Raw genomic sequence first — 114,165 nt, 5'->3', positions numbered from 1 at the left:
GCGGCTGGGCGTCGACGGTCGAGCTCGGCGGCTCGTGCACGGGCACGCTGGTCGACCCGCAGGTGGTCATCTACGCCGCCCACTGCGGCGCCAGCTACAACAAGATCTACTTCGGCGAGAAGTACACGGCGGCGGCCAAGTCGGTCACGCCGCAGTGGTGCAAGATCTATCCGGGCGGCCAGCCGGGCTCGGGCAACGACTTCGCGGTGTGCAAGCTTTCGACGCCGGTCACCGACGTGCCGATCGTGCCGATCTTGATGGGCTGCGAGACGAGCAACCTGCAGCCCGGCAAGCAGGTCACGCTGGTCGGCTTCGGCAACGCCGACAACGGGCCCTACGGCGTGAAGCGCCAGGTGACGACGACGATCAACGGGTTCCAGGGCGACGAGATCTCGATCGGCGGCAACGGCAAGGACACCTGTCAGGGCGACTCCGGCGGGCCGGCGTTCATCAAGCTGGCCGATGGGACATGGCGCGTGTTCGGCATCACCTCGTACGGCGGGGCGTGCGGCAGCGGCGGCATGTACTCGATGATGCACAAGGGCATCGCGTGGTTCGAGCAGCAGACGGCGATCGATCTGACGCCGTGCCACGACGCCAACGGCACCTGGAACCCGGGGCCCAAGTGCTTCAACTTCCAGACCAATCCGGGCAGCGTGAACGACACGTGGAGCGGCGGCTGCAACGCGGGCGCGCCGAACGGGGCGTACAGCGCGACGTGCGGCTCGCCGTACCAGGGCGGGGGCAATCCGCCGCCGCCGCCGCCGCCGCCGCCGGCGGACGTGCCGTGCACCGGCTGCACCGAGTACAGCGGCTCGCTGTCCGGCAGCGGCGACAGCGACCAGCACCCGAACGCCAGCTACTACACGAGCAACGGCGCGGGCGCGCACGAGGGCTACCTGGTCGGGCCGGCCGGCACCGACTTCGACCTGCTGCTCTACAAGTGGAACGGCAGCGCGTGGGCGGTGGTCGCCAAGGCCGAGACGGCCTCGACCAACGAGACCGTCAAGTACAACGGGACCGCGGGCCACTACACGTGGCTGATCCAGTCGTACAGCGGCGCCGGGGCGTACAAGTTCTACGCCAAGAAGCCGAACTAGGGGCTGGCTCGCGGGACATGTCCTCCGGGACATGTCCCGGACGAGGTGTCCGCAAGGACATGTCCTGAAGTCCCGGTGCGCCCCGCGCAGGGCTGGCCCGGGCCGGCGCCGGGCGGCGGGCCGGGGCTTTCGGGCCCGGGCACTGCCGCGGCCCGTCAAGAGGCCGGGAGACCTCGGTTGCAGTTGCATCGATCGGTCTGCGCGAGTGAACTGCGTTCGCCTGTCCACGAGCGGAGAGGGTCGGTCGCGGAGCGCGCTTTGCGAGGCGGGGCGGGAATCGCTATCACGGGGTGGTGGCGGGAAACCTCCGGACGATGGCCGCGCGCACTCTCCGCATGACGCGGCGAGAGGTCAACGCGGTGTTTCCGGGCGACCCACGCACGCGCTACGACGACGCGATGCTGGCGTGGTCGCTGGCCTTCCACGCCAGCTACTTCGCGTTCGTGGCCGAGGTGATGCCGGGCTGGCTGTTCGGCCCGCTGGGGGTGGTGCTGTTCCTGCGCTACTTCAACCGCTGGCACGAGGCGCTGCACGCCGACCAGCGGGTGGCAGCGCGCTGGCACCCGGCGCGGGCGCTGCTGGTGGTGGTGTCGCCGATCTATCTCGGTCGCCCGCAGCTCGAGGAGCTGCACGTGATGCACCACCGCGAGGAGGGCAGCGAGGCCGACCCGGACCGCGAGATGATGGACACCGGGCCGCTGCGGGCGGCGCTGCTGTGCCTGGTCCAGCCGGAGCTGCTGGCGGTGTGGTACCTGCGACGTCGCGGCCTCGACTCGCGCCTGGCGCTGGCCATGCTGACGCACGCGGCGACGTGGGCGGCGCTGATGTGGCTCGGCGGCCTGCGCGGCTTCATCGCCTACAACCTGGTGGTCCGGATCGGCAACGCGCTGGCCTGGCTGGTGTTCGCGTGGCTGGTCCATCAGCCATGGCTCTACGGACAGGTCGATCCGCCCGAGTTCCCGCGCCCGCTGCGGTGGCTGTGGATCGCGCTGGTCGGCCGCGAGAACTACCTGGGGGTGCGCTTCCATTTCCTGCACCACCTGTTCACGGCGGTGCCCGACCGCCGCCTGCCGGCGCTGGCGCAGCGCCTGAACCCTGATGCGGCTGAGACCGCCCCCGAGGCGGCCTGAGCCGGGCTCCTGGCGCAAGAGACAGGGATCGCGGAAACGGGCCTCTGGCGCGTGCGCCGCGGCGTCCGGCTGCGCGGCCCGGCCGGCGTAAGCTGGCGCAGCGACCGAGATCACACGTGACGGCGGCATGACACGGCTCATCCTCGAGGCGATCGCGGCCGATACGATCGCCGCGGCCGGCGACCGTGATCCCGCCGGCCTCGCGCTCGCGCTCGGTGATCACGATGGGACACCGATCACCGACTTCGACATCGCCGACATCGGCGACGAAGCGAGGATCGTCGGCGCCGGCGGGCTCCACTGCGGCTCGCCAGCGCGACGCCGGACGGCTGCCAGGGGACGTACATCGCGCAGGGGGTGCCGCTGCGGGAGCAGACCTGGAATTCCGGCGGACATGTGTTCGCCGTCGCAGTCGCCCATGGTGCGCGGCGCGGGCTCACGCGGACCTACGTCTCGCTGCGTCGAGGGGCGTCGCTGCCCGGCGCTGGGGGTTCGCGTCGGCAGGGATTCCCGACTATGCTTGGAACCCGCCGATGACGGACTCCGGTGATATCTGGCAGCGCTACGACGCGAAGGTCCTGCACATCCGACAGCTCGAAGCGCGAGTGGCGGAGCTCGAGAGCGCGGTCGCGACCGGTCAGCACGAGCGTGACCACTGGGCGGGCCTGGCTCGCCAGCTGAACAAGAAGCTGCAGGTGGCGGCCGGCCTGGCCCAGCGGCTGCGCGCCGCCCAGCACGAGCCGCCGCTGCCGACGCCCAAGGTGGTGGTGCGAACCGACCGCACCGACGCCGAGCAGCAGCAGCTCCAGAGCGAGTTCGATCGCGCCCGCGAGGTGCTCGGGCTGGTGCTGTCGGCGTTGACCCGGGCGCTCGACGACGACGACGAGGCGGTGGCGGAGCTCGGCCGTCGCCTGCGACACCACGCAGGTGGCAAGCTGCTCCACAGCATCACGCGCGGGTCGCTGACGCTGGTGCCGCTCGACGGCCGGTTCCTGGTCGACCGGGCGTGGCTCGAGCGGCTCGATGTGCCGGCGCTGCGCGGTGAGCTCGACCTGGCGGCGCAGTCGGGGATCTTCGCCCGCGCGGACGAGCAGGCGAGCGCGCCCGCGGAGCCGAGCCGGCCGCAGGCCCGCGTCCCCGAGTTCGCGCCAGCGCAGCCGGTGCTCGGGTCCCGCCCGGCGCAGGTCGCCATCTCCGGCGAACTCGAGGTCGAGCTCGAGCACGAACAGGAACACGAGGAGTACGACGCGTACACCGACCTGCCGCCGCCGCCGCCGATGCCCGCGGCGCAGCTGACGATGCCGCCGCCGCCGCTGCTGGCGGCGTTGCCGGCCGACGACTCGCCGCCGCCGCCCCCGATCCCGGAGGTGCCGCGCCGGCTCGAGGACACGATGCGCGGGAAGATCCAGACGCCGGCGGCCCTGACCGAGGCGTTCATCCCCAACCTGCGGATCGGTCGCCTGGTCAAGACGCCCGGCGGCAGCTGATGATTAAAGGCATGTCCTCCGGGACATGTCCTTTAAAAATCAGCGAGATCGAATGTGGGGAGATGGCGCGGGGGACATGTTCATGATGGCATGCCCCTTGGGGCATGTCCGATCGGGCATGTCCTTGAGCGCGGCCGGGTTTCGCCACCCGCGTTCGGCCGTTGAGGGGTGAATCGTGGGCATTGCGAGGAGCTGATTGAAGGGCGAGGCGAGGCGCGGCGCCGGGCATGTCCGCGAGCGCGGCCGGGCATCGTCTCCCGCGCTCGGCCGTGCTGCGAGGAGCCGACTGAAGGGACAGGCGAGAACCGGCGCCGGGCATGTGTGCGAGCGCGGCTGGGCATCGTCTCCCGCGCTCGGCCGCGCTGCGAGGAGCTGACTGAAGGACAGGCGAGCAGCGGCGCCGGGGCATGTCCGATCGAGCATGTCCGCGAGCGCGGCCGGATCTGCGGGCGGGCGGGCGAGCGGGCATTGCGAGGAGCTGACTGAAGGGACAGGCGAGGACTGGCGCCCCGGAAGCTCGGGCGGGCGGGCGGAGGGGTGCTGTTCGGGCGGGCGCGGGTGCGCTAGCCTGCGGGCGATGTCCGACACGCTGCGCCTCGGCGCCCTGCTCGCCGGTGAAGACGCGAGCTACCACGGCTGCGGGCCGGAGACGGCGGTCGCGCGGCTGGTCGTCGATTCGCGGCGGGTGGTCCCCGGCGCGGCGTTCGTGGCGGTGCCGGGGCTGGCACACGACGGGCACGCGTTCGTGCCGGCGGCGCTGGCGGCAGGCGCGGCGCTGGCGATCGTCGAGCGCGGGCGGCTGGCGGCGCCGCAGCCGGAGCCGCGGGTCGAGCTGCCGGCGATCGCCGACGCGCTGCCGCGGCTGTGTGCGCGCGCCTGGGGCGAGCCCGGCGAGCACCTGCGCCTGGCGGGCGTGACGGGGACCAACGGCAAGACGACGGTGACGTTCCTGGTCGCGGCGATGCTGGCGGCCGCGGGGCGCAAGCACGCGCGGATCGGTACGACGGGCAACTGGGTCGGCGACCGCGAGGAGACGGCGGCCTTCACCACGCCGTTCCCGCTCGAGCTGCAGGAGCTGCTGGCGCGGGCGCGCGAGCGCGGGGCGACCGACGCGGTGATGGAGGTGTCGTCGCACGCGCTGGCGCAGGGCCGGGCGAAGCCGCTGCGCTACGACGCGGCCGGGCTGACCAGCTTCTCGCAGGACCACCTCGATTTCCACGCGACGATGGCCGAGTACCTGGCGGCCAAGTGCCTGCTGCCGGCAGAGCACCTGCGGGCCGGCGGGGTGGTGGTGGCGGCGGTCGACGAGCAGCCGGCGGCGCAGCAATTCTTGGCGGCGGCGCCGGCCGGGTCGCAGGTGTGGCGAGCGTCGCGCGGCGGGCTGCCGGGGGCGGAGATCGTGGCGTCTTCGGTGATGTCCGAAAGCACAGGTCTGACGGCGCGCGTGGACACGCCGGCGGGGCCGCTGGCGCTGCGCTCGCCGCTGGTCGGGGCGTTCAACCTCGACAACCTGCTGGTGGCGATCGGGCTGGGGCTGGGGCTGGGGCTGGAGCCGCCGGCGATCGCGGCGGCGCTGGCGGAGTGCCGCGGGGCGCCGGGGCGGCTCGAGCGGGTGACGGTGGCGGGCGCGCGCGGGCCGACGGTGCTCGTCGACTACGCGCACACGCCCGACGCGGTGGCGCGGGCGCTGCAAGCGGTGCGGCGGGCCTGCAGCGGCCGGCTGTTCGTGGTGCTGGGCTGCGGCGGCGATCGCGATCCAGGCAAGCGGGCGCCGATGGGCGAGTTCGCGGCGACCCTGGCCGATCGCTTCTACGCGACCTCCGACAACCCGCGCACGGAAGATCCGGCGGCGATCGTGGCGCAGATGCTGGCCGGCGTGCCGGCCAGCCGCCGCGACCGGGTGGTGCCGGAGGTCGACCGCCGCGCGGCGATCGCCCGCGCGGTCGCGGAGGCGGGCGTCGAGGATGTGGTGGTGATCGCGGGCAAGGGGCACGAGGACTATCAAGTCGTCGGGACGACCAAGCTGCACTTCGACGACCGCGAGGAGGCAGCCGCGGCGCTGCGCCTGCGGGCGTCGGGGTGAGCTCGCGGGCCAGGAGATGGCCGATCGGACATGTCTTCATCGACATGTCGTGAGAGAAATGTCGAAAGGGACATGTCCGGGTGGACATGTCCCTCTGTCGCTCGAGCGACCCGGCGGCTCAGGGGGGGAGCACGGTGACGGTGCGGACCTCGACGACGGCTTCGGCGCCGACGAACTCGCCGGCGTCGAACACGGTGCGGCCGGAGCGGGTGGCCGCGATGCGCAGGGCGGTGCCGGGGCCGGCGTCGAGGCCGAGCGCGTGCAGCTCGTCGAGGTCGGCGACGAACGAGCCGTCGTCATGGGTCACGCAGGTCAGCTCCTCGCCGACCGGCTCGCCGCCGATCAGGCTGGCGAGGCGCAGGACCAGCGGCTCGCGGGCGCCGGGGCGCCACTCGAGGCGCAGCTCGTCGCGACCGCGGTCGATGCTGCCGGTCAGCGCGGCCGGCTCGGGCAGGCGCGGGCGCAGGGTGAAGCCGGGCAGCTCGTCGCCCTCGCCGTCGACGCGGACGACCAACTCGGACGGGGCCGGCTCGCCCGGCGGCCAGGCACCGGCAGGCAGGCTGTCGCCCAGGTAGGTGTAGGTGACGCCGGAGATGTTGGGCACCAGGTCGGGCAGCAGCGCCAGCGGGACGTCGATCGCGGCCTCGCCGATGGTGACGCCGAGGTTGCCGGCGTCGAGCAAGATCAGCTCGCGCGCGCTGCTGCTGCTGTCCTTGGAGACAGGTTCGTCGGCGGCCAGCAGCTGGTCGCTCGGGGCACAGTGGCCGGGACGCATGCGCTCGGCCGGGGGCCGCGGCAGGTCGAGGCGGGTGCGCGCGGCGGCCTCGTCGTAGCCGCGGTACTGGGCGAACACGGCCGAGACCTCGAGCGCCGGCTCGTCACCCGCGAACTCGCCGGGCGGCTGGACGACGACGCGGATCTGGGCCAGCCGCGAGGTGGCCGCCGGCTCGCCCGACTCCTGCGGGGCCACGCCGAGCTCGCCTGGATCGTCGACGCCGCTGCACGCCGCGATGGCGGCGGCGAGCACGAGGCCCAGAGCGGCGGGCCGGCGACAGGCGACGGAGCGGTCGGTCACGGATCCAGAATTACCGCGGCCCGGCGGCCAAGTCACGGAAGCGGGGTGATTCGGCGACCACGACCCCTTGTGGTAGGCGGGCGCACCCAGACCGGCCCCGGAGCGGCTGAGGCGCTGGGGCGCGCGGTTCTCGTGGGGGACGGGTCCGCGGTCGGAGCGGGCGGTCCGGGCGAGGCTGCAGCCGGTGCGGGGGCGGCTCGGGGCGCTTCCGCCCGTGGGTGCGGAGGATGCGCCGGAGAGTGCGGGCTGCGGAGCTGGTTCCACAGGCAGATGTCCCTGCGGTCGCGGCGAGTGGCTGTGGCCGGGTGTTGTCGACTGGCTGGGTGCGCGTGGGGTGGTGCGCGGGCCGCGAGCTGTCGTCGCCGTCTCGTGACCGCAGGCCGCGCCCGGTTCGCCCCGCTCACCACCGGTGAGCTCGCCGACACGGTGCGGCTCGGGACGATCGCCGCGGGCCCGCGCCCACGACGACCGCGACGACAGGGCCACGTCCGGCGGATGCGCGCGGCCGGTGCGGGTTGCTCGGCGAGCGGGTGCTCGACGAGTTCGGCATGGGCGCGCACGGCGACCTGTGCGCGCATGTCCCGGAGGACAGGTTCCATGACGCGGGGGCCTGTGGACATGGCTGATGAGACATGTCCGAAAGGTCAAGTGATCGCGCGTCGGGCCCGCGCGAGGGGACGCCCGACGGCTCGTGGTGCACTGGGAATATGGCAGAAAGGACATGCCCGAAGGAGCAGCAGGCTTCGGCAGGGCGTGCGACACGGCCGGCGATTGTTTTTTGAGCTCGCGGGCCGCAGGACAGGCGCGACCTGGCGCCGCGGAGTGCAGGGGCGGGAAACTTCAGCGGGCGACGGGCGTTGCACGGCGAATGCGACGCACGACGATCGTGGCCCTGTCGCTGGCGGCGTGCACGGCGAAGCCGGCCCCCATGGTGCATGAGATCGCCGGCGAGCCGGAGGTGATCGAGCTCGGCGAGCGACGGCCGGGCGAGCTCAAGTGGATGAGCGCGAACGCGCGGTTCGTGGCGCTGTACGTGTACACGGACGAGGAGAGCAAGAGGAAGCTCGGCCTGGACGTGCCGCCGCTGTTGATGCTCCACGACACGGTCGCGGGGACGCGGCGCATGATCGAGGAGGTCGTCGCCACCGACCCGCGCGGGCGCTGGGCGGTGGCCCTCGCGGGCAAGCACTTGTGGCTGCTCGACGGCGAGACGGGGACGCTCGACGACCTCGCAGCCCGTGGAGCCGACCTGACCGGCGATCGCCAGCGCTGCTGGGGGCAGGGGCGGCAGGCGATGTTCGATCCGTGGGGCGGCGAGCTGCTGTACTTGCGGACAGATCCGGATCGCGCGGTGATCCGCCGGCTGAGCGACGGGCACGAGCGCGAGGTCGTGGCGCCGCCGTACAAGCTGTGGCGCGCCGAGCCGACCGGGGCGCCGGGGTGGGTGCGATTCTTGGTGGTGCCGCGCGACACCGATGGCGACGGGGCGCTGACGTTCCCGTGGCGCGATCATACGTGCGAGCCGTGGATCGACTGGAGAGACTGGCACGACGCGTTCATGGTGCCGCCGACGCGCATGGGTGACCTGTCCGCGGCGGTGCTGGCGGACGCGGGCGGGGCGCGGGTCTACTCGGGCTACAAGGCGGCGCCGCAGCCGATGGAGGAGGAGTCGGGGGAGCCGTGGGTGCCGTTCGGAGCGGACACGTACGGGACGTTCGGGGTGACCAGTGGAGTGGTGCACGCCGACGGGACGAGCGTCGACGCGCCCGTGGGGTGCGAGTGGAGGCAAGAATTCGCCGCGGTGGCGGCGGCGCTGGTCTGTCCGGAGGGGGTGCGGGAGCTGCGGTCGGTGATCGGTGGGGCGCAGACGATCGCGGGGTTGCAGAAGTTGTTCATGCTGCCGGTGCTCGGCCGCGACGGAGCGCTGTGGAGCGCCGCGCGGGTGAAGGTCGACGGCCGGGAGCTGCTCGGGCGGATCGACCTCGCCGACGGATCGCTCGAGCTCGATCGCGGCGGGGTCGAGCTCCCGCCCGACGAGCACAGCGTGCGGCAGGATCGTCGCGGATGGCTGGTCGGGAGCCGCCACGCCTATCAGGTGACGACGGGGCGGTCGCGGCGGATGCCGCCGCACGAAAAGACGCGGCAGCCCGGGGTGATCGAGATCGAGGATCGGGTATTCGCGGTCGACCTCGAGGGAGCGCGGATGTTGCGGCTGGCGTCGCGGCCAGAGGCGGTCGCAGAGAACGGCTGCGCCCTGGTCGCGCCCGACGACGGCGAGCCGGGCTCCGCGGGGACGTGGGCGCTGATCTGTCCGCCGGGGCGCGCGCTGCGGCTCGATCGCGAGCCGTGACGCGGGCGCCTCGAGGAGGACGCCGGCGAGGTGCTCGCCGGGCCCTCGCTCGATTCCAGCCGCGCCGGCGCGGCGCTGCTCGGGATCGTGACAGCGCCTGTGATCCGCGGCGCTGCGGAGGCTGCGCGGGAGCTGCGGGCGCCGCGTCTCTTGCGGCTGCGCTTCGATGTGTCCGCCGCCACGATGGCGGGTGGTTCGCCGCCCTGCGACGTGAATGTCTCGCTGCAGCGCCGCGGCCCCGCGGCCCCGAGGGTGCGCTGTGAGAGCGAGGACCTGAACTCGTTCAACTTCATCGAGCGGGCCGTGACGGCCGAGGTCGAACGCCAGGAGGCGCGGATCGCCGCAGGGTCGCCGGTACGCGGTGACGCTGCGCGACGACGTGGCCCGCGCGGCGGTGCAGGGGATGCGCGTGAAGCAGACAGAGCTCGAATACCGCTGGCGGCGCGTCGTTCCGGCGGCGATGGCGAGGGCCCGCGAGGGTCAGCCGGAGCTGCCCGAAAGGACACGTGTGCGCTACTGCGTGCTCGGGCTGGCGCCGGCGGAGGCGAGCCTGCTGGTCGACGAGCCGATCCTCGGGGCCTGGTTCGACGCGGCGCTGACGAGCCTCGGTCCGCGCGGGCCGGCGCTGGCGCGACGGCTGTGTCACTGGCTGACGGCCGAGCTGATCCGGCGCGTGCCGACGAAGCAGCTGAGTTCGGCGAAGGTGGCGCCGGCGGCGCTGGCGGACCTTGTGCGTATGCTCGAGGCCGCTGAGGTGAGCGCGCCGGCAGCTCAACAGATCCTGGATCTTCTGGTGGTGGAGGGCGGCGTCCCGGGGGGGATCGCCGCGCGCGAGGGCCTGGTCCTCGAGGATGACGACGCAGCCCTTACGGCGGCGATCGTCGGCGTGCTGCGAGGTTACCCGCAGCAGGTCGCGCAGTATCGCGCGGGAAAGGCGGCGTTATGGGGGTACCTAATTGGCCGGGTCATGCAGGCGCTGCGGGGGCGAACCGACCCGCGACGCGTCCACAAACTCCTCGTGGTGGCGCTACATTCGCCGCCCCCAGGAGACGACACGACATGACCAGCGAATCCAGCGCGATGCTCCGTCCGGTCAAGCTGAGCCCCGACGGTCGGGTGCTGCACCTGCTCGACCAGCGCTCGTTGCCCGAGCGCGAGGACTGGCTCGACCTCGACGACGTCGAGGCGGTGGCGGAGGCGATCGAGAAGCTGGCGGTCCGCGGGGCCCCGGCGATCGGCTGCGCGGCGGCGCTGGGATTGGTGGCGTCGTCGTGGCGGTTCTCCGACGACGCGGGGATGTTCCGCGAGTCGTGCCTGATGGCGTTCGAGCGGCTGGCGCGGACGCGGCCGACGGCGGTCAACCTGTTCCACGCGATCGGCCACATGCGCGGCGCGCTGGTCGAGTGCCCGGCCGGGCTGACGGTCGCCGGCGTGCGGGGGCACCTGCACGCGGCGGCGCTGCGCTACGTCGACGACGAGCTGCGCGCGTGCCTGACGATGGCGGACCACGGCGCGCCGCTGCTGCCGGACGTCGGCACGGTGCTGACGCACTGCAACACCGGCGCGCTGGCGACGGCCGGCTGGGGCACGGCGCTCGGGGTGATCCGGCGGGCCCACGCGAACGGCAAGAAGCTGCGGGTGCTGGCCGACGAGACGCGGCCGGTGCTGCAGGGCGCGCGGCTGACCGCGTGGGAGCTGCGCCACGACGGGATCCCGGTCGACATCATCGCCGACAACATGGCGGGCGCGCTGATGGCCCGCGGCGAGGTCCAGGCGGCCATCGTCGGCGCCGACCGGATCGCCCGCAACGGCGATGTCGCCAACAAGATCGGGACGTACACGGTGGCGGTGCTGTGCCGCTACCACCAGATCCCGTTCTACGTGGCGGCGCCGTGGTCGACGGTCGACCCGGCGACCGCGAGCGGGGCGGAGATCCCGATCGAGGAGCGCGACCACAACGAGGTCCACCTCCACGGCGGCCGCCGCATGACCCCGGCCGGCGTCGGCGCCCGCAACCCGGCCTTCGACGTCACCCCGGCCGAATTGGTGACCGCGTTCATCACCGAGCGCGGGGTGTTCCGCCCGGCGACGCTGTCGGCGCTGATGGATTCCTAAAAAAACATGGCCTGAAGGGCATGCGCGAAGGGACATGTCCGCGAGGGCATGTCCACGAGTGCATGTCAAAGGGGACATGCTCGGCTGCTCCGGCGCAGAGTCGGCCGCCGGCCCGTGGCGGGCGATTGCCTCGCGCGGCCTCGCGGGGCCTCGCGGCTGCCTTGCGCGGCCTCGCGGGCCCGCTCAATTGCCGCGCGGTTTGGCGGGCGCGGCCTTGATCTGGCCTTGCAGCCAGGTCGTAAGCTGGCCGAGGAACGCGTGGTCGACGGTGCGGGCGGCGTCGAGGTAGCGGGCCGGGTTGGAGTTCTCGGGCTCGGGTTTAAAAAGGTGGTCGAGGTCGGCGAACGAGCGCAGCTCGGCCTTGCGTTTGCGGCGCTTGGCCAGCTTCACCAGCTCTTGGGGGTCGCGGTTCGGGTCGACCTCGAAGTCCTTGTTGCCCTGCGCGATCCACAGCGGCGCCTCGCTGCCGGCGATCAGCGCCTCCGGCGAGACTTGAAGGATCTCCCGCACCCACAGCGCCTGCGCCGCCAGCTCCGGCGGCACCCCGTGGCCGGTCTTCAGCGCTTGCAGCGTCTTGTTCTGGGTCTTGCGGGCGTCGTCGCGGAGCTGGGGCGGCACCGCTTGCAGGGCCGCCTCGCCCTGCGCCCGCAGGATCTGCTCGTACGGGCGGCCGGGCGTGGCCAGCAGCGCCACCGCCTTGACGCTCGGGTCCTCGGCGGCCAGCGTCAGCGCCTTCCAGCCGCCCTCGCCGTGGCCGACGAGGACCACGCGGTCGGGGTCGACCTCGTCCTGGACCAGCAGGGTCCGCAGCGCGCGGCGGGCGTCCTCGAGCTGGCCGAGGTAGGAGATCGGGCCGTCGGCGCTGCTGCCGAAGCCGCGCTCGTCGAAGCGGAGGACCGCGAAGCCGGCCTCGGCGAGCGCGTCGGTGATCGTGTGGCTGCCGAGGTCGACCGGCGGCGGGCCGGCGAAGCCGAAGCGGTCCTGCTGGCCGGTGCCGGGCAGCAGCAGCGCCGCGGGGAACGGGCCCGGACCGGGCGGCAGCAGGACCTCGCCGGCCAGCGCGGGCTCGCCGGGCCGTCCGGGCAGCTCGACCTCGCGGCGGGTGAATCGGGCGCCCGGGAGCGAGCTGTACTTGAGGACAGGTGGCCCGGCGATCTGCCACTCGGGCCAGGTCGGCGGCTGCACCGGCACCTGGATCTCGACGTCGTCGGCCTCGATCTGGACCTTCTCGATCCGGCCGTCGCGCAGCGTGACCGTCTCGCCGAGGTTGGTCTTGACCGTGGCCCGGCCGGGCGCCGCCGGGTCGGGGATCGTCAGCGTCGCCGTCCACTCGGTCGGCATCGAGCCCGACAGGCTGACCAGGCGCCACGCCAGCTCGCCGGCCTCGAGGCGGCGCAGGCCGAACATCAGCTCCTCGTGGAAGATCGCCGAGAACGCCATGAACGCGTCGCCGCTGCGGTACGTGATCTCGTCGCGTTCGCGGCCGGAGTTGAAGTGGAGCGCGTCGCCCTTGCGCTCGAACACCAGCTCGGCGGCGTTGCTGCGCTCGAAGCCGCGGATCAGGTCGCCGCGGGCGTCGACGACGATCTCGCCGGAGCTGCGCAGCGGCTCGGCCGGCTTGCCGTCGCGGCCGGGCGGGCGCAGCTCGATGCGGGTGGCGAAGCGGAAGTGGCCGGGTTCGCCGTCGACCGGGCCCTCGTAGCGGCCCCACGAGGTGCCGATCGGCTTGCCGGACTGCATCATCGTGTACACGCGGACCTCGCCGGGGCGGTACAGCTTGTCGATCGCGGCGCCGGGCCAGGCCAGGGTCGCGACCTGTCCTTCGGGACCTGTCTCCGGGGACTTGGGCTCGGCCGGGATCTTGAGGCAGCCGCCGGCGAGCGTCAGCGCGAGGGCGGCGAGGGCGAGCGGGCGAGGGCGCATGCGCCCCGGGGATAGCCCAGAACGCGCGCTGATGCCACCGCCGCGGCCTGCGCGGCGCTCACGGAGGCGGCGCGGGGAGCTGTCAGCGCGGTGAGGTCGGGCCGCGGCGCGCCGTCGAGGTGGCCCGGACCCGCAGGCAGAGCCGCGGGAGGATGTCGTGGAGCGCCCGCTCCGCTGCGGGCCGCAGGAGCGCGCGCTGGTGGTGTCGTCGGTCCCGCGCGACGATCGTCGCGGGCTCGTCGGCGGCGTGGCGCGGGGTCCAGGCGCTGCGCACATGGCCGATGGGACAGGCCACTCGCGCCGTCGCGCGGGCACCGACCTGTCCGCGAGGACATGTGATTTCAGCCGCCGGCGAGGCGGCAGTCGGCCTCGACCTGCTCGTAGTCGTCGCGGTGCGGGCGGAGCTCGTCGCAGGCCTTGCGCAGCAGGTCCTCGACCGAGGTCGGGAACAGCTTGATGCGGCCGTCGCGGCCGGCGGTGACGATGTTGCGGCCGTCGGGCGAGAACTCGGCGTAGTTGACGGCGGCGGCGTGGCCGTGCAGCGTCGCCAGTAAGTCGTAGTTGGAGGAGTCGACGGGGGCGACCCACAGCTTGGCGGTGTTGTCGGACGAGGCGGTGACGATGCGCCCACCGTTGACGGAGAAGGTGGCGTGGAGCAGCGAGGCGGAGTGGCCGAGCAGGGTGGCGAGCACCTGCGGGCGGTCGTCGGGGCCGGTGAGCGACCACACCCAGGCGTCGCGCGCGGTGGCGAGGACGAGCCGGCCGCCGTCGCGCGAGAACGCGGCCGAGGCGATGGCGCCGGCGGCAGGGTCGAGGGTGGCGATCTCGCTGCCGTAACGGGCGACCCACAGCTTGGCGGTGTGGTCGGCGCTGAGGGTGACGACGGTCTCGCCGTCGGGCGAGAACACGGCGCCCTCGACCGGGGCGCTGTGACCGACGAGGTCGGTGATGAAGCGCTGGGCCTCGACGTCGATCAGCTGGGCGGTGTTGCTGTCGCGGCTGGCGAGCACGACGTAGCGGCCGCCGGGGGCGAAGCCGGCGACGGTCTGCTGGCCGCGGGTGCCCTGCCACGGCTCGCCGACGACCGCGCCGGTGGTGGCGTCCCACTGGCGCAGGGTGTCGTCGGCGCCGGCCGAGACGATGCGCGCGCCGTCGCGGGAGAAGCTGGCCCCGAGGACATGTCCGGCGTGGCCGAGCACGGCGACTTCGTCGCCGTTGCTGGCGTCCCACAGGCGCAGGTTGGAGTCCTCCTCGGCCCAGGTGAGCAGCCGGCCGGAGCCGTCGCCGGCGAACACGGCGGCGACGACGGGGCCGCCGTGGCCCTCGAGGGTGCGGATGTTGCGGGTGCTGACGACGTCCCACAGACGCGCGGTCTTGTCGTCGCTGGTGGTGACGATCCGGCTGCCGTCGGGCGAGAAGCGGGCCAGCCGCACCGAGGCGCCGTGGCCCTTGAGGGTCGGCACGGCGTTGTTGAGCGAGCCGTCCCAGATCCGCGCGGTGTTGTCGCCGCCGACGGTGAGGATCCGGGCGCCGTCGGGCGAGAACTCGGCGGCCAGCACGGGCGCCGTGTGACCCTCGAGGGTGGCCAGCGGCTGGCCGCCGGCGCTGTTCCACAGCCGGGCGGTGTTGTCCTCGCTGGTCGTCAGCACGCGCGAGGCGTCGAGCGAGAACCTGACCGAAAGGACCTGTCCCGTGTGACCGGTGAGGGTGGCCGCGACCTCGCCCTTGACCGGGTCCCACAGCTTGACCGCCGTGCCCGCGCCGCCGCCGGTGCCGGCGCCGACGGTGGCGACGCGGCGGTCGTCGGGCGAGAAGGCGGCCTGCTTGAGCAGCTCGCGCGGGTCGGTGAGGCTGGCCAGCTGCTTGCCGGCGCTCGACCACACGACCGCCCGCGCCAGGCTCCACGTCAGCAAGCGGTCGCCGCTGGCGGAGAAGCTGGCCCCGAGGACAGGATCGCCGTGCTGGAGGGTCGCGACCGCGGCGCCGGCGGTGGTCCACACGCGGGCGTCGCCGTCCTCGCCGACGCTGACGAGCCGGCCGCCGAGCGGCGACAGCAGCACCGCGGCGACGTTGCCCTTGTGCCGCTTCAGCTCGATCTGGAGCTCGCCGGTGTCGAGGTCCCACAGGCGCACGACGCCGTCGCTGCCGCCGGTGGCCGCCAGCGGCTCGCCGTCGGCCAGGGCGATCGCGGTGACGTTGCCGCTGAGGGTGCGCGGCAGGTCGCGCGCCTTGTTGCCGCGGATGTCGACCAGGTGGGCGCCGCGGTCGACGCCGAGGAAGTAGACGCTGTAGCCGTTGTCGGCCAGGCCGGCGATCATCCGCTGCGGCGGGACGGCGACGTTCTTGTACTCCTCGAGGTTGTCGCCGGTGGCGGCGTTCCACAGCCGCGCGCTCTTGTCGGCGCCGACGCTGAAGATGCGGGTGTCGTCGCGCGAGAAGCTGGCTGAAAGGACAGGCGCGGCGTGCTCGAGCACGCGGATCGTCTTGCCCGAGACGGCGTCCCACAGGTGGGCGGTGCCGTCCTTGCTGGCCGTGAGCACGCGGGTGCCGTCGTGCGAGAAGTGGGCCCCGTGCACGGCCTCGGCGTGGCGCAGCACCAGCGGCCGCTGGACCGGGGTGGCGACCGCGGCGGCCAGGCCCTGCATGACGCGCGGCGGGACCTCGCCGTCGCGGGCGAGCGCGTCGGCGGCGGCCTTGATCGCGGTCAGCAGGGCGTCGCGCTCCTTGCCGGGCTGCTGGGCGTAGAGGAGGGCGTCGGCGCCGAGGCGGTCGAGCCGGGCGTCCTCGTTGCGACGCTCGGAGATCCGCGACAGCTGGTCCTTGCTCTGCTCGGCGACCACGAACTGCCACACGGTGAGGGCCAGCAGGAGGCCGAGGGTGGCGACGGTGCCGGTGAGGATCGAGATGGTGCGCCGCTGCGAGACGGCGCCCTCCTCGGCCCGCTCGCGCCGCTCTCGCTCGATGTCGGCCCGGTAGCGCTCGCGCTCGGCCTTGCGCTGCTCCTCGAGCGCGGCCAGGCGGGCCTGTTCCTGCATGCGCGCGGCCTCCTCGAGCCGGTGGCGCGCCTCGGCCTCGCGGCGGGCGAAGTTGAGGCCGGCGAGCAGGAACTCGTGGTCGCCGAGGGTCAGGTCGCTGCGCCCGTGCGACCACGCCAGCGCGTCCTCGAGCGCCGTGCCGCGCAGCAGGTAGTCGTCCTGGCGGCCCTTGCCCTCCCAGCGGGCCACGAACTCGGCCAGCCGCTGCTCCTTCTCTCGCTCGCGCAGCCACTTGTGGTCGTAGACCTCGGCGAACACGAGGTTGCGGACCTGCAGGTGGATGTCGCCCTGCTCGCCGCGCGCCTCGGCCGCGAGCCCCGTCAGGCGCAGCTCGATCTGCAGCGGGTTGTTCGGCTCGGCCGGCGCCGGCTCGCCGCTGAGGAGCCGGCGGTAGAGGTCGAGCAGGTCGCGCGAGCGCTCCCGCGAGGCGTTGGCGTTGAGCCGCTTCTCGGCGTAGGCGAGGTTGGCGTCGGCGGTCCGGCCGTTGCGCAGGAACAGGGTGTAGGCCGAGTCGTCGACCCGCTCGGCCTCGGTCTTGTCGCTGACCGGGCCGCGCCGGACCAGGTCGTCGCATAGCCTTTGGGACATGTACGGATGGCCAGATGTCCAGGCGTACACGGCGTCGAGCAGGGCGTCGGGGCTGCCGCCCAGGCCCTCGAGGCCAGGCCGGAAGGCGTCGAGCTCGCCGCGCGAGAAGTCCTCGAGGCGGATCTCGCGGCCGATGTTGAACGGGGTGCGGACCGAGTTGGAGATCAGGTCGGCGGGGGCGGCGACGCCGAGGAGGCAGAAGGTGAGGCGCTCGTAGGCCAGGTCCTCGGCCCGCAGGTTGAAGGCCGAGCGGATCGAGGCGAAGAAGTCGTCGGCGCTGAACGGCAGCGCCTGCACCGACTCGACCTCGTCGATGAAGACGACGATCGGCGCCTCGGTGCGGTCGAGCAGCTCGTTGCGGAGGAAGCGGTACCAGCGGTGGACGGGGGTGAGGTTCTGGTGGGTGCTCCAGAACAGCTCGGGGCTCGGCAGGCCCATCGCCTCGGCGATCTCGAGGGCGATGCTGAAGTACCAGTCGTCGATCGAGACCAGCGTCGAGCCGATGTTGGTGAGGTCGATGCTGACGCAGCGGACGCCGCCGCCCTGCAGCCGCTTGGCCGCGCGCACGCGCAGGCTGGTCTTGCCGATCTGCCGCGGGGCGAGGATGTAGCAGAACTCGCCCCGCATCAGCGCGCTGAGCAGCTCGCGGTCGGCCTTGCGCTCGATGTAAAAGGCGCCGGCCTGGACCGCGCCGCCGACCTGGAACTGGGCGCCGTGGAGACCCGCGCCCGAGCTCGGATGTGGCGGGGTCATGGCCGCAGCCGCTCGTACAGCCGATAGCGCAGGCGGTAGAAGCCGACCTTCTCCTCGACGGCGATGCCGCTGCTCTCGAGCGCGGCCGAGGCGTCGGAGTCGAGCTCCGCCAGCGCGTCGCTGCGCAGCCGCTTCACGCCGGCCATCATCTCGGGGTGGAGGTGGAGGCGCCGCGCGTAGCGCTGGAGGAAGTCGTCGAACAGGTTCGACGGCTCGGCCAGCAGTTCGCGCGCCGACAGCCCGCCGGCGAGGTTGGCCCTGTGCATGGCCAGGCGTACGAGGTAGGGGTGCCCGCCGACGAGGCTCATCAGCGCGCCGAAGTCCTGCGGCGTCCAGTCGAGCCCGTACAGCTGCGACAGGTTCTCGACCTGCTCGCGCGTGAGGTCACCGAGCACGATCGGCGGGCTCAGGTTGAACGGCGACTGCGTGGTCCGCTCGATCAACCGCCGCGGCGTGGTGCTGATGCCGAGCACGAGCCGCAGCTTCTCCAGCCGCGGATCCTCGGCCCACGCGCGCAGCATGCCGAACCAGTCGTCCTTGAACGGCAGGCCCCACACGGCGTCGACGCGGTCGAGCGCGAGGATCACCCGCGTGCTCGCCAGCGGCAGCACGTTGTCCCGCATCAGCCGGCCGAGCTTCTGGTTGACGCTGCCCGGCGACTTCCACAAGGTCGGGACCCAGTCCTCGGGGCCGCCGATCGAGCCGACGATCTGGAACGCGAACTCGCGGATGAAGTTGCCGTAGTCGCTGCGCGACTCGTAGTCGAAGGTGTCGAGGTTGATGGCGACGACCCGGCATGCGCCGCCGTCGGCCTGGTAGACCATGTCGGTCAAGAACTGCGACATCCAGGTCTTGCCGAACTTGTCGGGGCCCCACAGCACGACCGGCGCGCCCGGCTGATCGAGGTAGTTGAGCGCGGTGCGCTCCTCCTCGGCGCGGTGGACGTGCCAGTTGATGTTGTAGGGCGCGCCCGGTGGCTGCACGCGGGCGGCGATCGACGAGTAGAAGATGCCCGAGTCGCCGGGCGCGCCGCCCGACAGCGAGGTGATCACGCCGAGCGGGATCGGGGCGGTCTGCGAGATCGAAGGGTGCGATCCGGACGTGCTGGCCGAAAGGACAGGTCCGGTGGCGACCAGGTTGGCCGGGTTGACCGGGGGCGGGGGCGGAGGCGGGGGCGTGCGCCGACGCGGCGGCGGCAGCGGCTCGGGCCGGGTGCCCTGATCGTCGCCGAGCTCGAAGGCGTCGAGGTCCTGGACGACGCGCCAGTGACCGGCGGCGTGCTTCTTGGCGACGCGCGGCCACAGCCGCAAGGTCGCCTCGTTGTTGTCGTCGACGGTGATGCGCGCGGCGGTGTAGCCGTGGCGGCGATCGACCTTGCCGCCGTAGACCTCGAGGCCGAACAGCGAGCTGCCCTGGAGCTCGCGCCGACCCTGCGCGCCGCCGATGGCGATCACGCTGCTCGCGTGCTCGTGCATGTGGCCGTAGACGTGAGCGACGAACCGCCCGGGCGGGGCGATCTCGGCGACCAACTCGTCGCGGGCCTTGGCCTGCAGCCAGGTCGGCGGGTGGTGCGTCATCAGCAACGCGAAGTCGCACTCCTTGACCCACGCCGGGCCGTCGCCGCCGCAGGCCGCGTGCAGCTGGCGGACGTCGAGCGCGAGCTTGCCGGTGTAGTCGCCATCGCCGAGCTGCAAGAAGGCGCTGTTGAGGCCGACGACGCCGAGCTTGAGCCCGTCCTTGGCCAGCACCGCCGAGCAGTCGCCGGGCAGCATGCCGCGCTGCAGCTGCAGGCCGGCGAACGGGTGGCTCTTGAGCCAGTCGCTGTACGGCGCGAACGCCTGGTCGACGAGGGCGCGGTAGGGCGAGCTGGCGTCGCGCCAGAACTCGACCTGAACTTCGGGATAGGTGTCCCAGCGGCCGAGCACCAGCGACTCGGGGCGGCGCGGGTCGGGGCGGATGAGGTCGTGGTTGCCGGGGACGGTCACCAGCGCGGGGGTCGAGCCGAGGGCGCGGAGGTGATCCCACAGCTGCTGCAGGGTTTGGTTGAGGCGCGCGAACTCGGCGGCGCTGCCCCGCTGGGTCAGGTCGCCGCTGAACAGGACCAGGTCCCACGGGCCGCAGCGGGCGTGCAGCTTCTCGAGGTCGGCCAGCAGGACCTCGCGGACGCCCGGCCACAGCCAGCCCTGGGCGTCGAGGCCCTGGTGGAGGTCCGTGAAGTGAAGCCAGCCGAAGGAGCGCATGGGAGCGGAGCTGCGCGGCCAACGGGCCGCAGGGAGCCGTTACGAGTGTACCACCGGGGGCCAGCGGCCTTGCCGCGTCGGCGCGGCTTTCGACCCCGCAGGGGAACGATTGTCCGGTGGGACGCCGAGGCAAGCCCCGGGAAGAGACATTACGCAGGAGGTGGGGCCCGGGCTTCCCGGCCGTGCGCACGCCGGCCAGACCGCGCGCGCCGGCTTCGGCGGCACTAGCCAGGGGCGCCGGGCTTGGAGCATGCTCCTGCCGCTTGCGCCCGCGACCTCGCCGCCTCGCCAGCCTCCGGATCGGGACCGCCGGCCTGCACGGCCTGGGCGCGGTGCTGACCCTGGCCGCGGCGCTGCACGCCGGTTCCGCGCGTGCGCAGGACCCGGCCGACCTGGTCCAGCCGGCGCTGCAGAACAGCGTCGAGCTCGAGTACCCCGAAGATCTGCGCCGCCTGCCCGCGCCGCCGCAGGGACAGGTCGTCGTCAAGCTGGTGGTCGGCGTCGACGGGGTGCCGAAAGAGCTCGAGGTCGTGCAGAGCGTGCACCCCGAGCTCGACGCGCTCGCCAAGTCCGCCGTGGCCCAGCTGCGCTACACGCCCGGGCTCTACAAGGGCCGGCCGATCGAGGTGGTGCTCAAGGTCGGCATCGACATCGCCGCCCCGCCGCCGCTGCCGCCGGAGCCCGCGGACCGCGAGCCCGAGGTCGACGCCGGCGAGCCCGAGACCGACGCGGGCGAACCCGCCCAGCAGTCCCAAGGGACAGGTCCGGTGCGGCTGCGCGGCGTGCTGCTCGAGGCCGGCCAGCGCGTCCCGGTGTCGGGCGCGAGCGTGCTCGTGGTGCCCGCGCCGCCGGACTGGCCGGTGGGACAGGTCACCAAAAAGATCTACGGCGACGAGCCCGAACCGGCCTGGACCATGCGCGCCGAGACCGCCCCCGACGGCTCGTTCGAGCTGCGCGGCGTGCCCGACGGCAAGGTCCGCATCATCGCCCTGGCGCAGGGCTTCGACCGCTACGAGGTGGTCGAGGAGCTGGCCAAGGGCGACCTGCTCGAGGTCAAGTACTTCGCCCGGCGGCTGGTGTCGAACCCGTTCCGCACGGTGGTGAAGCAGCGCCGCGACGCCCGTGAAGAGGTCGCGCGTCGCACCATCACGCCGGAGGAGATCTTCAACCTGCCGGGCACGCAGGGCGACGCGCTCAAGTCGCTGCAGAACTTCCCCGGCGTCGCGCGGGCGCCGTTCGGCCTCGGCCTGCTGATCATCCGCGGCGCCGCGCCCGGCGACTCGAAGACGTACCTCGGCTACCACGAGATCCCGCAGCTGTTCCACTTCGGGGCCCTGTCGTCGACCTTCAACTCCGACATCCTCGCGCAGATCGACTTCATCCCCGGCAACTTCGACAGCCGGTTCGGCGACGCGATCGGCGGCATCATCAACGTCAACCCGCGCAAGGGCCGACGCGACGGCTACCACGGCTACGTCGACGCCGACGTGTTCGACGCCGGGATCATGCTCGAGGGCCCGATCAAGAAGGGCAGCTTCGTCACCAGCTTCCGCCGCAGCTACGTCGACGCGATCCTCAAGGCGGCGCTGCCGAAAGACATCGGCCTCGGGCTGTCGCAGGCGCCGCGCTACTATGATTATCAGTTCCTGTTCGACTACCCGGTCGGCGGCGGCGAGCTGTCGGTGCGGTGGTTCGGCTCGGACGACCGCCTGCGGGTGATCGCGCAGGGCCCGAACGAGACGATGACGGGCTCGGAGAACCAGGCGCGCACGGCGATCCTGTTCCACCGGCTCGACCTCGTCTACCGCAAGCAGGACGGGCCGTGGGACTTCCTGATCACGCCGTCGATCAACTACCAGTCGCTGTCGGGCGCGTTCGGCGGGCTCTTCACCTTCAACTTCCCCAAGTACGAGTTCAGCTGGCGCGCCGAGGCGTCGCGGCAGCTGAGCAAGCGAGCGGCGATCCGCGTCGGCACCGAGCTGCAGGCCGGTCGCTACGAGATCGGGGCCCGCGCGCCGGGCGTGCCGGCGGGGGCCGGGACCGGCGACACCGGCGTCTACAACGTCGCCGACATCGGCCAGAACTACGCCACGCCGGCGATCTACACCACGGCGACGATCGGCCTCGGCGAGAAGTTCACGATCTACCCCGGCGCGCGCGTGACCTACTACGCGCTGCAGATCAAGAAGGCCACGGTCGACCCGCGCGTGCGCTTCAACTGGCAGGTCGGCGAGAACACGGCGGTCAAGGGCGGCGTCGGCCTCTACAGCCAGATCCCCGACCTCATCAGCCTCGCGCCGGTGTGGGGCAACCCGCGCTCGGGCATCGAGCGGGCGGTCCACACCAGCCTCGGCGTGGCCCAGGTGTTCGACAGCGTCGGCATCGAGGCCGAGGTCACCGGATTCTACAAGTACGTGTTCGACCGCTCGACCTCCTCGAGCGTGCTGATGCGCGACCCGGTCTCGGGCGACATCCGGCTCGAGAACTTCGCCAACCAGGGCACCGGCCAGATCTTCGGCATGGAGCTGCTGGTCCGCAAGGCGCTGACCAAGCGGCTGTTCGGGTGGGTCAGCTACACCTTGATGAAGAGCCTGATCCAGGCCCGGCCCGGCGCCGACTACCGGCCGTTCAGCTTCGACCAGCCGCACATCCTCACCATCCTCGCCGTCTACAAGCTGCCGCGCGGCTGGCAGATCGGCGGCCGCTTCCGCCTCGTCAGCGGCAACCCGTCGGTCTCCTACTTCGACAGCGCGTTCGTGCAGGACGGCTACGAGCCGTGGTTCGGCCGCGACGGGCGGCTGCCGGCGTTCCACCAGCTCGACCTGCGCGTCGACAAGCGCTTCACGTTCAAGCGCGTGACGGCGAACTTCTATCTCGACATCATCAACGTCTACAACCGCCAGAACGGCGAGGCGTGGGTCTACTCGTACAACCTGCAGCAGCGCCAGCTGCAGACCGGCCTGCCGATCTTGCCGTCGCTCGGCGTGCGGCTCGAGTTCTGACAGCGCCGGCCCTGGCGCCGAGCTCAGCCGGTCGCGAGTGACAGTGGGTCGCGGGCGAGCCGGCGTCGGGCGCGCGTGAGGCGGACACGACGCGGCGATTCGCGACGCCCTTGACACTCGGAGACGCGGCAATAGTTTGTCAGCGCCGGTGCGGGACGACCCGCCGAGGCCGCCGGGGAGCCCGCAGAGGGCTCCGGCGCGCAGACCCACGCTACCACCGATCGGCGGGCCGTCACGCGCCCGCCCGGCCGATGGTCGCGGCGGAGCCTCGAACGCACCACCAAAACCGACGACGAGCGACACAGGAGACACGACCATGCTGAGCTACTGGATGGACTTCAACGACCCAATGCGCACCTTTGACAGCCTCCGCCGGCGCATGGACCAGGCGCTGCGCGAGTACGCCGACACCGAGGGCCGCGGCCAGCCGCTGGCCTTCCCGCGCGCCGGCCTGCGCGACACCAAGGACGCGTTCGTCCTGGTCGCCGAGGTGCCCGGGCTCACCGACGCCGAGCTGCAACTGTCGGCCACGCAGGAGAGCCTGACCGTCACCGGCGAGCGCAAGGCGACCGCCCCCAAGGGCTACGCGGTGCACCGGCGCGAGCGCGGCGACCTCCGCTTCTCCCGCAGCTTCGCGCTGCCGGCCCGCATCGACGTGGACAAGGTCAGCGCCGAGCTCAAGAACGGGCTCCTGGTCGTGACCATGCCCAAGCACCCCGAGGCGCAGCCGAAGCAGATCACCGTCAAGGCGGCCTGAGCGCGCGCGACCCCCACGAATTCACTCGAGAGGAACTTTCAGCCATGTCCCAAGAGACCACCACGCAAGTGACCCAGTCGAAGCCGTCCACGCCCGGCGCCGAGACCACCCGCGGCCGGCCCGTCGTGGCCCCCCCGGTCGACATCTACGAGAACCAGGAGCAGTACCTGGTGCTCGCCGACCTGCCGGGCGTGAAGAACGACGACGTGCAGATCCGCTTCGAAGAGGGTGAGCTGACGATCCGCGCCACGCGGGCCGACAACGGCAACGGCAACGGCAACGGCAACGGCGAGAGCGCCGAGTTCACCGCCGCCGACTACGTGCGCCGATTCTCGATCCCCGAGACCGTCGACGCGTCCAAGATCGACGCCAAGCTGCACGCCGGGGGTGCTCGAGCTCACCCTGCCCAAGGCCTCCCGCGTCAAGCCGCGCCAGATCGCGGTCAAGTCGGCCTAGTCGCACCACTTCCGTCCCGCGTCCGAGCGAAGGGAGGTTCACGTCGAGAGGCGCATCCTGAGAGGCGCGCAGGCTCTGGCCTGCGCGCCTCTCGTCGTTGCGGTTCGACTGTCACATGGTGTCCGAGACATGTTCTGAAGGACATGTTCGAAGTCGGCCGCGGTGCACGCTCGACAGGCGGGTGGCGGCGCGATATGCCGGCGGCATGAGCCAGATGCCGATGCTCCACGCGGGCGGCGAGGCGGTGCCGCTCGCGGTCTTGATCGAGGCCGACAGGCCGCCGCTCGTCGGCCGGTCCGCGGCCGAGGTGGCGCTGTTCTTCTTCGCCCCGCCGACGCTGCTGGTGTTCGCCGACGAGCCGACAGCGCCGGTGCGGCGGCGGGTCGTGCGGGAGCTTCGCCTCGGCGACCCCGACGAGTTCGCGGCCGACGAGTTCGCGCTGATCCCGAGCGCCTCCGGCTGGTGGCTGCGCCAGCGTAGGACTCACGGGGAGACGCTGTTGCTCCCGCTCGAGGGCCAGCCGCCGATCGCGGCGGTGCTCGGGCGCACGGCGGTCGAATGCGTGCTGGCCGATGGCTCGTTCCTCGGCGTCGAGGCCGACCACCGCCCGCTGGTGGCGATCGGCCGGCCCGACGGCGCCGTGACGCGCGCGCCGCTGGCCGACTGGTTGCCGGGCGAGGAGTTCCAGGGGGTCCACGGCGAGTGGCTGTTCAGCTCGCGCCGGGAGGGCCACGGGCGCGAGCTGCTGCTGCGACGGGTGGAGGCGACCGGGCTGGGGCCGCGCATCGATCTGGGTCGGCTCGAGTTCGGTCAGGAGCACTATTACCCGTGCTGGGCGCACCTGCGCGGCGGCTCGGACGACGGCTTTTTGGCGATCGGGGTGTCGATGGGCGCAGATCCGCCGCTGCTCGTGACGGCGTTCGTGCGCGCGGGCCGATGGACGCCGCTCGAGCAGCTGCCGCTCGAGAGCCTGGCGCTGCAGGTCAACGACATCGACGGCGTCGGCCGGGTGTTCTGGTGCGACGACCGCGGTTCGGCGTGGACCCTGCTGACGGTCCCCGGGCCCGAGGCGTTCGCCACCGAGCACCTGCGCGGCGACGAGGAGCGCTTCCTCGGCGGCGCGCTGCACCTGCTGGGCGAGCGCGTGCTCGGCCTGTGGACCGAGGAGGAGGCGCTGGTCGGGCGGCTCGGTACGCTCACCGACGCCGAGCACGCGCCGGAGGTGTTCCGCGTGACGGGGGCGGGCGAGTACCCGATGGCCGAGGTGTTCGATCGCGGGCAGCACGCGATCGTGATGCTCGCCGACGAGGGGCGCCGCTGGGCCTTGCGCGTCGAAGCCGACGGCCGGGCGCTGCCGCTGACGGTGGGCTGACCCACGCAGCGAGGCCGCCGCGTCGGGGACGCGGCGGCCTCTCGGGTCATGTCCCGAAGGACATGTCTCTCAGGGCACGCAGCTGGCGACGAAGTTGGAGAAGCAGGCGTTGACCTGCGACTTGGTGTACATGCCGAACTTGCCGCTGGCGTAGGTCGTGTCCATGAAGGTCTTCATGGCGACGACGTTGTTGTTGGCCTTGAGGCGGACGATGATGGTCATCTCGCCGCCGGCCTTGTGGGTCAGCTCGAAGGTGTACTCGGTGGCCTCGGCCCAGCCGGTGGTGGTGAACTCGCCGACGGGCACGAGCAGCTTCGAGTTGACGGTGTCGGCCGGCTGGAGCCGGTCGGCGCAGGTCTGCGGGGCGACCATCGGGTCGGCGACGTCGATGACCTTGACCTGCATGCCCGCGGGCAGCTGACCGCCGCAGTTGGCGAAGTTCTGACCGATGCGCTTCCACGAGAACAGGTAGTAGTGGTCGGTGTTCTGGAGGCCCCACATGAAGCCGATCCAGTCGTCGTCGTTGACGTCGTCGGTGACCTGGAAGGTGCCGGTGATGGTGGCGTTGTCGAGGTCCCAGCCGCAGAACAGCGCCGCGCTCTTGCCGTTGACCGTCTGGCACAGCGTCTGCGTGTTGTCGTTCCACGACCAGTTGGTCGCGGGATCGGCGTCCTCGCCGGCGCCCGGGAAGTCGTAGGTGTCGCAGATGTCGGGGTCGAGCTGCAGCGTCTGGTTCTTGAGGTAGACGGTGACGCTGTCCGACGCGGTGTTGCCCTCGCCGTCGTTGACGTCGATGGTGTAGGTGGTCGGACCGAGCGGAGTCGCCGCCGGGTTGGCGATCGCCGGATCGTTCAGGGTGGCGGCCGGCGACCAGCTGTAGTCGTAGTCGCCGTCGCCGCCCATGGCCACGGCGCTCAGCTGGGCCGGCATGCCGAGGTCGACGCAGATGCTGTCGCCAGCCTCGACCGAGAGCGGGTCCCAGCACTTGAGGCCGGCGTCGTCGCAGCCGTTGTCGCAGGTGACGACGCTCTCGGCGGAGCCCTCGCCGTTGCAGGTGTGGAGGTCCTTGTCGACGCACTTGACCTGGTTCGGCTCGCAGCGGGCGCAGTTCTCGTGCACGAGCGGGTCGCGGTCGGTGCAGTCGGTGCCGGGCGTGACGCCGGAGCCCGGCATCATGTCGCCCCAGTCGTCCTCGTCGGCGTCGGTCATGCACGCCGTCGGGTCGTCGTTGGGCGCGGCGCCGGGGAAGGTGAACGGATCGTTGTCGTCGCAGTCGGTGCCGGGCACGGCGTCGTCGTCGTCCGGGTCCGGATCGGCCCAGCCGTCGCCGTCGCCGTCGGTCTGGCACACGTTCGGGTCGACCTCGTTCTCGGCCACGCCGGGGCCGGTGGCCGCGTCGGTGTCATTGCAGTCGGTGCCGGGCGTGACGCCCTCGGGCGGCATGTCGTCGCCCCAGCCGTCGCCGTCCTCGTCCTCCATGCAGGCGTTGGCGGAGTCGTTCTCGGCCGAGCCGGGGAAGGCGTGCGGGTTGTCGTCGGCGCAGTCGGTGCCGGGCACCGCCTCGGGCACCGTCGGCATGTCGTCGCCCCAGTCGTCGCCGTCGGCGTCGGTCATGCACGCCTCGGCGCTGTCGTTGGGCGCGGCGCCGGGGAAGGTGAACGGGTCGTCGTCGGCGCAGTCGTTGCCCGGCGGGACGTCGGGGTCGTCGGGCATGCTGTCGCCCGAGCCGTCGCCGTCGGAGTCCTGCGTGCACTGGTCGGGCGGCAGGTCCTTGGCCGCGCCGGGGAAGATCGTGCTGTTGTCGTCGTTGCAGTCGGTGCCGGGCGTGACGCCCTCGGGCGGCATGTCGTCGCCCCAGCCGTCCTCGTCGGCGTCCTCCATACAGGCCGTCATCGACTCGATCTCGGCCGCGCCCGGGTACGCGTTGGCGTTGTCGTCGGCGCAGTCGGTGCCAGGCTCGACGCCCTCGGGCGGATCGCTGTCACCCCAACCATCGCCGTCGGCGTCCTCCATGCACGCGGTCATCGAGTCGAGCTCCGCCGAGCCGGGGAACGCGTCGGCGTTGTCGTCGGCGCAGTCGTCGGCGTTCGGCACCGAGCCGGGGAACATGTCCGGCTGACACATCGTCGGGTCGCCGAAGCCGTCGCCGTCGGCGTCCTTGCACCACATCTCGCCCGAGCCCATGGTCGACGTCGGCGTGTCGGTCGTCGTCGTCGTCGGCGCGGTGTCGGTCGGATCGTTCGTCGTCGACTCGGTCGTCTCGGTGTCGCCCACGCTCGCGGTGACCTGCTGACACGCGGGGTTGTCGGCCTGATTCCACACGAGGCCGTCGTCGCCGCACACGTTGCCGCAGCCCTCGAGCGCGAGCAGGCCGAGGCCGCCTACCAAGCTGGTTCGCACATCAATTCGAAACATGCGGGGATGGTGAGCGCGGCCGTACCGAGGCGTCAAGCGTGGCGACGACGTCGCTCGCGCACAGGCAAACCCGGGGGCGACGACGACCTCCCCGGGTCCCTGGCGACATGTCCCAAAATACAGATGGCGGGCGGGCGGGCGCGGGCGGGCGCGGATCGGGCGCCCAGGTGCTCGCAATAATTCCCGCCAAAACGCCCGTTTACGAGCCCCAAAGCGGCCAACCTGGCGTAACGTACAGGTCGCGTTTGGGGAGGTTGGTGGCGGATCCGTGGGATCGCCGTCGTCGCATCGCGAGCAATTCGTCTAGGCAGCGCCCGCGATCTTATGTACAAACCGGTCGCCGTCGCTCGCGTGACGGTCGTCGTCTCAGCGTGGGTTCGACCATGTCCAAATTCTCGTCCTCTGTCGTGGCAGCCGTGGCCCTCTCCATCTCCTCGACCGCGCGCGCGGCCGAGCCCGCCGGCGCGGCAGCGGGCGGTTCGGTGACCGTCTCGCCGGCCGGCGCGTCGACCGACGCCAAGGCGTCGAAGCAGGCGAAGAAGAAGGAGCGCGCGGCCGACCGCGACGGCACGCCGTGGATCAAGCGCCACCGCCCGACCCGCCATCAGCTCGAGCTCGGCATCTACGGCGGCATCCTGCTGCCGTCGAAGGAGCACGAGCTCTACAACCCCAGCGACCCCAGCGTGACCTGGCAGCCGTACAAGACGGTCGCGCCCGACATCGGCCTGCGGTTCGGTTACTACCCGCTGCCGTTCCTCGGCCTCGAGATCGAGGGCGGAGTGGCGCCGACCAAGACCGCGACCTCGAATCAGAGCGCGGTGATCGGGATGTTCCGCGGTTACGGTATCTTGCAGTTGCCGTATCGGGTGGCTCCGTTCGCCCTCATCGGGTACGGCCTGATGGGCACCAGCGGACTGGGTAAGGACATCGACCCGACGCTCCATTTCGGCGGCGGCGTGAAGTTCTACGTCAACGAGCGCCTGCTGCTGCGCGTCGACGTCCGCGACAACGCGACCGCGCAGTACCGGACCGACGGCGGCCGCACCAACCACCTCGAGGTGCTGCTCGGCCTGTCGCTCGTCCTCAACAAGAAGAAGCCGGCGCCGGCGCCCGAGCCGGACAGCGACGGCGACGGCTACAAGGACAAGGTCGACAAGTGTCCGACGACCCCGGGCGTGGCGCCCGACGGCTGCCCGCTGGCCACTCCCGAGCCGGACAGCGACGGCGACGGCTTCCTCGACAGCCAGGACGCGTGCCCGCAGGAGCCGGGCGTGGCGCCCGACGGCTGCCCGGAGAAGGACAGCGACGGCGACGGCTTCGTCGACAGCAAGGACCAGTGCCCGCAGGTCCCGGGCGTGGCGCCCGACGGCTGCCCGCCGCCCGACCGCGACAAGGACGGCATCCCCGACGCCGAGGACAAGTGCCCGGACGTCCCGGAGACGAAGAACAACTACCAGGACTCCGACGGCTGCGCCGACGAGATCCCGAAGCAGGTCACCAAGTTCACCGGGGTGATCAAGGGCATCTTCTTCGACGTCGACAAGGACACGATCAAGAAGACGTCGCGGCCGACCCTCGACAACGCGGTCAAGGTCCTGAAGGACTTCCCCGACGTCAAGGTCGAGGTCAGCGGCCACACCGACAGCACCGGCGACCGCGACCACAACGTCGACCTTTCGAAGCGGCGCGCTGACGCGGTCAAGCAGTACATGGTCGACAAGGGCCTCGACGCCGGCCGGATCACCACCCGCGGCGCCGGCCCCGACGAGCCGATCGCCGACAACAAGACGGCCAAGGGCAAGTCGCAGAACCGCCGCATCGAGTTCAAGCTGCAGTAAGCTGTCCCGTGGGACAGCTGACCGGCGCCGGCCCGAAAGGCCGGCGCTCGGCGTTTGCGGGGTGTGCGGACGATCGAGTTCAAGCTGTAGCAAGCTGTCCCGAGGGACATGTGACCGGCGCCGGCGCGAAAGGCCGGCGCTCGGCGTTGGCGGGGTGTGCGGTCAATCTGTTCTTCCGGACAGGTTGGTGTGTCCGTCTCGCTGGCGTGTGAATGACGAGAGATGTCCTGGCGGACATCCCGGGAGCGCCGACTGGCGATCCTCGTGACATGGCCCACGGGACATGTCGGCGCGAGATGTTCGCGCGACGGCGCCGCCGCGAGCGACGTGACGCCTCGCGCTGCTCGGGTCGTGCGGCTCAGAGCGAGCTGCTCGAGCGGCGGGCGCGGGCCTCGAACTCGGCGGCTGCCAGGACCGCCTCGGCGTCGATCGACTCGTCGCCGGGGCGCCACTCGAGATCGGCCTCGTACATCTTGAGCGGCTGATGCAGGGCGCGCAGCCGCTCGAGCGCGCGGTCGAGGCGGTCGAGCGGCTCGCCGAGCCCAGGGCTGCGGCGGCGCGCGGCGGCGCTGGCGAGCGCGATGACCTGCAGCGGCGTGTTCGAGAGGTCGCGCACCGCGAGCAGCAGGCGGGCGGTGCGGCGGGCGTCGGCGGCTTCGGTCTGGACCTGGACGAGCGCGCGCTCCGTGGCGAGGCCGCGCAGGCGGTACAGCAGCAGCACGGCCGCGACCGCGCCGTAGACGAGCAGGACCAGCGGCTCGCTGGTGTCGATGCGGGCCTGCTGCCCCGGGTCCAGGCGGAAGAACTGGAAGAACGGGATCAGCGCGAACGCGGCGATGCAGAGCAGGCCGGCCCAGCGCTCGGGGGCGAGGATGGCGACGGTCAAGGTGCCGAGCTTGTGGACCTGGAACGGGATGAGGTTCGGGTCCTGCAGCTGATGCGGGCCCATGAGCTGGGCGGCGAGCAGGATGGCGGCCTGGTTGACGATGAAGAGGGCCGAGCCGAAGCGCACGCTCTGCGGCCGCCGGCGATGGACGACGAGGATGAAGACGGCGATCGCCAGGCCGATCACGCTCGAGCCCAGGACGGGCCACCACGGGGCCGGGCCGATGTCGCGCCCGCGCAGGAGGTCGAGCGGGTAGAGGCAGGCGTTGAGCGCCGCGGCGATGAACGTGCCGCGCCAGACGTGACGGGCGTGCAGCGCCGCGAAGCCGCGGGTCGTCAATCCGGCTCCCGCTCGAGCAGCCGCGCGATGGTCGGCACCGGCAGCGGCTTCTCGTAGACCCGCACGCCGGCGAGCCGCCGCGCCTCGGCGACCAGCGGGTGCGAGGCGGCATGACCGGTGAGGAACACGACCCGGCCGCCGTAGTTCTGCTCGCGCAGCCACTTGTAGGCGTCGAGCCCGCTCGGCAGGCCGGGCCCGAGGTTGATGTCGAGGATGATGAGCTCCGCCGCGAGCACGCGCTTGCGCTGCTCGACCAGCTCGTCGACGCTGCCGACGGTCAAGCAGTCGCGCTCGGCGAACAGGGCGACGACGTCCACGAACAGCTCGCGCAAATCCTCGTCATCGTCGAGGAAGACCACGCCGGGATGGGCCACGACGCCACCTTAGCACCGCTTGCGGGAGAACCGGAGGGCGCCTGCGGCGCGGCGAAACCGGAAGTCTCGGACAGGTCCGCACCGGCGGCTCACCCCGCAGGCGCAGGTCGCGGGCTGTTCACCTCAGCTCGTCGACGAAGGCGGCGATCCGGTCGGCCACGGCGCGCGGCCGATCGAGATAGGGGCAATGGCCGAACTCGTCCGGCTCCTCGATGCGCACGTGGGCCGGCACGGCCCGGCGAAAGAACTCCAGCGAGGCGCTCGGGAGCAGCCGCTCCGACCGACCCCAGAGGAGCAGGGTCGGCGGCCGCAGGGCGGCGAGCTCTTCGGCGGTAAACATGTGCTCGGGCCGGAACGACTCGAGGCAGTGGCGCAGCGGACCGAGCGCGAAGCGGCGCAGGATGTCTGGGGCCAGGAGCGTGTTGTACCAGGGCGGCTCGTGATAGAGGCGGTCGAGGAGATCGCGCGCCTGACCGAGCGAGCGGACGCGGAAGCTGCCGGTCAGGGCGGCGAAGTCCTGGGCGTCGAGCAAAGCCCCGGCGGGCGAGGCCAGCAGCAGGCCGCGGACCTTGTCGGGCTGCTCGAGCGCGTAACGGATGGCGAACGCGCCCCCGAGCGAGTTGCCGAACAGGATCGCCGGCTCGCGCACCCGGGCGTCGAGGAAATGCGCCATCGCGGCGTAGGCGTCGTCGACGGTGAGCTGGCCGCTGGCGCTGGTGCTGAACCCGTGCGCCGGCGCCTCGGGGACCCAGATCTGGCCGACCCGCCGCCGCAGCAGGGCGAGCACCCGCCCGTAGCTGCTGCCGCTGGCGCCGAAGCCGTGGAGGATGACGACGGGCGGCGCTTCAGCCTCGCCGCGGGCCTCATAATAGTGCAGCCGCCCCTGCGGCGTGGCGTGGTACCGGCTGGCGATCCCGAGGGAGACGAGGCGCCGCCGGATCATGCGCTCGGCGAGGGGCAGGACGAACATGGGCGAGGTCTCCGTGAGGGCAGTTCAGCGAGGACATGTCCGATAGAAAAGGTCCGATGGGACAGGTCCGAAGGGGCATGTCCCGATGGGCATGTCGGAAGGGGCAGGTCCGAAGGGGCAGATGACCACGCGTCGCGGCGGGCGCCCGTTGCGAGAATCGCGGGGCGGGTGGGAAGATGGACGCGCCGCTCGCGGGGCCGCGAGACCGCCTGCAGGTCGGGCGGGTTCACGCCATGGGCGAGCCACGCGGGGCCGCGCGGCTCGCCGGGTCAGTAGGTCGGGCAGGTCCATGCCTTGGGCGGGCAGTCGGTGCAGGCGCCGCCCATGCATGCGCCGCCGCAGCGGCTGACGAGCTCGAGCGAGTCGCGGCGGACGTAGTGGTAGGGGCCGTCGACGGCGGAGTCGCAGTCGACGCCGAGCAGCTCGCCGCAGGCCCGCTCGTAGCGGCAGCGCTCGCCGAACTTCTCTTTGATCCGCGCAGTGAGCTCGGGCGAGACGTCGGTCTGGGCCGGGTCGTTGCGCGGCGGCTCGTCGGCGGCCGGGGGCGCGGCGAAGCTGGCGCTGTCACTCTCGGCGGCGGCCGGCTCGGTCGAGGGCGCTGGCCTGGCGGCGGGCGGGGTGCTGGTGCCGCCCGCGCCGCTGCAGGCGAGCACGACGGCGGGCGCGAGGGCGAGGAGCAGGCGGCGCATGACGGCGCCAGCCTAACCGCTCGACGACGCCTGGGGTAGCGCGCCGGCGATGCGCTCGATCGCCTGGGCGAGCTCGACGTCGAGGCGCGTCAGGCCGTGGGCGTCGTGCGTGCTGAGGGTGATGTCGACCTTGTTGTAGACGTTGAACCACTCGGGGTGGTGGTCCATCTTCTCGGCCACGAGGGCGACCTGGGCCATGAACCCGAACGCCGCGCCGAAGTCGGCGAAGCGGAGGTTGCGGGTGATGGCGTCGCGCCCCTCGACCTCGCGCCACCCGGGCAGAGCAGCGAGGGCGGCGGCGCGGGCTTCGGGCGAAAGTCGAGCTGGCATGGGGTCCTAGAAGAAGTCTGGATCGTCCGGCGACATGGCCGGCATGATCTTCGGGTCGGACTCCTCGACCGAGAAGCCCGGCTGCGTGACGGGCCGCGAGGGCGGCCGGGGCGGCTGCGGCTGCGGCAGCGGCTGCGACTGCACGCGCAGCGGCGGGGGCGGCGGCTTGGCGACGTGGCGCGGCGAGGGGTCGACGAGCTCGGGCTCCTCGGCCTCGTCCGGCTCGGGTTCGGGCGTGCGCGGCGGCTGGGCGTGCGACTGCTTCTCCTGCTCCTGCGCCTGCTCGGCCAGGGCCATGAAGCTGGCCAGCAGCGACGATTGTGACACCGGACGACCGCGCGGCTCGACCCGGCTCTCGGCCGGCGCGGCGACGGCGTTGCGCAGCGGGGTGACCTCGGCTGCGCCGCCGCTGAAGCCGCTGAGGTTGACGCGCGGCGGCGGCGGCGGCTCGGGCTCGGCCAGAGCGTCGAGGTCGAGCATGGCGGTGTTGGAGCTGCGCGGCACGAGGTCGGCGAGCTCGCGCAGCTGCGGCACCTGGGCCGACCACAGCTCCTCCCAGGCGATGCCGAGGAACGGCTTGGCGGTCTGGCCGCGCTGGTAGGCCTCGGCGAGGATCGCCAGCGCGTCGCCCAGCTTGTCGGGCATGTCGCGGGTGATCTGCAGCAGCGCCGAGCTGATCATGACGCCGCTCATCAGGTTGCCGAGCTGACCGACGTAATACGACTGGACCGCGAGCTCGCCGAGCGGGGTGGCGTCGTACTCGGTCAGCACGTGGATGATCGGGTGCGTCATGCGGACGCGCAGCGCGAGGTAGGCGGCGGGGTCGCGGTAATCGAAGTTCGACGGCGGGCCCAGGAGCCGCTGCTGCTTTTGCGCCCGCAGGTAGCGGGCGACCTCGCGGCCGAGCGTGCCGTCGCCATAGGCGTGCAGGCGATCGAGCGGCTCCGGCTGCGGCAAGTATTTACTGTCGTAGAGCGGACGGACGCCGTCCTGATCGAGGAGGCGGGCGACGTCGAGGCCGAGGCTGCGAATGTCGAGGCGGCCGAACAAGTCGCCGAGCTCGAGGTTGGCGTCCACCCGTACGGCGTCTTCCGCGACGCCGAGGAAGGCGCTCGCCAGCTTGAGCTTCTTGAAGGGGTCGAACATCCTGGGCGTGTCTCGAGAGAGGACGCGGCGCTCACGCGCCTGCAGCCATGGTACCCCACAAGCTGCGGCCGTGGGAACCGACGTGGCCCGCCGCAAGCCGCGAGAGCGCCAGGAAAATCCGTTCGCGCGGCTGATTTCACCGCTCGGGACGGTGTTCTGAAGGTACCAGACCCCACCCGCGGAGCTGCGGCGACGCCGCAGCGCGGGCAGAGATCAGGATGCGATCACGGGGAGCCCATGGGGGCGCCGGGTCCGCCGTGGGGCCTCCGCGGGGGCCCGGCCGAGCTGCCCACACGCAGCCATGGTGTCGTCGCCCCGCGTGGTCCGGATCGAGGTGTTGAGCCGCCGCGCCTGCAGGTGAGCCTTGAAGGCCGCCACCCGCTCGGGCTCGGGCCGGCGAAACTCGCTGCCGGGGTGGGGATTCCACGGGATCAGGTTGAGCTTGCACGGCAAGCCGTGGACCAACTCGGCCAGCCGCTCGGCGTCCTCCAGGCTGTCGTTGACGCCGGCCAGCAGCACGTACTCGAGGGTGACGCGGGCCCGCCGCGCCAGCGGCAGCTCGCGCAGGGCCGCGAACAGGTCCGCCAGCGGGTACTTGCGGTTGACCGGCATGATGGCGTCGCGGATCTCGTCGGTGGTGGCGTTGACGCTGACGGCCAGCTGCGCCGGGCTCTCGGCGACGAGCCGGCGGATCTGCGGCACCAGCCCCGAGGTCGAGACGGTGACCCGCCGCTGCGACAGGCCGAGCCCCTGGTCGTCGACCATGCACGCGATCGCCGGCAGCACCTGGTCGAGGTTGTGCAGCGGCTCGCCCATGCCCATGAACACGACGTTGGAGATCCACACGTCGGGGAAGTGGCGGCGGGCGAGCACCAGTTGGTCGACGATCTCGGCGGCGGACAGGTTGCGCGCGAGGCCCATGGTCGCGGTCAGGCAGAACTGACAGTTCATCGCGCAGCCGATCTGGCTCGACACGCACAGGGTGGCCCGCTCGGGGCCCGGGATCAGCACCGACTCGATGGCCGCGCCGTCGTCTGTCTGAAAGACCAGCTTGCTGGTGCCGTCGGCGGCCTGCTTGACGGCCTCGAGGCGGAGCACGTCGAGCCGCGTCTCGGCGGCGAGGCCGTCGCGCACCGCCCGGTCGAGCTCGGGCATGACCGCGAAGTCGGACCGCAGCTTGCGGTAGAGCGCGGCCCACAGCGCGTCGGCCTGGCCCGGGCGCAGGCCTCGCGCGCCGGCCCACGCCAGCAGCTGCGGCCGGGGCACGCCCTTCAGGAGGATCCGTCCGTCGCGGTCGCGCGGGAGCACCGGGCGGGGATAGCACAGCCGCGCCGGCTCAGGCGACCAGCTGACCCTTGAGCCAGGTTGCGATCGCCCGCCACAGCGGCTCGCTGGCGGGATCGGTGACGGTGGCCATGTGACCCGGCGCGCCGAGGCCGGCCAGCTCGGGCGAGGCGCGGCCGCCGTGGTCGTGGGCCCCGGCGGCCGTGAGCCGCCAGGTCGTGAGCCGCGGCAACGGCGACCACAGCCGGGTCGCGGTGCGCGGCGAGGCCAGGCGATCGGCGTCGCTGACGACCAGCAGGACCGGCAGATCGACGCCCGCGAGGCCGGCCCGGTAGTCGTGGCCGCCGCGGGCCCGCCAGCCGCCTTCGGCGATGCAGCGGCGGAAATCGTCGAAGTAGGTGTGGGCCTCGTCGGCGCTGCCGACCCCGAAGCGCCGCGCCGGCACCGAGCCGAGCACGCCCGACAGGCCGGCGCTCACGCGCACGATCAGCCGCTTGAGCGCCCACACGAGCCGGCGATCCTCGGTGCCGGGCAGCCAGAAGTCGGCGCACAGGGCGACGTGGGCGGCCGGGGCGATCCCGCGCGCGGCGGCGGTGGTGCACCAGGCGAGGGTGGTGTGGCCGAACAGCGAGTGGCCGAGGGTGGCCAGCGGGAGGTCGGGCGCGAGCCGGCGGGCCAGATCGAGGTAGGCCGCGGTGTCCTCCACCAATTGATCGTAGGACCAGTCGCCGCCGCGCGCAGGCTCGGGGCCGCTGGCGCCGTGGCCCCGCAGATCGGGCACGAGCACCCGCAGACCGGCGTCGCACAGGCTGCGGGCCAGGCATGGGCGGCCCCGCCGGAGGAGGGTGCGGCGGTCGACCATCATGGCGTGGCCGGCGACGACGACGCCCCACGCCGGTCCGGCGGGCTCGAGATCGAGGACCGAGAGGCGCCAGCCGTCGGCGGCGCGGATCGGGTGCTCGGAGATCCCGCGAGCGGCCCCGAAAGCCGGCGGGCTCACGCGGCGGCGGCCCCGGCCCGGCGGGCCCAGAAGAGGATCAGCGAGCCGCGGCGCTCGCACTCGAAATCGACGAGGCCGTGGGCGCCGAGCATGCCGCGCAATTGATCGACCTCGAACACGTGGAAGCGGCCGAGAGCCGAGGCGGCGACCTCGAGGCGGCGCCGCAGGCCGCGGGTGTGGGCGAAGGTGCTGGCGACGAAGGCCCCGCCCGGCCGGACCACCCGCGCGACCTCGGCGACCGCGCTGGCCGGGTCGGGCCACATGTGGAAGGCGGCGCCCGCGTGCGCGCCGGCGAGGCTGGCTGTCTTGAAGGGCAGGTTGGCGACGTCGCTGCGGATGAGCCGCATCAGGCCGCGGTTGTCGGCGGCCGCGCGCGCCAGCATCGCCAGCGACCAGTCGAGCCCGAACACCCGCGTGAACCGGCCCGACTCGGCCAGCCGGCGGCCGGTGAAGCCGGGGCCGCAGCTGAGGTCGACGACCGCGCCGCCCTCGGCCGAGGCCAGCGCCGCCAGCACCGCCTCGAATTCGGCCCGGTAGTCAGGCAGGCCGCCGCTCGCCACGCCGAAGAACATCGGCCGCCACAGCCGCTCGTACACGCGGGCCAGCGCCCGGCTGTGCATCAGCCGCGGGCCGAGGCCGTCGCCCGCGGCGCCGAGGTCGGGCAGGAAATCGAGCCAGCCGCGGTCGCCGGAGTAACGCCGGTCACACACGCGGCAAGCAGCGCCGACGCCCTCGACGGCGAGCGGTCCGCGGCAGGTCGGGCAGCACAGTTCGGAGGGCAAGGACATGTCGTGAAGGCCAGGTGTGTAAGGACAGGTGCGAAAGGGCAGGTCCCGAAGGGCATGTCCCGGAGGACATGCCCCGGAGGACAGGTCACGGAGCGGCCGGCGTCGCGGTGTAGCCGAGCTTGGTGATCGTCTCGGCGATCGCGGCGGCCGGGGCGCGGGCCGGATCGTGGCGGACCTCGGCGGCGCCGGCGGCGTGGTCGGCCGTGCAGGCCTCGACGCCGTCGAGCTTGCGCACGGCCGCGCAGATGCCCTCCTCGCACGAGTGGCAGACCATGCCGCCGACGGCGAAGCGAGTGGTACGAACCTCCGGCTCGCCGGCGCAGGCGGCGGCCAGGGTGAGGACGAGAGCGGCGATCCGGCCCATGCGCGAGGGAGTAAACCGCAAAACGCCGGCCCGCGCGAGCCGGACGACCGTTCGCCGCAGGCGGCACCGGCGCGAGGGACGACGCGAGGGAACTGCAGCGAATGGCCCGTGAGGCGGCGGGTGCACGCGGGCCAGCCACACCCGCCTCGTCCGGCGCCGGCGCGAGGCGGAGCGCGCGTAGGTCCGGCGCGCCGATGCAGGGAGAGCCGCCGCCGGTCGCGAGCGAACCGCCGGCGCAGGCGCGGCGGCGGTTCGTCGGAGGTCGGCGTCTCTTTTAGAAGAAACTCAGTTGGGCGCGACCACCGTGAGGGTGATCGTCGTGCCGAACGGGACCTTGGCGCCGGCCGGCGGGTCCTGCTTGAGCACGTAGTTCTCGCCGTGCTCCTCGTGCTCGACGCGCTTCACGTCGCCGGTGTCGAGGCCCGAGTCCTTGAGCACCGTCTTGGCCTTGTTGAGGTACTTGCCGGTGACCGCGGGGACCTCGATCAGCGGCAGCGCGGCGATCGTCAGCTCGACGCTGGTGCCCGGCTGGACCTTGACCCCGGCGGCCGGCTTCTGGCCCAGCACCGTGCCCGGGGTCTTGCTCGAGTCCTTCGGCACCTCGGTGAACTCGACGCCGAGGCCTTCGAGCGTGGACTTGGCCTCGACGATCGGCTTGCCGACCAGGTTCGGGACCTTGGCCTCGCGGGCGCGGGCGACGATGACCCGGATCTCGCGGGTGCTGGTCAGCATGGTCCCGGCGGACGGGTTCTGCTCGAGGATCTCGCCCGGCGACTTGTCCGGCGCCTCGCGGTCGCCGTCCTGGATGATGATGATGCTCTGCGACACCGCGATCTTGCGGGCGTCCTTGATCGTCGTTCCGACGAACTCCGGCGCCGGGATCGCCGTTTCGACCGGCGCCGTCGGCTGGGCCGCGACTTGCGGCGCCAGCTGGGCCGGGGCCGGCTGCACCGGCGTCGGGGCCACTGCCACCGGCGACTGGTGCTGCTGCTGCTGCATCCGCTGGATCTGCGGCCCCAGCAGCACCTGGACCAGAACGGCCGTAATCAGCGAGATCAGGAACATCTTGACGGTGTCGTTCATGGGCGTCCGCGCGGCCTGGGGCTTGTGGAGAGCATACCCCGGGCGGCGGCCTGGCCGCAAAGGACTTGCCAGGACGCGCACGAACTGCCCTTCGGGCGCCGGTCGCCCGGGCGCCTGCGCAGGGCCCGGTGCTCGGCCCGCGCGGCGGCGGCGGCGTTCGCTGGACGCGGACCGGGCCCGCCGCGAGAAAAGCCGCGCGGGCGTGCGGGCGGGTGTATGATCGCGGGCCGATGGTCGATCCGCTCAACCTCCCAGAGGACCGCTCCGAGGCTGGCTTCGGCGACTACAAGCCCGCGCTCGGTCCGGCGCAGGCGCTCGCCGAGGCCAACCGTTGCCTCTACTGCGCCGACGCCCCGTGCGTGCAGAAGTGCCCGACTGCCATCGATATCCCCGAGTTCATCCGCAAGATCTCCACCGGCAACCTCAAGGGCTCCGCGCGCACCATCCTCGACGCCAACATCTTCGGCATGAGCTGCGCCCGCGTGTGCCCGGTCGAGGTGCTGTGCGTCGGCGGCTGCGTGTACAACGAGATGGACGCGCCGCCGATCGCCATCGGTCGCCTGCAGCGCTACGTCACCGACGCGGCGCTGGCCGAGGACTGGCGCTACTTCACCGCCGGGCCCGCCAGCGGCCGCTCGGTCGGGCTCGTCGGCGGTGGACCGGCCTCGCTGGCGGCCGCGCACGAGCTGCGCCGCCGCGGCCACGCCTGCACGATCTACGACGCCGGCCACTGGCTCGGCGGGCTCAACACCACCGGCGTCGCGCCCTACAAGCTCCGGGCCGACGACGCTCTGGCCGAGGTCGCTTACGTGCTCGGCATCGGCGGGATCGCGGTCGAGTCCGGCGTCCACATCGGCCGCGACGTCGGCTGGGACGCGCTGCTGGCCCGCCATGACGCGCTGTTTATCGGCGTCGGCCTCGGCGCCGACCGCGTGCTCGACATCCCCGGCAAACAGCTGGCGGGCATCGACGGCGCGGTCGCGTTCATCGAGAAGTTCAAGCTCGGCCGCGTCGACCTCGGCGGGGTGAAGCGGGCGGTGGTGGTCGGCGGCGGCAACACGGCGGTCGACGCGGTGCGCGAGCTGGTCGGCCTCGGGGTGTCCGAGGTGACGATGCTCTACCGCGGCGACGAGGCGGCCATGAGCGGCTACGAGCACGAGTGGAAGGCGGCCAAGATCGAGGGCGTGCGCTCGTTGTGGCACACGCAGCCGACAGCCTACGTCGAGCGTGACGGTCGGGTCGCTGGCCTGCGCTGCGTCAAGCTCGGGGCCGACAAGCGGCCGCTGGCGGGCGAGGAGTTCGAGGTGCCGGCCGAGCTGGTGCTGCTGGCGATCGGCCAGGCCCGGCTGGGCGAGCTGGTCGCGGGGCTGGGCGGCGTGCAGCTCGAGGGCGGGCGGCTCATCGTCGACGCCGACGGGGCGACCGGCAACCCGCGCGTATACGCGGGGGGCGACTGCGCCAACGGCGGCAAGGAGGTCGTCAACGCGGTCGCCGAGGGCAAGCGGGCGGCGCTGGCGATCGATCGGGCGCTCACGGCGAGCGCGAGCAAGTAAAGGATCCAAGCAAACATGGCCTTCGGGACATCTGTCGATCTGACCTCGAACACCGGCGGGATCGTCACGCCGAACCCGTTCTGGCTCGCCTCGGCGCCGCCCGCCAACTCGGGCGGGCAGATCATGCGGGCGTTCGACGCCGGCTGGGGCGGGGCGGTGTGGAAGACGCTCGGCACGCCGATCCAGAACGTGTCGTCGCGGTTCGGCGCGCTCCACTTCAAGGGCACCCGCGCGATCGGCTTCAACAACATCGAGCTCATCACCGACCGCCCGCTCGAGGTCAACTTCCGCGAGATCGCCGAGGTCAAGAAGCGCTACCCCAAGCACGGCGTGATCGTGTCGCTGATGGTCGAGACGCGCGACGAGTGGCGCGACATGATCAAGCGCTCCATCGACGCCGGGGCCGACGGGCTCGAGCTCAACTTCGGCTGCCCGCACGGGATGTGCGAGCGCGGCATGGGCTCGGCGGTCGGCCAGGAGCCGGCGCTCAACGAGAAGATCACCAGCTGGGCCGTAGAGTTCTCGACCATCCCCGTGCTGGTCAAGCTGACGCCCAACGTCGACCACATCAACCCGCACGGCCTGGCGGCCAAGCGCGGCGGGGCCCACGGGGTCTCGCTCATCAACACGATCAAGAGCCTCATCGCCGTCGACATCGACCGCTTCGTGCCCGAGCCGCGCGTCGCCGGCCTGTCGACCAACGGCGGCTACTGCGGCGCGGCGGTCAAGCCGATCGCCATGCACATGATCGGCAGCCTGGCCCGCGACCCCGACTTCGGCCTGCCGATCAGCGGCATCGGCGGGGTCGCCAACTGGCGCGACGCGGTCGAGTTCATCCTGCTCGGCTGCTCGTCGGTCCAGGTGTGCACCGAGGTCATGCTCCGCGGCTACCGCGTGGTCGGCGATATGATCGAGGGCCTGACCGAGTACATGCGCTCGCACGGGTTCTCGACGATCGAGGAGATGCGCGGCAAGGCGGTGCCGCAGTTCTCGGAGTGGGGCGAGCTCGACCTCAACTACGAGACGGTGGCCAAGATCGACCCCGACAAGTGCATCGGTTGCCACGCCTGCGTGGTCGCCTGCCACGACGGCGCCCACCAGTGCATCCACCCGGCGCCCAAAGCGGCGGGGACCCGCGTGCCGGTGGTCGACGAGTCGGAGTGCGTCGGCTGCAACCTGTGCCAGATCGTGTGCCCGGTGCCCGACTGCATCACCATGGCGGCGGTCGACAACGGGTTCAAGCCGGCGACCTGGAACGAGTTCCAGTCCGAGGGCAAGCCGCTGCGGCCGAAGAAGGGCGCGCACTGAATTTTTGAAGAGGGGACATGTCCCTGGCGGCATGTCCTCGAGAGCATGGGACGAGGGACATGTCCGCGGGGACATGTCCTTCGGCGCTCACCAGGGCGCGAGCTCGAGCCGGCTGGTGAGGTCGACCGTTTTTTTGTAGGGGCCCTTGCTGGCGATCGGGGCGCCGTCGCGGCCGATCAGCTCCATCGTCAGCGAGTGGCTGGCCCGGTCGGCGGTGACCCGGGCGTAGTTGTCGTCGTTGCAGAAATTCCAGGCGCGGTAGTCCATCGTCACGCCGGGGCGGATCTCGAACGTGTCGGGGGTCCGCGGGTCGCGGGAGTCGTGCACGAACTCGGCGGGGTCGCCGTCGGCGAACGGGAACGGCCAGTAGAAGGCCGAGGAGACCAGGGAGTAGGCGCGCAGGTCCTCGCTGCCGGCGCCGCGGAAATCGAGCTGGGCGACCGAGGCGCTGTGGACGTCGCCCGACAGGAACACGACGTTCTGGATCCGGTGGTCGACGATGTTCTGCAGCAGGGTCTTGCGGGTGTTGGGAAAGGCCGGCCAGGCGTCGCTCTTCTCGAGGTGGGGGACGCTGGCGCCGTTCATCGCAAACACCGGGTTGGGCGCGAACACGCTGGCGCTGACGATGAACTTGGGGACGTTGCCGCGGTCGGCCTGCTGGTCGCGCAGCCACTCGCACAGGACGTCGAGCTGGCTCGGCTCGTCAGGGTCGAGCGAGGGCCGCCCGAGCATGTGGTTGTCCTCGACGGTGTCGGGGACGTCGTCCATGTAACGCTGGGTGCGGCAGTCGAGCGAGAAGAACGGGTAGCCGCTGCTGACGAAGCTGTAGTAGAGCCGCTTGCCGTAATTGCGCGGCGAGTGGCTCCACTGATAGCTCATGTAAGAGCCGATAGCGAGGTTGAAAAGGATCTTCTTGCCGGGCTTGCCCAGGCGGTCCTGCGACCAGTTGTCCTCGATCTCGTGGTCGTCGAGGCACATGTACGTCGGGACATGTCGCAGCAGCCGGCGCATGTTGAACGAGCCGAACGCCTGCTGATAACGCTCGGTGAACTCGGCGTGGGTGTCGGCGAGCGCGACCGGGACGGCGCGGTGGAAGGCGTCGGCGTAGATCTGGTCGCCGCACATGACGACGAGGCTGGGCCGCGCGCCGAGCTTCTCCTTCTCAAGCTCCCTGAACATGGGGCCGAAGATCCGGTCGGACTCCTTGACCTTCCACATCAGGCCGGGATACCGGCACGAGCCGAGCATGAAGGAGAAGGCCGGGGCGGCGACGCTGCGCGGGCTGCAGGTGCGGAACACGGCCTCGCAGGCGACGTCCGGCAGGCGCTCGACCTGGGCCGCCCACACCTGCGGGTTCGGCAAGGTGGCGGCGAGCTCTTCGTCGCTGGCGCGCAGCTCGTTGTCCTCGGCGTCGTCGAGGGCGAGCGAGGCGAGCCGGACGCGATAGGTGGTGTCAGGCTCGAGCGCGAAGACGGGGGTGGTGCCGCCGAGGCCGGCCTCGATGCCGAGCACGAAGGTGCCGGTGCGATCGAACTCGCGCTGGAGGCGAAAATAAAACACCGGCCGCACGGGCGCGGGGATGACGTGATCGTCCTTCTGCAGGACGACGAGCACGCCGATGGTGCGCCGATCTTCGTCGGCGACGATCTTGCGCGGGTCGTCGAGCGTGGCGGCCTGCATCCACAGGCGACAGGAACGGTCGGTCGTGTGGCCGACGATCGGGCCGAGGCCAGGCGGGCGCAGCGTGCTCATACGTGTTCGAGCGTAGTGCGGAAGCCGAAGTCGTTGCAAACCCGTGACGCGGTCGTGAAGTCGCGCGCATTCGCCCGCAGACGGGGCGCGTGCGTGCGATGAGGGCGATGTCGTCGTCGCCACGAGTCGCGCCCTCATGCGCCCGTCGTGACGTGCTCCTCGACGATGTAGGCGAAGTAGTGCCGGTGGTCGAGGAAGCTCTCCTCGTCGGCGCGCACCTGCGCGGCCACCTCGGGTCGTGACACCGCCGCCAGCCACGCGTCCAGTGCTCCACGATCGGCGAATTTCTGCTCGGTGACCACATCGAAGCCGATCGCCGCGCCGGGCAGCAGGGCGTCGTCGTGCCGCAGGTAGCTGCGACGATAGACCGGCGGCGAACCCACCAGCCGGCAGATGAGCGGCACGTGGTGGTTCTCGTAATGGTCGACGAACGCCTCGTTCGTGAGGTCGGGCCGCTTGGCCAGGAACGCCAGGATCGTGAGCATGCGATCGTTTATCAAGACACGATGTCTACTGTCAAATTCATCATGTCTAAAAACATCCGGCCGCGGACGGCGACGCGCTATGCTGCGCCGGTGCCGAAGATCTGGGCGGACACCATCGAGCTGCACCGACGCGACATGCAGGTGGCGATCCTCGACGCGACGGCCGCGCTGATCGGCGAGCAGGGGCTGGGCGCCACGACCATGCTGGCCATCGCCGAGCGCGCGGGCATCGGTCGCGCGACGCTCTACAAGTACTTTCGCGAGCTCGACGAGGTGCTGGTAGCGCTCCACGAGCGCGACGTGGCGAGTCATCTGGCCGCGCTGGAGGCCGCGCGTGACCGCCAGGGCACGCCGTGGCAGCGTCTGGAGCGCGTGCTGGAGACCTACGCGCGGCTGGCCCACGCCGAGCACGGCTCGGAGCTGGTCGCCCGGATGCGGCACAGCGAGTCGGTGGCGCGCGGGTTTCAGCGGCTCCACCAGCTCCTGCAAGCGCTGCTGGAGGACGCGATCGAGCCACGACTGGTGCGTGAGGACGTCGCGCCGCCCGAGCTGGCCGCCTTCTGTATCGCAGCGCTCAGCGACGCGCACACGCTGCCGTCCCAGGCGGCATTGCGGCGACGGGTGCAGCTCACGCTGGCAGCGCTGCGGGCGTCGGGCTGAACTCCGCCCCCTGGTGCCGATGCGACCCGCCGCGGTTTGTCCCGGGTGAAGTGAAGATCAGGCCGGCGGCTCGATCTCTTCGCACTTCTCCTGGATCACCCCCGCGAGGGCGTCGCCGACCACCATCGCGTAGTCGCTGGGGTTGCCGTCGATGTCGCCGGTGAAGGGCGGGGCCGAGAACGACTGGAGGAAGGTCTTGAGGGTCGAGTCGCCGGGGTTGTCGTAGCAGAAGCCGGGGACCAGGCCCGAGGCGAGGATGCAGTCGAGGCCGCCGCACGCTTGTTTGGCGGCGACCAACTTGTCGACCCACTGGCTGACGGGCTCGGGCGACTTGTCGGGCTCGTCGGTGAGCACGAAGACGACCAGCACTGCGCCGGCGTCGCGGATGAAGCCGTCGTTGGTCGGGGCTGTCGCGGGGTCGGCGGCCCAGCCGGCGGCGGCGGCCGGCATCTCGAACGAGCAGCCGGTCTCGCCGGCGGCGGTCGCTGCGGCGGTGAACCACGACTTGAGCGCGGATGGGTCCTCGTCGGTGTCGAGCGAGAAGTAGTGCTGACCTTGCCACTCGAACAGGCGACCCTGGCCGCCGTTCTCGTTGGTGCTCGCGGGCGGCGCGACGTAGTGCTGGAGGATCTCCTGCTCGCTCGACTGGCTGACGCAGTTGACCGTGCTCTCCGAGCAGCCGCCGTCGTAGAACGAAGTCGTCGTCAGGCCGACGTGCAGGTCGGTGCCGGGCGGGAGGGCGTCGATGATGGCGTCGACGAAGTCGGGGAAGACCGCGCTCAGGTCCTCCTGGTGCTGGCCCATCGACGCGGAGTTGTCGATCACGAACAGGAGGTCGACGGCGGTGCAGCCCTTGGCGGCGTCGGTGTCGCCTGTCGGGTCGTTCGGGAAATCGGGCTGGCCGAGGTCGAGCTTGATCCCGCCGGTGTCGCTGCCGCCGGTGGTGGTGGGGAGGTTGCCGGTCGAGGTGGCGGAGGCGCCCGTGTCGGTGCCGCTGCCGGTGCCTGGATCGGTGGTGCCGGCGGAGTCGTCGGTGGTGGTGAGCGGCGGCAGCGTGGTCGGGGCGGTGGTCGGCGTGCCGGTGGCCCCTGTGGTGCTGGCGTCGTCGCCGCAAGCCGCGACGGTGAGGGTGAGCGCGGCGAGGACGCAGACGCGGCCGGCGTGGCTCGAACAAACGGTTCGCATACGGGTAATAGCCTCCCGCGTTCGCCTATACAGCCGAGCTCGTTTGTCGGCAAGGTCTTGTGCCCGCGCGCGCCCGACATGGGGGAAGGCGGCTACAATCCAGGACGATGCGGTGGTTCATCGGCGACCTTCAAGGTTGCGCCCGGGAGTTCGAGGACCTGTTGCGGAAGATCCGCTTCGACCCGCAGGCCGACGAGTTGTGGTGCCTCGGCGACCTTGTCAACCGCGGCCCGGACTCGCTCGCGGCCGTCCGCTTGTGGCGCGACGTCGGCGGGCGCGGCGTGGTCGGCAACCACGACGTCTACGCGCTGCTGGTCGCGGCCGGGCGATGGCCGCGCAAGCACGACACGCTCGGGCCGCTGCTCGCCGCGCCCGAGGGGCCCGCGCTGCTCGCCCGCCTGCGCGCGATGCCGGGCCTGCAGTTCTTGCCCGCCGCGCCGGGCTCGAAGGGGCCGGACGTGTGGGCGGTGCACGCCGGCTTTCATCCGCGCTGGACCGACCTGCACGCGGTCGCGGCGCGGGTCAACGGAGCCGCGCACGACGACGCGTGGCTGGAGTCGCCGGAGCTGTCGTTCATGACGCGGGTGCGCTGCTGCACCGCTTCCGGCGAGCGCAGCAAGTTCGATCGCAAGGCCGAGGACTGCCCGCCGCCGTATCGCCCGTGGGACGAGTTCTACCGCGGCGAGCCGATGGTGATCCACGGCCACTGGGCGTGGCGCGGCCACTACCGCGGGCCGAAATCGATGGGCCTCGACTCGGGCTGCGTGTACGGCGGGCCGCTGACGGCGTGGTGCCAGGAAGAGGACCGCGTCGAGCAGGTGTCGTCGCGCGACGGGTGAGGCCGCCGCGCCCGGGCGAACAATTTTTTAGCGGTGTGTCGATCGCGGCGGGGGCCGTTCGACGTGGGGGTGTGCGGGCCGGACCGGACCGGGAGCCCGACCCACCACGACGACGGAGAGGACCACGACGATGCGATTCATGATGCTGATGATCCCCAGGGGTTACGAGGCCGCCGCGCCCGACGAGGCGCCGAGCGCCGAGGCCGTCGCCTCGATGATGGCCTACAACGAGTCGCTGCAGCGGGCCGGGGTGCTGCTGGCGCTCGACGGGCTGCACCCGCCGTCGACGGGGGCGCGGGTGTCGTTCTCCGGCGGCAAGCCGAAGGTGACCGACGGGCCGTTCGCCGAGGCCAAGGAGGTGCTCGGCGGCTACTGGATGATCGACGTGGCGTCGCGCGAGGAGGCGATCGCGTGGGCGTCGCGCTGCCCGGCCGGCGACAACGAGGTGATCGAGGTCCGCCGCGTGCAGGAGCTGGCCGACTTCCCGCCGGATGTCCAGGAGGTCGCGGCGAAGTACCCCGAGATGCAAGGGCTCGCGCGCTCCGGTTGAGGCGTCCAGGATATGGCCGATCGGGCAGGTTCGATCGGCCATGTGCATTCGGGCATGGCCGATCGGGCATGTCCCGAGATGCATGCCGCTGCTCAGGCGGCGGAGCGCCAGGCGCGGGCGAAGCCGCCGGACAGGACGAAGCGCGGGAAGGTGACGAACTGCTCGGCCATCAGGCGGGCCAGCATGTCGCCGCGCGAGAGGAACGGGGCCGGGGCGTGGGCTTCGCGGCGGTGCCCGCGGCCCTGGGCGGCGACGGCGAGGATCGCTAGGCCGAGGCCGGCGCCCGCGAGGGCGAAGCGGCCGCTGGCGAGGGCGAGCGCGAAGGTGGGCAGGCCCAGCAGGACCAGCGGGACGGACACGGCGTGCAGCGCGAGGTTGGCGCGGTCGGCGTGGTTCAGCGGGTAGTGCTCGAACTGCCAGGCGAGGAGGTCGGGGCGCATGCGGAGGGTGTAGCGCGGGCGCCGGGCGGGCGGCTTGAACGGACTGGCTACGATCGGCAAGGGGTGCTCGTGGCGCGCGACGGCTGCTGCGCGCGGGGCTACGCGGGGCGCGGGAGGCTGCGCTGCAGCTCCGAGGCGGTCATGCCGAACATGCGGCGGAAGGTGCGGCTCATGTGGGCGGCGTCGGCGAAGCCGGCCGAGTGAGCGGCGCGGGCCAGCGGTTCGCCGCAAGCCATGGCGACCACGGCGCGCTGCAGCTTCTGCCACAGGAGGTACGGACGCAGGGGGATGCCGACCGAGTCGCGGAAGGCGTGCACGAGCCGGCTCTCGGACAGACCGGCGAGGGCGGCGAGGGCCGGCAAGGACGTGTCGGCTTCGGGGGCGGCGCTGCGCAGGGCGCGGAGCAGCTTGCGCACGCGCGGGTGGAGGGCGCGCGGCGTGGCTGTCTCTCGGGACAGGCGCTCGGCGGCGGCGTGACCCCAGGCGTGGAGCGGCTCGGGGTCGGCGTCGCCGGGCAGATCGGCGAGCAGACCGTCGCGCTCGCCGGCGTCGAGGGTGCGGACCGGCGCGTCGAGGCCGGCGCGCAGGCGCTCGCCGGCGTCGCTCTCGGGGTCGAAGAAGACGAGGACGATGTCGACGCCGCGCGCGTCGAGGGCGTGCTCGTGGTCGGGCGCGGTGACGATGCCTGCGGCCCGCACGGTGGTGTCGCCGACGGTGATGGCGAGGGTGCCGCCGCGCGCGAGCACGAGGTGCATGGCGTGGTGCGCGTGCGCCTCGCTGCGCGCGCCTGGACCGGCGGTGACGAGCACGGGCGGCCAGACGGAGGCGGAGGTGACGCGGGGCAGCTGCATGCGCGGCGCAGGAGAGGATGTCCCCGGGGACAGGTCACCGATCGTGGGTGATGCTGGCGGCGCGGGCGGCGGTGTCGATGGTGACGACGGTGAAGCGGCCGGCCGAGCAGGTGCCGGTGTTGACGACTGTCCCTTCGGACAGGTAATGGACGTGGGCGACGTGGGTGTGGCCCATGACCACGAGATCGGCGCCGCGCTCGCGCATGAGGGCCCGGGCGGCGGCGGCGTAGGGGCCGGCGGCGTGGCCGAAGCGGCGGTGCTTGATGGCGACGTCCTGCTGCTCGAAGTAGTGGGCGAGCGGGCCGAGGCCGGCGCGGCGCAGGCGGCCGGTGAACCACGTGGCGGCGCGGGCGGCCCGGTAGGCGCGGGCGAACACGGGGTCGTGCTGGTGACCGTGGCGAAACAGGACCCGGCACCCGTCAGCGTCGATCTGCAGCTCGGCGGCGGCGCCGAGCTCGTCGCGGGCGATGAAGTCGTGGTTGCCGTGGACGTAGTCGAGGCGGTCGAGGGCGCGGGTCAGCCGTGGCAGCCGGCGGCGCGCGAGGTGGAGCTGGCGGGCCGCGGCGCGCGGGCCGGGGAACAGGTCGTGGTCGGTCTGCCAGATGTCGCCGACGAGGACGACGCGGTCGTGCTCGCCGACGACGCGGGCGAGCCTCTCGAGGAAGGCGGCCTCGTCGTGGCGAAACTCGTCCATGCCGGCGCGCGCGCCGATGTGGAAGTCGCTGAGCGCGGCGATTCGCATGCGAGCCGAAGACGCGCGCTCACCGGCGCGGGGGGACGAGGATGCGCGAGGCGGTGATTCGCAGGCGCTCGCGGGGTGGCCTCGCGGCGAGCGGCGTCACGGCGAGCGGGTCCAGCCCGGCGACGAAGGGGCGCTCGCGGGGTGCGCTGGTCGAGGCGGACGTCACGGCGAGCGGCGGGCCAGCGCTTCGAGCTCGGCGGTGAAGGCGGCGTGGATGCGCTCGACGAGGTCGCTGCGGAAGCGGTCGTCGTGCTCGCGGTCGTAGAGGTAGCCGCGCACGCGCAGCTGCAGGTCGAGGGCGCTGCCCTGGCGCGGGGCGAGGAAGACCTCGGGGGGGCGGCGCGGCGAGGCGTAGCGGCTGAGCGCCGCGGCCTGGCGGGCGAGCTCGGCGGCGCGCGCGGGGACGATGCCGGCGGGCACGTCGAGGATGAGGTCGCAGGGGGTGTCGTGCTCGCCGAGGTTGAGGCGCACGACGGGCTCGCGGAGCAGGCGCTCGTAGGGGATGGTGGCGTCGACGCCGGCGAGGCCACGCAGGGTGATCGCGCGCAGGCCGACGCCGACGAGCCGACCCTCGATGTCGCCGACGCGGAGGTCGTCGCCGATCTTGTAGCGAGCCTCGACGGCGAACACGACCCCGAGGAACACGCTGCGCAACCACGGCAGCCCGGCGGCGGCGAACAGCAGCAGCCACAGGCCGCGCGACCACCAGTCGGCGGTGCTGGCCGCGGGCACGAAGCGGTGCTGCAGCAGCCACACCAGCGGCACCCACACCGCGAGGTGGAGCAGCGGGATCCACGGGTGCACCTGGCGGAAGGTCTCGACGGCCGAGAGCTTGCGCAGCACGAACGAGATCAGGAGTCCGAGCGCGACCAGGCCGCCGAGATAGACCACCGGGAACAGGCGGCCGAGCAGCGAGGTCGAGGCGCTCAGCGGGTCGATGGCCAGGGCCTCGAGCATGCGTCAGGCCGAGGATGCCACGGATCGCAGCCGGCGATGAAGCGCGCGCGCGGAGGCCGCTCGCTGGCGCTCACCGGGGGTCATGGACCCTGTCGCTGGCGCGCGGGCGCGTGACGTGCGGATGCCGTGGCTGGGGTCGCGCTGGCTCGCGCTCCGGTGCGAGCGAGGTCGGAGGGGGGTCCTGGGGTCCGTGCGGCTGGCGGTCGCGCGCAAGGATCGGCGGATCTGCCATCCCTTGGCCGGGGGATCGTGCGCCGGCGCCTGCGCGTCGATCGGCGCGAGGTGCTGCGGTCCGGCCGCGGCCGCTGGTTCGATGGGGCTGTCCCGGAGGACAGATCGGGCGCTGCGCGGCTGGACGCGGTATGCTGCGGCCCATGACGCGACGCTTGCTCGAGTCGATGGCGTTCCCGAAGGACACGCAGGTCAACCCGATCGCGCTGGCCGAGGCGGTGACGGAGGCGTTCCCGGTGTGCTCGGTGGTCGGCGGTCGCGGCGAGCAGGAGCTCCGCTTCGTCGCGCCGGCGGGGCTGGTGGTCGTGATCTCGGCGACCGGGGTGCAGTGCTTCGCCGAGCCGCCCCCGCCGCTCGAGGCCGAGGATGCCGAGGACGAGGCCGAGGAGGACGAGGAGGACGAGGACGACGACGATCCGCAGGCGACGGCGGAGGGCGTCCTGATGCACGTGGCTGCCGTGCTCGGGCTCGAGGAGGAGGACGAGGGGGGCGACACGGCGGCGCCGGACGACGCGGCCGATCGGCGGGCGACCGCGATCGTGGCCGCCCTGCTGGCCGAGGGGCTGCTCGAGCTGGTGACGCCGCGCTCGCGCGCGCAGGTCGAGGGTCGGCTGGCCCACCTGCTGGCCCACGGGGTCCACAACCCCGGCGCGCTGGCCGAGTCGATCGCGGACTGCAGCGGCGTGGCGGAGTTCTACGCCGACGACGCGCAGATGGCGGCTGTGCTGGGCAAGGCGCGCTGAGGCCGAAGGGACATGCCCGAAGGGGCATGCTCCAGGCGACATGTCACATCGGACATGCGCTTTGGAGCATGTCTGATGTGACAGAGGGCCGAGGGCGCACCCTCGGCGACAGGCGCTCAGGCGGCGGCGCGGAGGGCGGCGGCGGCCGGGTTGACCAGGCCCTGGAGGCCGCGCAGCCACACCGAGGCGCGCAGCGGGGCGTCGACGACGCCGTGGGCGCGGAGCTCGGGCGTACCTGGCTCTCGGGACATGTGACCGGCGCTCGCGGCGGCGTCGGCGACGGCGGCGGCGAACACCGCGTCGGTGCGTTCGCGGGCGTCGTCGCTCAGCTGCTCGCGGGCCCAGCGGACGAACCGCCAGCCGAGCTCGGCGTGGCGCTGCTCGTCGTCGGCGATGCGGGCGAGGATCCGTCGCAGGCCCGGATCGGCGGCCCGCTCGGCGGCCTCGCGCGCCTCGAGGGCCGAGAGCGTCTCGCCGACGCAGGCCTCGCGGATGACGGCGGCGACGACCGCCTCGAGGTCGGTGGCGCCGGGCTCGTGGGCCTGCGCGAGCGGGCCCGGGCCGACGCCGGCGCCGCCGTAGCTGCTGGCCAGGGCGAAGCACAGGCGCGCGTGCTCGACCTCGTCGGCGAGGGCCCGCTGGGTGTCGAGCACGAACTCCGGCGGCGCGCCGACGGCGAGCAGCTGGAGGATGTGGCGGGCGAACGAGGCGACCGAGGCGTGCTCGGCGAGGGCGATCTGCGTCCAGTGGGCGGCCAGGGCCGCGCGCACGTCGGCCGGCGCCGAGGCGACCGAGGCGAGGGCGCGCCAGTCGTCGCGCGCCGCGGCGGGCGCGGTGACGGCGTGGTCGTCGACCATGAACGGGCGGCCGCAGGCGACCAGCGAGCACTCCCACACGTCGTTGTCGGTGTTGTAGGCGCACGGCGTGTCGCCGCAGGGCGGGTCCATGTCGCAGAGGTCGTTGGGCGTGGTGCAGGCGCCGTTGATGACCTCGGGGGCGCAGTCGTAGCCCATCGACTGCGAGAACTGGCACAGCTGGTCGCCGCAGTCGGCGTCGCTGGTGCACTCGGAGGCGACGCACTGCGAGGTCTTGCCGAGGATGTCGCCGCCGCAGCGGCAGACGAAGCCGGGGTCGCAGTCGGCGTCGGTCTCGCAGCCGTACGAGCAGCCGCAGCCCTCGAAGCCGACGTTGAAGTACTGGCACGAGCCGAACGGGAGCTCGGTGCAGTCGTCATTGGTCTTGCACGGCTGATTGTCCAGCGGGCAGCTCGCGGGCGGCGCGGGCACGAGGCACACCTCCTCCTCGACGCGGTGCGGCAGCTTGTCGCCGCACTTGACCCACCCCGACGGCACGGGCGGATCGGTCATGCCCTGCATGAGGACGGTGCACTCGGGGTCGGGGCCGTCGGTGTCGCTCGTGGTCGAGGTCGTGGTGTCGCTGGTGGTGGTGTCGAGGCTCGTGGTGTCGAGGGTGGTGGCGCTGACGGCGGTGGTCTCACCAGTGGTGGTGGTCGTCGTCGTCGAAGTGGTGTCGGTGCCGGTCTCCGAGGTGCCCGTCATGCCGGTGGTGGGGGCGCCGGTGGTGTCGGTGGTGTCGGTGGCCGTGGTGCCGGTGGTGGGGGATTGCGTGGTGCCGGTGCTGGTCCCGCTGTCGGTCCCCGCCGAGGTCCCGCCGTCGTCGCCGCACGCGCCGAGCAGACCCATCGCAAGGAAGAGCGAGAGCCGCAACGGCTCGATACGTGTATGGAGGCTAACAAGCATGCGGGCATGCTGGCCCGATTCATGGGCCGCGGCAAGTCCGGTCCCTGCAGCCGGGCGTGACTGCGAGCGTCAGGGCGGTCCCGATCGCGCCGCAGCGACGTGAAACAATTGTCAGGGACATGTGTGGAGCGACATGTCCCGAAAGACATATCACTCGCCGGCGGCGACGAGCGGGCGACGCGGGCGCGGCGGCGGGGCGACCTCGTAGGTGCCGCCCTTGTCGGCGAGCACCCGCGGCGGGGCGCCGGTCTGGAGGAAGGCGAGGTAACCGGGCACGAGGCCGTCCCAGAACGCGGCGAGCTCGGGCCGTGCGGCGCTCTCGGTGGCCAGGCGCGCCTGACAGGTCGGGTCGTCGAGGCGGCACGGGAAGATGTGGATCGGGATGTCGCGCTGGCCGGCGTCGCGGGCGAACACGGCGGCGAGGTAGAGCTCTTCGATCGGCCCGTCCTCGAGCGGGATGCAGCCGATCGTGACGCAGTCGCCGTGGATCATGATGGCGCTGCCGGGCGGCTGGCCGGCGCTGTGCCGGCGATCGGCGGCGTTGGGGTAGCTGACGCCGAGCGAGAGGTGGTAGCTGCTCCGGGGGTTGAACAGGCTGACGCGGTAGAAACCCTCGGGGACCTGCAAGTCACCCATGCGTCGCTTGGGCCCGAGCCCGCCGCTGCTCTGGCAGATCGGGAAGGTCCGCACCAGCACGTGCGGCTCGCCCTCGTTTCGAGACGCGGCCCACAGCTCGGTGACGGCCTCGACCTTGAAGCTGCGGATGAAGAGCTGGCGCGGGGGCCACGCCGCGCCAGCGGCGCGGAAGCGGTCGACGAGCGCGTCCTGGTGGCGCTCCAGCGCGGCCTCGACCCGCGGGAAGCGGCGCTGCCGCTGCAGGAAGTCGCCGGCGTGGGCCTCGGAGGCGGGCCAAAACGGGGCCGCACAGGCGAGGAGGGCGAGGGCGGCGACGACCGGGCTGAGGCGAGGCACCGGCAGTGGTACGCGCGCCGGGCCCGATAGATTCGTTCGGGTTGCCAGAGTCGACGGCGGTGACTAGTTTTGCCGGCGCGCAGGCGCGCGGAGGTGATGACGATGAGCGACGGGCTGTTGTTCCGATGCGGGGCGTGCGGGCAGTTGAACAAGATCGCGGCCGCGCGCCGCTTCGACGCGCCGAAGTGCGGGCGCTGCAAGCAGAAGCTCGACACCACCGGGCACCCGCAGGACGTGAGCGACGCGGAGCTGCAGCGCGCGGTGGCCAGCTCGCCGGTGCCGGTTCTGGTCGATTTCTGGGCCCCGTGGTGCGGGCCGTGCCGCCAGCTCGCGCCGCACATCGCCGACCTCGCGGGCCGGCACGCGGGCAAGCTGCTGGTGCTGAAGCTGAACACGGAGGAGCACCGCGAGACGGCGGGGGCGCTGCAGATCCAGTCGATCCCGACGCTGTGCGTGTACGCGAACGGAGCGCTGGCGTTCCGTCAGCCGGGCGCGGTGTTCGGGCCGCAGCTGGAGGCGGTGGTCGCCCCGTTCCTGTGATTGTGCGATAAGAGGCTGCGATGAAGCGCAGCCTGTTCTCCCCCGACCACGACCTGTTCCGCGCGACGGCGCGGGAGTTCTTCGCCCGCGAGGTGGTGCCGCATCAGGAGCGGTGGATGGAGGAGGGGATCGTCGACCGCGAGACGTGGCGCAAGGCGGGCGCGGCGGGGCTTTTGTGCCCGTGGCTGCCGGAGGAGCTGGGCGGGCCGGGCGGCGATTTCCTGCACTCGGTGATCGTGACGGAGGAGCTGGCGCGGGTGCACGAGTCCGGCTTCGCGCTGCCGCTGCACAGCGACATCGTGGTGCCGTACATCGCCACGTTCGGCACGGACGCGCAGAAGAAGGAGTGGTTGCCGGGCTGCGTGTCGGGCGACCTGGTGACGGCGATCGCGATGACCGAGCCGGGCACGGGCTCGGACCTGGCGTCGATCGCGACCACGGCGCGCCGCGAGGGCGACGAGTACGTGATCAACGGCGCCAAGACCTTCATCTCGAACGGGATCCTGTGCGACCTGTGCGTCGTCGCGGCCCGCTCCGAGAGCTCCGACAGCCCGCACCAGAACCTGTCGCTGTTCGTGGTCGAGGGGCACCGCCCCGGCTTCGTGCGCGGCAAGAAGCTCAAGAAGGCCGGCATGTACTCCCAGGACACCTCCGAGCTGTTCTTCGAGGAGTGCCGGATCCCCGCGAGCAACGTGCTCGGCTCGCCCGGCGCCGGCTTCCTCATGCTGATGCAGAAGCTGCAGCAGGAGCGGCTGGTGGTGGCGATCGGCGCCCAGGCCGGCGCCGAGGTGGTGCTCGCCGACACGCTGGCCTACGTCAGCGAGCGCAAGGCGTTCGGCCGGCCGATCGTCAAGTTCCAGAACACCCAGTTCAAGCTGGCCGAGTGCGCCACCGAGGTCGAGGTCGGGCGGGTGTTCATCGACCGGCTGATCGCCGAGCACATGGCGGGCGAGTACCTGGTGAAGGAGTGCTCGATGGCCAAGCTGTGGCAGACCGAGATGCTCGGCCGGGTGGTCGACGCCTGCCTGCAGATGTTCGGCGGCTACGGCTACATGCTCGAGTACCCGATCTCGCGCGCCTACATGGACGCGCGGGTGCAGCGGATCTTCGCCGGCACCAACGAGGTCATGAAGATCATCATCGCCAAGCAGATGGGGCTGTAGCTGGCCGATCGGACATGGCCATGTCGACATGTCGCCGAGGTCATGTGCCGCCGAGCGCGGTGACCATGGCCTCGCAGTAGCTGGGGGACAGCTCGATGCCGACGGCCGGGTGACCGAGGGCGCGGGCGGCCAGGAGGGTGGTGCCGGAGCCGGCGAACGGGTCGAGCACGACGCCGCCGGGGCGGCAGCCGGTGCGGATGCAGCGCTCGGCGAGGGCGGCGGGGAACGGGGCGAAGTGGGCGGCGGGGTTGTCGGGGCGGGCGGTGATCTGCCAGATGTCCTCTTCGCCCTGGAGGCCGCCGCGGTCGAAGTGGTAGCGCGGGGTGAGGGAGAACAGGAACACGTGCTCGTGGGTGTTCCACGGGCGGTCGCGGGCGGTCGGCTCGGGCATGGTGGCCGGGCGCTTCCAGATGATGTCGCTGCGCAGGGTCCAGCCGTCCTCCTGCAGCGCGAGCGCGACCCGCCAGGGGATGCCGATCAGGCTCTTGCGCGGCAGGCCGAGGCCGGGGCCGTCGACCGCGCGCAGGGTGCTGCGCGCGAGCATGCGGCCGCGGTGCTTGTCGTCGCGGCCGTGCGGGCGACCCTTGGCCGAGTAGTAGGTGTCGCCGAGGTTGAGGAACAGCGCGCCGTCCTTCTTGAGCACGCGCCGGGCCGCGGCGAACACCTCGCGCATCGCGGCGACGTAGCCGGCGATGGTGGGCTCGTGCCCGAGCTGGCCGGCGACCCCGTAGTCGCGCTGCCAGAAGTACGGCGGGCTGGTGACGATGCAGGCGACCGACTCGTCGGCCAGCGCGGCCAGGCCGTCGCGCACGTCGCCGTGGAGGATGGCCCACGGGACATGTGCGGCGGGGCCGGACAGCCGCGACGCGACCCGGGTCGCGCCGGTCCGCAGCAGCGGCCGCAGCGGGTGGCCATTGTCCGCAGCTGGCGGTTGGGACAGGTGCCGGGCGCCATTGACGGGACCGCGGTCCGCCATACCTGCGGGGCGCGAGATTCCGTCGGCATCGCGGCCCGGTGGACCTTCTGCCCGAGCGACGTCGGAGGGATCAGCGGCCACGCCCGGCGAATGATGGCTGTCACTTCCGCGACTGTAAAGAGGCCGAGCCTCCGAACAACAGGACCACCAACTGGGTGCCGAGACCGCTGGCGACGAACACCAGGCGGCGGTTGGCGGCCAGGCGGGCCACCCAGTCGAAAGCGCCGCCATCGGCGATCGGGACCACGCTGCCGTCCGGGGCCTCGATCTCGATGATGAAGCGCAGACCGTCGTAATAATCGTGATCGAGCGGTCTGCGGGCGAGGTCGACGACTGGTGCCAATTGCTCGGCGATGCGATCGGCGACCGCATTGCGGGCGGTGGTGGCCAGCAAGCGGACGGACCGTCGGCCAAATGTGAAACCTTCCTGGGTCAATTGATCGAATCCACGGAGCAGGGTCCGCACATGCTCGACCAAGGCATCGACCAGAAAACCATGATCTCGCGTCTGTCGCCCGGCCGTGGCCAGCGAGAACAGCTTGAAGTGGTGGGCGTAGCCGGGCCGCCGCGGGACCTCCTGGGCCCGGACGACGCGCTGGCAGGTGGCCAATCGCACGGGTGTATGGGGGTCGCGTCGGAGTCGACGGGCACACTCGAGCGCGAGGACATTGGTCGAGTCGGATACGACCTCGGTGCCGCGCATGGTGGTGACGATCTTGTTCTGGCTGGTCGGGCCGACGGCGGCGCAGGTGGCCAGCGGAGCCAGCGGCGCCAGCTCGACGGCCTCGAACCCGGCGGCGGCGTCGAGCAGCCGCAGCTCGGCCCGCAGCAGCCGGCGCAGGTCGACGGCGGCGAGGCCGGTGAAGGTGTCGACCTCCCACTGTCGGAGCACGTCGGCGGGGCTGCGCTCGCGGGCCCGAAGGTCGGCGAGGGTCAGCAGGAACGATGTCAACACCGAGCCCGGCAAGCCGGCCAGCGCCCGCAACAGGGGCTCGCCGCCGGCGCCCGCGGTGGTCCAGTCGCGCTTCGTCATCGGCGCGATCGTAGCAGGGCCGCGGTGTGCCTGCTCCAGGAGATCGCCGCGGGCGGAGCGATCGCCCCGGGCCCGCGGATCGAGCAGACCCGCGAGGCGTGCGGTCTTCAGGACATGTCCCAAAGGACATGTGTTTGCGAGGCCGGCGGATCCGCGGGCAAAAAAATCGCCGCGAGCGCGGGGCATCGCGGCGACTCGGAGGGGGCGGCGGCTCAGTGCTTGCTCTTGACCAGCTCGCCGGTGAACGAGAAGCCGAGCAGGAACAGCGGGATGCCCTGGTGGATCCGGTCTTCCATGCCCGGCGCTCCCTGGCCGCGGTAGCGGTGCTTTAGCCACCACTGGGCGGCGAACACCAGAGTGGGCTTGTTGAAGCGCTTCTCGGGGCGGTCGAAGAAGGTGTAGGTCAGGACCGGGCCGAGGCGGTCCATCGGCGTGTTGGGGTTGACCGAGGCGTCCTCGCCGGGGCCGTACATGTCCGAGCGGTAGAACACGTGGACCAGCGAGTTGCGGACGCCGGCGTTGAGGCCGAACTTCGTCATGTACAGCAGGTCGGTGTCGTTGGTGAGGAACCAACCCTTGCCGGGCACGAGCACGTCGTGGCGCAGGTCGTAGAACACGTCGCTGCCGCTCGGGAGGCGGATGTTGTTGTGATAGAACGTGACCTCGTTGCGGATCGCGATCATCTTGACGCGGACCTGGAACAGCGCGCTGAGCTCGGCCTGACCGCCGAGAGTGCTGGTGCCCGCCTCGTCCTTGAGCTTCGCGGGGCCGTACTCGGCCGTCGGCGACGAGTACGGGTGGGCCTTGAAGCGATCGCTGCCATACCAGGTGGCGAGGTAGTAGGCGCCGCGGAAGCGGAGGATCGTCAGCGGGGCGAAGTCGATGTTGCCGCCGATGCGGGTGATCGACGGCGAGAAGGTCGGGCTGAAGCCGACGCCGAAGTAGGCGTCGCGGAACAGCGGCTTGGCGTTGTTGTAGAGGCGGAGGTTGTAGCCGAGGGTGAAGCGGTCCTCGGCGCCGAGCGGGTTGACGCGCAGGACCAGCAGGTTGCTGTAGACGAGGCGATGGCGGGCCGGCAGCGGCGGCAGCTCGCCGGTGCCGTCAGGCTTGGCGCGGGGCTCGACGATCGGCGTGCGCGACGAGTCGGCGACGCCCTCGGGCGACGAGGGCGGGGCGGTCGTGTGCTGCACGGGGGCCGGGTCGGCGGCGGCGGGGGCCGGGTCCTCGCTCGGGCCCTCCGGCGCGACGGGCTCGCTGGCGACGGGCTCGACAGCGGCGGCCGGGGCCGGCTCGCCCCGCGGACCTGGAGAGATGGCAGGCGACTGGGCCAGAGCCAGGGTCGAGTACAGAGCTACCAGGACAGCAGGCCAGACTTGCGAGACACGCATCCAGCGCACAATACCGCAGGTGCCTCCCGCAAGGGCGGGTTTACGAGTGACCTGCAGGACAGGAACGACCGTTCCGCGAAGCGGCGATCGGCCCGTGGGCAGGTGCGGACCGCCGCGCGCGGCTGTCCTTGGCAGCAGGTCCGTTGGGACAGCTCCGGCGTGGGCTGACGCGGGTGCGCCATGCCCCGCGTGCGAGCCGTTGCGCGCCGGCGAGCGCACATGGCTAAAAGGACAGGCTGAAGTGGGCCTGTCTTCCAGGACATGGCCGATCGGCCAGCCAAAACCTCACACGCGGTGGAGGTAGCGGCCGGCGCCGCGCTCGACGCGGAGCTCGCCGCCGGTGAACGCGAGCTTGCCGGCGACCACGGTGTTGGTGACGGCGCCGCGGATGGCGAAGCCCTCGAAGATGTTGCGGTCGACCCGCTGGTGGTGGGTGCGGGCGCTGATCGTCGACGAGGCGGCGGGGTCGTAGGTGAACAGGTCGGCGTCGGCGCCGACCCGGATCGCGCCCTTGCGCGGGTAGAGGCCGAAGATCTTGGCCGGCTGGGTGCAGCAGACGTCGACCAGCTGGTTCAGCGTGAGCCGGCCGGTGGCGACGCCGTAGGTGTACATCAGGGCGATGCGATTCTCGATGCCGGCGGCGCCGTTGGGGATCTTGGTGAAGTCGTGCAGGCCCATGACCTTTTGGTCATGTTGGCGGAACGGGCAGTGGTCGGTGGCGACGTGGTGGATGAGGCCGCACGACAGCGCGTGCCACAGCGCCTCCTGGTGGCCCTTGGGGCGGATCGGCGGGCTCATGACGTAGGCCGCGCCCTCGAAGTCGGGCTTGTCGTAGACGCTGTCGTCGAGCAGCAGGTACTGCGGGCAGGTCTCGACGTAGACGAGCTGGCCCTCCTGGCGGGCGCGCACGACCGCGTCGAGCGACTCCTTGCAGGTCAGGTGGACGATGTAGATCGGCTGGCCCGAGCAGCGCGCCAGCATGATCGCGCGGTTGGTCGCCTCGCCCTCGACCCATGACGGCCGGCTCTCGGCGTGGTGGCGCGGGCTGGTCTTGCCCTGGGCGACCAGCTTGCGCTGCAGCGCCTGCACGGCGAGGCCGTGCTCGCAGTGGGCGGTGACGAGGGCGCCGAGGTCGGCGGCGGTGTCGATGACGCCGATCATCTCGTCGTCGTCGACCCCGATCGCGCCGGTGTAGGCCATGAAGACCTTGAACGAGGAGATGCCGTCCTCGCGGTAGACGCGGCGCATCTCCTGCTCGACCTGCTCGCCGTACCAGGTCACGGCCATGTGGAAGCCGTAGTCGGCGCAGGCCTTCTTGGCGTTGTTCATCCAGAAGTCGCGGGCCTCGATGAGGCTCTGGTTGCGGCTCGGGATGATGAAGTCGATGATCGAGGTGGTGCCGCCGGCGACCCCGGCGGCGGTGCCGGTGAAGAAATCGTCGGAGCTGACGGTGCCCATGAACGGCAGCTCCATGTGCGTGTGAGCGTCGATGCCGCCCGGCATGACGAGCTGCCCGGAGGCGTCGATGACCTCGGTGCCGGCGGGGACCTCGAGGTTCTCGCCGACGGCGACGATCTTGCCGTCCTCGCAGTAAATGTCGGCGACGAATTGATCGAGGGCGGTGACGACTTGACCGTTGCGGACGACGATGCCGGGCATGCGAGACCTCGCGGGGGACAGGGGCTCAAGAAAGCGGACGGCGGGCGCTCACAGCTTGGTGAGGTCGCCGTAGGTCTCGGGGCGGCGGTCGCGGTAGAACTGCCAGGTCTGGCGGACCTCGTCGATCACCGCGAGGTCGAGATCGGCGACCACGAGCTCGTCCTGGTCCTCGCTGGCCTCGGCGAGGAACTTGCCGCGCGGGTCGACGAAGTAGCTGTGGCCGTAGAACTTGCCGATGTTCCACGGCGCCTCGGTGCCGACGCGGTTGATCGCGCCGACGTAGTAGCCGTTGGCCACCGCGTGCGCCGGCTGCTCCAGCTTCCACAGGTACTGGCTCAGACCCGCCACCGTCGCGCTCGGGTTGAACACGATCTCGGCGCCGTTGAGCCCGAGGGCGCGGGCCCCCTCCGGGAAGTGGCGGTCGTAGCAAATGTAGACCCCGATGGTCGCGAACTGCGTGCGGAAGACCGGGTACCCGAGGTCACCGGGCTTGAAGAAGAACTTCTCCCAGAACCCCGAGGTCTGCGGGATGTGCTGCTTGCGGTACTTGCCGAGGTATGTGCCGTCGGCGTCGACCACGGCCGCGGTGTTGTAGTAGACGCCGCGCATCGCCTCCTCGTAGAGCGGGACGACGATCGCCATGCCGAGCGACTTCGCGTACTCCTGCATCAGCGCGGTCGTGGGCCCCGGAATCGGCTCGGCGGCCGCGTACCAGCGACGGTCTTGACCCGGGCAGAAGTACGGTCCGTTGAAGATCTCTTGCAGGCAGAGGATCTGCACGCCGCGCCGGCCGGCTTCCTTCAGGAAGGGCAGGTGCTTGTCGAGCATGGCCTGCTGGATCTCCTTGACCGGGACGCTCTCGTCGTTGATGGGATTACTGCACTGGATGAGGCCGCAGCGAACGGTGGGGTTCATCACTCGCCACTCTAGCTCGAGACGCGGCGCATACGCGCCCGAATGCGCTGCAGTTGCGCGGTTCGCGGGCGCTTTCGGCGGGGACTTGCGCCGGCATGGAGGAGCGGAGTAGTAAGGCGAAGATCCCCGAGTCGGGCCGCCAGAGCCCCGTTCCATGACGATCGCTTCACGTCCCACGGCCTTGATGGCCGCCCGCTCCCCGGCCCTGGCGGTCTGCCGATCCTGAACCGTGTACTCTTGCGGCTGAACCCCTGGTTCCTGCACGGCCCGCCGGGCCCGATCCTTGCTCCTGCAGCTCCTGCGGGGGCGCTCCGTCCGCCCTGCGGGGCTGCGGACCCTGGTTCTCTAAATCCTGTTTCGAGTTTGATCCTATCGAGTTGGGGGACGCCCCCACGGAGACCGCGATGACCTGTACCAACCTGCGCTTCCTCTTCGCCAGCGCGCTGGCGCTTTCCTTGACCACCACCGCCTGCGGCGACGACAGGGGCGACTCCGCCTCGGCCACCGACGCGACCACCGCGCCGACGACGACCGACGCGACGATGGGCGACTCGACGACGACCAACACGCCGACGACCACGAACCCGGAGCCCACCGGCACCGAGTCCGGCACCGAGACCGCCGCGACCACCGACGAGCCGACGACCTCCACCACCACCACCGCGACGACGGTCACGACCGGCTCGCTGTGCCAGGACATGGAGGACCAGCCGGTCAACAGCCCGTGCACCGACTCGTCGGGCTGCGGCTGCGACACCGAGAAGTGCTTCGTGGTCCCCGCGCTCGGCGGCTTCTGCGGCGAGTGCCTCGCCGATGCCGACTGCGCCCCCGGCGGCTGCTCCGTGCCGAACCCGATCGCCGGCGTCGGCGCGACCTGCAACGATGGCGCCGCTGGCGAGGGCTGCATGAGCGACGAGGTCTGCGTCGAGGCCGAGAACGGCATCTGCGGGACCCTGCTCGAGGTCCCCGGCATCATCACCGTCGCCACCTGCGGCCAGTGCAAGGTCAACGCCGACTGCACCGACGCCGGCCTGGCCAACTGCAGCCCGACCTACGACGTGCCCAACTTCAAGGGCAAGCTCGACTGCGTCGCCGACGGCTCGGTCCCCGCCAACCTCGGCTGCTCGCTCGAGGACGACGGCGGCAACCCGGCCGGCAACAAGGCCTGCGAGTCGGGCTTCTGCGGCGAGGCCAGCGTGATGGGCCTGCTCAAGCTCGGCGTCTGCGGCGAGTGCAACGCCGACTCGGACTGCCCGATGGGCCAGCAGTGCAGCGACCCGGCGGTCGACCTCGACATGGGCGCGCTGGTCGGCTCGGTCTGCATGTGATGCGAGCGCCCCGGCGCCTGTCTCGAAAGACAGGCGCCGAGGCCCCTGCCACGACGGCGGAATGAGCGCTTATCGATCGCTGCGCGCGTGTGTGACCGACCTCGAGCGGCACGGTCACCTCGCGCGCGTCGATGTCGAGGTGGACCCGAACCTCGAGGCGGCGGAGATCCAGCGCCGCGTCTTCGCGGCCGGCGGTCCGGCGCTGCTGTTCACGCGGGTCAAGGGCAGCGGATTCCCGATGGTGAGCAACCTGTTCGGGACGGCCGCCCGCACACAGTTCATTTTTCGCGACACGCTGGCGCAGGTGAAGCAATTGGTGGCCCTGCGCGGCGACCCCGGGGCGGTGATGCGTCGGCCGTGGCGCTACCTGGGCCTGCTCCGCACGGGCTGGCACGCGCGGCCGAAGTTCGTCGGCTCCGGGCCCGTCATGGCGCGCGAGATCCGGATCTCCGACCTGCCGCAGCAGGTCTCGTGGCCGCGCGACGGCGGGCCGTTCATCACCCTGCCGCAGGTCTACAGCGAGGACCCCGACAAGCCCGGGTGGATGAAGAGCAACCTCGGGATGTACCGCGTCCAGCTGGGCGGCAACCGCTACGCGCAGGACCGCCAGATCGGGCTGCACTACCAGATCCACCGCGGGATCGGGGTCCACCACGCGGCGGCGATCCGCAAGGGCGAGCCGCTGCGCGTCAACATCTTCGTCGGCGGCCCGCCAGCGATGGCGCTGGCGGCGGTGATGCCCCTGCCCGAGGGGCTGCCGGAGCTGGCGTTCGCGGGGGCGCTGGCGGGGCGACGGGTGCGCATGGTCCAAAGGCCAGGTGCGCTGCCGTTCGCCGGCGAGGCCGACTTCGTCATCTGCGGCACCGTCGACCCCGAGCTGCGCCTGCCCGAGGGGCCGTTCGGCGACCACCTCGGCTACTACAGCCTGACGCACGATTTCCCGGTGCTGCGGGTCGACAAGGTGTACGCCCGCGAGGACGCGATCTGGCCGTTTACGGTGGTCGGGCGGCCGCCGCAAGAGGACACGCAATTCGGCGCGATCATCCACGAGATCACGGGGCCGGCGATCCCGGCGGTGATCCCCGGGGTGCAGGCGGTCCATGCGGTCGACGCGGCCGGGGTCCACCCGCTGCTGCTGGCCCTCGGCAGCGAGCGCTACACGCCCTACGCCCCGCGCGACCGCCCCGCCGAGCTGCTGACGCAGGCCAGCGCGATCCTCGGCCAGGGCCAGATGTCGCTGGCCAAAGTGCTCATCATCGCCGCGGCCGACGACGCGCCGAACCTCGACCTGCACGATGTGACAGGTTTCTTCGGACATGTCCTCGAGCGCGTCGACTGGCGCCGCGACCTGCATTTCCACACCGAGACGACCATCGACACGCTCGACTACTCGGGCGGCGGGCTCAATGTCGGCAGCAAGGTGGTGATCGCGGCCGTCGGGGCGCCCCGCCGCGCGCTGGCGACGGAGGTGCCGGCCGAGCTGCGGCTGCCGGCGGGCTTCTCGGACCCGCGCGTGTGCATGCCCGGGGTGCTGGCGGTGACGAGCCCGGAGTGCACGGTGCCCGGCGACGGGGCGCTGCAGCGGTTCTGCGCCGCGCTGGCGCCGAACGATCCGATGGCCGGCTTCCCGCTGGTGGTGCTGGTCGACGACAGCGAGTTCGCGGCGCGCACGCTCAACAACTTCTTGTGGGCGACGTTCACCCGCATGAACCCGGCGGTCGACATCGACGGGGTCGCGGCGCGCACGGTCCACAAGCACTGGGGCTGCGAGGGCGCGCTGGTGATCGACGCCCGCCGCAAGCCGCACCACGCCCCGCAATTGATCGAGGACCCGGCGGTGACCCGCCGAGTCCTCGAATGGGCGGCCCCGAGCGGACCGCTTCACGGGCTGTTCTGAGAGGGGGGCTCAGACCGGCCGCTCGAGCTCGACGTCCTTCAGCTCGGCGCCGAAGAACGAGCCGGTGACGGTGCACTGGGCGTTCTCGAAGCCGTCACAGTTGCCGCCGCACACCGTCGAGGTGAAGGAGACGTAGTCGGCGGTGATCTTGTAGCCCTTGATCGAGATGGCGACGTCGAGGCTGCGCGTGGTCGTGACGGTGGTGCCGTCGATCGGGTCCTCGACCAGGACCTCGTCGCCTTCAAAGGTGTAATCGGTGCCGGAGCGCGAACCGATGATCACGTCGGTGCCGTACTCGAGGAAGTAATCGTCGGGGTCGGTGGCGAAGATCTGGATCGTGCTGGCGCCGAAGAACGTGGTCGAGTCACGCGGATCGGGGTTCGTGCCGCAGTCGGCGCCCATCTGCTGGGGCAGAGCGGTGATCTTGTAGATCCGGTATTCGCCGGGCTTCACCGAACAAGCGCTCAGGGAGGCGCTGAGGCCGACGGCCGCGACGGCCGCGAAAATGCGAGAGGGGTGCTTGCGCATGGGCGGCATCCTACTCAACGCAAGCCCCGCGGGGGAGAATTGTGACGGTGAACGCAAGCGCGTTCGCCCACATTTGCGGCCCGCTTGCCCGGCCTCCCGGCCTGGAAATCTCCGGGCCGGCGTGGTCGTGTTATAGGGACGCATGGCGCTGTTTCGCTCAGCAGGATTGTCATTTGTGGTCGGCTTGGCGGCGCTCTCCGGCTGCGGCGAAGAGCCTTCCTCGACCACCGAAGCCGCGACGTCGAGCGCGAACACGACCGATTCGCCGGGCACCGCGACGACCTCCGATGTGCCAGCGACCGGCGACCCGACGACGAACGAGCCGACCAGCGGCGACGAGAGCACCAGCAGCGGCACGACCGGCGGCGAGCCGCAGGAGCTGGTGGTGGTCAGCCATACCCGCGAGTTCCGGGCGGTGTGGGTGGCGACGGTCTCGAACATCAACTTCCCCAGCGCGACCGGGCTGTCGGCGACGGCGATGCAGGACGAGCTGCTGGCGATCCTCGATACCGTGCAGGCAGCGGGCCTCAATGCCGTGGTGTTCCAGGTCAGGCCGGAATGCGACGCGCTCTATTCGTCGGACCTGGAGCCGTGGAGCCGTTACCTCACAGGCGAACAAGGGGAGGATCCCGGGGTCGACCCGCTGCAATTCCTGGTCGACGAGGGCCACGCCCGCGGCATCGAGGTCCACGCCTGGCTCAATCCGTACCGCGCCAAGGCCAACGCCAACCACCCGCTGGCCGCCAATCACGTCGCGTCCCTGCTGCCGCAGTACGCCTACGCGTACTCGACGTTCCTTTGGATGGACCCGGGCGCGAAGGAGGTGCAGGACCTATTGCTGGCGGTCGTCGCTGATCTCGTGGGCCGCTACGACATCGACGGCGTCCACTTCGACGATTACTTCTATCCGTACCCGGTCGACGGCGAAGACTTCCCCGACGACAAGACGTGGGAGGCCTATCAGGGCAGCGGCGGGCAGCTGTCGCGGGCCGACTGGCGGCGCGACAACGTCAACGCGATGGTCGAGGCGGTCGGCATCACGGTCGCCGACCTGGCGCCGCACGTCCGCTATGGCATCAGCCCGTTCGGCATCTACCGGCCAGGGATCCCCGAGGGCATCGTCGGCTTCGATCAATACGAGGGCCTCTACGCCGATCCGCTGCTGTGGATGCAAGAGGGCTGGCTCGATTACCTGGCGCCGCAGCTGTACTGGCCGACGACCCAGGCGGCCCAGGCCTACGGCAAGCTGATCGCGTGGTGGTCGAGCATCACCACCGGCGGGCGCTACATCTTCGCCGGCAACTACCTCAGCAAGCTCGGCACCGAGGACAAGTGGTCGCTCGAGGAGTTCAAGCAGGAGATCGTGCTCAGCCGCGAATACGCGGAGTCGGGCTCGCAGGGCAACATCTTCTTCCAGATCGCGCCGCTGCAGGACAACCTGCTCGGGGTCACCGACGCGTTCAAGGCCGAGTTCTACGCGACCCCGGCCCTGACGCCGCCGATCGCGGCGCTGACCGACGAGGTCGTGGCGCCGCCGACGGTGACGCTGACCGGGGCGCAGGCGTCGCTGTCGCACGCGGCCCCGGACAGCCTGCGCGCCTGGGTGGTCTACGCCCAGGCGGGCCAGGAGTACGTGATCGACCGCGTCGTCCCGGCCGAGACGACGAGCATCGACCTGTCCCCGGGGACATGGGCGATCACCGCCGCCGGCAAACACAACGTCGAGAGTCAGGGCGTGCTGGTGACGGTGCCCTGATCAGTCGGCGCCCTCGTACATGGCCTCGACGAGGTCGGCCCACTGCTTCTCGATGACCTTGCGCTTGAGCTTGAGCGTCGGCGTGAGCTCGCCGTGGTCGGCGCCGAGGCTGCGCGGCAGCAGCTTGAACCGGCGCACCTGCTCGACGCGGGCGAACTGCTCGCCGGACTTCTCGACCCACTTGCCGATCTCGGCGAGCAGCGCCGGGCTGTCGTGCAGCGGCTCGTCGGCGGGCTGGCCCTGGCCCTCTAACCACCGGGCCGCGGCGGCGCGGTCGATCGCCAGCAGGGCCCCGAGGAACTTGCGGCGGTCGCCGATCACCACCGCCTCCTCGATCAGCGGGCTCTCCTTGAGCGCGGCCTCGAGGTTCTTGGGGGCGATGTTCTTGCCGCCAGCGGTGATGATGATCTCCTTCTTGCGCCCGGTGATCGAGAGGAAGCCGTCGGCGTCGAAGGCCCCGAGGTCGCCGGAGTGCAGCCAGCCGTCCTGCAGCGCCTCGTCGGTGGCGGCCGGGTCCTTGAAGTAGCCCTTGAACACGCTGGGGCCGCGCACGAGGATCTCGCCGTCCTCGCCGAGCCTGACCTCGAGGCCAGGGATGGGGCGGCCGACGCTGCCGAGCTTGGTGGCGCCGGGGATGTTGAGGGTGGTCGGGCCGCAGTCCTCGCTCTGGCCGTAGACCTCGGCGACGACGAGGTCGAGGCCGGCGAAGAACTCGAGCACGTGGGCGGCGATCGGCGCGGCCCCGGACACGCAGGCGCGCACGCTGCCGAGGCCGAGCGCGGTCTTCAGCTTGGTGAACACGAGGCGCCGCGCCAGCTGGTACTGGGCCCGCAGGACCAGCGGGACCGGCCGGCCGCGGGTGGCGAGGGCGTGGTAGCGGCGGGCGACGCCGGTGGCCCAGTCGACGAGCTGTTTCTTGGGACCTGTCGTCTGGGACAGGCGCGCGGCGACGGCGGCGTGGAACTTCTCCCAGATCCGCGGCACGCCGAAGAAGACGGTCGGCTGGGCCTCCTTGAGGTTGTCGGGCACGCGCTCGAGCGCCTCGGCCCAGTAGACGGCGTAGCCGCAGCAGGCGGGGCCGTGCATCGAGAGCATCTGCTCGGCGATGTGCGACAGCGGCAAGTACGACAGCAGGCGATCGTCCGGGTTGTTCTCGACCAGCTCGAGGAGCACCTCGGTGGTCCACAGCACGCTCTTGTGCGACAGCATGACGGCCTTGGGCGGGCCGGTGGTGCCGGAGGTGTAGATGTACGTGCTGGTGTCGTCCTCGTGGAGGTTCGCCAGGCGCTCGCTCAGCGCGGCCTCGGCGACGGCGTCGGCGCGGGCGAGGAACTGCTCCCACGAGAGGACCAGCGGGTCGCCGATGGCCTCCGCGCCCTGCAGGACGACGATGTGGCGCAGGCCCGGCAGCTTGTCGCGCTGCGCGGCCAGCTTGTCGTACTGCGCGCGGTCCTCGACGACCACCAGCGGGGCCTCGGCGTGGTGGACGATGTACTGCACCTCGCCGGCGGAGCAGGTGGTGTAGATACCGGCCGGGACGCCGCCGGCGGCCATGGCGGCGAAGGCGGTGATGGCCCACTCGGCGCGGTTGTACGAGAGGATGCAGACGCCCTGGCCGGGCTGCAGGCCGAGGCCGATCATGGCCCGCGCGGCGCGGCGGACCTGGTCGTTGTACTCGCGCCAGCGAGTCGGGCGCCAGGCGCCGTCCTTGCGCACGTAATAGGCCGGTCTGTCGGGGTGGGCCTGGCCGCGGGCGAGGAAGCGGGCAGGGATGGTGTCGTGGGCCATGGCGTGCTCCTGGCGAGTGATTGTCTAGAGTCCCATTTGCTTGGCGGCGAGGTCCTTCATGATCTCCTCGGCGCCACCGCCGATGGCGAGGACCCGGGTCTCGCGGTAGATCCGCTCGACCCGCGCGCCGCGCATGAAGCCGGCGCCACCGAAGATCTGCACGCCCTCCTTGGCGCAGAACTCGACGCACTGGGTCGCCGCGTTCTTGAGCATGCAAATCTCGGCGATCGGCCACTCGCCGGCGTCGATGCGCGCGGCGAGCTGATACAGCCAGGTCCGCACCGGGTGGATCCGCGTGGCCATGTCGACGAGCTTGTGGCGGATGACCTGGCGGGTGACGAGCGGCTTGCCGAAGGTCTCACGCTGGCGGGCGTAGGCGATCGCGTCGTCGAGGCAGACCTGGGCGAAGGCGACGGCCATGGCCGCGAGCGTGAGCCGCTCGCGGTTGAAGTTCTGCATGATGCCGAGGAAGCCGCCGTTCTCCTCGCCGAGCAGGTTGTCCGCGGGGACCCGGCAGTCGTCGAAGTAGAGGGTGGCGGTGTCGCTGCACCACCAGCCCATCTTCTTGTCGAGCGCGGTGCGGGTGAAGCCGGGCGTGCCGGCCTCGACGACCAGCAGCGAGATGCCGCCGAGGCCAGGCGGACCGGTGCGCACGGCGACGGTGACGAGGTCGGCGCGCATGCCGGAGGTGATGAAGGTCTTGCTGCCGTGCACGACGTAGCTGTCGCCGTCGCGGCGGGCGGTGGTCTTGAGGTTGGCGACGTCGGAGCCGCCGGACGGCTCGGTGACGGCGAGCGCGGCGATCTTGCGGCCGGCGAGCACGTCGGGGACAAAGCGCCGCTGCTGCGCGTCGGTGCCGAGGTTGACGATCGGCGGCAGGCCGATGCCGTGCGAGAACAGGCCGGCGATGAGGCCGCCGCTGCCGGTGCGCGCGAACTCCTCGCAGAGGATGATGAGCGAGGTGCTGTCGCCGGGGCTGCCGCCGAGGTCCTCGGGGAAGCCGAGGCCGAGCAAGCCGAGCTCACCGGCGCGGTGGTAGAGCTCGCGCGGGAAGCTGCCGGCCTCCTCCCAGGCCTCGATGTGCGGCAGGACCTCGCGCTCGATGAAGGCGCGCAGGGTGCCGCGCAAGGCCTCGCGGTCGGCGTCGTCGAGGACGGGCATTTTGCCGGTGACTTTATCACGGTGCGGCCGGCGTCGGGCACGGCGCAGCCGGGGGACGGCGGCCGCAGGCGGGCGAATGCGGCGAGGACATCGGGGCCGCGCCGAATGCTACGATGACGACGGCGACAGGCGAATGCGGCGACGACCGAATGACGCGCCCGGGCGGCGTCGATCGATCGCTGCGTCGCCGATCGGACGGCGTGAATTTCAAACCGCGAGGTGCATGCGCTGGCGCGCTTCGGCGGGCGAGGCGATCTCGCGGCCGACCTCGCGGGCGCTGGCGACGAGGGCTTCGATGAGGCGGCCGTTGCTGTCGGCGCGGCTGCCGTCAGGCAAATAGAAGGTGTCCTCGAGGCCAGTTCGCAGGTCGCCCCCGAGCTCGGCGGTGCGGCGATGGATGGCCCAGATCTCCTCGCGGCCGATGGCGGTGACCTCCCAGCGCGAGCCGGGCTTGATGTACTTGAGCAGGAACGGCAGCAGGTCGGGGTCGGTCGGCATGCCGGAGGCGACGCCAGTGACGAAGTTGTAGTGCGGGTGCCTGGCGAGGCCGACGTCGACGAAGAGGCCGACCGAGCGGACGATGCCGAGGTCGAAGCACTCGAACTCGGGCGCCGTGCCGCACTCGGCCATGACGTCGAGGAAGGCCTTTACCTTGTCGACGGGGTTGTCGAACACCATCGGCGGCCAGGCCCAGGTGCCGTCGCTCTTGGCCTTGAGGTAGTTGAGGCTGCCAGCGTTGCAAGCGGCGATCTCGGGCCTGATGGCGCGCATGCAAGCGACCGGGCCGCTGATGTCGTCGCCGACGACGCCGGTGGTCATGTTGAAGATGAGCTCGGGACACTCGGCGCGGATGGCCTCGCGCACGGCGATGGCGACCTCGGGCTCCCACGACGGCAGAAAGCCCATGCCGGGCTCCTGGCGGCGAAAGTGGACGTGCACGACCGAGGCGCCGGCGTCCCGCGCCTGCCGGGCGGCGCGCGCGAGCTCCTCCGGCGTGACAGGCACGGGGTGCTGCTTGGGATTGGTGAGCACGCCGGTGAGGGCGCAGGTGACGATCGCTTTGTCGTGGGTCATGGCGAGGTCCAGGCGAGGATCATCGAGAGGGCGATGGACGGGCGCGAGGCGAGGCGAAGATGAAGGCGAGGGCTTCTTCGTGGTCGACGGTGGCCTCGAGGCCGGACTCGACCGCGCGTCGGCGTCGCTCGATCTCGGCGAGCCACGCGTCCTCGTGGGCGATGGCAGGAGGGGCGGACGGCGCAGGCAGGTGGATACGCTCGTCGGTCATGGCGGGAAGCGACGCCTGGGGTCCTGGTGCTGATGAAGGATCGCCAGGACGAGCACCTGACCCGGCGAGGTGATGCGATAGACGAGGACGTAGGGGAAGCCGGCGACGAGGATGCGTCGCAGATCCGGCGTGCGCCAGACGGCCCAGCGGGCTGGCGCTCGCCGAATCTCCTGGATCTCGTCGCCGACCGCGGCGAGGAGGCGCTGGGCGAGGCCTGGTCTTTGGGACAGATAATAATCGACGGCGCGATCGAGATCGTGGGCGGCGCGGTGAGACAGGCGGACGACGACCTCGGGATCTTGCATGATTCAGGTGCCGTGGCTCGCGATCTTGGCGCGCAGTTCGGCATCGACATCCTCCCAGTCGACCAGCTTCTCCTTGCCCTCCTCGACGTCACGGAGGCGACGGAGGACCTCCTGATACTGGGCCTCCTCGACCTCCGGCGAGCTCGGCTCCTCGACGCTGTCGAGCAGCCGCAGCGCCAGCTCGCGGCGCTGTTCGGGGGGCAGGGCCATCGCTTCGTCGAGGATGCGCGCGGGGTCCATGACTGCACCTTAGCACGCCTACGCGGCGGCGGAGGCGGCGGCGGGCTCGGGGCCGTCGTCCGGGGTGACGACTGCGAGGAGGCGGCCTTGCGGGACCTGATCGCCGGGCTTCACCTTGACCTCGGTGACGACGCCGGCGATGGCGACCGCGAGGGCGTTCTCGATCTTCATCGCTTCGAGGGTGACCAGCGTCTGGCCGCGACGGACGCGGTCGCCGACCTGTACGTGCACCGCGACCACGCGGCCGCTGGTGGGCGCGAGCAGGTTGCCGTCGCCGCCGACCTCGGCCTCGGGCGCGGCGCCCTTCGGCGGCGGCTCGGTGAACTCGGCCTGCACGCCGCGCGCGTCGAGGAACAGGCGCTCGCCGACCACCGCGGCGTGCACGGTCTCTTGCACCTCGCCGACCAGCACGCGGAAGACCACGCCGTCGCGCCCGAGCAGGCGCACCGGCAGGGCGACGCCGTCGACGGTGACGGTGGTGATGCCGCCGGGGTCGAGGTCGACGGCCAGCTCGCGCTCGCGTTCACCTGTCCGAAGGGTCAGGGGGAACGCGGCCCGGCCGGCGCTGCGCCACGGGCTGTAGTCCCCGCGGACATGTCCCAAAGTCCAGATCGCGGCGGCGATCGCCCACGCGCGCGCGTCGGGCTCGGGCCGCGCGGGCGCGGGCAGGTGCTCGTCGAGGAAGCGGGTGGTCGCGCCGCCGGCGGCGAACACCGGGTGCTCGAGGATATCGGCGAGGAAGCGCTTGTTGTTGGCCAGGCCGAGCAGGACGCTGCGGCCGAGCGCGCTCACCAGGCGGCGGCGAGCCTCGTCGCGGGTGCGGCCGTGGCTGATGACCTTGGCGATCATCGGGTCGTAGAACGGCGACACCGTCTGCTGGCGGTGGAGGCCGTGGTCGACGCGCACGCCGTCGCCGCTGGCGGGCTGCCAGGCGACGACCTCGCCGGCCTGGGGCAGGTAGCCGGCGTACGGATCTTCGGCGTAGAGGCGGACCTCGATCGCGTGGCCGCGCAGCTCGATCTGCTCCTGCGCCAGCGGCAGCGGCTCGCCCGCGGCCACCCGCAGCTGCCAGGCCACCAGGTCGAGGCCGGTGACCAGCTCGGTGACCGGGTGCTCGACCTGCAGGCGCGTGTTCATCTCGAGGAAGTAGAACTTGCCGTCGGCGTCGAGCATGAACTCGACGGTGCCGGCGCCGACGTAGTCGATCGAGCGCGCGGCGAGCACCGCGGCGGCGCCCATCTCGGCGCGCAGGGCCGGCGTCACGGCCGGCGACGGCGACTCCTCGACGACCTTCTGGTGGCGACGCTGGACCGAGCAGTCGCGCTCGCCGAGGTGAATCGCATGGCCGTGGCTGTCGCCGAACACCTGGATCTCGACGTGGCGGCCGCTGGTGAGCGCGCGCTCGAGGATCAGCTCGCTGCTGCCGAACGCGCTCTCGGCCTCGCTGCGCGCCGACGCCAGCGCCGCCGGTAGCCCGTCCCAGTCGCGGACCATCCGCATGCCGCGGCCGCCGCCGCCGGCCGCCGCCTTGATCAGCAGCGGCAGGCCGATGCGCTCGGCCTCGGCGGTCAGGCGCGCGGCGGACTGGCCGTCGTCGCTGCTGTCCTGAAAGCCAGGAATGCACGGGACCCCGGCGGCGATCATCGCCCGCTTGGCCGCGGCCTTGTTGCCCATCGCCCGGATCGCCGCCGGCGACGGGCCGATGAACACGAGGCCTGCGTCGAGCACCGCCTGGGCGAAGCCGTCGTTCTCCGACAGGAAGCCGTAGCCCGGGTGGACCGCGTCGGCGCCGGCCTGCCTGGCCGCGGCGAGCAGCGCCGCGACGTTCAGGTACGACTCGCGCACCGGCGGCGGACCGATCCGGACCGCGCGATCGGCCAGGCCGACGTGCGGGGCGCCGGCGTCGGCGTCGCTGTAGACGGCGACGGTGCGGTAGCCGAGGGCGTGGGCGGTGCGGATGATCCGGCAGGCGATCTCGCCGCGGTTGGCGATCAGGATCGTGGAGAAGGTCATTGGTCGTTCCAGGCGGCGTTGCGCTTCTGAATGAATGCGAGCATGCCCTCGACGCCCTCGGAGCCGCGGGCGGCGCGGGCGAATTCGTCGGCGGCGACGTCGAGCAGGGCGGACAGGGCGTCGCCGTGCGGCGCCCCGCTGGCGGCCAGGACCAGCCGCTTGGTGGTGGCGACCGCCTCGGGGGCGCAGCGGCCGATGTCGGCCAGGACCTTCGCCACCTGTCCCTCGAGACCTGCCCGATCGGTCACGTGGTGGACCAGCCCGAGGCGCAGCCCCTCGTCGGGGCCGAGCGCCCCGCCGGTGACCGCGAGCCGGCGCGCTGCGCTGTAGCCGACGCGGCGGACGATGAACGGGGCGATCTGGGCCGGCGGCACGCCGAGGCCGGTCTCGGGCAGGCGCAGCTTGGAATCGTCGACGGCGACGGCGACGTCGCTGACGCAGCACAGGCCGAAGCCGCCGCCCATGACCGCGCCCTCGAGCACCGCGACGACCGCCTGCGGGGCGTCCTCGATCTGCTGCAGCATCGCGCCGAAGATCCGGTTGGTCGTCGCCAGCGGATCCTTGCCGTCGGGGCCCGGCTCGGCCCCGCGGGCGCCGGCCATGTCCTTGATGTCACCGCCGGCGCAGAAGTTGCCCCCGGCGCCGCGCAGGAGCACCGCCCGCACCTCGCGGTCGCCCGCGATCGCGGCGAACACCGCCTGCAGCTCGTGGACCATGGCGAACGACATCGCGTTGCGCGCCTCGGGCCGGTTCAGCGTGACGTGCAGGCGCCAGCCGTCGCGGCGCAGCAGCAGCGTCTGGCACTCGGGCAATGTCGTTTGGGACATGTCCTTTCAGCCTCTCCCGGGCAGGATGCCGTCGAGCTTGGCGATGATGCCGAGCATGACCTCGTCGGCGCCGCCGCCGACCGAGATCAGGCGCGAGTCGCGGAACAGGCGCGAGATCTTCGATTCCCACATGTAGCCCATGCCGCCCCAGTATTGCAGGCAGCTGTCGGCGACCTCGCGGCCGAGGCGGCCCGACTTGAGCTTGGCCATCGAGGCCAGGCGGGTCACGTCCTTGCCGGAGATGAACAGCTCGGCGGCGCGGTAGATCAGCGCCCGCAGCGACTCGACCTCGGTCAGCAGCTCGGCGATGCGGAAGTGGACCACCTGGTTGTCGAGGATCGACTTGCCGAAGGCCTGGCGCTCGCGGGTGTACTTGATCGTCTCGGCGATCGCGGTGTCCATCGCCGTCAGCGAGTTGGCGGCGCCCCACAGCCGCTCCTCCTGGAACTGCAGCATCTGCAGCATGAAGCCGGCGCCCTCGGGGCCGATCGCGTAGCGCTGCGGCACGCGGACCTCGTCGAAGAAGATCTGCGCGGTGTCCGACGACCACATGCCGAGCTTGTGCAGCTTGCGGGCCCGCTCGACGCCCTTCGAGTCGAGCGGGACGATGATGAGGGTCTTGTTCTTGTGCGGCTTGTCGTCGCTGGTGTTGGCGAGGCAGCACATCCAGTCGGCCTGGACGCCGTTGGTGATCCACATCTTGCCGCCGGTGATGACGTAGTCGTCGCCGTCCTTGCGGGCGTAGGTCTTGAGGCTGGCGACGTCGGAGCCGGCGCCGACCTCCGACACGCCGATGCAGCCGACCAGGTCGCCGGCGATCGAGGGCGCGAGCCACTCTTTCTTGAGCTCGTCCGAGCCGAACTTCGCCAGCGCCGGCGTGCACATGTCGGTCTGCACGCCGATCGCCAGCGACACGCCGCCGGCGTCGACGCGCCCGAGCTCCTCGGCCATCACCAGCGCGTACGAGTAGTCGAGGGCGGCGCCGCCGTACTCGGTCGGCTTGGTCAGGCCGAGGAAGCCCTCGTTGCCGAGCTTCTTGAACAGCTCGTGGGCCGGGAAGATCCGCGCCTCCTCCCATTCGTCGCAGTAGGGGTTGATCTCCCGGGCGATGAACTTGCGCAGGCTGTCGCGCAGGAGGTCGTGCTCGTCGGTGAACAGCGGCATGGCGGGGCTGGCTCTCGGGTCAGGATGTTCGAAGGGACAGGTGACGCGAAGTCGTGGAGGTCACAGGCGGGCGACGCCGAAGCTGGTGGGGCGGACGCGGCGGGCCTCGCCCTCGCGGCAGACGGCGAGCGCCAGGGCGAGCACGCGGCGGGTGTCGCGGGGGTCGATGAGGCCGTCGTCCCACAGCCTCGCGGTGGCGTAGAGCGCGGTCGACTCGGCGTCGAGGCGGTCCTTGATCGACTTGCCCATCTGGGCCATCGCGTCGGGGTCGGCCTTCATGCCCATGCGGGCGAACTTGGCGGTGGTGATGATCTCCATGACCTTGGCGGCCTGCTCGCCGCCCATCACGGCGATCCGGCTGCCGGGCCAGGCGAACACGAACCGCGGGTCGTAGGAGCGGCCGCACATGCCGTAGTTGCCGGCGCCGAAGCTGCCGCCCATGATGACGGTGAGCTTCGGGACGTCGGCGTTGGCGACCGCCTGGATCATCTTCGAGCCGTGCTTGACCATGCCGGCCCGCTCGGCCGCGGTGCCGACCATGTAGCCGGTGGTGTTCTGCAGGAACAGCAGCGGGGTGCCGCTCTGGCAGCACAGCTGGATGAACTGCCCGGCCTTGCAGGCGCCGTCGGGGTTGATCGGGCCGTTGTTGCCGAGGATGCCGACGGCGTGGCCCTCGATGAGGGCGTGGCCGCACACCGTCGCCGAACCGTAAAGCGCCTTGAACTCGAAGAAATCGCTGTCGTCGACCAGGCGAGCGATCACTTCGCGGACGTCGTAGGGCTTCTTGAAGTCGACCGGGACGATGCCGAGCAGGTCCTCGACGTCGAAGCGCGGCGGGCGGTGCGGCCTGGTCGAGAGGTCATGTGCGAACCGGCCCAGCGGCGCGCGCTGGAGGTTGGCCAGCAGCTCGCGCGCGAGGTGGATCGCGTGGGCGTCGTTCTCGGCCACGTACTCGGCGGTGCCGGTGACCGTGGCGTGCAGCTCGGCGCCGCCGAGCTCCTCGTCGGTGGCGACCTCGCCGAGCGCGGCCTCCACCAGCGGCGGGCCGGCCAGGAACACCTTGGCCTGGCCGCGCACCGCGATCACGTAGTCCGAGAGGCCCGGTAAGTAGGCGCCGCCGGCGGTGCTGCTGCCGTGCACGATCGTGATCTGCGGGACGCCGGCGGCCGACAGCCGCGCCATGTTGGCGAACACGCGCCCGCCGTCGACGAAGATCTCGGCCTGATAGAGGAGGTTGGCGCCCGCGCTCTCGACGCAAGAGATGATCGGCAGCTTGTGCTCGAGCGCGATCTCCTGGGCCCGCAGGCTCTTGCGCAGGCCCATGGGCGAGATCGCCCCGCCCTTGATCGCGCTGTCGCTGGCGCTGACGATGCACCGCACGCCCGAGACCACGCCGATGCCGACGATGCAGCCGCCGCCGCTGGCGTCGCTCTTGCCGTCGTCGTCGTGCATCTTGTAGCCGGCCAGGGTCGACAGCTCGAGGAACGGCGCGCCGCGATCGAGCAGCCGCGCGACCCGGTCGCGCGGGAGCAGCTGCCCGCGCTTGGCGAACTTCTCGGCCTGCTTGCCCGAGTTGTCGCGCACGCGCTTCTCGGCGGCGCGGAAGTCGTCGATGAGCTTCAGCTGGGCGGCGCGGTTCGCCTGGAACAGGTCGCCCTGGAGGTCGATGCGGGACGTGAGCACGGGCATGACTGGCTGGCCTTTAGCGCAGGTTGTCGGGGAGCTCGGCGCGGTGGAAGCCCTCGTACGGCTTCGAGCGGTCGTGCTCGCTCGCGGGCCACACGGCGCTGGAGTTGGGGGCGGCGCCGTCGACCCGCAGCGTCGAGCCGCTGATGAACCCGGCGGCCTCGCTGAGCAGGAAGACGATCGCGGCGCTGACCTCGGCCTCGGTGCCGAGGCGGTGCAGCGGCACGGCGGCCTTGAGCCGCGGCAGCAGGCCCTTGAGCATGTCGGGGTCGTAGTTGTCCATGCCCGACGAGGCGATCCAGCCCGGCGCGACGGCGTTGACGCGCACGCCCGAGGGCGCCCACTCGACCGCGGCGGTCTGCGTGAAGTTGACCATGCCGGCGCGCGCGGCCCCGGAGTGGCCCATGCCCGGCATGCTGCGCCACATGTCGGCGACGATGTTGACGATCGAGCCGCCGCGCTCGGCCATCGACTGCGTGTAGACCTCGCGGGCGAACAGAAACCCGCCGACGAGGTTGGTGCGCACGACGGTCTCGAAGCCCTTCTGCGAGATCGCGGACAGCGGGGCCGGGAACTGCCCGCCGGCGTTGTTGACGAGCCCGTCGATGCGCCCGCGCGCGGCCACGATCGCGGCCACCGTCGCCTTGACCTGGGCCTCCTCGCGGATGTCGCAGGCGTGCAGCGAACAGGCGCCGCCGTCGGCGACGATCTCGGCGGCGGTGGCCTCGAGCTTGGCCAGCTTGCGGCCGACCAGCACCGGGTGAGCACCGAGCGCGGCCAGCTCGTGCGCGGTGCAGCGACCGATCCCGCTGCCGCCGCCGGTGACCACGATCGTTTGCCCGGCGAACAGGCCCGGACGAAAGACGGAACGGTACCCGCTCATGGCGCCGCATCGTACACAGCCGCGGGACCAGGGGAAGCGGAAATCGCCGCGGGCCGGGCCGAGGACGGCGTATGCGCTGACGTGGGGGGCAGGCGGAACGGACCGGCGTCGGCGAGTAGATTTTCGCGGCGCAGGTCCGGACGCCGCGGGCGTCGAAGGCGCCGGAGGATTGTGGTAGGCAGGCTTCATGAGCGACATCAGCCTGGAAAAGTTCACCGAAGAGATCCGCGCGAAGGTCGGCGACGACTCGGGCCTCAAGGCGACGATCAAGTTCGTGTTCTCCGACGCGCAGGTGCTCTACATCGACGGCGAGAGCACGCCCAACACGGTCGACAACGACGACCGCCCGGCCAAGTGCACGGTCAAGGTCTCGCTCGAGGACTTCGCCAAGATGGCGGCGAAGAAGCTCGACCCGACCACCGCGTTCATGACCGGCAAGATCAAGATCGAAGGCGACATGGGCGTGGCCATGCGCCTCGGCAAGCTGTTCAACTAGCGCCCGCAGCCGCGCTCAGGTGCAGAGCCCGAGCGTCATCCGCAGCCGGTCGCGCGCGCGGGCCTCGGCCGCGCGCGCGGGGACCGTCGCCGAGGCCGTCAGCGCGCGCTCGAGGCCGAGAGCGGCGACGTCCTCGCGCGTCAAGGTGGCCGGCACGGCCTGCTCGAGCGCGGTCTGCCAGGCGGCGCGCGAGGCCTCGCTCAGGCCGGCGCACGGGGCCAGCAGCGCGCCCACGAGGTCGGGCGACCGTTCGGGCTCGCCCAGGCGATCGCCGAGGTAGACCGATCGCCCGTCCTGCTCGGCGAAGGCGTGCGGGTCGAGGGTGAGGACGATGCCCTCGCGCGCCACCAGCCGCAGCGCGGCGGCGTAGGCGGCCGCGAGCCGGGCCAGCTGCCGCGGGCGCTCGGCCTCGGTCGCGGCGGTCAGGGCGGCGCCCAGCGAGGGCAGGTCAGGCACGATGTGCCACAGGACGACCTCGTCGGCTTCGGCTTCGGTGGTCGCCAGCGCGACGGCGCTCCCGGCCGGGAGCAAGGGGCCGAGCCGGGCGGTCCGCCGCACGTGGGCGATGAGCGCCTCGCGGCCGCGCTCGCGCGCGCCGAACCGCCACTCGCCGCGGGTATGCAGGCGATGGCCCCCTGCCTTGAAGGACATGCTCTCGAGAGCATGCCCTTCGAGACATGGTGCTTGGGTCGGAACATGGCCGACACCGGCACGGGCGAGCGACGCGGGCGCTCGTCAGGTGTCTTTTTCGGACATGTCCGAAAAGCTCTGCTGCAGCGCCGTCCGCCCGCGCGTCCCGGGCTCGGCGCGATCGCCCGCGACCCGCTGGTGGGTGAGCTCGTGCGAGCCGATGTAGACGACCCGGCCCGCGTCGGCGAGGCCGGCCTGGACCTCCGCGCGGACCTCGTCGTCCTTGCGGCGCTCGGGGGCGCAGCGGCCGACGCGACTCGTCTCGATGCGCTCGAGGGACGCTCGCAGCTCCTGGGCGCTGCCCGCCCGCCCCGTGATCGCGTTCAGGCCGAATTGCCCGGTGAGCCGCTCGGCGGTGTGAAGGATGTGAGCCCGACGCGGCTCGAGGCTCTTGTGGCCGGGCACGGTGACGACCTGCACCTGCAGCGGGTGGCCGTCGATCATGCCGCCGTCGAAGCTGAACCAGTCGAAGAAGATCGTGCGCCCGGTGGCCGCCGGGTGGACCAGCAGCTCGTTGCCGGGCCTGTCGCCGAAGATGCCCGCGAGCTGCTCGACGTTGGTGGTCTTGCCCGCGCGCCCCGGCCCGTCGTAGACGACGCGCAGGACGATGCGCCCGCGGTCTGGTTCGTAGACAGCCATGACCCGGTCCCTCCTCGGTCACCCGGTCACGCGCTCGAACGCGCCGATGTTGGCCCGCAGCTGGGCCCAGCCCATGCCGATGCTGACCGAGCGATCGGTGACGAGGACGAGCGCGCGCCGGCGATCGGCGAGCAGCTTGCCGAAGATGTGATGATCGGTGGCGGTCAGCTGGATCTCGTGAAGGAGGCCGCCCGCGAGCCGGCCGACGCCGCCGCCGAACAGCTCGCGCGCGACCGCGGTCATCGCCGTCTCCGAGGTCGGCGCCGCGGCGCCGCGCCGGTGATGACCGAGCAGCACGCCGCTGTCGACCACCGCGACGGCGCAGGCGAGCGCGCCGTCGATCACCCCGGTCAGCCGGCGACAGACGTCGTCCAGCGCGGCGCGGGCGGCCAGCTGCGCCGGCGAGGTCACGAGGGTGGGCGCAGCGAGGAACGAGTCGTCGGTGACCTCGTCGGCCGTGGCGGCGAGCTCGTCGCTCTCGCCGAAATCGCCCAGCTCGAACACCGCCGGGGTCTCCTGCGGGCCCCGGCGGTCGTGCAGCTCCTCGTCGAGCCGGCTCAGGCAGGCCAGCAGGAGGTGGTCGAACGGGGCGTCGATCGTCTGCACCACGCCCTCCTCGAGCCCGGTGGTGTGGAGCGCCCCGGTGGAGGCGGCCAGGATCGCCCGCAGCGCGGGGCAGCCGACCTGGTCGCCGTACGAGGCGCCGACGATCTCGCCGCGACGAAAGTGAATCTTGCTGGCCGGCCGCCCGGCGGCGCCGACGAGGATCGTGACCGAGCGCTGCGACATGTGGAACATCTGCGCCACGTCGATCAGCGACAGGCCGTGCACGCTGCCGACGAAGCCGGTCTCGCAGTCGATGGCCTTGTGGATCGAGCGCAGCAGCTCGGTCGGGGTGAAGGGTTTGAGGAGGAAATCGACCGCGCCCAGCTCGGTCGCGACCTGGTGCTCGCGCGCGGAGGCGTGCGCGCTCATGAGAATCGGGCGGGTCTTGCGTGACACGCTCGGCAGCAGCTTGAGCAGGTCGAGCCCGTCGGGCCCGCCCAGCCGCAGGTCGGTCAACACCACGTCGGCCGGGCGCCGGGCCAGCGCCGACAGTGCGGAATGCACCGACGGCGCCGAATCGACCTGAAACCCGTGACCTTCGAGCTCGCGCGCGAGCTCGCCGCGGAAATGCGTGTCGTCCTCGACGATCAACAGCGAAGTCAAGATAGTCCTCCTGTACCAGAGCGAAGGCGCACGACATTCGTGCGCCGACGCCTCGGTTCAATGGTTGTCCGCGGGTGAGCGGCGCTACAGCGCCGTCGCTTGCTCGATCTCCGCCAGCGACCGTCGGGCCATCGCCAGGTTCGTCTTGGTGCGCTCGCAGGCGAGGTAATAGAAGACGGCTGGGGTGCGGCGTAGCGGTCGGATGATGTGGTATTGTTTGCCCAGGGTGATGAGAATGTCCTCCAGCTCGTCGGCGAGCCGGAGCGAGCTCATGGCCTTGAGTTTGGCCTGGACGACGTTGGTGTTGGCCGCGGCGGCGACCTCGATATCGAAGGCCGCGCCGCCGCCGGCGCTGGCGAGGGTCATGCCGCTCTCGCTGTCGACAATCGCGGCCGCGATCGCGCCGTCGATCTCCATCGCTTTTTTGATCTGGTTGCCGGTATTCCCCATAAACAAACCTTCCGCTGCGACGCGGGGGCATCTTGGCAAACATCTCGTCGACCGGCAAGAGCAACTATTGCGGGGCCGCTGCACGGTGTATCGAATGATTGTCGAAGGGCCGTTCATGCTGCCGTGAGAGCCGACGGAACATTGAATGGGTGGTGGCAAACATCATACGAAGGTTGTTCGCTGTCTCTGCGGCCATTGGCGGCCCAGGTCGCGCATGGTGAGCGTCGACGCAGGTGGCCCTCCGGGGTGGGACATGTCCGGCCGGCGGGACGCCGGCCAGCGGGCGGGACAGCGGTGATGCGTCAAGAGCCGCCAAGTGCTTGATTTGCTTCGAGCGGGGCGGAGCACGGCGATTGTAAGGAGTGTGTCCTGTGCTGACCCGCTCCTACTCTGCCAGCGTCCTCGGCGTCGAAGGCTTCGTCGTCACCGTCGAGGCCGACGTCGGCCTCGGCCTCCCGGGCCTGACGCTGGTCGGCCGCGCCACCGGGGCGCTGATGGAGGCGCGCGAGCGGGTCCGCAGCGCGCTCGGTCATTGCGGGCACAAGCTCCACCCCCGCAAGCAGGTCGTCAACCTGGCGCCCGCGGATGAACGAAAGGACAGCCCGGGCATCGACCTCGCGGTGGCGTGCGCGCTGCTGGCGAGCCACGAGGTCGTGCCGGCCGAGCGCCTGCAGGGGCTGATGCTGTGGGGCGAGCTGTCGCTCGACGGCTCGCTGCGCCCGGCCGCCGGCACGCTGGTGATCGCCGACTGCGCCCGGCGCATGGGGTTCACCGCGCTGGCTGTGCCCGAGGCCAGCGCCGACGAGGCGGCGGTGCTCGGCGGGCTGGCGGTGCTGCCGGTCCGCGACCTGCCGCAGCTCGTCGCTCACCTGCGCGGCGATCGAGAGATCGGCGCCCACGCGGCCAACGATCCGCCGCCGCGAGCGGGACGCGAGCTCCACGACCTCGACGACGTGCGCGGCCTGGTGCTGGCCCGCCGCGCGATCGAGGTGATGGCGGCCGGCGGTCACAACGTGCTGCTGCACGGGCCGCCCGGCGTCGGCAAGACGATGCTGGCGCGGCGGGCCATCGGCCTCTATCCGCCGCTCGACGACGAGGCCGCGCTCGAGGTGACGAAGATCCAGGGGGTCGCGGGCCTGCGCGCGCTCGACGGGCTGGTCCGCGAGGTGCCGCTGCGAGCCCCGCATCACACGGTCAGCGTCGCGGGCCTGCTCGGCGGCGGGCCGTTCCTCCGCCCCGGCGAGGTCAGCCTGGCCCACCGCGGGGTGCTGTTCCTGGACGAGCTGCCCGAGTTCTCGCGCGGCTGCCTCGAGGCGCTGCGCGAGCCGCTCGAGGAGGGCGTGGTCCGGATCGTGCGCGCGCGCGGGAGCGTGGGCTTCCCGGCCCGGTTCCAGCTGCTGGCGGCGATGAACCCGTGCCCGTGCGGGTTCCTGGGCCACCCCGATCGCACGTGCGTCGACAATCCGGCGGCGGTGCTGCGCTACCAACACCGCGTGTCGGGGCCGCTGCTCGACCGCATCGACGTCGCGGTGGCGGTGCTGCCGGCCCGGCCGGAGGAGCTGCGCTCGGCCGACCCACCCGAGTCGAGCGCGGCGGTGCGGCGGCGGGTGACGACGGCCCGCGCCCGCCAGCTCGCGCGCCTGCGCGGCACGCCGTGGCGCACCAACGCCGAGGTGCCGGCGGCGGCCGGGTCGATGGAGCGGCTGTGCGCGCTGACGCCGGCGGGCGAGCGCCTGCTGGCGGCGACCGCCGAGCACCGCGGCTGGAGCCCGCGCGCGCAGCATCGCCTGCGCCGGGTCGCCCGCACGATCGCCGATCTGGCCGACGACGACCGCTGCCCGCGCGCGCCCGCGACCGAGATCGACGTGGCCCAGGCGCTGCACCTGCGCGCGCTGCCGGAGGTCGGATGAGCTGTCCTGTGGGACATGTGCTTTCGGCCATGTCGATCACGACATGGCCGAAAGAGCAGCTCACGCGGAGCTCAGACGTTGCCCATGGCGAGGACCTTGCGGCCCTCCTCGAACAGGATGGCGCACTTCTTGGCCTCGAGCACCTCGAGCACCACGCCCTTGCCGAACTTCGGGTGCGACACCGGATCGCCGGCGGCGAAGGTCTCGCGCATCGAGTAGGCCTTGATCGGCGTGCCGCCCTGGAGGGCGAGGTCCTCCATGCGCCGCAGCCAGTCGCGCGTGCTGGCGCCGGCGGGGGGGCTGAGCGCCGCGGCCTTGGCCGCGGCCTTGGCGGCCTTGGGCGCCTTGGGCGGCTTGGGCGGCGCGGGATTACGAGCAGCGGCGCTGCGGTTCACCACCGCCGGCTGGCTCGGCGCTTCGCTCCGGGAGGGCAGCTTGGGCGCGTGGTACATGTGCTGCCCGCCGCAGCTCTTGCACTCGACCCGCTTCGGTCCCGCGTTGTCCGCCTTGAGCGCGACGACCACGTGAATCGTGTCGAGGCGGCACTTGGTGCAATAAGCGTCGATATCTCCGCCGACTTTGAAAACCATGGATTGATCGAGCAGCAGAGTAATGCAGGCCCGCGCCGACGGCCACGGGCCTGGCGTGAGCTGAGGGGCGCTCGGCGAGGACACGTGTCCGCATCTGGGTGGCGCCCGCTCCGCGAGGCACGGTCGGCGCCGCTCGTGTCCGCCGCGCTCGACGTGGCCCCGGTGCGGTATCGGCGCGAGCCGCGGGCTTGGGAAGCGGGCCCTCGCGTGCGACCCTCGAGCGCGGAGGACGGCCGTGGATACCGCGCTCGAACAATTCGCAGACCTCGACGGCCGCCTGGTCGACGCCGCCAAGGACATCAAGGTGCTCAGTCAGCTGGCCTGGCCGCCGCAGGTCGGCGCCGAGTTCCTGGCGCGCTGGCACGCCGGCGACCCACGGCTGCCCGTGGTCGAGGCGCCGCGCGTGCGCTTCGACTCCAACATCCGCGCGCTGGCGTCGATCATGGGCGAGGCCGACCGAGACCACCCGGTCGGCCGCTATCTCTACCGCACCGCGCGCAGCTACAAGCTGGCGGCGGCGATGATCGAGCAGGCCGGCACGCCGGAGTTCACGGCCCGCTCGATCGAGCTGTACGGCGGTCCGCGCGACCCCGTCGGCCCGGGGCAGGTCAGCAACCTGTCGGCCGCCGAACAGTTCCTGGCGCTCACCGACGACTTCCGCGGCGAGGGCTACATCCCCGAACAGGACTTCTTCGTCACGCCCGAGCAGGCGGCCGACGCGCTGCGCGAGCGCATCACGCCGGTGTTCGGCGACCTGCCGATCGCGGTCGTCGTCGACCCCGACATGGCCGCCAAGGCGGCGGCCGGCCCGACCCGCGTGCGCCTGCGCGGCGCGACCTGCTTCAGCCCCTACGACGTGAGCCAGTTGGTCGAGCACGAGGTGTTCGTCCACTCGCTGACGGCCCTCAACGGCCGCGAACAGCCGCACGTGCGCTCGCTGGGGCTCGGGGCGCCGCGGACCACCGCGACGCAGGAGGGCCTGGCGACCTTCGCCGAGATGATCACCAACGCGATCGACCTGGCCCGCCTGCGCCGCCTGGCCCTGCGCGTCAAGGCCGTCGACCTCGCGCTGTCCGGCGGCGACTTCATCGACCTGTTCCGCTTCTTCCACGAGGCCGGCCAGGACCCGGGCGAGAGCTACCACTCGGCGGCGCGGGTGTTCCGCGGCGGCGACGTCGCCGGCAAGGTCGCGTTCACGAAGGACATCGTCTACCTGCGCGGCCTGCTCGGCGTGCACACGTTCTTCCTCAAGGCGATCCAGAGCGGCCGGCCCGAGCTGCTGCACCACCTGTTCTCGGGCCGCATGGCGCTCGGCGACGCGATCGAGCTCGACCCGTTCTTCCGCTCCGGCGCGCTGGCTCCGCCGCGCTTCGAGCCGGCGTGGGTCAAGAGCCGCGCGACCCTGGCGGCCTTCCTCATCTACTCGGTGCTCAGCACCTCGCTGCGGCTCACCGGTGTCGAGCTGACCGACTTCGCCGCCGACACCACCGACATGGCGACCTGAAGCCGCGCACCCGGCACATGGCGATCGGGACATGCCCGATCGGTCAGGTGTCGGCCGATGCCCAGATCCTGCGAGGCAGCTCACGGAACCTGGCGATCGGGACATGCTCGATCGGTCAGGTGTCGGACGCCCGCCGCGAGCCGCGAGGGAGCTCACGGGACCTGGCGATGGGGACATGCCCGATCGGGCAGGCGTCAGCCCGGCATCAGCGACGACTTGAAGCCGAGCGTGACGCGCAGCCGCTGGCCCGGCGTGTCGACGGTGTTGCCCATGGTCGTGTGGGTGGCGAGGTCGTTGTCGATCGCGTTGACCTCGGAGCCCGCGACGTAGTTGTCGCCGAGCCCGACGAAGCTGGCCAGGAAGCTGCCGAACTCGGACTCGTTGTTCTCGAAGTTGAGCGAGATCTCGGCCAGGTTCAACCCGCCGCCCGCGGGCAGCTTGGCCCCGAACGAGCCGGCGATCGTCAGGTAGCTGCCGAGCGGATCGAACACGCCGTCCACGTCGGAGTAATAGACGTCGTAAAACTCGACGCTGGTGCCCTCGATGTCGCGGTTGGCGTTGCTGAGCGGGTCGGGCAGCAGGGTGCTCAGCTCGGGCCCGTCGACGAGGAAGGTGAACTCCATGACGCCGCTGGTCGATTCGTAGAAGGTGATCGACTTGAGGCCGGGGATGTCCTTCGCCGGGATCGGCATCTCCGGCGGCAGGTCGAGCTTGGGCGCGAGCGTGGTGGTCGACGGATCGATCGGCCCGGTGGTCGAGGTGTCGACGGCGGTGGTGTCGGTGACGGCAGTGATGGTGACGGGCTCGTCGCTGGTGCCGGTGGTGGTCGTGCCGGTGGTGCCCGGGTCGCCGGTGGTGGTCGGCGCGACGTCGCCGCTGCTGCTCGAGCTCGAGGTCGGCGCGGTGGTGCCAGGCTGCGTGGTCGAAGCAGTGTCAGTGGCGTCGGCGCGACCCCCCGGGCCGCAGGCGGTGAGGACAGCGAGGAGGAGGCCGAAGCGATGCACGTGCATGACCCCGTGTTCCACGCCGCGCCGGCAGGTGTCAAACCCGCGGCTGCGGGTGCGCAGGCCCGCGCGCGCCGGGGCGTCGAAGCGCGCGCCTCAGCGACCGAGAGTTCGCACGTCGCCGCTGCGACTGACGTGCCGCCGCCCGCGAGCCTCGCTGACGACGAAGCCGCGGCCGTCGTCCGCCAGCGCGACGGCGATCGGCAACCAGAAGCGAGCGTGCTGGCCGACACCGTCGCAGTCGCCCTGCGCCCCGGGACAGCCGGCGAGCAGCGCGAGTCGATGGCTGCGCAGGTCGTAGCGCCACACCACGTGGTTGCGGGTGTCGGCGATGACGAGCCACTCGCCGTCGCACGCGAGCCCGCTCGGCGTGAACTCCTGGACATGGACGAGCGCGCAGATGTCGGCGAGCGTGATCGCGGTGTTGACCACGCCGGCGCGGGTGTCGACGCTGCGCACCGCGCCGTTGCCAGTGTCGGCGACGAACAGCAACGAGGCGCCGCCGGCAGCCAGCGCCCGCGGGCCGTGAAACCGGGCCTTGCGCCGCGGGCCGTCGACGCGCCCGGGCGCCCCGCGCGAGCCGGCGTAGACAGGATCGGCCTCGCTCGCGTCGGTGCCGATGAAGTGCTCGGCGGCGTCGCAGAAGTAACGAGGCGCAGCGGCGGTCGACATGGCCCGATCGCCAGTGTGCGCGATCCCGCCAGGACCGCCAAGAGGTGGCGCGATTTCGCCCCAGGTGTCCGAATCGGCCGCCTGTATGGCGTCCGGGCCCGGTTGAGGTCGAGTACGATGCACTGCGATGCCCAGGCGGACCAGCCCGACCGGAGGGCGAGTGGAGCTGACCTGGCCGGGCAAGGCCGAGCTCCCCGCGACGGTCGCGGCCGGGCCGCTGACGCTGCGCGAGCGCGACGGCGAGGCGAGCGGCTGGTGCGATCGACTGATCTGGGGCGACAACTCGCCGGCCCTGGCGGCGCTGCACGAGGAGCTCGGCGCCGCGGTCGACCTGGTCTACATCGATCCGCCGTTCGACGTCGGCGCGTCGCACTACTTAAGGAAGGGCGAGGTCGAAGTCCTGGCCTACCGCGATTCGTGGGGCGGCCCCGGCTATCTGTCGATGCTGTACCCGCGGCTGTCGCTGCTGCGGGCGCTGATGAAGCCGACGGCGACGATCGTGGTGCACGTCGGGATCCAGGTGTGCCACCACGTGCGCGTGGCGATGGACGAGGTTTTCGGGGCCGACAACTTCGTCAACCAGATCGCGTGGAAGCGCTATTCGGCCCACAACGACGCCGGCCAGGGGGCGCGCCGGCTGGGTGGGGTGCACGACGTGCTGCTGCTGTACGGGATGGGTCCGGAGCGGACGTGGACGACCCAGCGCGCGCCGTACGACAAGGACTATGTGGCCAAGTGGTACCGGCACGTCGAGCCGGGTACCGGCCGAAGGTTCATGTCGAGCCCGCTCACGGCCCCGGGCGGCGCGGCCAAGGGCAACCCGAGCTACGAGTTCCTCGGGGTGCGCCGGTTCTGGCGCTACGGCCAGGCGACGATGGAGACGCTGCACCGCAGCGGCCGCGTGTACCAGAGCCGCCCGGGCGCGGTGCCGCGGCAGAAGCAGTACCTCGACGAGCAAGAGGGGGTGCCGCTGCAAGACGTGTGGACGGACATCCGCGCGCTGCAGGGCACGCACACGGAGCGGGTCGGCTACGACACGCAGAAGCCAGAGGCGCTGCTCGAGCGGATCGTGCAGATGTGCTCGCGCCCGGGCGACCTGATCCTCGACGCGTTCGCCGGCTCGGGCACGACGGCAGCCGTGGCAGCCCGCCACGGCCGCCGGTGGATCGTGATCGACCGCTCGCAGCCGGCGTTCGCGGTGATCCGCCGGCGCCTGCGCGCGCAGTGTCGGCGCGGCGAAGCGGGGCCGTTCGCGGTGCACGACGCGCTGCCGGCCGCCCGGCGCGCGCTGATCGAACGCGTCGGCGAGGCGGAGCTGCGCGGGCGATTGCTGGCGCTGCACGGGGCGAAGACATGGCCCGAGGGACAGGTCATGGACGGGGCGGCCGGGGCGCCGGAGGCAGGCGCGGAGGCGCGTCCCGCAGGCCATCTCCCGGGGCGGAGCGGAGTCAGCCGATCCGAGGCGCCGGCCGCAGAGAGAGATGGACCGGTGATATGTCCCGAAGGACAGGCGCCATCCGGACCGCGCGGTACGATCTGCAGCGAGATAAAGATGGAGGAGGACAGATGTCCCGAGAGACAGGCCGCCCGCGCGGGCGGATGTCTCACCGGGACATGTCCCGATGGACATGTATCGGAGCGCGAAGCTGCCGCAGCACCGCTCCACGGCCGTCGCGGTGGGGCGGCCGTGGTGGTCGCGGTCGGCGAGCAGCGGCCGACCGCGTTCGACATCGAGGCCTGGCTGGCAGCGGCCCGGGCCGCGGGGGCGAGCGCGCTCGAGTTGATCGCGTGGGACTTCGATGCGCCGGCGCACGAGCTCGCCGGAGAGGCGGTGTCGCTGTGGGAGATCCCGCGGCCCTTCGCCGATGGCGAGGCGGTCGCGCCGGTGCGAGCGGCCCGGCTGGTGCTGGCGATCGAAACGACCACGACGGGGCGGGCGGTCCGGCTCGTCGACTACGCCGCCGCCGACGATGCGGGCGGAGCGACGCCGACGGGGCTCGATGCGCTCGTCGAGTGGGCGATCGACGACGCATGCGAAGGGGAGGTGTTCGCGCCGCGCTGGTCGACGCAGCGCGAGCGCGACGGGACGATGACTTCGCTGTCGCCGGAGTTCCCCGAGGGGCGCCCGCTGTGGCTCGAGGTCGTCGACGTCACGGGGCGAATCACGAGCCGCACGATCGCATGAGCTCGCGCGGCTGCGAGCGCGACGACCCCCGCGGAAGCAGCGAGCTCGGCCGAGGGACGCAGGGACGCCCCATCGGCCGAGGTTCAGCGAACCCACGCGCGGGCGCCGGCGGCTCGTGCGGCCGCAACCCCTTTGCGTTACCCTCGGCCGGCCGCGGGCGCTCGCCCGGGCGCAGAGGACGCGATGAAGCAGCACATCGAAAAGATCACCCAGCTCCTGCTCGGCGCCGCGTATGCCGACAAGCGCCTCGCGGGCGCCGAGATCACGCGGATCCGCTCGCTCCTCTCGACGTTGCTCGGCGGGGCCGAGGTGCCCGAGGAGCTGCTCCGCATGATCAACACGTTCAGCCCCGCGGCCTTCAATGTGCAGCAGGTCGCCTCCGCGCTCGACGACCTGAGCACCGAGGACAAGCGCAAGCTGCTCGAGCTGGTCGCCAGCGTCAACGATGCCGACGAGGAGCTCGACCTCGCCGAGGACATCTATCTGCGCACGCTGGCCGCGGCGCTCGGCCTCGACGAGGAGAAATACTCCGACCTCACGCTCGAGATCCTCGCCGGCGAAGAGCTGCACGGCCTCCTGGCCTGACGGGCGAGCCGGGTCGAGCTGCACGGTTCGCAGCTCGACTCGCTGCGAGATCTTCGCGGGCGGCCTGCTGCGCCGATGTACGCGCGGTCCCTGAGGCCATGGACGATCCGCGGCGAGGGCCGTGCCGCCCTCGCCACACGCTTCGCAACTCGAGCTGCTCGCCGCGACGAACTGCACGGCCGCCGGCCTCGCGTGCCGGGTCGGAGTTGCTCGAGCCGCACGGTTCGCAACTCGAGATCCTCGCCGCGGCGATGTGCACGGCGGCCGGCCTGACGCGCCAGGGTCGGAGTGGCTGGCGCCGCCGGGTTCGTGCCGCAGGGATCCTCGCCAGCGGAGCGCCGCAGGGTCTTCCGGCATGGCGTGTTTCCGCGCCCGGCCGCGCGGCAGGCGCGCTAAACTGCGACTTGGCGCACGCATCGGCTCATCAATTTAGACTAACGATGCTTGAAATTAGCTTAGTCGGAGGTCTATTTAGCCTCCATGTCCCGCTCTGAAGCCCCCTCTGCCCTCCGCGACTTCCTGGAGATCCCCTACGACAAGCTCGAGGAGCTGAATCTCGAGGTCAAGAACGCGCGCCTGGCTCGCCAGCCGCAGGACAAGGTGCGGGAGCAGCGGGTCAAGTACCTGACCGACGAGAAGCGGATCAAGGCCGTGACGGTGTGCTTCACCGACCTCGAGGGTCGGCTGCACATGCTCGACTACGACAAGAAGTTTTTGCTGCGCTCGGCCGACAACCTGACCTTCGACGGCAGCTCGGTGCGCGGCTTCTCGCAGCAGCACGAGTCGGACCTGCGCCTCAGCATCGATTGGTCGGCGTTCTACTGGCTGCCGTCCGACGTGTTCGGGCCGGGCAAGGTGTTGGTATTCGCCGAGGTCCGCGGCCAGGACGGCCTGCCGTACGTGGCCGACATGCGCGCGCGGCTCAAGGACTACGCCGCCGCGATGTACGAGAAGGAGGGCCTGGTCGCCCAGTTCGCCCACGAGATCGAGGGCTTCCTGTTCCGCGGCCGCGACGCCGAGCGCAACTACCCCGAGAGCGGCGCGTTCGATTTCATCTCCACCGGCGGGTACTATCATTCGCTGCCCGGCGACGCGCTGCGGCGATTCATCGACTCGGCGGCCGAGGTGCAGCGGGCGATGGGCTTCGGCAACGAGAAGGACCACCCCGAGGTCGCGCCGTCGCAGTTCGAGATGAACTTCATGCACACCGAGGCGCTGGTGGCCGCCGACCAGGTCCAGCTCTACAAGCTGCTGTGCCGCCAGGTCGCGCAGAACTACGACATGACCGCGTGCTTCCTGCCCAAGCCGGTCACCGGCATCAACGGCAACGGGATGCACACCAACATCTCGCTCGCGCGCAAGGGCACCAACCTGTTCCACGACAAGAACGGCGAGAGCGGCCTGTCCGCCTCGGGCTGGAGCTTCACCGAGCGGATCCTCAACAGCGCGTCCGACATCTGCCTGATCCTCAACGCCAGCGTCAACGCCTACCGCCGCCTCGACCCCCACTTCGAGGCCCCCAACCAGATCAAGGCGTCGGCGACCGATCGCGGCAGCATGGTCCGGATCCCGCTCGGCAACGAACGCTCGGCCCGCATCGAGGTCCGCTCGGTGGCCCCCGACGCGAATCCGTACATGACGGTCTACACATTGCTGCGCACCGGCCTCGAAGGCCCGCTGCCCGACCCGGCCGAGATCGCCAACAAGCGCGCCCGCACGCGGTTCCTGCCCGACAACGTGAATGACGCGATCCGCCTGTTCAAGTCGTCGAAGTTCGTCGCCGACCTGCTCGGCGAGCAGGTCCAGACCCGCTTCGCCGAGGTCAAGCAGGCGTCGGCCGAACGCTGCCCGCGCGCGCTCGGGTCGCTCATCAAGACGGCCGAGGTGCAGTTCCATCATGAGGTGACGAATCAGTATCTGTGGAACAAGTTCTGACCCACTCGCGCCGAAAGCTTCTCCGCTGCCAAAATGCCGCGGATCTCCACACGGAGGGGCTTTGGCGGGGAGGGCGACTTGCCACGGGTTGCCTCTGCGTGCCTCTGGCTGCCACAAATCTGCCCCAAAACCCGGACGATCTCGGGTAATCGTCTCGGCCGGCGATCCCTGCTGTCGTCGCTCTTGGGCGGTGGGGTGGCAGTTCGTGGCGCCCGTCCAGCAGGCGGGCCACCCAACCGGTCCGCGGGCCAGGACGTTACGACGAGGCGTGCGGGTTCGGTAGGGAGCTCGCCCGCTTGGTGAGCGGGTCGCGCGTGGCAGTGCGGGTGCAGGGGCGGGCGTTATGCCCGCCTGCGCGAGGCCGGGCATTTACGTCCCGCGGCAGACCCACGACTGCGATGCCGCCGTGCTCGTCCGACACCACCTGCCGGGCTTCCTCGCGCGCCTCGAGGAGGGCGGGCACGCGCTACCGGAGTTCGTCAGGGCGGAGCTCGAAGCGTTCGCGGGGTGCGGCGACTTCGAGAAGGGCTTCGTGCGGACGGCGTGCCGCCAGTGTGGCGACGAGCTGCTCGTACCGTTTTCGTGTAAGGGCGGGGGATTCTGCCCGTCGTGCATGGGTCGGCGGATGGCGGAAGGAGCAGCGATGTTGGTCGACCACGTGCTGCCAGCGGTCGGCTACGGGCAATGGGTCCTCTCCTTCGAGGGACCGCTGGCAGTGCGTCTGGGCTATGACCAGGCGCTCCTGGCGAAAGTCGCCGAGGGTCTCGCGCGAGCGGTGATGCACGACATGCGGTGGTCCGTCAAGGAGAGCCACGGCCTGTGCTCGGTAGCACCGCTTTCCGCCGGGGTGTTCACGGTGGTCCAGCGATTCCGCAGCGACCTCGGCCTCTACGTGCATTTGCATTGCCTCGTCACCGACGGCGCCTTCGAGGAGCTCGGCGCCGACGTGCGCTTCTTGCCCATTGCGACGCCGACGCCAGAGCGGCTGACGGCCGTGCTCGCGCAAGTCCACAAGGTCGTCGCCGCTGTCGCCGAGGACGACGACCGCGACGTGGACCCGGCGCTGGCCGCCTGCGTACAGCTCGGACTACAGGGTCCGCATCTGGCTCCGCCGTGCGAGCCCGTGGCCCGACCGCAGCTGACGGTGACGGCGTACGGCATGCACCTGCACGCCGCAACGACCGTCGACGGTCGCGACCGCAAGCAACTTTGTCGTCCGCGCCGGCCTCCAGTGCCGCGCTCGCGCCTCCCTTGTCGTTTGCCCGACGAGGAGTTCGTCTCGGCGTGCCCGTCGTGCCCAGGTCGACGATACCTGCCGACCGAGCTGACCCTCTTCATGGGACCTTGGGGCGTTCTCGTACTCGACACCTTCACGAAATTCCCTCTTCGAACCGCTTAAGCGCGACGCATCGTTTTTCTTTGAACCCCGGGCACCCGCAGAGGCCCTCCTGGCTGCCTGCGGGCCCGGCGACGTCTGTCGCTCACGAAGGGTGGCGCGTGCGTCGGTGGGGGCCTATCCTGGCCGCGCCATGGCACCCGGGGCGGATCGGCAGACGGCACGGATCGACGTCCAGCTCGCGGTGCTCGACGGCTTCTTCGCGTCGGGGCTCGCGGTGACGACGGACGTGATGGCGACGAGCAACATCGTCGGCGGGTCGTTCGCTCCCGGAAAGCTCCCGGAGTTTCGCTGGTCGGTTCGGACCATCGACGGCGGCCCCGTGCGTTCGAGCGGCGGCGTCGAGATCCGGCCCGATGGCGCCGTCGACCCGGCAGTAGGCGATATCGTGCTCGCCTTCGGCCCCGGCATGGCCGATGTCGGGCGTGTGCTCGCGGGCATCGTCAGGCCGGACGCGGTCGCGCTCGTGGCGGCGCTGCGCTCGGTCCACCAGCGCCAGGCCCTCATCGCTGCGAGCTGCTCGTCGACCTTCCTGCTCGCGGAGGCGGGCCTGCTCGATGGCCGCGAGGCCACGACCTCGTGGTGGCTCGCGCCGCTGTTTCGCAGCCGCTATCGCTCCGTCGACCTGCGGGCCGACCGGATCGTGTGCACATCGGGCACAGTCGTGACCGCGGCGGCCGCCATGGCTCAGCTCGATCTGACCCTCGCGCTCGTGCGCCGCCTCATCGGTCATGAAGTGGCGCACGCGTGCGCGCGCTACCTCGTCATCGACGAGGCGCGGACCTCCCAGGCCCCGTTTCTGGTGATGGAGCACCTGTCACGCCACGACGAGCTGGTCGCGCGCGCCGAGCGATGGATGAGCGCCCACCTGGATGCGCCGCTCAAGCTCGGCGACGTGGCGAGCGCGCTCGGTTGCAACGAGCGGACCCTGACGAGGCACTTCGTGGCCGCGACCGGGCTCGCACCCGCGCGATTCGTGCGCCAGCTGCGGCTCGAGACGGCGGCGCGGATGCTCTCCACGAGCGCTCTGGCGGTCGCCGAGGTCGGCCATGCGGTCGGCTACGAGGACGAGCGGGCCTTTCGCAGGGCGTTCATCGCTCACTTCGGCCGGAGCCCGCTCGCGTACCGCCGCGGGCATCGCACGGCGAGTGCGCGCAGCGAGCCGCGGTGATCACGACCGCTGCTCCGCGTGCGCGGCGAGCGGGCTGTCGAGGGGGCGAGTGGATCGACCTCGTATGTCAATGTCGGCCGAGCCAGGACGCGATATCCTCGATGACCTCGGCGTGCTCGGGCTCGTGGAGGAGATCGTGATAATAGCCGGGATAGAGCTCCAGATGCTTGTCCGCGACGCCGGCGCGGCGCAGCAGGTCGCGGCTGCCCTCGGGCGGCGTGATGCGGTCCGCGTCGCCATGAATGATCAGCACAGGGACGGAGAGCTTCTCCATGTTGCCCTGGATATGCTCGATGCCGGCGATCAGCGCGGCGGCGGTGCTCGCCGGGATCTTGCGGCGATCGACCCATGGATCGGCCCCGTCCACATCGCGGACGACCTCGGGATCGCGGGCGAACCAGCGCGGCCTGAGCTTCAGGATCCGCCAGTGCGGGTGCTTGCGTCCGAGCTTCCTGGTGATCTTCACCAGCCCGGGGCTCACCTCGGGGCCGAGACGGAGCGCCGGGGCGCTGAGTACGAGGCCCTTGAGGTCGCCCGGGTGCGCGAGCGCGTAGGTGGTGGCGAGCGCTCCGCCCATGCTGTGACCCATCATGAACAGCGGGACCCCGGGATCGGCCGCACGGACCGCGGCGACGAAGAGCTCGAGGTCGGCGATATACTCGCCGAGATCCGCGACGTACGCGCGCTCGCCGGCGGATCGCCCGTGACCGCGTAAGTCGAGGGCGTGCACGGCGAGACCCTGCCCGGTCAAATGCTCCGCGAGCGCAGCATATCGAGTGCCATGATCTTTCAATCCGTGGATCACGATGACTGCCCCCTTCACGGGAGTGGCGGGGCGCCACGACTGGGCATACAGCTCGACGCCGTCCCGGCCGCGCAGGTGGGTCTCGCGGTGCTCCACGCCGGCGACCGCCACCGGGACGGTCGGGGCCCGCACGGTCGGGGCGCACGCGGCGAGGAGGAGAATGAAGCAGAGCGCACGCATGGGTGCCGGACGATGGCGCGGGTCGGGGCCGCCGCGAAGGGCCGTGTCGGACAGAAGGCGGGCGCGACGGGACACTGCGAGCGGGCAGCGGCGCGGTGATCGCACCTGCTCTTGCGGCGTCGCGCCCATCGCCCAGCGGCCGTCACAACAACAGGAGGCGATGACGGTGGGAGCGGGTGGCCTGGAATGTCCGGCGTTTGTCCGGGTCGGCCCTTGGACTGGGGGCCGAACTGGCCGATGAAGACTTAAGATGAACGCTTCCAAATGCATCCACTTCTTCTCCCGCTTCTTTTTCGTGCTCCCGCTCGCGCTGACGCTGTCGGCCTGCGATCTCGGGGACCAGGGCGGCGACCTGCCCGGAGACTCGAGCGAGACCGGCGCATCGACGAACACCGAGGGTGGGTCGTCGAACACCAATGAGCCGGTCGAGAACACCACGGATGAACCGGGCTCATCCGTGCTCGACGAGGCGCCCGAGCTGATCCTCGCCGAGGGCGAGGGCTCGGTCCAGGCCCTGCCCCCGTGCCCGATCAAGTACCAGTGCACCTCGAACGGCTCGTGGTATTCCACGTCCGCCATCTGCAAGACGAACTGCTCGGGCGTCTGCATCGCGCAGGAGTACATCACCGGTTACTGCCTCCCCCGCTGATCGCGACGCGCCGCGGTGCGGCTATTCGCTTGGCGAATGCGGGGGGCGTGTCCAGAAGTCGTGTCAGGCTGACTCCGAGATCGCTCGCCACGGCGCGTACGAGACTATCGATATCCATCGCGGTCAAGCGCCCGGTGGTGATACGACGACGCCCGCATGCTCGCCGGTCGACCTCGCCCATTTCGCGGGGAGGTGTCGGCAACATATGCGCGCACGTCGGCCTCGGCCGCGAGAGGATCCGACGGCGAACGACATGCCAAGTTATGGGCGCAGTACCTGGGAGTCCCGCTCGGTATCCATGGGCAGCGGGACATGGAGTCGTGGCTCGAGAGCAGCATGCCCACGGTCTCCGCGTGGAGGCCCGAGCCGCCGGTGACCGTGTATACGAATAGTTTCGAGGGCTCGGGAGACCTTTCCGGCTGGCTGATCTGGCACAATTGCGCATCAGGACCCTGGTCCTCCGCCAGCAACGTCTTCCGCTACTACACCGCATCCGACAGCCCGGCGCCCGGTGGGGGCGCGTATGCCTTGCGGATGCGGACGACCGGCTTCACGTTGGGCGCGATTGTCGACCATGTAGAAGTACATCCACCTGGCCAAGGAGCAGGCGGCCCTTGAAGCGGCCGCGATGTGGGGCAATCCCGTGCCAAACTTGCCTCAAAGAGCCCCAAGTGGCCAAGAACACGCCACGTCAGCGACGTCGGCCAAACTGCGACCTGTGGAACAAGTTCTGACCCATCCTCGCCAGAAGCCCCTCCGCTGCCAAACGCCGCGGAGCTCCACCCGGAGGGGCTTTGGCGGGGAGGGAGACTTGCCACGGGTTGCGTCGGGCATGTCGGCCAGGTCGAGGTCGACGCCGCGCAGAGAACCTGTCCCTCGGACCAGATGGCCGTGCTCGCCATGCTCGACCGCGGCGCCCATGCGCGCGAGCACCTCGCCGAAGCGAGCGTCGCCTTGCTGGCTGGCGCGGCCGAGCCCGGGCACCGTGACCTCGCCGCCGTAGATCGCCGCCAGCGACCACAAGTAGGTCGCGGCCGAGGCGTCGGGCTCGACCCAGGGCCGCGCCGGGGTGCCCGGCTCGAGGACGATGCGCAGCGGGGCGGCGGCGAGCGCGGCGGCCAGCAGGAGGGCGGAGATGAACTGGGAGCTCGGCGGACGGGCCAGGCGGATCTCGCCGCCGCGCAGGCGGGCGCCCCTGATCTCGCACGGCAACGTGTCGTCGGCGCCGCGGCAGGCGATGTCGGCGCCCTGGGCCTGCAGGAGGCCCTCCATGGGCCGCTCGCGCATGCGGGCGCTGCCGTCGACGAGGCAGGCGACCGGGGAGGCGGCCAGCAAGGCGGCGAGGAAGCGCGCGGCGGTCCCGGCGGTGGCGACGTCGAGCGGACGCAGTGCCGCGCTCGGCCTCCTTGTCGTGACCTCCAGCGCCGCTCCTGCTGTTCACCGGTTGACCGCACCGGCCTCCAGCGCCGCGCTCGGCCTCCCTTGTCGTTTGCCCGACGAGGAGTCCGTCTCGGCGTGCCCGCCGGGCCCAGGTTCACGATACCTGCCGACCGAGAGCTCTGTAGAGCTGTTCGAGGTCGAGCATCATGGTTCACGAACTGACCCTGCTCCGTGGACCTCCAAGCGTTCGCACTCGACACTTCGACGAAATTCCCCCTTCGAACCGCTTAAGCGCGCCCCTTCAAAAAATGGAGTAAAGTCGGTCCCATGCCAGAGAGGGCCAGACCATGGGCTTGATGAGTTTCCTGAAGGGCCTGTTCGGGAGCCGCCCGATCGATGTCGATGACGACATGCCCGCGCTCCCCCCCGCACCCGTCCCCGCCTTCACACCCGCACCCGCACCCGCACCCATGCCGATCCAGCCACCCGCTCCCCCGCCCCCGCCCCAATTTCGCCTCACCGAGCGCTACCCGACCGAGATCGACTTCCCGGCGGTGCTCCGCCGGGCTGGCGTCGAGGTCGAGCAGCAGCAGCGCGTGACCAAGGCTCAGGACCTGCTGCGGAGCCTGCCGGAGAACTCGCCGGCCGCGCTGAAGCGGCAGATCGTCGAGGCGGCGTTCACCGCCTTCGATGTCCCGACGCAGAAGATCATCCAGGCCGCGAGCGCCGAGGTGGAGGCGCTGCAGGCGTTCATCCGCGAGGGCGGCGCGCGGGCCCAGAAGGTGATCGACGAGGGCACCGCACGCATCGCCGAGCTCGACGCGGAGATCGCCGAGATCCGCGAGTCGATGGCCGCCGCGCTGGCCGACCAGGCGATCCGCGACGCCGCCACCGAGGAGCAGATCGCCGGCGTCAAGCCGATCCTCGCGTTCTTCGCCCAGCAGGAGCCCGGCCTCGGCGACTCCATGAACAGCCGCGACGTCCCGCCGCCGGCCTTCATGCGCGAGCCCTCGCAGGCGAACTTCATGAAGCCCCGCGCCGCGCAGCCCTCGGGCCCGCTGCCGGGCTTCCTCACCGACATCGACGTCGAGTGAGCCCGCCGCCGGCGAGGCCCGCCGCCGCGATGGAGCGCGCTCCATCGCGGCGCAGGTCGATCTCGCCTCAGCGGCACGTCGAGCGCACGCGTCGGGGTCGTCCATCAGGGTCGCGCCCCGCATGCACACGGGCGCCGCGTCGATCGGCGTCGTGCTCGTCGAGCTCGTGGCAGCGCGTCACGGCGGGCGGGGTCCCGTACACTGCCCGCGAGGAGCAGACGATGAGCCTGTGGGACCGCATCCGCGGCGCCTTGGGACGCCCTTCACGACCGCCGCCGGTCGCTTCGCCGGAGCCCGGCGACGCACGAGCGCGGGCGCAGGCGCCGGGCCTCGCCGAGATGCGCGCCCTGCTGCGAGCGGGTATGACCCGCGACGAGTTCTTCGAGGTGCTCGACGAGTTCGCAACGACCCGCGGGCTGGTCGCCCTCGGCGCGGGCCGCAATTTCTCGCAGTACACCGCGGGGAAGTATGCGACCGGCACGAACGTGCGGACCGTGTTCACGCGCGTGCGCATCGACCCCGGCACGTTCGCGGTCGAGTTCGACGATGTGACCTTCTCGAGCTCGACCGGCCTGCTCCTCCATGGCAACCAAGAGCCCGTCACCGTGATGCCCTACGGCGTCGCTTCGGGATGCGAGTGGAACTACGTCGCCGACGGCCTCGCAAACATCGACCTGACGGGCACCCCGTTCCGCATGCTCGACAACTTTGCACGCTCGGCGCCCAGGGGGCGGGCGGGGCGGTGCTCAGCCAGGACGACCAGGTCGCCGACATCACCGGCGGCGGCGCCTGCGGCTGGACCAGCCCTGGCTGCACGTTCGGGCCGCACGAGCGCAACAACTCGACCGTGCTCCAACTGCAGTATATCGACCCGTAGTCACGGCGCGAACAGCCATCCGGCGATCGTGGCGACCGCGTCGGGGTGCCAACCGAGCTGCAAGTGGTTCGCCTCCCCGCCGGACGCCGCGGGTTGACGACGAACGGCGGCGCGAGCGGTCGTCGCGAGCGGCGTATCAGCGGGGGATGGCCTCACGAGCCCCAGCTCTCGACGCACATCTCGCTGGTCGTGGTGAGGTTGGTGCCGGTCAGGCAATTGTAGCGGTCCGAGGCGGTCCCCAGGCCCAGGCACGTCGTGAACACGTCGGGGGCAGGCAGGTCGCCGAGCAAGGCCGGCCCGGCTTGGAAGAGGCCGTTCAAGTGGCCCCACTCGCGCCGGACCGCGGTCTCGTCGTCGACGATCAGGATGAAGCCGTCACGCGTGAACTGCCCGTCGCCCGCCGGGTGACAGATCCAGCGGATAAACCCGGGCGTGCGATCGCGGAGCGCCGTCAATGCACACTCGACCGCGGCAGGGTCCACGAGGAGCTCGCCATTGGCGACGAAGCAGTTCATGCCCGCAGGGTCGACCTCGACGATCGGGCACAGCTCCTCGCCGCAGGTCGGCGGCAACGGGCACGGGCCGCCGTCGCAATCCGGATCGCCGGCATTCGGGCCGGTGAAGTCGTCCTCGGGGATGCACGCGCACGCACCCTCCTCGCCGGCCGTGGTCGGTTGCGGCTCGCCGCTCGAGCTCTCGGTCGTCGTCGTGGGCTGCGGCTCGCTGCTCGAATTCGCGGTCGTCGTCGAATCGCCGGTCGGCGTCGACTCGCTGCTCGTCTCGCTGGCGCTGTCTCCGTCGCTCTCGGCGGGGCATCCCGAGCTCGCGCCGAGCAGCAGCGTCAGCGTGAATGTGCGTATCTGTCTCGTTATGCGTGCGGGCATGCGAGCGTCGAAGGTAGCAGGCCGCGGGCCGAACACGGCGTGAAAGGTCGTGAGGAGCCGGCACGCGCGCGGCGGCCCCGGCTCGCAGCGCCGGCGGAGCCGGGTCGGGCCCGTGCGAGGCTCATGCGAGCGGACGACGTGCGTCCGCGCGAGGTTGGCGGAGCTGTTGGGCTCGTGCGCGGAGCCGCGAGTTTCGGTGCTTGACAGGGGAGTGGTCTGCTTCTCATGATCCCCACCATGCCCGCCGAGCGTTCGATCGTGCACGTCGAGCTGCGAGCCGATGGCACCATCGCCCGTTACGACGTCCCGAGCGGTCAGCACACGATCCTCGCGGTGCATCGCCCGAAGGTGCACACCTCGGAGGCGCCGTGGACCGACTACCTGCCGCGCAGCGTCCTCTTGCTGCCGCGGGTCGGGCCGCGCCACCCGTGGGCGCCGGTGGTCGCCTGGCTGCGCCATCTGCAGCAGCACCTCGACCACGGTGGGCTCGTCGTCGGTCACCGCGAGGCCGGCGAACCCGAGGAGTTCGCCGAGGTGCGCGCGCGCGCGCTGCTGCACTTCCTGCGCGACGAGCAGTCGGCGTGGGTCGCGCTCGCCAGCAAGCACGGGCGCGTCCAGGACACCCAGGTGTACCTCGACTATCTGCAGCGCGTGTGCGGCTGGAACACCGCCGTACCGGCGATCTCCGACGTCGCCGACGCTGCCACCGCGCGCGCCGTCGAGGCGTTTCAGCGCACCTACAACCGGGCCTTCCGCGCCGACATCTTCGAGGACGGCGTCATCGGCGAGCAGACGCTCGGCGCGTTGTTCGAGGTCGCCAAGGCCGAGCTCGTGCACTGGCTCGAGCTCAACGACACCAGCCTCGACGCCATGCGGTTCCATGAGGCAGACGGCGTCCTGGCCGTCGACCCGGCCTTCGACGGGCGCCGCTGGACGCAGCTGCTGGCGATCCCCGCGAGCGACCGCTACGACCTCCTGCGCGAGCCCGTGGGCGCCGGTCTCTACCCGATCGCGCGCCTGCTGCCGCTGCCGGTCGCGGAGGCGCGGGGGCCGACGCATCACGTGCTCGAGATCCGCGTGGTCGACGAGTGGGGCGAGCCGCTGCCGCACCTCGCATACGAGCTGACCGTCGCGCACGAGACCCGCTTCGGCGAGACCGACGAGCACGGCCTGCTCGCCGAGCCCTTCATGCCGCCCGGCGACGTCACCCTCCGCCTCGCCGACGGCGCACCGGTGCTGTTCCACGACCTCTATCAACCGCGCCGGGTCTTCCCGCTCTCGGCGGGCGACGATGGCATCCACGACTTCGAGGCCGAGTACCATGCGCGCGATGACGACGACGACGACGACGACGGAGACACCGACGAGCTCGACGAGCTCGAAGAGGACGACGAGGTCTGGGACGCCCTCGCCGACGAACAGGTCCCTGCGGGCTAGCGCGTTCATCGTCCTGATCCTCGCGGCCTGCGGCGCTGCGACGGCCCCGGTCGCGGCCCCCAAAGCCGAGCCCGCCCCGGCCGCCGTCGAAGTCGCGGCCGCTGCGAAGCCGGACGTGGGCGCCCCCGCGACGACCGCCCCGCCGCCCAGCAGCCCCGCTGCCGGCGGGCCCGTCTTCAACAAGCTCACGGTCCCGGGCGATCGCGCTCCGAACCTCGCCCTCGGCAAGGAGGAGCAGGCGGCGATCGACGGCGCCTGCAAGAAGCTGTGCAAGGACCCGGCCTGCACCTGCGATGCGACGCGGCCGATGGAGCAGTACATGCTGCTGCGGCAGTTGAAGCCGATCAAATCATCCGAGCGTAGTTATGGCTGGAACGTCCTGCAGCGGACGGACAAGGGCTGGATCACGCTGGTGGACGCCGAGATGCTCCCCGGGGGCGACGAGGTCACGCGACCGCACGATGCGTGCGGCCTGCGAGGACCCGATCCGCTGCCCGAGGGCCTCGGCCTCGTCGGCGTGAAGCTCCCCGATCTCAACCTCGACGGGCGCCCCGATCTGCTGTTCGAGTGCCGCTCCGGGCACCGGCACGACGTGCATTATTGCCTGTCCGACGGCGAATATTGCAGGACGCTCGCCATGCGACTCACGCTCGACGGCGAGCTCCGCCACGACGTCGACCTCGAGTTCCGCGACGGGTGGTTCCTTCCCACCGCGCGAGTCGACCGATGGGATGAGTTCAAGGGGAACATTCGCGTCGAGGGGGTCGACACCCCGGACCCCGCTCCCGGTCGGTGAGGCCGCGGGCCTCACAACTGCTTGCGGACCCGTACGAACGCGTCCTCCATGGCGAGCTTCACCGGTGATTTCTTCTTGGGCTTCTTGGGCTTTTTGCCCGTCTTGCCCTTGCTCTTCGTCCCCTCGTCCGGCGCGGGTTGCTCCTCCTGGGCAGTCTCGTCGTCGCCCGTCTCGTCCTCGTCGCCCGCGGTCTTCTTGCCGGACGCGGCCCTGCCCACGGCCACGATCTCCCGCGCCGTCTTGAACATACGCGAATCGGCTCGCTCGCCCTCGCCCGCGTAGCGCATCACCGCGCGCAGCCACGAGCACGGGTACTCCGTCCGGCCGGTCTCCGAGTCATCCGCCAGCGGCTCGCCGAACAGCTCCGGCCAGCGCGAGGCATCCGCGGTGCAATGATAGGAGTTGTCGCCCTGGTTCGCGGCCAGCAGCGGCTTCTGGTCCGGCCCGAGCTGGAGGCGATCCAGGCACTTGGCGCACTCGTAACGCGTGCCGCCCGGCACCTTGTCGTACGTGCAATGCCGGCAAGATGCACCTCCCGGCTGGTCGGGTTTGAACTTCGAGTCGAACAGCTTGGCCGCCCGCTTGCACGAGTTCGTGGCGCCCGTCCAGTTCCCGGGCGTCGGCATCTTCCCGCCCTGGGGCACCGGGATGCCGGCCACCCACTCGTACCCGTCGACCTCGTTCGCCCGGCCTGTCGGGGTCACGCCCTTCATCACCGTGGCGAGCGTCACCTGGCCGCCGCCGACCCCGCGAGAATGCACGATCGGACCGAAGTAGCCGGGATGCTGGGCCTGGACCCGACCGACGCTGTTGGTGAACAGCTCTGAATAGGCGTACTTGGTCACCGAGCCGCCGTGGCGGCCCCAGTTGCTCCAATCGATGCCGTTGATCGGCACCCGCCGCGCCTTCTCGTCCGGGCTGGTCGCCAGATCGCCGACCGCCTCGGTCGCCCTATAGCCCGATTCATTCTTCTGCCGCTCGAGCATCATGAACGGCGGCATCACGAACGTGCCCTTGTCCTTGCACGCCTCGATCACCAGATCGGCGTAGGCGTCGAGGTCCTCGGGCTCGTTCTCGATGGTCGGGGGGAAATGATAGACGAGCTTGCGCCCCGGCTGCCTGGTGAGCTTGCCGCTGCCCGAGCCGATCGGCACCTCCGACAACATCGCCAGGATGTAGAACGCCGTCGCGTGATCGATGACCGCGTAGCGATGCAGCGCCTCGCGATAGGGCGTGAAGGTCTCGGGCAAGCCTCCGACGATCTTCCGCAGATCCTCGAGCTGCTCCGGGGTCGCCGCCGCGATCGCATCGGCGTATCGCTTGTAGCGAGCGATGGGGGCCTCGAACTGCTTCTTCAGCTTGTCGTCGCCGGCGACGTCGACGAGGATCTGATCGAGCTCGGCCACCCGTATCGCCTCCGGGGCAGGGTCGCACGCCAAAACGAGGGCGAGGTCCTGGCCGAAGTCGACCCATGGGTCGAGCTTGGGCTCGGCGCGCGGGATCTGTGCGAACTGCGGGTGCGCCAGCACCTCCGCGAGGCTTCGGACCTTGCGCTCGGCCTTCGATGCCTTGATCGAAGCGAGGTCGAGCGCGGGCGCCTCCTCCGGCAGCAGCCCCATGCCCTTCCGGAGCGCCTTCAGGGCCTTGGCTCGCAGCGCGGCCGCCTTCTTGACCGGCAGCTCGGCCGCCTTCGATTGCTTGAACAGCGCGATGCCGCTGTCGTACGAAGCGTGCGCCGGAGCGAGCGCCGACAGGCGGTCGGCCAGCGGATAGATCAGGGTGGTAGCGATCGGCTTGATCGGGTTGTCGGGCAGCTTCGGATCGAAATAGATCGGCTTGGAGAAGCCCTCGAGCGTGGTCTGGCGCAGCTCGGCGTCGCTGACCGTCGACTGGCTCGGATCGGTCGTCGTCGGCACGCCATAGAAGAACGAGATGTCGAACTTGAACGCCAGGATCGCGCCGACCAGCGTCGCCTCGAACACGTGCGCCCCGCCGTACAGCCTGGCCACGTTGCGCTCGCGGTTGCCGTAGTACGCGAGGTACAGCAGGTCGCGCTTGAGCTGGCGGACGTGCATCGACTTGGTGGCCACGCCCGGCTCGGAGTCGCCGTATTGCCGCGTGACATCGCTGTTGCCGAACCGCAGCACGTGGCCGTCGTAGGGGCGCACGTTCAGGCGGTGCGCGGTCGCCGGGCCGGCCTTCGCGGGTTGATAATCCGCCGTCTGCCCGGTGACCGTCAGCAGCTCGAACGCCCGCTTCCACACCGACACCATCGCGTCGAACACGACCGGCGCCCTGGTCGTCATGTCGGGCGGCGCCTTGCGCAAGTGGTCGTCGAGGTACACCAGGAGCCCCTCGCGTCCGGCCCGCTTGCACGCCGGGCACGGCACTGCGCTCTTGTTCGCCTGCGCCGCCTCGTAGCCGGGGATCTGGTCCTCCGGGTACAGCAAGATCACCGAGGTCAGATCGAGCAGCGGCGAGCGCAGCTTGAGCGGGCAGTCGGCGTGGGTGCAGGTGACGAGGAGCTCGGTGTCGGTGGGCATGGGCTGCGCGATGGACGTGGCAAGCGTCAGGGCGAGGGATCGCGGGGGATGTCGACGAGCTCGAACCAGCCTTTGCCCGCTTCGATGTCGTCGACCCGCACGCTGGCGGTCCCGTCCAGCGCGCCGGATCGCGTGGCGCCATCCGGGAGGCGGAGCCGAAACTGCGCGCCCGCGAAGGTTCGCGCCGGTTCGTCGGCGTCGACGACGCTGACGCCGATCCAGGTCAGCGCCGGCAGCGTCGTCGGCTCGAGCGGCGGCGGCGTCGGCCGCGGGGGCACGGGCGGGCCGCTCCATGTGTAGCGGTGTTCGTCGACTTCGACGGCGACGAAGTCCCGCTCCAACAGATCCGCGAGGGCATCCGCGCTCCGCTGAGCCTGGCTAAGCGCGTGAAATCCGAAGGTGGCGGCAGAGTGGGAAAGAAGCCGCTCCGCGACGAGCTGGGCGTCGCGGGGCGAGAGCCGGTGGACGTCGTGCGCGGGCACCCTGGACACTTTCCCCTCGAAGCGGACCTCCACCAGGCCTCGCGCCGCGTCGGTGGGGCGCCAAACGCAGCTCGACCGCACGATGCGAACCGTCCGCCCTCCAGGGCTGAGTCGGACTTCGGCCTCCTCGTCGAACATGCAGCGCCGAGAGTAGAGCAACTTCACGGCGCACGCAGCGGCGGCCGTGACTTGCTCGATAAGAAGCCTCCTCGGAGCCGAAAGCCAAGCGTTCTTGGAGACACCGGGCGTGGCGAGGCGCTCAGATTCGAGCGTGCAGGTGGCCCGGATTTCTGCTCCGGCGTGGACGCTCTTTGCTCCTTCGTGCTCATGCCCTTGGACCCTCTCGACTCCCGACTCGAAGAGGGTGCCCATCAATCGGGGCAGCTTCACCATGCGGCTGCGGCCGCGACGCTGCTGGCGACGGCGTTGGCCCGCGAACCGAGAGTCGCGTAGGATGGCGGCCGATGCCTCGAGGGGTCCGGAGAGTCTGGTGCGGTCTGGCGATCCTGATGATGGCGTGTCGCGAGGCGCCGCCGCCCCGGGAGCCCGAGGCGCCCGCGCAGGGGCTTGCGGCCTCGACAGCCGAGACCGTGCCGGCGTGCTGTGCGAGCCCCGAGGAGATCGATCGACTGGCGGGCACGAGCGTCCGACTGGTCGGGGTCTATCAGGCGATGGTCATCGCGCAGCGCAGCGACGCGAAGCCCGACCTGTCGCAAGCGGGGGCGGCTGGTATCCTGAGCGAGAGCGGCCAGCGCGTGATCCTCGGCGTCTATCACGGGGCCGATGGGGTCCGCTCGATCGAGGAGCGCCAGCAGTACGACGGCAAGCGGGTCGAGGTGGTCGGGATCCTCGAGAAGCGGACGCCGGTGTCCATCGGACCGGATGGTCAGGCCGAGGCGACCATGATCAACCCGTACGTGCGCTCGATCGCGTCGATCCGCGTGATCGAGTAGCAGGACGCCGGCTCTCGCATGATTCACGGCGCCGGTGGGCTGCACACCGGCGCCGCTCGGCTACTCACATTCGCACGTGTTGTCGCCGGTGTGCAGCCCGTCCGGTTGGCACGACCAGCCGGCGGCGACGCAGGCGTAATAGCCGGTGCAGTCGACACAGAGCTCGGCGAGGAAGGCCGGACATTGCGCCGCGATCGGGTCGGGCTGGAGCCCGCAGGCTTCGAGCACCGTGTTGATCTGCGCGGCCGCGGCGGTGCAGGCCGCCATGTTGTCGGGCGGGCTGTCGCACGCCTCGCCGAAGCCCGCGCGAATCTCCACCGCCGAGGTGCCGCGGGCCAGGTACGTCCTGTCGTTGTCGCTCTGCTCCTCGTCGAGATGGCGCTGGACGTAGATCCAGGCGAACCCGTCGACGGGGACCGCGGCCAGCACCGCCGCCGGGATCGTGAACGCCCCGTCGTCGGTCATGCGGCAGTGGATCTCGGTCCATTGTCGCGCCCCGACGGGGATTTCGCTGATGACGAGCTTGAGATCGAGCGGAGCGTCGGCGGTTCCGGTCCATTGCAAGCTGAGGTCGTCGCGGCCGATCGGCGCGTCGAAGTCCGGGGCGCTGAAGCTCAGCGCCGGCGGCACCACCGGGCCCGGGAGGTCGGCGTCGCCGACCAGGCCGCCGCGCACCTCGAACGCCAGGCGCGTCCCGGGCGCGGGGTCGTCCTGCGGGTCGATCGAGAACCAGTGATAGAACGGATCGGCGCCGTGCTCCAGCGTGCGCATGGCGCCGGCGACCTCGACGCGGACCTCGTCGGCGCCGAGGAACATGACGTCGTCGCTACCCCCCACGCCGTCGACGTCGAAGACGTTCACGCCGCAGTCCTCGACGCCTTCGAACGGGTCCAGCACGTCTCCGGTCATGAAGCCCTGCGCTCCCGGAGCATTGAAGAACTGGGCCCAGGCGAACGCGCCCCCGTAGATCAGCGTGCCACCGGCGAAGCTGTGCGACTCCTCGACGACCAGGACGCCGTCGATGCCCGGCAGGTAGGGCCCCGGGTCGGTCGGAATCTGCCCTCCCGTGGTCTCGGAGCCGGTCCCATCATTCGTGGCCGATTCGGCCGAGCTGTCCCCGCCGAGGCTCGTGGAGCCGGTCTGACCCGGCCCGGTCGGGCCCTCGGTCGGCGTCGTCTCACTGCTGCTGGTGCTCGCCGATTCGCTGCCGACGCCGGTCTCCTCGCCGCCCGTCGTATCCCCGCCGCCCGGCGTCTTGGGGCCGCAACCCGCGAGCGCGCCGACGATCCACGCGCTGTAAACACCCGTACGCTTCCAATTCGAGGCAAAGTTCATGGCGGGCAGTTTACTCAACCGCGCCGCGTCGGCCAAAGCGCAATCTCACGCCCTCGCCGGGCGCTGTACCGAGTCCTCCGGGCACGAGTGGGTCGCGCCTCGCCGGGGCCGAGCCCTGCGGAGGCGCAGCGGCGGTCGGGCCTTCGACGATGTGCCCGCGTCGCGCTCCGGCGGGCGGGCGCCTCGGCCGGGGGTACACGGTCGAGTTCGCGGGGAGCTCTGTTGATTCGAACGCGACGCACTGTACATAGTCGTGCGGCCCGGCGGAAGTCACTCGCGTAGCCGCCCGACGCCGCGCGGATGTCCCGCGTGCCGGGGTGCCGTCCGGTCGGCCCGCCGATGTCGGCGACGACCCGCGAGTCTGCTGCCATGATGATTTGGCCGCTGCCACGAATGTCGAGAGGTGGCTTCGCGCTGTCGGGGCCTCGCGGCGCTCATCGGGAGACCGAGTCGAATTCGCGGGAGTGGGGAGCGCCAGGGGTCGGGCGTGGGCGAGAGCGTGAGGGCGAGGACGTGATGGTGGTGCCGCGAGAAGGCTGGGTCCTCGAAGCCTCCGACGTGGGTTCCGTGAACGTCGGGCATCGCATGGAGCTGCAGCCCTCGCTTGCCCTGGTGATGGACACCACGTGTCCACGGTCTGTACACTTTCGTGGTCCCGGCGGGTAAATCCTGCGCGGCTAAAAGGGGAGAACGAAATGAACGAGCTTGGGTTCGGGCGTCTCGGGTGGAAGGGCGTACTGCTGGCATTCGTGGTCGCGCCGGGGTGTGGCGGGGGCGGAGGCGGTTCGTCCGACGGTTCGCAGGGCACGAGCTCTGGCGTGAGCGCAGGCAGCTCGGGGGAGGCCACGACCGGGCCGGGGAGCGGAGGGCCGGGAGGCTCGCCGACCGAGACGGGGAGCGCGAGCACGAGCGCAGGGGGCTCCACCGGCACGAGCGACGAGCCCACGAGCGGCGGGGTCGTCACCACGGATACGGGGGACGGGGAGGCGTCTTGCGCGATCACGCCTGCGCGTATTCGCGTGACCACGATCAACGTGGGCAAGCCGGTTCAGAGCAACGAGGACGAGGTCGCGCTGAAGCCGTTGGTGGTGTCGCCCATGCCGTCCGGAGGGTCGCGCGTGGCGTGGATGGGCGACGACGGGCAGGTGCACGTGGCCGAGCTCGATGCGAGCGACAACCTCACGGGGGCGGAGGTGAGCGTGCCGGCGCATGACTTCGCCGATCTGCACGCGGACGACGGGGGCGGGGCGCTGCTGCTGACGCGCGAGGCGGAGGGCGGCGGGACGCTGAACTGCGGCGCTCCGACGAATCTCTGCGGTATGCCGCCGAATCCGCCGGTGCCGTGCTTCGATATGTACATGGTGCGCTTCGACGGCGCCCAGGAGACGTGGGCGACGAAGCTGACGAGCTCGAGCGAGGCGCTGCCGCCGTATTCGACGGGGCCGGAGGGGCCCGAGGTGTTCATGATCTGGTGGTACGCGCACCACGGGCGGATCGCGTTCGACGGGGAGCGCTATGCGGGGTACTTCGGGGCGGCGATCAGCGTGTCGCAGGGCGGCTGCATCAACATCCACCAGGGCGACCGGATGCAATTGGTGGGTGCGGACGGGGCGCTCGCGAGCGGCGGCTTCGATTGGGGGTGCAGCCACAGCGGATACGAGCGCGTGCTCTGGGACCCGGCCGCCGAGAAGTTGGTGGCGGTGTGCAAGACGGACAACAACAACCGCATCGCGTTCGCGCCGGCGATCGAGACGATCTATCCCGTCGATCTGGCGTACTCCAACCTCGGCGACGTGGTGCCGGCGCCGGACGGGGGGTACTGGCTGACGACGAGCGACATTCGCCCGGGCGAGCCTGCCAACGCGGCAGGGCTGGCGGACGTGCACCTGCTGCACGTCTCGAGCGGAGAGGCCGATCAGGACCTGGTGCTGGCGAGCGAGGCGGGCCTCAACGCCCGGGCGCCGCACCTGGCCGCGTACGGGGCGAATCACATGATCGCGGCGTGGGAGACGTCGCCGGCCGCGGGCGACCTGGCGCCGAACGACGACGGCCGCAAGCTGTACGTGCAAGCGCTCGACGCGGCGACCGGCGCGGCCGAGGGCAGCCCGGTCGAGGTGCCGGTGCGGGGCAATCGTTATCAGTCGTTGCGCGCGTTCCCCGACGGCAGCGTGGCGTACGCGGCGCGAGGCAGCGGGGGCAGCGAGATCGATATCTTGCGCGTGTTGCCGTGCCCGTGAACGGTAGGTCGCGCGGCGTGGGGTCGGGCGGTCGATGAATGGCTTGTGCAGGGATGAGCCGGCCTCGGCCGGCTGCCGCGCCGTGGCGAGTGGCGACGGGCCCTGATGCAGGGGGCTTTGCGTGGGTGATGGGCCGACTTCCCCCAGCCGCAGCGCTTTGGTGGCCCAGGCGCGTGATGCAGGGGGTATCTGGTTTTGGTAAACGGGCGAGCTGTGTTTTGCGTGACCGGGAAGGTTGGCCCGCTTTGCGTGCTTGCTACCCCTGCGGGAAGCCGGTGTTGCACTCGGTCAGCGGGCCGGCGAAGCCGGTGTCGCCGGGCGGGTTGCCGCTGGCGAGGGTGGGGCCGGTGGCGAGCACGGGGGAGAGGGCGAGGGTGACGGGGTCGGCGGAGAACACCTCGGCGTCGACGCTGAGCACGTAGAGGCGCGAGATGCCGTCGTCGAACAGGGGGCCGCCGAGCGAGTGGATGCCGTAGGTGCCGCCCATGCCGAGCATGGTGCCGGTGCCGGTGGTGTAGTCGAGGTTGTAGATGGCGCCGGAGTCGATGCCGAAGCCGGGGTTGTCGATGACGGCGCCGCGGGCGTCGATGCCGGGGCCCATGTCGTCGATGTCGGCCGAGACGGCGACCATGAGGTCGGTGATGACTTCGTAGGCGAGGTCGCCGGCGAGGTAGTCGCCGGTGAACCGCAGCAGGCGATTGCCGGTGTTGCTGACGCTGTCGAGGCCGGTGTCCATGAGATAGACGCGGCCGTCGCAGTCGGTGTAGAGCGCTTCGATGTAGATGCCCCCGGGCAGGTCACCGAGCATGACGACCTCGACGTCGCTGCCGTCGGTCGGCGGGGCGGGGATGTGGAACAGGCGGGTCTGACCGTCGACGCCGCGACCGCCGAGCAGCGAGCCGTCGTCGAGCATGGTGAGGCTGCACGAGTTGACCACGCCGGCGATGGTGGGATCGGCGAGGAGGTTGCTGGTGACGAGCTGGGCGACGCTGCCGTCAGCCTTGTCGAGCTCGATGTAGACCAGCAGATCTTCGACGCTGTACCACAGCTGCGGATGCGGGAGCGGGCGCGGCGGGGGCATGTCAGGCAGGCTGCCGAGGTCGAAGATCGGGCCGCCGCTGGTGGTGGTGCCGGAGGTGCTCGTGGTGCTGTCGTCGGTGGTGGGCTGCGGGGCGGTGATGCCCGTGATGCCGGTGCTCGTGGGCGTGACGGGGTCGGTGGTGCTCGTGCCGGTCGAAGGGTCGCCGGTGGTGACGGCGGTGGCCGAGACGTCGCGCCCCTCGGGTGAGTTGCAGGCCAGCGCCAGGACGGTGCACAGGGTCGCGGCGCTTCGCTTCGTCGTCGTCATCACAGCGGCGATGATATCCGCGAGGCCGGGGGGCGCGCCCGGCAAATCGCGGCGCACGCGGGCGGGGTGCGGCCTCGTCCGCAAAGGGCGGAGGTGCGAAGTCGGTGGCGCATCCGTGCGCTGCGGGAGCGCGCAAGCGGTGATGGGCGAATCACTTCGGACGCACGCCGTCGGGCCAGCGGGTGCGGGCATCGTGCTTCACGTCGGGCAGCGCCTTCGGCAACAGGGCGCCGCGCAGGTCGGCGCCGGAGAAGTCGGCGTATTGCAGGCTGGCGTCGCGCAGGTCGGCGTCGGTCAGGATGGCGCCGTCGAAGCGGGCGCTGGCGAGCTCGACGCCGAGGCGGGCGCCGTTCAGCCGGGCGCCGGAGAAGACGGTGCGATAGCACCTGCCGCCGGTGAAATCGACGCCGCGCAGGTCGGCGTTGCGGAACACGGTGTCGAACAGATCGACGCCGCGCAGATCGGCGCCGACGAGGTCGGCCCCGGTGAAGTCGAGGACCTTCAGCGAGTAGGCGCGCAGGTCGAGGCCGGCGAGGTCGATGCCATGGATCCGGGTCGGGAAAACTTCGCCGCCGAGCTCGATGTAGCGCCGGCGCCAGGTGTTCCAGCGCTCGGCGGCGTCCGCGAGCTCGCCGCGCAGGAGAGCCCGCGCCTCGTCGGGGGTGGGCAGCAGGAGCTGCATGAGCGCGGCCTCGTGGAGCTTGATGAACTCGGCGCCCTTGGCCTTGAGCGTGTCGAGGACGGTCTGCGAGGGCTTGTCGCCGAGCGCGAGGTGGGTGACGCGAGCGTCGGGCTTGCTGGCGATCTCGCCGCCGAGCTCCTTGATGGTCGCTTCGCGGAGCTGGGGGCCGGCGGTCTTGAAGCGACCGGCGAACAGGAAGCGCGCGCCGGCGAGGCGGCGCTCGAACATGGTGGGGGGAGCCGTCGAGGGGGGCGTCGTGGCCGGTTCGGGCGCGAGCAGGAAAGGCTCGCCGAGCTCGGGCTGCGCGGCGTCGAGTGTATGGACGACGATGTCGCCGCCGGGGCCGACGTGGGCGACGTCGGCGCCGCGGACCGCCAGCGGCAGCTCCTCGAGCTCCCTCGCCGGGAACACGTCGTCGTCGCTTTGCTCGAGCCAGCGCGGGTCGGCGGGGTCGGAGACATCGACGAGCAAGAGCCGGCCGGCCGAGTCGGCGACGGCGAGCCGGGTGCCGACGAAGGCGACCTGGCCGAGGCGCACGCCCGGGCGAGCGAGCCGCGCGACGGTGGTGCCATCGCGCGGGTCGACGAGGAGGATCGCGCTGTCGGCGTCGTAGTGATTGACGCTGGTGTCGAGGCTGACGGCGATGTAGCCGCGCGCGGACACGGCGAGGCCGCGCACGACGACGTCGCCGCGGCCGCTGGCGAGCGGGATGTCGCGCAGCGAGGTCGGCGTGGGCGCCCATCGCCACAGGTGAAGGCCGTCGTCGGCGGTCACGAGCCAGGCGTCGCGCGGGCCGAAGGCGCAGGCCTGGGTGCGCTCGGCGTGCGGCAAGCTGGCGAGGCGAGTGCTGCGCTGCAGGTCCCACACCTCGACGTTGTCCTGGGCGGGGACGGCGAGCAGGGCCTCGTCGCGCGAGAGGGCCAGCGGGCCCGAGGCGTAGGTCTCGAGCTCGAAGCTCGAGGGCTCGTCGGCGTCGAGCCCGACGAAGATCTTGTCGTAGTCGAGGCGTACGAAAAGTCCCGAGGACAGGCCGAAGACGTCGCTGGGCGGGAAGGTGACGGGGAGGGCGGTCGAGCTGCCGGTGGCGCGATCCCATGCGACCCACGAGCCGTTGGAGGCGGCGACGACGGTCTCCTGCGTGAGCGCGAGGCCGAGGATCGGCGCAGGCGCGGCGTCGTGGACCCGGGGCTCGCCGGTCGCGGCCGACCACACACTCAGAGCGCCCGTGGTCGAGCTGGTGGCGAGCCAGCGTCCATCCTGCGAGATCGCGGTGAACGAGCCCTGCGCGTGGCGCCGGGGCACGTCGAGGGCGAAGGTCTGGCCGCCGCCCGGGAGGTTCCAGGCGCGCAGGCGGCCCTCGTTGCCGAGCGAGAAGCCGCGCTTGCCGTCGACCGAGACGCCGACCCAGCGACAACCCGCGGCGCCGCCAGCGTCGAATTGATGATAGCCGCGGAATCGTGGGACCGGCTTGAGGCCGGGCAGGTCCCACAGCTCGACTTTGCCGTTGCCGTG

At 71.4% G+C, this 114,165-nt stretch carries 95 protein-coding genes and 1 pseudogene (2 of these 96 cut by a window edge); 39 read left to right on the top strand and 57 right to left on the bottom strand.

Features of this window, described 5'->3' with window-relative positions; genetic code table 11:
- The 4 genes from POL25_RS08515 to POL25_RS08500 all read left to right on the top strand — a co-directional run.
- Nucleotides 1-1,100 carry the 3' portion of a S1 family peptidase gene (locus POL25_RS08515; protein ID WP_272085419.1) on the top strand. The gene continues 253 nt to the left of window position 1, outside the view, so the window shows 1,100 of its 1,353 coding nt (coding positions 254-1,353); its start codon lies off the left edge, out of view; its stop codon occupies nt 1,098-1,100.
- A 314-nt stretch (nt 1,101-1,414) separates the two neighbouring features.
- The gene (locus POL25_RS08510; RefSeq protein WP_272085418.1) at nt 1,415-2,230 is read left to right on the top strand and encodes a fatty acid desaturase; all 816 of its coding nucleotides are present in this window, start codon (nt 1,415-1,417) and stop codon (nt 2,228-2,230) included.
- Nucleotides 2,231-2,763: 533 nt separating this feature from the next.
- A complete protein-coding gene (locus POL25_RS08505; protein WP_272085417.1) occupies nt 2,764-3,717 on the top strand; it encodes a hypothetical protein in 954 nt (317 codons plus the stop codon).
- 577 nt (nt 3,718-4,294) lie between these two features.
- Entirely contained in the window at nt 4,295-5,800 is a 1,506-nt protein-coding gene (locus POL25_RS08500) for a UDP-N-acetylmuramoyl-L-alanyl-D-glutamate--2,6-diaminopimelate ligase (RefSeq protein WP_272085416.1), read from the top strand.
- Between the two features lie 118 nt (nt 5,801-5,918).
- Here POL25_RS08500 and POL25_RS08495 read toward each other — a convergent pair whose 3' ends face one another.
- Nucleotides 5,919-6,875, bottom strand: a complete 957-nt coding sequence (locus POL25_RS08495) for a hypothetical protein (RefSeq protein WP_272085415.1) — start codon at nt 6,873-6,875, stop codon at nt 5,919-5,921.
- Between the two features lie 868 nt (nt 6,876-7,743).
- On the opposite strand from POL25_RS08495, the gene POL25_RS08490 reads away from it, so the two are divergent.
- From POL25_RS08490 to mtnA, 4 genes and pseudogenes are all read left to right on the top strand, one after another.
- Nucleotides 7,744-9,225: a hypothetical protein gene (locus tag POL25_RS08490; RefSeq protein WP_272085414.1), complete on the top strand. Its 1,482-nt coding sequence runs from the start codon at nt 7,744-7,746 to the stop codon at nt 9,223-9,225.
- Between the two features lie 30 nt (nt 9,226-9,255).
- Nucleotides 9,256-9,567 (top strand): annotated as a pseudogene (gatB, locus tag POL25_RS44880) (Asp-tRNA(Asn)/Glu-tRNA(Gln) amidotransferase subunit GatB); the annotation flags it as partial.
- Nucleotides 9,568-9,586: 19 nt separating this feature from the next.
- Nucleotides 9,587-10,288: an Asp-tRNA(Asn)/Glu-tRNA(Gln) amidotransferase subunit GatB gene (locus POL25_RS08485; RefSeq protein WP_272085413.1), complete on the top strand. Its 702-nt coding sequence runs from the start codon at nt 9,587-9,589 to the stop codon at nt 10,286-10,288.
- On the top strand, nt 10,285-11,340 hold the full coding sequence (gene mtnA / locus POL25_RS08480) for an S-methyl-5-thioribose-1-phosphate isomerase (RefSeq protein ID WP_272085412.1): 1,056 nt from the start codon (nt 10,285-10,287) through the stop codon (nt 11,338-11,340). Before POL25_RS08485 ends, mtnA begins: the two co-directional genes overlap by 4 nt.
- A gap of 183 nt (nt 11,341-11,523) precedes the next feature.
- Here mtnA and POL25_RS08475 read toward each other — a convergent pair whose 3' ends face one another.
- From POL25_RS08475 to POL25_RS08465, 3 genes are all read right to left on the bottom strand, one after another.
- Nucleotides 11,524-13,263 carry an alpha/beta hydrolase family protein gene (locus POL25_RS08475; protein ID WP_272085411.1) on the bottom strand — a complete coding sequence of 580 codons (1,740 nt, stop codon included), beginning with the start codon at nt 13,261-13,263 and terminating at the stop codon, nt 11,524-11,526.
- A gap of 341 nt (nt 13,264-13,604) precedes the next feature.
- Nucleotides 13,605-17,639 carry an AAA-like domain-containing protein gene (locus POL25_RS08470; protein WP_272085410.1) on the bottom strand — a complete coding sequence of 1,345 codons (4,035 nt, stop codon included), beginning with the start codon at nt 17,637-17,639 and terminating at the stop codon, nt 13,605-13,607.
- On the bottom strand, nt 17,636-19,879 hold the full coding sequence (locus tag POL25_RS08465; RefSeq protein ID WP_272085409.1) for an AAA-like domain-containing protein: 2,244 nt from the start codon (nt 19,877-19,879) through the stop codon (nt 17,636-17,638). The genes POL25_RS08470 and POL25_RS08465 overlap by 4 nt, the downstream gene beginning before the upstream one ends.
- Nucleotides 19,880-20,142: 263 nt before the next feature.
- On the opposite strand from POL25_RS08465, the gene POL25_RS08460 reads away from it, so the two are divergent.
- The 4 genes from POL25_RS08460 (at nt 20,143) to POL25_RS08445 (ending at nt 25,466) form a co-directional block, all read left to right on the top strand.
- Nucleotides 20,143-22,881, top strand: coding sequence for an energy transducer TonB (locus POL25_RS08460; RefSeq protein WP_272085408.1), 2,739 nt, complete (start codon nt 20,143-20,145; stop codon nt 22,879-22,881).
- A 316-nt stretch (nt 22,882-23,197) separates the two neighbouring features.
- Nucleotides 23,198-23,638 (top strand): Hsp20/alpha crystallin family protein, encoded by a 441-nt coding sequence (locus POL25_RS08455; protein WP_272085407.1) that lies wholly within the window; start codon nt 23,198-23,200, stop codon nt 23,636-23,638.
- Nucleotides 23,639-23,682: 44 nt separating this feature from the next.
- The gene (locus POL25_RS08450) at nt 23,683-24,303 is read left to right on the top strand and encodes an Hsp20/alpha crystallin family protein (protein ID WP_272085406.1); all 621 of its coding nucleotides are present in this window, start codon (nt 23,683-23,685) and stop codon (nt 24,301-24,303) included.
- Complete coding sequence (locus tag POL25_RS08445; protein ID WP_272085405.1) at nt 24,300-25,466, top strand: hypothetical protein; 1,167 nt, start codon at nt 24,300-24,302, stop codon at nt 25,464-25,466. The genes POL25_RS08450 and POL25_RS08445 overlap by 4 nt, the downstream gene beginning before the upstream one ends.
- Nucleotides 25,467-25,535: 69 nt before the next feature.
- Here POL25_RS08445 and POL25_RS08440 read toward each other — a convergent pair whose 3' ends face one another.
- The gene (locus POL25_RS08440; protein WP_272085404.1) at nt 25,536-27,881 is read right to left on the bottom strand and encodes a hypothetical protein; all 2,346 of its coding nucleotides are present in this window, start codon (nt 27,879-27,881) and stop codon (nt 25,536-25,538) included.
- 416 nt (nt 27,882-28,297) lie between these two features.
- Between POL25_RS08440 and POL25_RS08435 the strand changes: the two genes are divergently transcribed.
- The gene (locus POL25_RS08435) at nt 28,298-29,719 is read left to right on the top strand and encodes an OmpA family protein (RefSeq protein ID WP_272085403.1); all 1,422 of its coding nucleotides are present in this window, start codon (nt 28,298-28,300) and stop codon (nt 29,717-29,719) included.
- A 358-nt stretch (nt 29,720-30,077) separates the two neighbouring features.
- Here the strand turns inward: POL25_RS08435 and POL25_RS08430 are convergent, their stop codons facing one another.
- From POL25_RS08430 to POL25_RS08380, 11 genes are all read right to left on the bottom strand, one after another.
- On the bottom strand, nt 30,078-30,944 hold the full coding sequence (locus POL25_RS08430) for a hypothetical protein (RefSeq protein ID WP_272085402.1): 867 nt from the start codon (nt 30,942-30,944) through the stop codon (nt 30,078-30,080).
- Nucleotides 30,941-31,318 carry a response regulator gene (locus tag POL25_RS08425; protein ID WP_272085401.1) on the bottom strand — a complete coding sequence of 126 codons (378 nt, stop codon included), beginning with the start codon at nt 31,316-31,318 and terminating at the stop codon, nt 30,941-30,943. Before POL25_RS08425 ends, POL25_RS08430 begins: the two co-directional genes overlap by 4 nt.
- 118 nt (nt 31,319-31,436) lie before the next feature.
- The gene (locus POL25_RS08420) at nt 31,437-32,288 is read right to left on the bottom strand and encodes an alpha/beta fold hydrolase (protein ID WP_272085400.1); all 852 of its coding nucleotides are present in this window, start codon (nt 32,286-32,288) and stop codon (nt 31,437-31,439) included.
- 269 nt (nt 32,289-32,557) lie between these two features.
- Nucleotides 32,558-32,977 (bottom strand): hypothetical protein, encoded by a 420-nt coding sequence (locus tag POL25_RS08415; RefSeq protein ID WP_272085399.1) that lies wholly within the window; start codon nt 32,975-32,977, stop codon nt 32,558-32,560.
- A gap of 12 nt (nt 32,978-32,989) precedes the next feature.
- Nucleotides 32,990-33,307, bottom strand: coding sequence for a 4a-hydroxytetrahydrobiopterin dehydratase (locus POL25_RS08410; protein ID WP_272085398.1), 318 nt, complete (start codon nt 33,305-33,307; stop codon nt 32,990-32,992).
- 6 nt (nt 33,308-33,313) lie between these two features.
- Nucleotides 33,314-34,453, bottom strand: coding sequence for a Coq4 family protein (locus tag POL25_RS08405; protein ID WP_272085397.1), 1,140 nt, complete (start codon nt 34,451-34,453; stop codon nt 33,314-33,316).
- Nucleotides 34,454-34,666: 213 nt separating this feature from the next.
- Entirely contained in the window at nt 34,667-35,761 is a 1,095-nt protein-coding gene (rlmN, locus tag POL25_RS08400) for a dual-specificity RNA methyltransferase RlmN (protein ID WP_272085396.1), read from the bottom strand.
- Between the two features lie 28 nt (nt 35,762-35,789).
- Nucleotides 35,790-36,737, bottom strand: a complete 948-nt coding sequence (locus POL25_RS08395; RefSeq protein ID WP_272085395.1) for an alpha/beta fold hydrolase — start codon at nt 36,735-36,737, stop codon at nt 35,790-35,792.
- Nucleotides 36,734-37,525, bottom strand: a complete 792-nt coding sequence (locus tag POL25_RS08390) for a class I SAM-dependent methyltransferase (RefSeq protein WP_272085394.1) — start codon at nt 37,523-37,525, stop codon at nt 36,734-36,736. Before POL25_RS08390 ends, POL25_RS08395 begins: the two co-directional genes overlap by 4 nt.
- 85 nt (nt 37,526-37,610) lie before the next feature.
- Complete coding sequence (locus POL25_RS08385; protein ID WP_272085393.1) at nt 37,611-37,889, bottom strand: cation transporter; 279 nt, start codon at nt 37,887-37,889, stop codon at nt 37,611-37,613.
- A gap of 285 nt (nt 37,890-38,174) precedes the next feature.
- A complete protein-coding gene (locus POL25_RS08380) occupies nt 38,175-38,972 on the bottom strand; it encodes a PASTA domain-containing protein (RefSeq protein WP_272085392.1) in 798 nt (265 codons plus the stop codon).
- A gap of 230 nt (nt 38,973-39,202) precedes the next feature.
- Here POL25_RS08380 and POL25_RS08375 point away from each other — a divergent pair, with 230 nt between their 5' ends.
- The gene (locus POL25_RS08375) at nt 39,203-40,525 is read left to right on the top strand and encodes an NAD(P)-dependent oxidoreductase (RefSeq protein ID WP_272085391.1); all 1,323 of its coding nucleotides are present in this window, start codon (nt 39,203-39,205) and stop codon (nt 40,523-40,525) included.
- 15 nt (nt 40,526-40,540) lie between these two features.
- Nucleotides 40,541-41,833, top strand: coding sequence for an NAD-dependent dihydropyrimidine dehydrogenase subunit PreA (gene preA / locus POL25_RS08370; RefSeq protein ID WP_272085390.1), 1,293 nt, complete (start codon nt 40,541-40,543; stop codon nt 41,831-41,833).
- Between the two features lie 87 nt (nt 41,834-41,920).
- Here the strand turns inward: preA and POL25_RS08365 are convergent, their stop codons facing one another.
- Both POL25_RS08365 and POL25_RS08360 read right to left on the bottom strand, forming a co-directional pair.
- Nucleotides 41,921-43,585 carry an alkaline phosphatase D family protein gene (locus tag POL25_RS08365; protein WP_272085389.1) on the bottom strand — a complete coding sequence of 555 codons (1,665 nt, stop codon included), beginning with the start codon at nt 43,583-43,585 and terminating at the stop codon, nt 41,921-41,923.
- 134 nt (nt 43,586-43,719) lie between these two features.
- The gene (locus POL25_RS08360) at nt 43,720-44,070 is read right to left on the bottom strand and encodes an EthD domain-containing protein (protein WP_272085388.1); all 351 of its coding nucleotides are present in this window, start codon (nt 44,068-44,070) and stop codon (nt 43,720-43,722) included.
- A 90-nt stretch (nt 44,071-44,160) separates the two neighbouring features.
- Here POL25_RS08360 and POL25_RS08355 point away from each other — a divergent pair, with 90 nt between their 5' ends.
- Nucleotides 44,161-44,730, top strand: a complete 570-nt coding sequence (locus tag POL25_RS08355) for a TetR/AcrR family transcriptional regulator (protein WP_272085387.1) — start codon at nt 44,161-44,163, stop codon at nt 44,728-44,730.
- Nucleotides 44,731-44,787: 57 nt separating this feature from the next.
- On the opposite strand, the gene POL25_RS08350 is transcribed toward POL25_RS08355, so the two are convergent.
- Nucleotides 44,788-45,915, bottom strand: coding sequence for a vWA domain-containing protein (locus tag POL25_RS08350; protein WP_272085386.1), 1,128 nt, complete (start codon nt 45,913-45,915; stop codon nt 44,788-44,790).
- 107 nt (nt 45,916-46,022) lie between these two features.
- Here POL25_RS08350 and POL25_RS08345 point away from each other — a divergent pair, with 107 nt between their 5' ends.
- Both POL25_RS08345 and POL25_RS08340 read left to right on the top strand, forming a co-directional pair.
- The gene (locus POL25_RS08345) at nt 46,023-46,754 is read left to right on the top strand and encodes a metallophosphoesterase (RefSeq protein WP_272085385.1); all 732 of its coding nucleotides are present in this window, start codon (nt 46,023-46,025) and stop codon (nt 46,752-46,754) included.
- Nucleotides 46,755-46,884: 130 nt separating this feature from the next.
- Entirely contained in the window at nt 46,885-47,304 is a 420-nt protein-coding gene (locus POL25_RS08340) for a YciI family protein (protein WP_373372069.1), read from the top strand.
- Between the two features lie 92 nt (nt 47,305-47,396).
- Here the strand turns inward: POL25_RS08340 and POL25_RS08335 are convergent, their stop codons facing one another.
- The 4 genes from POL25_RS08335 to POL25_RS08320 form a co-directional block, all read right to left on the bottom strand.
- Entirely contained in the window at nt 47,397-47,744 is a 348-nt protein-coding gene (locus tag POL25_RS08335; RefSeq protein WP_272085383.1) for a terminase, read from the bottom strand.
- Between the two features lie 98 nt (nt 47,745-47,842).
- Nucleotides 47,843-48,595, bottom strand: coding sequence for a helix-turn-helix transcriptional regulator (locus POL25_RS08330; RefSeq protein ID WP_272085382.1), 753 nt, complete (start codon nt 48,593-48,595; stop codon nt 47,843-47,845).
- 34 nt (nt 48,596-48,629) lie between these two features.
- Nucleotides 48,630-49,337 carry a metallophosphoesterase family protein gene (locus POL25_RS08325; RefSeq protein WP_272085381.1) on the bottom strand — a complete coding sequence of 236 codons (708 nt, stop codon included), beginning with the start codon at nt 49,335-49,337 and terminating at the stop codon, nt 48,630-48,632.
- Between the two features lie 162 nt (nt 49,338-49,499).
- A complete protein-coding gene (locus POL25_RS08320) occupies nt 49,500-50,294 on the bottom strand; it encodes a mechanosensitive ion channel domain-containing protein (protein WP_272085380.1) in 795 nt (264 codons plus the stop codon).
- 374 nt (nt 50,295-50,668) lie between these two features.
- Between POL25_RS08320 and POL25_RS08315 the strand changes: the two genes are divergently transcribed.
- Nucleotides 50,669-51,268, top strand: a complete 600-nt coding sequence (locus tag POL25_RS08315) for a hypothetical protein (protein WP_272085379.1) — start codon at nt 50,669-50,671, stop codon at nt 51,266-51,268.
- A 116-nt stretch (nt 51,269-51,384) separates the two neighbouring features.
- Here POL25_RS08315 and POL25_RS08310 read toward each other — a convergent pair whose 3' ends face one another.
- A complete protein-coding gene (locus tag POL25_RS08310) occupies nt 51,385-53,028 on the bottom strand; it encodes a ferritin-like domain-containing protein (RefSeq protein WP_272085378.1) in 1,644 nt (547 codons plus the stop codon).
- Nucleotides 53,029-53,178: 150 nt separating this feature from the next.
- Nucleotides 53,179-54,000, bottom strand: coding sequence for a L,D-transpeptidase family protein (locus POL25_RS08305; protein WP_272085377.1), 822 nt, complete (start codon nt 53,998-54,000; stop codon nt 53,179-53,181).
- Between the two features lie 102 nt (nt 54,001-54,102).
- Between POL25_RS08305 and POL25_RS08300 the strand changes: the two genes are divergently transcribed.
- Nucleotides 54,103-54,540 (top strand): thioredoxin family protein, encoded by a 438-nt coding sequence (locus POL25_RS08300; RefSeq protein WP_272085376.1) that lies wholly within the window; start codon nt 54,103-54,105, stop codon nt 54,538-54,540.
- Nucleotides 54,541-54,560: 20 nt separating this feature from the next.
- Nucleotides 54,561-55,703: an acyl-CoA dehydrogenase family protein gene (locus POL25_RS08295; RefSeq protein ID WP_272085375.1), complete on the top strand. Its 1,143-nt coding sequence runs from the start codon at nt 54,561-54,563 to the stop codon at nt 55,701-55,703.
- Nucleotides 55,704-55,743: 40 nt separating this feature from the next.
- Here the strand turns inward: POL25_RS08295 and POL25_RS08290 are convergent, their stop codons facing one another.
- From POL25_RS08290 to POL25_RS08270, 5 genes are all read right to left on the bottom strand, one after another.
- Nucleotides 55,744-56,679 carry a DNA-methyltransferase gene (locus tag POL25_RS08290; RefSeq protein ID WP_272085374.1) on the bottom strand — a complete coding sequence of 312 codons (936 nt, stop codon included), beginning with the start codon at nt 56,677-56,679 and terminating at the stop codon, nt 55,744-55,746.
- Nucleotides 56,680-56,779: 100 nt separating this feature from the next.
- Nucleotides 56,780-57,712, bottom strand: a complete 933-nt coding sequence (locus POL25_RS08285; protein ID WP_272085373.1) for a hypothetical protein — start codon at nt 57,710-57,712, stop codon at nt 56,780-56,782.
- Nucleotides 57,713-57,924: 212 nt separating this feature from the next.
- Entirely contained in the window at nt 57,925-59,100 is a 1,176-nt protein-coding gene (locus POL25_RS08280) for a hypothetical protein (protein WP_272085372.1), read from the bottom strand.
- A gap of 285 nt (nt 59,101-59,385) precedes the next feature.
- Nucleotides 59,386-60,759 (bottom strand): dihydropyrimidinase, encoded by a 1,374-nt coding sequence (gene hydA / locus POL25_RS08275; RefSeq protein WP_272085371.1) that lies wholly within the window; start codon nt 60,757-60,759, stop codon nt 59,386-59,388.
- Between the two features lie 48 nt (nt 60,760-60,807).
- Entirely contained in the window at nt 60,808-61,674 is an 867-nt protein-coding gene (locus POL25_RS08270; protein ID WP_272085370.1) for a nitrilase-related carbon-nitrogen hydrolase, read from the bottom strand.
- Nucleotides 61,675-62,078: 404 nt separating this feature from the next.
- Between POL25_RS08270 and POL25_RS08265 the strand changes: the two genes are divergently transcribed.
- Nucleotides 62,079-63,002, top strand: coding sequence for a hypothetical protein (locus POL25_RS08265; protein ID WP_272085369.1), 924 nt, complete (start codon nt 62,079-62,081; stop codon nt 63,000-63,002).
- Between the two features lie 61 nt (nt 63,003-63,063).
- Nucleotides 63,064-64,899, top strand: a complete 1,836-nt coding sequence (locus tag POL25_RS08260) for a UbiD family decarboxylase (RefSeq protein WP_272085368.1) — start codon at nt 63,064-63,066, stop codon at nt 64,897-64,899.
- Nucleotides 64,900-64,908: 9 nt separating this feature from the next.
- Here POL25_RS08260 and POL25_RS08255 read toward each other — a convergent pair whose 3' ends face one another.
- Nucleotides 64,909-65,427 (bottom strand): hypothetical protein, encoded by a 519-nt coding sequence (locus POL25_RS08255; protein ID WP_272085367.1) that lies wholly within the window; start codon nt 65,425-65,427, stop codon nt 64,909-64,911.
- Nucleotides 65,428-65,602: 175 nt separating this feature from the next.
- Here POL25_RS08255 and POL25_RS08250 point away from each other — a divergent pair, with 175 nt between their 5' ends.
- A complete protein-coding gene (locus tag POL25_RS08250; RefSeq protein WP_272085366.1) occupies nt 65,603-67,183 on the top strand; it encodes a glycoside hydrolase family 10-like protein in 1,581 nt (526 codons plus the stop codon).
- On the opposite strand, the gene POL25_RS08245 is transcribed toward POL25_RS08250, so the two are convergent.
- The 11 genes from POL25_RS08245 to POL25_RS08195 form a co-directional block, all read right to left on the bottom strand.
- Nucleotides 67,184-68,971 (bottom strand): AMP-dependent synthetase/ligase, encoded by a 1,788-nt coding sequence (locus POL25_RS08245; RefSeq protein ID WP_272085365.1) that lies wholly within the window; start codon nt 68,969-68,971, stop codon nt 67,184-67,186.
- Nucleotides 68,972-68,995: 24 nt separating this feature from the next.
- Nucleotides 68,996-70,132, bottom strand: coding sequence for an acyl-CoA dehydrogenase family protein (locus POL25_RS08240; RefSeq protein ID WP_272085364.1), 1,137 nt, complete (start codon nt 70,130-70,132; stop codon nt 68,996-68,998).
- A gap of 207 nt (nt 70,133-70,339) precedes the next feature.
- Nucleotides 70,340-71,206: a beta-keto acid cleavage family enzyme gene (locus tag POL25_RS08235; RefSeq protein WP_272085363.1), complete on the bottom strand. Its 867-nt coding sequence runs from the start codon at nt 71,204-71,206 to the stop codon at nt 70,340-70,342.
- 19 nt (nt 71,207-71,225) lie between these two features.
- The gene (locus POL25_RS08230; protein ID WP_272085362.1) at nt 71,226-71,417 is read right to left on the bottom strand and encodes an addiction module protein; all 192 of its coding nucleotides are present in this window, start codon (nt 71,415-71,417) and stop codon (nt 71,226-71,228) included.
- On the bottom strand, nt 71,414-71,722 hold the full coding sequence (locus POL25_RS08225; protein WP_272085361.1) for a type II toxin-antitoxin system RelE/ParE family toxin: 309 nt from the start codon (nt 71,720-71,722) through the stop codon (nt 71,414-71,416). The genes POL25_RS08230 and POL25_RS08225 overlap by 4 nt, the downstream gene beginning before the upstream one ends.
- Before the next feature lie 3 nt (nt 71,723-71,725).
- Nucleotides 71,726-71,962: an addiction module protein gene (locus POL25_RS08220; protein WP_272085360.1), complete on the bottom strand. Its 237-nt coding sequence runs from the start codon at nt 71,960-71,962 to the stop codon at nt 71,726-71,728.
- An 18-nt stretch (nt 71,963-71,980) separates the two neighbouring features.
- Entirely contained in the window at nt 71,981-73,975 is a 1,995-nt protein-coding gene (locus POL25_RS08215; protein ID WP_272085359.1) for an ATP-binding protein, read from the bottom strand.
- The gene (locus POL25_RS08210; RefSeq protein WP_272085358.1) at nt 73,972-74,802 is read right to left on the bottom strand and encodes an enoyl-CoA hydratase/isomerase family protein; all 831 of its coding nucleotides are present in this window, start codon (nt 74,800-74,802) and stop codon (nt 73,972-73,974) included. Before POL25_RS08210 ends, POL25_RS08215 begins: the two co-directional genes overlap by 4 nt.
- Before the next feature lie 6 nt (nt 74,803-74,808).
- On the bottom strand, nt 74,809-75,966 hold the full coding sequence (locus POL25_RS08205; RefSeq protein ID WP_272085357.1) for an acyl-CoA dehydrogenase family protein: 1,158 nt from the start codon (nt 75,964-75,966) through the stop codon (nt 74,809-74,811).
- 60 nt (nt 75,967-76,026) lie between these two features.
- Complete coding sequence (locus POL25_RS08200; protein WP_272085356.1) at nt 76,027-77,655, bottom strand: acyl-CoA carboxylase subunit beta; 1,629 nt, start codon at nt 77,653-77,655, stop codon at nt 76,027-76,029.
- Nucleotides 77,656-77,668: 13 nt separating this feature from the next.
- Nucleotides 77,669-78,535, bottom strand: coding sequence for an SDR family oxidoreductase (locus POL25_RS08195; protein WP_272085355.1), 867 nt, complete (start codon nt 78,533-78,535; stop codon nt 77,669-77,671).
- Nucleotides 78,536-78,722: 187 nt separating this feature from the next.
- Here POL25_RS08195 and POL25_RS08190 point away from each other — a divergent pair, with 187 nt between their 5' ends.
- Nucleotides 78,723-79,031, top strand: a complete 309-nt coding sequence (locus POL25_RS08190) for an SCP2 sterol-binding domain-containing protein (protein ID WP_272085354.1) — start codon at nt 78,723-78,725, stop codon at nt 79,029-79,031.
- Nucleotides 79,032-79,046: 15 nt separating this feature from the next.
- Here the strand turns inward: POL25_RS08190 and POL25_RS08185 are convergent, their stop codons facing one another.
- The 4 genes from POL25_RS08185 to POL25_RS08170 all read right to left on the bottom strand — a co-directional run bounded on the left by POL25_RS08185 (nt 79,047) and on the right by POL25_RS08170 (nt 82,019).
- On the bottom strand, nt 79,047-79,682 hold the full coding sequence (locus tag POL25_RS08185; RefSeq protein WP_272085353.1) for a hypothetical protein: 636 nt from the start codon (nt 79,680-79,682) through the stop codon (nt 79,047-79,049).
- Nucleotides 79,683-79,766: 84 nt separating this feature from the next.
- Nucleotides 79,767-80,360, bottom strand: a complete 594-nt coding sequence (locus POL25_RS08180) for a hypothetical protein (RefSeq protein ID WP_272085352.1) — start codon at nt 80,358-80,360, stop codon at nt 79,767-79,769.
- A gap of 18 nt (nt 80,361-80,378) precedes the next feature.
- Complete coding sequence (locus tag POL25_RS08175) at nt 80,379-81,569, bottom strand: response regulator (protein WP_272085351.1); 1,191 nt, start codon at nt 81,567-81,569, stop codon at nt 80,379-80,381.
- An 84-nt stretch (nt 81,570-81,653) separates the two neighbouring features.
- Nucleotides 81,654-82,019: a hypothetical protein gene (locus POL25_RS08170; protein ID WP_272085350.1), complete on the bottom strand. Its 366-nt coding sequence runs from the start codon at nt 82,017-82,019 to the stop codon at nt 81,654-81,656.
- 371 nt (nt 82,020-82,390) lie between these two features.
- Between POL25_RS08170 and POL25_RS08165 the strand changes: the two genes are divergently transcribed.
- The gene (locus tag POL25_RS08165; RefSeq protein ID WP_272085349.1) at nt 82,391-83,929 is read left to right on the top strand and encodes a YifB family Mg chelatase-like AAA ATPase; all 1,539 of its coding nucleotides are present in this window, start codon (nt 82,391-82,393) and stop codon (nt 83,927-83,929) included.
- A 71-nt stretch (nt 83,930-84,000) separates the two neighbouring features.
- Here POL25_RS08165 and POL25_RS08160 read toward each other — a convergent pair whose 3' ends face one another.
- Nucleotides 84,001-84,519, bottom strand: coding sequence for a hypothetical protein (locus POL25_RS08160; RefSeq protein WP_272085348.1), 519 nt, complete (start codon nt 84,517-84,519; stop codon nt 84,001-84,003).
- A gap of 235 nt (nt 84,520-84,754) precedes the next feature.
- On the opposite strand from POL25_RS08160, the gene POL25_RS08155 reads away from it, so the two are divergent.
- Nucleotides 84,755-86,023, top strand: coding sequence for a tyrosine/phenylalanine carboxypeptidase domain-containing protein (locus POL25_RS08155; protein WP_272085347.1), 1,269 nt, complete (start codon nt 84,755-84,757; stop codon nt 86,021-86,023).
- A gap of 194 nt (nt 86,024-86,217) precedes the next feature.
- Here the strand turns inward: POL25_RS08155 and POL25_RS08150 are convergent, their stop codons facing one another.
- The gene (locus tag POL25_RS08150) at nt 86,218-87,033 is read right to left on the bottom strand and encodes a hypothetical protein (protein ID WP_272085346.1); all 816 of its coding nucleotides are present in this window, start codon (nt 87,031-87,033) and stop codon (nt 86,218-86,220) included.
- A 90-nt stretch (nt 87,034-87,123) separates the two neighbouring features.
- Nucleotides 87,124-87,699, bottom strand: coding sequence for an NHL repeat-containing protein (locus POL25_RS08145; RefSeq protein ID WP_272085345.1), 576 nt, complete (start codon nt 87,697-87,699; stop codon nt 87,124-87,126).
- Nucleotides 87,700-87,826: 127 nt separating this feature from the next.
- Between POL25_RS08145 and POL25_RS08140 the strand changes: the two genes are divergently transcribed.
- The 5 genes from POL25_RS08140 (at nt 87,827) to POL25_RS08120 (ending at nt 94,971) form a co-directional block, all read left to right on the top strand.
- Entirely contained in the window at nt 87,827-89,884 is a 2,058-nt protein-coding gene (locus POL25_RS08140) for a site-specific DNA-methyltransferase (protein WP_272085344.1), read from the top strand.
- 183 nt (nt 89,885-90,067) lie between these two features.
- Nucleotides 90,068-90,469 (top strand): TerB family tellurite resistance protein, encoded by a 402-nt coding sequence (locus tag POL25_RS08135; RefSeq protein ID WP_272085343.1) that lies wholly within the window; start codon nt 90,068-90,070, stop codon nt 90,467-90,469.
- A 480-nt stretch (nt 90,470-90,949) separates the two neighbouring features.
- Nucleotides 90,950-92,404, top strand: coding sequence for a glutamine synthetase family protein (locus POL25_RS08130; protein ID WP_272085342.1), 1,455 nt, complete (start codon nt 90,950-90,952; stop codon nt 92,402-92,404).
- A 406-nt stretch (nt 92,405-92,810) separates the two neighbouring features.
- The gene (locus POL25_RS08125) at nt 92,811-93,803 is read left to right on the top strand and encodes a transposase zinc-binding domain-containing protein (protein ID WP_272085341.1); all 993 of its coding nucleotides are present in this window, start codon (nt 92,811-92,813) and stop codon (nt 93,801-93,803) included.
- 130 nt (nt 93,804-93,933) lie between these two features.
- On the top strand, nt 93,934-94,971 hold the full coding sequence (locus POL25_RS08120; RefSeq protein WP_272085340.1) for a GlxA family transcriptional regulator: 1,038 nt from the start codon (nt 93,934-93,936) through the stop codon (nt 94,969-94,971).
- Between the two features lie 67 nt (nt 94,972-95,038).
- Here POL25_RS08120 and POL25_RS08115 read toward each other — a convergent pair whose 3' ends face one another.
- On the bottom strand, nt 95,039-96,085 hold the full coding sequence (locus POL25_RS08115) for an alpha/beta hydrolase (RefSeq protein WP_272085339.1): 1,047 nt from the start codon (nt 96,083-96,085) through the stop codon (nt 95,039-95,041).
- A gap of 121 nt (nt 96,086-96,206) precedes the next feature.
- On the opposite strand from POL25_RS08115, the gene POL25_RS08110 reads away from it, so the two are divergent.
- The gene (locus POL25_RS08110) at nt 96,207-96,605 is read left to right on the top strand and encodes a hypothetical protein (RefSeq protein ID WP_272085338.1); all 399 of its coding nucleotides are present in this window, start codon (nt 96,207-96,209) and stop codon (nt 96,603-96,605) included.
- A 657-nt stretch (nt 96,606-97,262) separates the two neighbouring features.
- On the opposite strand, the gene POL25_RS08105 is transcribed toward POL25_RS08110, so the two are convergent.
- The gene (locus tag POL25_RS08105) at nt 97,263-97,994 is read right to left on the bottom strand and encodes a carboxyvinyltransferase (protein WP_272087241.1); all 732 of its coding nucleotides are present in this window, start codon (nt 97,992-97,994) and stop codon (nt 97,263-97,265) included.
- A 461-nt stretch (nt 97,995-98,455) separates the two neighbouring features.
- Here POL25_RS08105 and POL25_RS08100 point away from each other — a divergent pair, with 461 nt between their 5' ends.
- Nucleotides 98,456-99,079: a hypothetical protein gene (locus tag POL25_RS08100; RefSeq protein WP_272085337.1), complete on the top strand. Its 624-nt coding sequence runs from the start codon at nt 98,456-98,458 to the stop codon at nt 99,077-99,079.
- 221 nt (nt 99,080-99,300) lie between these two features.
- The gene (locus POL25_RS08095) at nt 99,301-100,053 is read left to right on the top strand and encodes a hypothetical protein (RefSeq protein WP_272085336.1); all 753 of its coding nucleotides are present in this window, start codon (nt 99,301-99,303) and stop codon (nt 100,051-100,053) included.
- Between the two features lie 55 nt (nt 100,054-100,108).
- Here POL25_RS08095 and POL25_RS08090 read toward each other — a convergent pair whose 3' ends face one another.
- The gene (locus POL25_RS08090) at nt 100,109-100,840 is read right to left on the bottom strand and encodes a hypothetical protein (RefSeq protein ID WP_272085335.1); all 732 of its coding nucleotides are present in this window, start codon (nt 100,838-100,840) and stop codon (nt 100,109-100,111) included.
- Nucleotides 100,841-101,077: 237 nt separating this feature from the next.
- On the opposite strand from POL25_RS08090, the gene POL25_RS08085 reads away from it, so the two are divergent.
- On the top strand, nt 101,078-102,277 hold the full coding sequence (locus POL25_RS08085) for a peptidoglycan-binding domain-containing protein (protein WP_272085334.1): 1,200 nt from the start codon (nt 101,078-101,080) through the stop codon (nt 102,275-102,277).
- 115 nt (nt 102,278-102,392) lie between these two features.
- Nucleotides 102,393-103,073 carry a hypothetical protein gene (locus tag POL25_RS08080; RefSeq protein ID WP_272085333.1) on the top strand — a complete coding sequence of 227 codons (681 nt, stop codon included), beginning with the start codon at nt 102,393-102,395 and terminating at the stop codon, nt 103,071-103,073.
- Between the two features lie 11 nt (nt 103,074-103,084).
- Here the strand turns inward: POL25_RS08080 and POL25_RS08075 are convergent, their stop codons facing one another.
- Entirely contained in the window at nt 103,085-105,616 is a 2,532-nt protein-coding gene (locus tag POL25_RS08075; RefSeq protein WP_272085332.1) for a hypothetical protein, read from the bottom strand.
- A 26-nt stretch (nt 105,617-105,642) separates the two neighbouring features.
- Nucleotides 105,643-106,491 carry a hypothetical protein gene (locus tag POL25_RS08070; RefSeq protein WP_272085331.1) on the bottom strand — a complete coding sequence of 283 codons (849 nt, stop codon included), beginning with the start codon at nt 106,489-106,491 and terminating at the stop codon, nt 105,643-105,645.
- 197 nt (nt 106,492-106,688) lie between these two features.
- On the opposite strand from POL25_RS08070, the gene POL25_RS08065 reads away from it, so the two are divergent.
- The gene (locus POL25_RS08065; RefSeq protein WP_272085330.1) at nt 106,689-107,051 is read left to right on the top strand and encodes a hypothetical protein; all 363 of its coding nucleotides are present in this window, start codon (nt 106,689-106,691) and stop codon (nt 107,049-107,051) included.
- Between the two features lie 60 nt (nt 107,052-107,111).
- Here POL25_RS08065 and POL25_RS08060 read toward each other — a convergent pair whose 3' ends face one another.
- Entirely contained in the window at nt 107,112-108,386 is a 1,275-nt protein-coding gene (locus POL25_RS08060; protein WP_272085329.1) for a hypothetical protein, read from the bottom strand.
- Between the two features lie 1,019 nt (nt 108,387-109,405).
- Here POL25_RS08060 and POL25_RS08055 point away from each other — a divergent pair.
- Complete coding sequence (locus POL25_RS08055; protein WP_272085328.1) at nt 109,406-110,623, top strand: hypothetical protein; 1,218 nt, start codon at nt 109,406-109,408, stop codon at nt 110,621-110,623.
- Between the two features lie 256 nt (nt 110,624-110,879).
- On the opposite strand, the gene POL25_RS08050 is transcribed toward POL25_RS08055, so the two are convergent.
- Nucleotides 110,880-111,971 carry a hypothetical protein gene (locus tag POL25_RS08050; protein WP_272085327.1) on the bottom strand — a complete coding sequence of 364 codons (1,092 nt, stop codon included), beginning with the start codon at nt 111,969-111,971 and terminating at the stop codon, nt 110,880-110,882.
- Nucleotides 111,972-112,122: 151 nt separating this feature from the next.
- A protein-coding gene (locus tag POL25_RS08045; RefSeq protein ID WP_272085326.1) for a pentapeptide repeat-containing protein crosses the window boundary here: on the bottom strand, nt 112,123-114,165 show its 3' portion. The gene runs 594 nt beyond the window's last position; only the last 2,043 of its 2,637 coding nucleotides appear in the window; its start codon lies off the right edge, out of view; its stop codon occupies nt 112,123-112,125.

The organism is Nannocystis bainbridge, from assembly GCF_028368995.1.
Lineage (GTDB): Bacteria > Myxococcota_A > Polyangia > Nannocystales > Nannocystaceae > Nannocystis > Nannocystis bainbridge.
Note: the sequence above shows the minus strand (reverse complement) of the source record. Positions and strands in the feature narration are given on the sequence as shown.

Coding starts and splice junctions, on each gene's coding strand:
- POL25_RS08510 (WP_272085418.1), top strand. CDS start 1,415: ATGGCCGCGCGCACTCTCCGCATGACGCGGCGAGAGGTCAACGCGGTG.
- POL25_RS08505 (WP_272085417.1), top strand. CDS start 2,764: ATGACGGACTCCGGTGATATCTGGCAGCGCTACGACGCGAAGGTCCTG.
- POL25_RS08500 (WP_272085416.1), top strand. CDS start 4,295: ATGTCCGACACGCTGCGCCTCGGCGCCCTGCTCGCCGGTGAAGACGCG.
- POL25_RS08490 (WP_272085414.1), top strand. CDS start 7,744: ATGCGACGCACGACGATCGTGGCCCTGTCGCTGGCGGCGTGCACGGCG.
- mtnA (WP_272085412.1), top strand. CDS start 10,285: ATGACCAGCGAATCCAGCGCGATGCTCCGTCCGGTCAAGCTGAGCCCC.
- POL25_RS08475 (WP_272085411.1), bottom strand. CDS start 13,263: ATGCGCCCTCGCCCGCTCGCCCTCGCCGCCCTCGCGCTGACGCTCGCC.
- POL25_RS08470 (WP_272085410.1), bottom strand. CDS start 17,639: ATGACCCCGCCACATCCGAGCTCGGGCGCGGGTCTCCACGGCGCCCAG.
- POL25_RS08465 (WP_272085409.1), bottom strand. CDS start 19,879: ATGCGCTCCTTCGGCTGGCTTCACTTCACGGACCTCCACCAGGGCCTC.
- POL25_RS08455 (WP_272085407.1), top strand. CDS start 23,198: ATGCTGAGCTACTGGATGGACTTCAACGACCCAATGCGCACCTTTGAC.
- POL25_RS08450 (WP_272085406.1), top strand. CDS start 23,683: ATGTCCCAAGAGACCACCACGCAAGTGACCCAGTCGAAGCCGTCCACG.
- POL25_RS08445 (WP_272085405.1), top strand. CDS start 24,300: ATGAGCCAGATGCCGATGCTCCACGCGGGCGGCGAGGCGGTGCCGCTC.
- POL25_RS08440 (WP_272085404.1), bottom strand. CDS start 27,881: ATGTTTCGAATTGATGTGCGAACCAGCTTGGTAGGCGGCCTCGGCCTG.
- POL25_RS08420 (WP_272085400.1), bottom strand. CDS start 32,288: ATGTTCGTCCTGCCCCTCGCCGAGCGCATGATCCGGCGGCGCCTCGTC.
- POL25_RS08415 (WP_272085399.1), bottom strand. CDS start 32,977: ATGCGCCGCCTGCTCCTCGCCCTCGCGCCCGCCGTCGTGCTCGCCTGC.
- POL25_RS08410 (WP_272085398.1), bottom strand. CDS start 33,307: ATGCCAGCTCGACTTTCGCCCGAAGCCCGCGCCGCCGCCCTCGCTGCT.
- POL25_RS08405 (WP_272085397.1), bottom strand. CDS start 34,453: ATGTTCGACCCCTTCAAGAAGCTCAAGCTGGCGAGCGCCTTCCTCGGC.
- POL25_RS08390 (WP_272085394.1), bottom strand. CDS start 37,525: ATGTCCTTGCCCTCCGAACTGTGCTGCCCGACCTGCCGCGGACCGCTC.
- POL25_RS08385 (WP_272085393.1), bottom strand. CDS start 37,889: ATGGGCCGGATCGCCGCTCTCGTCCTCACCCTGGCCGCCGCCTGCGCC.
- POL25_RS08380 (WP_272085392.1), bottom strand. CDS start 38,972: ATGAACGACACCGTCAAGATGTTCCTGATCTCGCTGATTACGGCCGTT.
- POL25_RS08375 (WP_272085391.1), top strand. CDS start 39,203: ATGGTCGATCCGCTCAACCTCCCAGAGGACCGCTCCGAGGCTGGCTTC.
- preA (WP_272085390.1), top strand. CDS start 40,541: ATGGCCTTCGGGACATCTGTCGATCTGACCTCGAACACCGGCGGGATC.
- POL25_RS08365 (WP_272085389.1), bottom strand. CDS start 43,585: ATGAGCACGCTGCGCCCGCCTGGCCTCGGCCCGATCGTCGGCCACACG.
- POL25_RS08360 (WP_272085388.1), bottom strand. CDS start 44,070: ATGCTCACGATCCTGGCGTTCCTGGCCAAGCGGCCCGACCTCACGAAC.
- POL25_RS08350 (WP_272085386.1), bottom strand. CDS start 45,915: ATGCGAACCGTTTGTTCGAGCCACGCCGGCCGCGTCTGCGTCCTCGCC.
- POL25_RS08345 (WP_272085385.1), top strand. CDS start 46,023: ATGCGGTGGTTCATCGGCGACCTTCAAGGTTGCGCCCGGGAGTTCGAG.
- POL25_RS08340 (WP_373372069.1), top strand. CDS start 46,885: ATGCGATTCATGATGCTGATGATCCCCAGGGGTTACGAGGCCGCCGCG.
- POL25_RS08335 (WP_272085383.1), bottom strand. CDS start 47,744: ATGCGCCCCGACCTCCTCGCCTGGCAGTTCGAGCACTACCCGCTGAAC.
- POL25_RS08330 (WP_272085382.1), bottom strand. CDS start 48,595: ATGCAGCTGCCCCGCGTCACCTCCGCCTCCGTCTGGCCGCCCGTGCTC.
- POL25_RS08325 (WP_272085381.1), bottom strand. CDS start 49,337: ATGCGAATCGCCGCGCTCAGCGACTTCCACATCGGCGCGCGCGCCGGC.
- POL25_RS08320 (WP_272085380.1), bottom strand. CDS start 50,294: ATGCTCGAGGCCCTGGCCATCGACCCGCTGAGCGCCTCGACCTCGCTG.
- POL25_RS08315 (WP_272085379.1), top strand. CDS start 50,669: ATGACGCGACGCTTGCTCGAGTCGATGGCGTTCCCGAAGGACACGCAG.
- POL25_RS08310 (WP_272085378.1), bottom strand. CDS start 53,028: ATGCTTGTTAGCCTCCATACACGTATCGAGCCGTTGCGGCTCTCGCTC.
- POL25_RS08300 (WP_272085376.1), top strand. CDS start 54,103: ATGAGCGACGGGCTGTTGTTCCGATGCGGGGCGTGCGGGCAGTTGAAC.
- POL25_RS08295 (WP_272085375.1), top strand. CDS start 54,561: ATGAAGCGCAGCCTGTTCTCCCCCGACCACGACCTGTTCCGCGCGACG.
- POL25_RS08290 (WP_272085374.1), bottom strand. CDS start 56,679: ATGGCGGACCGCGGTCCCGTCAATGGCGCCCGGCACCTGTCCCAACCG.
- POL25_RS08285 (WP_272085373.1), bottom strand. CDS start 57,712: ATGACGAAGCGCGACTGGACCACCGCGGGCGCCGGCGGCGAGCCCCTG.
- POL25_RS08280 (WP_272085372.1), bottom strand. CDS start 59,100: ATGCGTGTCTCGCAAGTCTGGCCTGCTGTCCTGGTAGCTCTGTACTCG.
- hydA (WP_272085371.1), bottom strand. CDS start 60,759: ATGCCCGGCATCGTCGTCCGCAACGGTCAAGTCGTCACCGCCCTCGAT.
- POL25_RS08270 (WP_272085370.1), bottom strand. CDS start 61,674: ATGAACCCCACCGTTCGCTGCGGCCTCATCCAGTGCAGTAATCCCATC.
- POL25_RS08265 (WP_272085369.1), top strand. CDS start 62,079: ATGACCTGTACCAACCTGCGCTTCCTCTTCGCCAGCGCGCTGGCGCTT.
- POL25_RS08260 (WP_272085368.1), top strand. CDS start 63,064: ATGAGCGCTTATCGATCGCTGCGCGCGTGTGTGACCGACCTCGAGCGG.
- POL25_RS08255 (WP_272085367.1), bottom strand. CDS start 65,427: ATGCGCAAGCACCCCTCTCGCATTTTCGCGGCCGTCGCGGCCGTCGGC.
- POL25_RS08245 (WP_272085365.1), bottom strand. CDS start 68,971: ATGGCCCACGACACCATCCCTGCCCGCTTCCTCGCCCGCGGCCAGGCC.
- POL25_RS08240 (WP_272085364.1), bottom strand. CDS start 70,132: ATGCCCGTCCTCGACGACGCCGACCGCGAGGCCTTGCGCGGCACCCTG.
- POL25_RS08235 (WP_272085363.1), bottom strand. CDS start 71,206: ATGACCCACGACAAAGCGATCGTCACCTGCGCCCTCACCGGCGTGCTC.
- POL25_RS08230 (WP_272085362.1), bottom strand. CDS start 71,417: ATGACCGACGAGCGTATCCACCTGCCTGCGCCGTCCGCCCCTCCTGCC.
- POL25_RS08225 (WP_272085361.1), bottom strand. CDS start 71,722: ATGCAAGATCCCGAGGTCGTCGTCCGCCTGTCTCACCGCGCCGCCCAC.
- POL25_RS08220 (WP_272085360.1), bottom strand. CDS start 71,962: ATGGACCCCGCGCGCATCCTCGACGAAGCGATGGCCCTGCCCCCCGAA.
- POL25_RS08215 (WP_272085359.1), bottom strand. CDS start 73,975: ATGACCTTCTCCACGATCCTGATCGCCAACCGCGGCGAGATCGCCTGC.
- POL25_RS08210 (WP_272085358.1), bottom strand. CDS start 74,802: ATGTCCCAAACGACATTGCCCGAGTGCCAGACGCTGCTGCTGCGCCGC.
- POL25_RS08205 (WP_272085357.1), bottom strand. CDS start 75,966: ATGCCGCTGTTCACCGACGAGCACGACCTCCTGCGCGACAGCCTGCGC.
- POL25_RS08200 (WP_272085356.1), bottom strand. CDS start 77,655: ATGCCCGTGCTCACGTCCCGCATCGACCTCCAGGGCGACCTGTTCCAG.
- POL25_RS08195 (WP_272085355.1), bottom strand. CDS start 78,535: ATGAGCGGGTACCGTTCCGTCTTTCGTCCGGGCCTGTTCGCCGGGCAA.
- POL25_RS08190 (WP_272085354.1), top strand. CDS start 78,723: ATGAGCGACATCAGCCTGGAAAAGTTCACCGAAGAGATCCGCGCGAAG.
- POL25_RS08185 (WP_272085353.1), bottom strand. CDS start 79,682: ATGTCCTTCAAGGCAGGGGGCCATCGCCTGCATACCCGCGGCGAGTGG.
- POL25_RS08180 (WP_272085352.1), bottom strand. CDS start 80,360: ATGGCTGTCTACGAACCAGACCGCGGGCGCATCGTCCTGCGCGTCGTC.
- POL25_RS08170 (WP_272085350.1), bottom strand. CDS start 82,019: ATGGGGAATACCGGCAACCAGATCAAAAAAGCGATGGAGATCGACGGC.
- POL25_RS08160 (WP_272085348.1), bottom strand. CDS start 84,519: ATGGTTTTCAAAGTCGGCGGAGATATCGACGCTTATTGCACCAAGTGC.
- POL25_RS08150 (WP_272085346.1), bottom strand. CDS start 87,033: ATGCACGTGCATCGCTTCGGCCTCCTCCTCGCTGTCCTCACCGCCTGC.
- POL25_RS08145 (WP_272085345.1), bottom strand. CDS start 87,699: ATGTCGACCGCCGCTGCGCCTCGTTACTTCTGCGACGCCGCCGAGCAC.
- POL25_RS08140 (WP_272085344.1), top strand. CDS start 87,827: ATGCCCAGGCGGACCAGCCCGACCGGAGGGCGAGTGGAGCTGACCTGG.
- POL25_RS08135 (WP_272085343.1), top strand. CDS start 90,068: ATGAAGCAGCACATCGAAAAGATCACCCAGCTCCTGCTCGGCGCCGCG.
- POL25_RS08130 (WP_272085342.1), top strand. CDS start 90,950: ATGTCCCGCTCTGAAGCCCCCTCTGCCCTCCGCGACTTCCTGGAGATC.
- POL25_RS08120 (WP_272085340.1), top strand. CDS start 93,934: ATGGCACCCGGGGCGGATCGGCAGACGGCACGGATCGACGTCCAGCTC.
- POL25_RS08115 (WP_272085339.1), bottom strand. CDS start 96,085: ATGGGCGCGACGCCGCAAGAGCAGGTGCGATCACCGCGCCGCTGCCCG.
- POL25_RS08110 (WP_272085338.1), top strand. CDS start 96,207: ATGAACGCTTCCAAATGCATCCACTTCTTCTCCCGCTTCTTTTTCGTG.
- POL25_RS08100 (WP_272085337.1), top strand. CDS start 98,456: ATGCCGATCCAGCCACCCGCTCCCCCGCCCCCGCCCCAATTTCGCCTC.
- POL25_RS08095 (WP_272085336.1), top strand. CDS start 99,301: ATGAGCCTGTGGGACCGCATCCGCGGCGCCTTGGGACGCCCTTCACGA.
- POL25_RS08090 (WP_272085335.1), bottom strand. CDS start 100,840: ATGCCCGCACGCATAACGAGACAGATACGCACATTCACGCTGACGCTG.
- POL25_RS08085 (WP_272085334.1), top strand. CDS start 101,078: ATGCCCGCCGAGCGTTCGATCGTGCACGTCGAGCTGCGAGCCGATGGC.
- POL25_RS08075 (WP_272085332.1), bottom strand. CDS start 105,616: ATGCCCACCGACACCGAGCTCCTCGTCACCTGCACCCACGCCGACTGC.
- POL25_RS08070 (WP_272085331.1), bottom strand. CDS start 106,491: ATGGTGAAGCTGCCCCGATTGATGGGCACCCTCTTCGAGTCGGGAGTC.
- POL25_RS08060 (WP_272085329.1), bottom strand. CDS start 108,386: ATGAACTTTGCCTCGAATTGGAAGCGTACGGGTGTTTACAGCGCGTGG.
- POL25_RS08050 (WP_272085327.1), bottom strand. CDS start 111,971: ATGACGACGACGAAGCGAAGCGCCGCGACCCTGTGCACCGTCCTGGCG.